The 115,343-nt window shown below is 39.7% G+C and carries 103 protein-coding genes and 2 tRNA genes (2 of these 105 only partly in view); 34 read left to right on the forward strand and 71 right to left on the reverse strand.

Annotated features, from left to right (window positions below; genetic code table 11):
- On the reverse strand, positions 1-40 hold the start of the coding sequence (locus ACOI22_RS03965; protein WP_420670444.1) for an HlyD family secretion protein. It extends 1,217 nt beyond the left edge of the window; 40 of the gene's 1,257 nt are visible here — the first part of the coding sequence; it begins with the start codon at positions 38-40; its stop codon lies beyond the left edge, outside the window.
- 218 nt (positions 41-258) lie between these two features.
- Here ACOI22_RS03965 and ACOI22_RS03970 point away from each other — a divergent pair, with 218 nt between their 5' ends.
- Positions 259-540: a hypothetical protein gene (locus tag ACOI22_RS03970; protein ID WP_420670446.1), complete on the forward strand. Its 282-nt coding sequence runs from the start codon at positions 259-261 to the stop codon at positions 538-540.
- On the opposite strand, the gene ACOI22_RS03975 is transcribed toward ACOI22_RS03970, so the two are convergent.
- From ACOI22_RS03975 to ACOI22_RS03990, 4 genes are all read right to left on the reverse strand, one after another.
- A tRNA-Met gene (locus tag ACOI22_RS03975) sits at positions 519-595 on the reverse strand. The two genes, ACOI22_RS03970 and ACOI22_RS03975, sit on opposite strands and share 22 nt — an antisense overlap.
- Positions 596-734: 139 nt before the next feature.
- Complete coding sequence (locus tag ACOI22_RS03980) at positions 735-1,037, reverse strand: 4a-hydroxytetrahydrobiopterin dehydratase (protein WP_420670448.1); 303 nt, start codon at positions 1,035-1,037, stop codon at positions 735-737.
- 133 nt (positions 1,038-1,170) lie between these two features.
- The gene (locus ACOI22_RS03985) at positions 1,171-3,855 is read right to left on the reverse strand and encodes a TonB-dependent receptor plug domain-containing protein (protein WP_420670450.1); all 2,685 of its coding nucleotides are present in this window, start codon (positions 3,853-3,855) and stop codon (positions 1,171-1,173) included.
- Between the two features lie 216 nt (positions 3,856-4,071).
- Positions 4,072-4,515: a MaoC/PaaZ C-terminal domain-containing protein gene (locus ACOI22_RS03990; RefSeq protein WP_420670452.1), complete on the reverse strand. Its 444-nt coding sequence runs from the start codon at positions 4,513-4,515 to the stop codon at positions 4,072-4,074.
- A gap of 125 nt (positions 4,516-4,640) precedes the next feature.
- Here ACOI22_RS03990 and ACOI22_RS03995 point away from each other — a divergent pair, with 125 nt between their 5' ends.
- Positions 4,641-5,543 carry a LysR family transcriptional regulator gene (locus ACOI22_RS03995; protein ID WP_420670454.1) on the forward strand — a complete coding sequence of 301 codons (903 nt, stop codon included), beginning with the start codon at positions 4,641-4,643 and terminating at the stop codon, positions 5,541-5,543.
- A gap of 92 nt (positions 5,544-5,635) precedes the next feature.
- Here ACOI22_RS03995 and ACOI22_RS04000 read toward each other — a convergent pair whose 3' ends face one another.
- Together ACOI22_RS04000 and ACOI22_RS04005 are read right to left on the reverse strand one after the other, a co-directional pair.
- Positions 5,636-7,435, reverse strand: a complete 1,800-nt coding sequence (locus tag ACOI22_RS04000) for an acyl-CoA dehydrogenase C-terminal domain-containing protein (protein ID WP_420670456.1) — start codon at positions 7,433-7,435, stop codon at positions 5,636-5,638.
- Between the two features lie 34 nt (positions 7,436-7,469).
- Positions 7,470-9,572: a 3-hydroxyacyl-CoA dehydrogenase NAD-binding domain-containing protein gene (locus ACOI22_RS04005; RefSeq protein WP_420670458.1), complete on the reverse strand. Its 2,103-nt coding sequence runs from the start codon at positions 9,570-9,572 to the stop codon at positions 7,470-7,472.
- A 230-nt stretch (positions 9,573-9,802) separates the two neighbouring features.
- Here ACOI22_RS04005 and ACOI22_RS04010 point away from each other — a divergent pair, with 230 nt between their 5' ends.
- The 3 genes from ACOI22_RS04010 to ACOI22_RS04020 all read left to right on the forward strand — a co-directional run bounded on the left by ACOI22_RS04010 (position 9,803) and on the right by ACOI22_RS04020 (position 12,029).
- Entirely contained in the window at positions 9,803-10,747 is a 945-nt protein-coding gene (locus ACOI22_RS04010) for a haloalkane dehalogenase (protein WP_420670460.1), read from the forward strand.
- A complete protein-coding gene (locus tag ACOI22_RS04015; RefSeq protein WP_420670462.1) occupies positions 10,740-11,504 on the forward strand; it encodes an SDR family NAD(P)-dependent oxidoreductase in 765 nt (254 codons plus the stop codon). The genes ACOI22_RS04010 and ACOI22_RS04015 overlap by 8 nt, the downstream gene beginning before the upstream one ends.
- Before the next feature lie 132 nt (positions 11,505-11,636).
- Positions 11,637-12,029: a DUF3718 domain-containing protein gene (locus ACOI22_RS04020; protein ID WP_420670464.1), complete on the forward strand. Its 393-nt coding sequence runs from the start codon at positions 11,637-11,639 to the stop codon at positions 12,027-12,029.
- A gap of 107 nt (positions 12,030-12,136) precedes the next feature.
- On the opposite strand, the gene ACOI22_RS04025 is transcribed toward ACOI22_RS04020, so the two are convergent.
- From ACOI22_RS04025 to ACOI22_RS04035, 3 genes are read right to left on the reverse strand one after another with little or no spacing between them, the layout of a single operon-like run.
- Positions 12,137-13,111 (reverse strand): NADPH:quinone oxidoreductase family protein, encoded by a 975-nt coding sequence (locus ACOI22_RS04025; protein ID WP_420670466.1) that lies wholly within the window; start codon positions 13,109-13,111, stop codon positions 12,137-12,139.
- A 6-nt stretch (positions 13,112-13,117) separates the two neighbouring features.
- Entirely contained in the window at positions 13,118-14,350 is a 1,233-nt protein-coding gene (locus ACOI22_RS04030) for an acyl-CoA dehydrogenase family protein (protein WP_420670468.1), read from the reverse strand.
- A gap of 21 nt (positions 14,351-14,371) precedes the next feature.
- Entirely contained in the window at positions 14,372-15,040 is a 669-nt protein-coding gene (locus tag ACOI22_RS04035; protein ID WP_420670471.1) for a histidine phosphatase family protein, read from the reverse strand.
- Between the two features lie 204 nt (positions 15,041-15,244).
- Here ACOI22_RS04035 and hemN point away from each other — a divergent pair, with 204 nt between their 5' ends.
- A complete protein-coding gene (gene hemN, locus ACOI22_RS04040) occupies positions 15,245-16,597 on the forward strand; it encodes an oxygen-independent coproporphyrinogen III oxidase (RefSeq protein ID WP_420672306.1) in 1,353 nt (450 codons plus the stop codon).
- A 116-nt stretch (positions 16,598-16,713) separates the two neighbouring features.
- Positions 16,714-17,085 (forward strand): hypothetical protein, encoded by a 372-nt coding sequence (locus ACOI22_RS04045; protein WP_420670473.1) that lies wholly within the window; start codon positions 16,714-16,716, stop codon positions 17,083-17,085.
- Positions 17,086-17,364: 279 nt separating this feature from the next.
- Here the strand turns inward: ACOI22_RS04045 and ACOI22_RS04050 are convergent, their stop codons facing one another.
- The 6 genes from ACOI22_RS04050 to dld all read right to left on the reverse strand — a co-directional run bounded on the left by ACOI22_RS04050 (position 17,365) and on the right by dld (position 27,902).
- Positions 17,365-17,775 carry a phosphate ABC transporter substrate-binding protein gene (locus tag ACOI22_RS04050; RefSeq protein WP_420670475.1) on the reverse strand — a complete coding sequence of 137 codons (411 nt, stop codon included), beginning with the start codon at positions 17,773-17,775 and terminating at the stop codon, positions 17,365-17,367.
- Positions 17,776-17,792: 17 nt separating this feature from the next.
- Positions 17,793-18,938 (reverse strand): topoisomerase IV, encoded by a 1,146-nt coding sequence (locus tag ACOI22_RS04055; protein ID WP_420670477.1) that lies wholly within the window; start codon positions 18,936-18,938, stop codon positions 17,793-17,795.
- Between the two features lie 22 nt (positions 18,939-18,960).
- Positions 18,961-19,347 (reverse strand): phosphate ABC transporter substrate-binding protein, encoded by a 387-nt coding sequence (locus ACOI22_RS04060; protein WP_420670479.1) that lies wholly within the window; start codon positions 19,345-19,347, stop codon positions 18,961-18,963.
- Between the two features lie 171 nt (positions 19,348-19,518).
- On the reverse strand, positions 19,519-21,207 hold the full coding sequence (locus tag ACOI22_RS04065) for an AMP-binding protein (RefSeq protein WP_420672307.1): 1,689 nt from the start codon (positions 21,205-21,207) through the stop codon (positions 19,519-19,521).
- Between the two features lie 166 nt (positions 21,208-21,373).
- On the reverse strand, positions 21,374-25,909 hold the full coding sequence (locus tag ACOI22_RS04070) for an EAL domain-containing protein (protein WP_420672308.1): 4,536 nt from the start codon (positions 25,907-25,909) through the stop codon (positions 21,374-21,376).
- Positions 25,910-26,084: 175 nt separating this feature from the next.
- Complete coding sequence (dld, locus tag ACOI22_RS04075; RefSeq protein WP_420670481.1) at positions 26,085-27,902, reverse strand: D-lactate dehydrogenase; 1,818 nt, start codon at positions 27,900-27,902, stop codon at positions 26,085-26,087.
- A gap of 200 nt (positions 27,903-28,102) precedes the next feature.
- Between dld and ACOI22_RS04080 the strand changes: the two genes are divergently transcribed.
- On the forward strand, positions 28,103-29,017 hold the full coding sequence (locus ACOI22_RS04080; RefSeq protein ID WP_420670483.1) for a LysR family transcriptional regulator: 915 nt from the start codon (positions 28,103-28,105) through the stop codon (positions 29,015-29,017).
- Positions 29,018-29,061: 44 nt separating this feature from the next.
- Here ACOI22_RS04080 and ACOI22_RS04085 read toward each other — a convergent pair whose 3' ends face one another.
- The gene (locus ACOI22_RS04085) at positions 29,062-30,192 is read right to left on the reverse strand and encodes a DcaP family trimeric outer membrane transporter (protein ID WP_420670485.1); all 1,131 of its coding nucleotides are present in this window, start codon (positions 30,190-30,192) and stop codon (positions 29,062-29,064) included.
- A gap of 116 nt (positions 30,193-30,308) precedes the next feature.
- A complete protein-coding gene (locus ACOI22_RS04090) occupies positions 30,309-31,601 on the reverse strand; it encodes a ribonuclease J (protein ID WP_420672309.1) in 1,293 nt (430 codons plus the stop codon).
- Between the two features lie 162 nt (positions 31,602-31,763).
- Here ACOI22_RS04090 and ACOI22_RS04095 point away from each other — a divergent pair, with 162 nt between their 5' ends.
- A complete protein-coding gene (locus ACOI22_RS04095) occupies positions 31,764-32,528 on the forward strand; it encodes a heparan-alpha-glucosaminide N-acetyltransferase (RefSeq protein WP_420670487.1) in 765 nt (254 codons plus the stop codon).
- Here ACOI22_RS04095 and ACOI22_RS04100 read toward each other — a convergent pair.
- From ACOI22_RS04100 to malQ, 27 genes are all read right to left on the reverse strand, one after another.
- A complete protein-coding gene (locus ACOI22_RS04100; protein WP_420670489.1) occupies positions 32,496-33,314 on the reverse strand; it encodes a hypothetical protein in 819 nt (272 codons plus the stop codon). The genes ACOI22_RS04095 and ACOI22_RS04100 overlap by 33 nt on opposite strands.
- 64 nt (positions 33,315-33,378) lie before the next feature.
- Positions 33,379-33,912, reverse strand: coding sequence for a hypothetical protein (locus ACOI22_RS04105; protein WP_420670491.1), 534 nt, complete (start codon positions 33,910-33,912; stop codon positions 33,379-33,381).
- Positions 33,912-34,463 (reverse strand): hypothetical protein, encoded by a 552-nt coding sequence (locus ACOI22_RS04110; RefSeq protein ID WP_420670493.1) that lies wholly within the window; start codon positions 34,461-34,463, stop codon positions 33,912-33,914. Before ACOI22_RS04110 ends, ACOI22_RS04105 begins: the two co-directional genes overlap by 1 nt.
- Positions 34,460-34,900 (reverse strand): hypothetical protein, encoded by a 441-nt coding sequence (locus ACOI22_RS04115; RefSeq protein WP_420670495.1) that lies wholly within the window; start codon positions 34,898-34,900, stop codon positions 34,460-34,462. The genes ACOI22_RS04110 and ACOI22_RS04115 overlap by 4 nt, the downstream gene beginning before the upstream one ends.
- Before the next feature lie 9 nt (positions 34,901-34,909).
- Entirely contained in the window at positions 34,910-35,758 is an 849-nt protein-coding gene (locus ACOI22_RS04120) for a hypothetical protein (RefSeq protein ID WP_420670497.1), read from the reverse strand.
- A 9-nt stretch (positions 35,759-35,767) separates the two neighbouring features.
- Complete coding sequence (locus tag ACOI22_RS04125) at positions 35,768-36,346, reverse strand: hypothetical protein (RefSeq protein ID WP_420670499.1); 579 nt, start codon at positions 36,344-36,346, stop codon at positions 35,768-35,770.
- A gap of 105 nt (positions 36,347-36,451) precedes the next feature.
- Positions 36,452-37,777 carry a hypothetical protein gene (locus ACOI22_RS04130; protein ID WP_420670500.1) on the reverse strand — a complete coding sequence of 442 codons (1,326 nt, stop codon included), beginning with the start codon at positions 37,775-37,777 and terminating at the stop codon, positions 36,452-36,454.
- A gap of 23 nt (positions 37,778-37,800) precedes the next feature.
- Positions 37,801-38,346 carry a hypothetical protein gene (locus ACOI22_RS04135; RefSeq protein WP_420670502.1) on the reverse strand — a complete coding sequence of 182 codons (546 nt, stop codon included), beginning with the start codon at positions 38,344-38,346 and terminating at the stop codon, positions 37,801-37,803.
- 1 nt (position 38,347) lies between these two features.
- Positions 38,348-40,006 carry a hypothetical protein gene (locus ACOI22_RS04140; protein WP_420670504.1) on the reverse strand — a complete coding sequence of 553 codons (1,659 nt, stop codon included), beginning with the start codon at positions 40,004-40,006 and terminating at the stop codon, positions 38,348-38,350.
- 12 nt (positions 40,007-40,018) lie between these two features.
- On the reverse strand, positions 40,019-42,205 hold the full coding sequence (locus ACOI22_RS04145; RefSeq protein ID WP_420670506.1) for an FHA domain-containing protein: 2,187 nt from the start codon (positions 42,203-42,205) through the stop codon (positions 40,019-40,021).
- Positions 42,198-44,117 (reverse strand): protein kinase domain-containing protein, encoded by a 1,920-nt coding sequence (locus tag ACOI22_RS04150; protein WP_420670508.1) that lies wholly within the window; start codon positions 44,115-44,117, stop codon positions 42,198-42,200. The genes ACOI22_RS04145 and ACOI22_RS04150 overlap by 8 nt, the downstream gene beginning before the upstream one ends.
- A 244-nt stretch (positions 44,118-44,361) precedes the next feature.
- Complete coding sequence (locus ACOI22_RS04155) at positions 44,362-44,724, reverse strand: hypothetical protein (RefSeq protein ID WP_420670510.1); 363 nt, start codon at positions 44,722-44,724, stop codon at positions 44,362-44,364.
- Positions 44,724-45,200: a hypothetical protein gene (locus ACOI22_RS04160; protein ID WP_420670512.1), complete on the reverse strand. Its 477-nt coding sequence runs from the start codon at positions 45,198-45,200 to the stop codon at positions 44,724-44,726. Before ACOI22_RS04160 ends, ACOI22_RS04155 begins: the two co-directional genes overlap by 1 nt.
- A gap of 74 nt (positions 45,201-45,274) precedes the next feature.
- Complete coding sequence (locus tag ACOI22_RS04165) at positions 45,275-48,823, reverse strand: M1 family aminopeptidase (RefSeq protein ID WP_420670514.1); 3,549 nt, start codon at positions 48,821-48,823, stop codon at positions 45,275-45,277.
- A gap of 9 nt (positions 48,824-48,832) precedes the next feature.
- On the reverse strand, positions 48,833-49,726 hold the full coding sequence (locus ACOI22_RS04170) for an ABC transporter ATP-binding protein (RefSeq protein WP_420670516.1): 894 nt from the start codon (positions 49,724-49,726) through the stop codon (positions 48,833-48,835).
- A 19-nt stretch (positions 49,727-49,745) separates the two neighbouring features.
- Complete coding sequence (gene ansA, locus ACOI22_RS04175) at positions 49,746-50,714, reverse strand: asparaginase (protein ID WP_420672310.1); 969 nt, start codon at positions 50,712-50,714, stop codon at positions 49,746-49,748.
- 77 nt (positions 50,715-50,791) lie between these two features.
- The gene (locus ACOI22_RS04180; protein ID WP_420670518.1) at positions 50,792-53,626 is read right to left on the reverse strand and encodes a DUF349 domain-containing protein; all 2,835 of its coding nucleotides are present in this window, start codon (positions 53,624-53,626) and stop codon (positions 50,792-50,794) included.
- Positions 53,616-53,909 (reverse strand): YeaC family protein, encoded by a 294-nt coding sequence (locus ACOI22_RS04185; protein WP_420670520.1) that lies wholly within the window; start codon positions 53,907-53,909, stop codon positions 53,616-53,618. Before ACOI22_RS04185 ends, ACOI22_RS04180 begins: the two co-directional genes overlap by 11 nt.
- A 74-nt stretch (positions 53,910-53,983) precedes the next feature.
- Complete coding sequence (locus ACOI22_RS04190; RefSeq protein ID WP_420670522.1) at positions 53,984-54,316, reverse strand: hypothetical protein; 333 nt, start codon at positions 54,314-54,316, stop codon at positions 53,984-53,986.
- A 94-nt stretch (positions 54,317-54,410) separates the two neighbouring features.
- On the reverse strand, positions 54,411-56,072 hold the full coding sequence (locus ACOI22_RS04195; RefSeq protein WP_420670524.1) for an alanine/glycine:cation symporter family protein: 1,662 nt from the start codon (positions 56,070-56,072) through the stop codon (positions 54,411-54,413).
- Between the two features lie 58 nt (positions 56,073-56,130).
- Complete coding sequence (locus tag ACOI22_RS04200; RefSeq protein WP_420670526.1) at positions 56,131-57,261, reverse strand: M14 family metallopeptidase; 1,131 nt, start codon at positions 57,259-57,261, stop codon at positions 56,131-56,133.
- Positions 57,262-57,400: 139 nt separating this feature from the next.
- Positions 57,401-58,843, reverse strand: coding sequence for a glyceraldehyde-3-phosphate dehydrogenase (locus ACOI22_RS04205; RefSeq protein WP_420670528.1), 1,443 nt, complete (start codon positions 58,841-58,843; stop codon positions 57,401-57,403).
- Positions 58,844-59,129: 286 nt separating this feature from the next.
- Positions 59,130-59,507 carry a peptide-methionine (R)-S-oxide reductase MsrB gene (gene msrB / locus ACOI22_RS04210; protein WP_420670530.1) on the reverse strand — a complete coding sequence of 126 codons (378 nt, stop codon included), beginning with the start codon at positions 59,505-59,507 and terminating at the stop codon, positions 59,130-59,132.
- 42 nt (positions 59,508-59,549) lie between these two features.
- Positions 59,550-61,085 (reverse strand): NADP-dependent phosphogluconate dehydrogenase, encoded by a 1,536-nt coding sequence (gene gndA / locus ACOI22_RS04215; RefSeq protein ID WP_420670532.1) that lies wholly within the window; start codon positions 61,083-61,085, stop codon positions 59,550-59,552.
- Positions 61,086-61,189: 104 nt separating this feature from the next.
- Positions 61,190-63,280 carry a glycogen debranching protein GlgX gene (gene glgX / locus ACOI22_RS04220; RefSeq protein ID WP_420670534.1) on the reverse strand — a complete coding sequence of 697 codons (2,091 nt, stop codon included), beginning with the start codon at positions 63,278-63,280 and terminating at the stop codon, positions 61,190-61,192.
- Positions 63,281-63,291: 11 nt separating this feature from the next.
- On the reverse strand, positions 63,292-65,454 hold the full coding sequence (gene glgB / locus ACOI22_RS04225) for a 1,4-alpha-glucan branching protein GlgB (RefSeq protein WP_420670536.1): 2,163 nt from the start codon (positions 65,452-65,454) through the stop codon (positions 63,292-63,294).
- A 17-nt stretch (positions 65,455-65,471) separates the two neighbouring features.
- Positions 65,472-67,703 carry a 4-alpha-glucanotransferase gene (gene malQ / locus ACOI22_RS04230; protein ID WP_420670538.1) on the reverse strand — a complete coding sequence of 744 codons (2,232 nt, stop codon included), beginning with the start codon at positions 67,701-67,703 and terminating at the stop codon, positions 65,472-65,474.
- Positions 67,704-67,951: 248 nt separating this feature from the next.
- Between malQ and gap the strand changes: the two genes are divergently transcribed.
- On the forward strand, positions 67,952-68,947 hold the full coding sequence (gene gap, locus ACOI22_RS04235) for a type I glyceraldehyde-3-phosphate dehydrogenase (RefSeq protein ID WP_420670540.1): 996 nt from the start codon (positions 67,952-67,954) through the stop codon (positions 68,945-68,947).
- Between the two features lie 107 nt (positions 68,948-69,054).
- Positions 69,055-70,026 (forward strand): D-hexose-6-phosphate mutarotase, encoded by a 972-nt coding sequence (locus tag ACOI22_RS04240; protein WP_420670542.1) that lies wholly within the window; start codon positions 69,055-69,057, stop codon positions 70,024-70,026.
- 62 nt (positions 70,027-70,088) lie between these two features.
- On the opposite strand, the gene ACOI22_RS04245 is transcribed toward ACOI22_RS04240, so the two are convergent.
- The 17 genes from ACOI22_RS04245 to zwf form a co-directional block, all read right to left on the reverse strand.
- Complete coding sequence (locus tag ACOI22_RS04245; RefSeq protein ID WP_420670544.1) at positions 70,089-70,592, reverse strand: GNAT family N-acetyltransferase; 504 nt, start codon at positions 70,590-70,592, stop codon at positions 70,089-70,091.
- A 132-nt stretch (positions 70,593-70,724) separates the two neighbouring features.
- Complete coding sequence (locus ACOI22_RS04250) at positions 70,725-71,204, reverse strand: nuclear transport factor 2 family protein (RefSeq protein ID WP_420670546.1); 480 nt, start codon at positions 71,202-71,204, stop codon at positions 70,725-70,727.
- An 86-nt stretch (positions 71,205-71,290) separates the two neighbouring features.
- The gene (locus tag ACOI22_RS04255; RefSeq protein WP_420670548.1) at positions 71,291-71,788 is read right to left on the reverse strand and encodes a hypothetical protein; all 498 of its coding nucleotides are present in this window, start codon (positions 71,786-71,788) and stop codon (positions 71,291-71,293) included.
- Positions 71,769-72,005 carry a DUF1496 domain-containing protein gene (locus ACOI22_RS04260; RefSeq protein ID WP_420670550.1) on the reverse strand — a complete coding sequence of 79 codons (237 nt, stop codon included), beginning with the start codon at positions 72,003-72,005 and terminating at the stop codon, positions 71,769-71,771. Before ACOI22_RS04260 ends, ACOI22_RS04255 begins: the two co-directional genes overlap by 20 nt.
- A gap of 456 nt (positions 72,006-72,461) precedes the next feature.
- Positions 72,462-72,857 carry an energy transducer TonB gene (locus ACOI22_RS04265; protein WP_420670552.1) on the reverse strand — a complete coding sequence of 132 codons (396 nt, stop codon included), beginning with the start codon at positions 72,855-72,857 and terminating at the stop codon, positions 72,462-72,464.
- 84 nt (positions 72,858-72,941) lie between these two features.
- Positions 72,942-73,226 carry a hypothetical protein gene (locus tag ACOI22_RS04270; RefSeq protein ID WP_420670554.1) on the reverse strand — a complete coding sequence of 95 codons (285 nt, stop codon included), beginning with the start codon at positions 73,224-73,226 and terminating at the stop codon, positions 72,942-72,944.
- Between the two features lie 615 nt (positions 73,227-73,841).
- On the reverse strand, positions 73,842-74,222 hold the full coding sequence (locus tag ACOI22_RS04275; protein WP_420670556.1) for a hypothetical protein: 381 nt from the start codon (positions 74,220-74,222) through the stop codon (positions 73,842-73,844).
- Positions 74,223-74,261: 39 nt separating this feature from the next.
- Positions 74,262-75,671 carry a serine hydrolase gene (locus ACOI22_RS04280; RefSeq protein WP_420670559.1) on the reverse strand — a complete coding sequence of 470 codons (1,410 nt, stop codon included), beginning with the start codon at positions 75,669-75,671 and terminating at the stop codon, positions 74,262-74,264.
- A gap of 92 nt (positions 75,672-75,763) precedes the next feature.
- Positions 75,764-76,051 carry a type II toxin-antitoxin system RelE family toxin gene (locus ACOI22_RS04285; RefSeq protein WP_420670561.1) on the reverse strand — a complete coding sequence of 96 codons (288 nt, stop codon included), beginning with the start codon at positions 76,049-76,051 and terminating at the stop codon, positions 75,764-75,766.
- A complete protein-coding gene (locus ACOI22_RS04290) occupies positions 76,041-76,292 on the reverse strand; it encodes a type II toxin-antitoxin system Phd/YefM family antitoxin (protein ID WP_420670563.1) in 252 nt (83 codons plus the stop codon). Before ACOI22_RS04290 ends, ACOI22_RS04285 begins: the two co-directional genes overlap by 11 nt.
- A gap of 156 nt (positions 76,293-76,448) precedes the next feature.
- Positions 76,449-76,967, reverse strand: a complete 519-nt coding sequence (locus ACOI22_RS04295) for a hypothetical protein (RefSeq protein WP_420670565.1) — start codon at positions 76,965-76,967, stop codon at positions 76,449-76,451.
- A gap of 87 nt (positions 76,968-77,054) precedes the next feature.
- Positions 77,055-77,576, reverse strand: coding sequence for a hypothetical protein (locus ACOI22_RS04300; RefSeq protein ID WP_420670567.1), 522 nt, complete (start codon positions 77,574-77,576; stop codon positions 77,055-77,057).
- Positions 77,577-78,044: 468 nt separating this feature from the next.
- On the reverse strand, positions 78,045-78,677 hold the full coding sequence (locus tag ACOI22_RS04305) for a bifunctional 4-hydroxy-2-oxoglutarate aldolase/2-dehydro-3-deoxy-phosphogluconate aldolase (protein WP_420670569.1): 633 nt from the start codon (positions 78,675-78,677) through the stop codon (positions 78,045-78,047).
- Positions 78,670-79,647: a glucokinase gene (gene glk, locus ACOI22_RS04310; RefSeq protein ID WP_420670571.1), complete on the reverse strand. Its 978-nt coding sequence runs from the start codon at positions 79,645-79,647 to the stop codon at positions 78,670-78,672. Before glk ends, ACOI22_RS04305 begins: the two co-directional genes overlap by 8 nt.
- Position 79,648: 1 nt before the next feature.
- Positions 79,649-81,490, reverse strand: coding sequence for a phosphogluconate dehydratase (gene edd, locus ACOI22_RS04315; RefSeq protein ID WP_420670573.1), 1,842 nt, complete (start codon positions 81,488-81,490; stop codon positions 79,649-79,651).
- Between the two features lie 10 nt (positions 81,491-81,500).
- On the reverse strand, positions 81,501-82,193 hold the full coding sequence (gene pgl / locus ACOI22_RS04320; protein WP_420670576.1) for a 6-phosphogluconolactonase: 693 nt from the start codon (positions 82,191-82,193) through the stop codon (positions 81,501-81,503).
- Between the two features lie 5 nt (positions 82,194-82,198).
- Positions 82,199-83,692 (reverse strand): glucose-6-phosphate dehydrogenase, encoded by a 1,494-nt coding sequence (gene zwf, locus ACOI22_RS04325; RefSeq protein ID WP_420670578.1) that lies wholly within the window; start codon positions 83,690-83,692, stop codon positions 82,199-82,201.
- Positions 83,693-84,078: 386 nt separating this feature from the next.
- Here zwf and ACOI22_RS04330 point away from each other — a divergent pair, with 386 nt between their 5' ends.
- The 3 genes from ACOI22_RS04330 to ACOI22_RS04340 all read left to right on the forward strand — a co-directional run bounded on the left by ACOI22_RS04330 (position 84,079) and on the right by ACOI22_RS04340 (position 87,830).
- Positions 84,079-84,939, forward strand: coding sequence for a MurR/RpiR family transcriptional regulator (locus ACOI22_RS04330; protein ID WP_420670580.1), 861 nt, complete (start codon positions 84,079-84,081; stop codon positions 84,937-84,939).
- Between the two features lie 92 nt (positions 84,940-85,031).
- Positions 85,032-86,468, forward strand: a complete 1,437-nt coding sequence (pyk, locus tag ACOI22_RS04335) for a pyruvate kinase (RefSeq protein ID WP_420670582.1) — start codon at positions 85,032-85,034, stop codon at positions 86,466-86,468.
- A gap of 186 nt (positions 86,469-86,654) precedes the next feature.
- Entirely contained in the window at positions 86,655-87,830 is a 1,176-nt protein-coding gene (locus ACOI22_RS04340; RefSeq protein WP_420670584.1) for a saccharopine dehydrogenase family protein, read from the forward strand.
- Between the two features lie 75 nt (positions 87,831-87,905).
- Here the strand turns inward: ACOI22_RS04340 and ACOI22_RS04345 are convergent, their stop codons facing one another.
- Entirely contained in the window at positions 87,906-88,457 is a 552-nt protein-coding gene (locus ACOI22_RS04345) for an NAD(P)H nitroreductase (protein WP_420670586.1), read from the reverse strand.
- 186 nt (positions 88,458-88,643) lie between these two features.
- Here ACOI22_RS04345 and ACOI22_RS04350 point away from each other — a divergent pair, with 186 nt between their 5' ends.
- The 3 genes from ACOI22_RS04350 to ACOI22_RS04360 all read left to right on the forward strand — a co-directional run bounded on the left by ACOI22_RS04350 (position 88,644) and on the right by ACOI22_RS04360 (position 91,395).
- Positions 88,644-88,814 carry a hypothetical protein gene (locus ACOI22_RS04350; protein WP_420670588.1) on the forward strand — a complete coding sequence of 57 codons (171 nt, stop codon included), beginning with the start codon at positions 88,644-88,646 and terminating at the stop codon, positions 88,812-88,814.
- Between the two features lie 98 nt (positions 88,815-88,912).
- Positions 88,913-90,781, forward strand: coding sequence for a signal peptide peptidase SppA (gene sppA, locus ACOI22_RS04355; RefSeq protein ID WP_420670590.1), 1,869 nt, complete (start codon positions 88,913-88,915; stop codon positions 90,779-90,781).
- On the forward strand, positions 90,781-91,395 hold the full coding sequence (locus ACOI22_RS04360; RefSeq protein ID WP_420670592.1) for a SprT family zinc-dependent metalloprotease: 615 nt from the start codon (positions 90,781-90,783) through the stop codon (positions 91,393-91,395). Before sppA ends, ACOI22_RS04360 begins: the two co-directional genes overlap by 1 nt.
- Positions 91,396-91,402: 7 nt before the next feature.
- Here ACOI22_RS04360 and yfbV read toward each other — a convergent pair whose 3' ends face one another.
- Positions 91,403-91,849 carry a terminus macrodomain insulation protein YfbV gene (gene yfbV, locus ACOI22_RS04365; protein WP_420670594.1) on the reverse strand — a complete coding sequence of 149 codons (447 nt, stop codon included), beginning with the start codon at positions 91,847-91,849 and terminating at the stop codon, positions 91,403-91,405.
- 333 nt (positions 91,850-92,182) lie between these two features.
- Here yfbV and trxB point away from each other — a divergent pair, with 333 nt between their 5' ends.
- From trxB to infA, 4 genes are all read left to right on the forward strand, one after another.
- A complete protein-coding gene (trxB, locus tag ACOI22_RS04370; protein ID WP_420670596.1) occupies positions 92,183-93,139 on the forward strand; it encodes a thioredoxin-disulfide reductase in 957 nt (318 codons plus the stop codon).
- 32 nt (positions 93,140-93,171) lie between these two features.
- A complete protein-coding gene (gene aat / locus ACOI22_RS04375) occupies positions 93,172-93,891 on the forward strand; it encodes a leucyl/phenylalanyl-tRNA--protein transferase (protein ID WP_420670599.1) in 720 nt (239 codons plus the stop codon).
- Positions 93,891-94,592 (forward strand): arginyltransferase, encoded by a 702-nt coding sequence (locus tag ACOI22_RS04380; protein WP_420672312.1) that lies wholly within the window; start codon positions 93,891-93,893, stop codon positions 94,590-94,592. Before aat ends, ACOI22_RS04380 begins: the two co-directional genes overlap by 1 nt.
- Before the next feature lie 144 nt (positions 94,593-94,736).
- The gene (gene infA / locus ACOI22_RS04385) at positions 94,737-94,955 is read left to right on the forward strand and encodes a translation initiation factor IF-1 (RefSeq protein WP_006010397.1); all 219 of its coding nucleotides are present in this window, start codon (positions 94,737-94,739) and stop codon (positions 94,953-94,955) included.
- Between the two features lie 119 nt (positions 94,956-95,074).
- Here infA and clpA read toward each other — a convergent pair whose 3' ends face one another.
- The gene (gene clpA / locus ACOI22_RS04390) at positions 95,075-97,345 is read right to left on the reverse strand and encodes an ATP-dependent Clp protease ATP-binding subunit ClpA (RefSeq protein WP_420670603.1); all 2,271 of its coding nucleotides are present in this window, start codon (positions 97,343-97,345) and stop codon (positions 95,075-95,077) included.
- A gap of 10 nt (positions 97,346-97,355) precedes the next feature.
- On the reverse strand, positions 97,356-97,676 hold the full coding sequence (clpS, locus tag ACOI22_RS04395; RefSeq protein WP_420670605.1) for an ATP-dependent Clp protease adapter ClpS: 321 nt from the start codon (positions 97,674-97,676) through the stop codon (positions 97,356-97,358).
- A gap of 254 nt (positions 97,677-97,930) precedes the next feature.
- Between clpS and cspD the strand changes: the two genes are divergently transcribed.
- From cspD to ACOI22_RS04435, 8 genes are all read left to right on the forward strand, one after another.
- Positions 97,931-98,158 carry a cold shock domain-containing protein CspD gene (cspD, locus tag ACOI22_RS04400; protein WP_420670607.1) on the forward strand — a complete coding sequence of 76 codons (228 nt, stop codon included), beginning with the start codon at positions 97,931-97,933 and terminating at the stop codon, positions 98,156-98,158.
- Positions 98,159-98,309: 151 nt separating this feature from the next.
- Positions 98,310-98,957: a pseudouridine synthase gene (locus tag ACOI22_RS04405; RefSeq protein WP_420670609.1), complete on the forward strand. Its 648-nt coding sequence runs from the start codon at positions 98,310-98,312 to the stop codon at positions 98,955-98,957.
- Positions 98,958-99,081: 124 nt separating this feature from the next.
- The gene (mnmA, locus tag ACOI22_RS04410; protein ID WP_420670611.1) at positions 99,082-100,242 is read left to right on the forward strand and encodes a tRNA 2-thiouridine(34) synthase MnmA; all 1,161 of its coding nucleotides are present in this window, start codon (positions 99,082-99,084) and stop codon (positions 100,240-100,242) included.
- A 7-nt stretch (positions 100,243-100,249) separates the two neighbouring features.
- A complete protein-coding gene (gene hflD, locus ACOI22_RS04415) occupies positions 100,250-100,870 on the forward strand; it encodes a high frequency lysogenization protein HflD (RefSeq protein WP_420670613.1) in 621 nt (206 codons plus the stop codon).
- A gap of 17 nt (positions 100,871-100,887) precedes the next feature.
- Positions 100,888-102,264 carry an adenylosuccinate lyase gene (purB, locus tag ACOI22_RS04420; protein ID WP_420670615.1) on the forward strand — a complete coding sequence of 459 codons (1,377 nt, stop codon included), beginning with the start codon at positions 100,888-100,890 and terminating at the stop codon, positions 102,262-102,264.
- Positions 102,265-102,324: 60 nt separating this feature from the next.
- A complete protein-coding gene (locus tag ACOI22_RS04425; RefSeq protein WP_420670617.1) occupies positions 102,325-103,584 on the forward strand; it encodes an adenylate/guanylate cyclase domain-containing protein in 1,260 nt (419 codons plus the stop codon).
- Positions 103,585-103,765: 181 nt separating this feature from the next.
- A complete protein-coding gene (locus tag ACOI22_RS04430) occupies positions 103,766-105,997 on the forward strand; it encodes an NADP-dependent isocitrate dehydrogenase (protein WP_420670619.1) in 2,232 nt (743 codons plus the stop codon).
- 262 nt (positions 105,998-106,259) lie between these two features.
- The gene (locus ACOI22_RS04435; protein ID WP_420670621.1) at positions 106,260-107,441 is read left to right on the forward strand and encodes an acetyl-CoA C-acetyltransferase; all 1,182 of its coding nucleotides are present in this window, start codon (positions 106,260-106,262) and stop codon (positions 107,439-107,441) included.
- Between the two features lie 58 nt (positions 107,442-107,499).
- Here ACOI22_RS04435 and kdsA read toward each other — a convergent pair whose 3' ends face one another.
- From kdsA to hemA, 5 genes are all read right to left on the reverse strand, one after another.
- On the reverse strand, positions 107,500-108,345 hold the full coding sequence (gene kdsA / locus ACOI22_RS04440) for a 3-deoxy-8-phosphooctulonate synthase (protein WP_420670623.1): 846 nt from the start codon (positions 108,343-108,345) through the stop codon (positions 107,500-107,502).
- Positions 108,346-108,398: 53 nt separating this feature from the next.
- Positions 108,399-108,770: a SirB2 family protein gene (locus tag ACOI22_RS04445; RefSeq protein ID WP_420670625.1), complete on the reverse strand. Its 372-nt coding sequence runs from the start codon at positions 108,768-108,770 to the stop codon at positions 108,399-108,401.
- 84 nt (positions 108,771-108,854) lie between these two features.
- Positions 108,855-109,733: a peptide chain release factor N(5)-glutamine methyltransferase gene (gene prmC / locus ACOI22_RS04450; RefSeq protein ID WP_420670627.1), complete on the reverse strand. Its 879-nt coding sequence runs from the start codon at positions 109,731-109,733 to the stop codon at positions 108,855-108,857.
- Complete coding sequence (gene prfA, locus ACOI22_RS04455; protein ID WP_420670629.1) at positions 109,733-110,818, reverse strand: peptide chain release factor 1; 1,086 nt, start codon at positions 110,816-110,818, stop codon at positions 109,733-109,735. Before prfA ends, prmC begins: the two co-directional genes overlap by 1 nt.
- A gap of 27 nt (positions 110,819-110,845) precedes the next feature.
- Entirely contained in the window at positions 110,846-112,108 is a 1,263-nt protein-coding gene (hemA, locus tag ACOI22_RS04460; RefSeq protein WP_420670631.1) for a glutamyl-tRNA reductase, read from the reverse strand.
- A gap of 137 nt (positions 112,109-112,245) precedes the next feature.
- Here hemA and lolB point away from each other — a divergent pair, with 137 nt between their 5' ends.
- The 5 genes from lolB to ACOI22_RS04485 form a co-directional block, all read left to right on the forward strand.
- Positions 112,246-113,004, forward strand: coding sequence for a lipoprotein insertase outer membrane protein LolB (gene lolB, locus ACOI22_RS04465; protein WP_420670633.1), 759 nt, complete (start codon positions 112,246-112,248; stop codon positions 113,002-113,004).
- 7 nt (positions 113,005-113,011) lie between these two features.
- On the forward strand, positions 113,012-113,920 hold the full coding sequence (ispE, locus tag ACOI22_RS04470; protein ID WP_420670635.1) for a 4-(cytidine 5'-diphospho)-2-C-methyl-D-erythritol kinase: 909 nt from the start codon (positions 113,012-113,014) through the stop codon (positions 113,918-113,920).
- A 12-nt stretch (positions 113,921-113,932) separates the two neighbouring features.
- Positions 113,933-114,008: transfer RNA gene (locus ACOI22_RS04475), tRNA-Gln, on the forward strand.
- A gap of 31 nt (positions 114,009-114,039) precedes the next feature.
- Entirely contained in the window at positions 114,040-114,987 is a 948-nt protein-coding gene (locus tag ACOI22_RS04480) for a ribose-phosphate pyrophosphokinase (protein ID WP_420670638.1), read from the forward strand.
- A 281-nt stretch (positions 114,988-115,268) separates the two neighbouring features.
- Positions 115,269-115,343, forward strand: partial view of a DUF6624 domain-containing protein gene (locus tag ACOI22_RS04485; protein WP_420670640.1) — the 5' portion only. Its footprint extends 795 nt past the window's final position; 75 of the gene's 870 nt are visible here — the first part of the coding sequence; it begins with the start codon at positions 115,269-115,271; its stop codon lies beyond the right edge, outside the window.

Raw genomic sequence — 115,343 nt, forward strand, 5'->3', positions numbered from 1 at the left:
CGGCTTGTGGTCTAAACAATCCTTGTTGTTGATTTGTCATAGCAGTAACCTCTAAATACAGTGCGATGGCATTAAGTCCCTTTACGCTCAAAATACTGCCCCAAATAAATTAGAAAATAAACTTTTAATTGTTTATTTATTGAAACTTTTCACTGATAATTCGATACTTAATTGATAGGAAACGATTTTTTTCCCCTGTTTTATTATACATACCAAATGAATAATAAAAAAAGTGTTCAATAATTGGGCGGTTAAGATTTGGAACAGCACGGATTTGAAGAAGCTAAACTCAAACAAGTTGCTCCTACATTTAAGGAAATAAAGAACACTGGTATTGCGGATGAATTTCGTCGCTATATAGACGAGCTTGCATCTGAAGATTTGTCAAACGAAGCTAAAATTGCAATACATTCTTTAGTTGAGAAGCTAGAGCTGAAGTCCAATGGCGACGTCGATTTAGTGCTAAACCCTTTTGGTTTGACAAAAAAAACCACGCTAATTAGCGTGGTTTTTTTATGTGGTTGCGGGAGCAGGATTTGAACCTACGACCTTCGGGTTATGAGCCCGACGAGCTACCAGACTGCTCCATCCCGCGATTGTTCTGGTTTGAAGCGCTTTGTTCTGCTCTTCAAGAGGTGCGTATTATACATAGCCATATTTACATAGCAACACCTAATATCAAATAATTTACTGACTGCTTATTTAACGTACAAAAGCGTGTTGATTTACCCGTTTTAGGGCTTAAACATCTCCATTTTCTTCGCTAAATCAAAATCTAGCCCACTAATACCGTTTACATCATGGGTAACTAAGTTAACTTCAACTTTATTATAAACATTAAACCATTCTGGATGATGCTTTAGTTTCTCAGCCCATATAGCTATTTGACTCATCCACCCAAATGCGCGGATGAAACTTTTAAAGGTAAACGTTTTATTTAGCTTTCCATCAATTATTAACCAACAATCATCGCCCGCTATTTCGTTTAACTCAGCAAGCGCTGCTTGTAACTCTTGTTCATTTAATCGACTAGTCATTACGACTCCTTTTTTCATTTACAAGAAATTGAACACCTATGGTCTCATATATTCAACAAATAAAAAGCCCCACCTTAAGAGGTAGGGCTTTATAGCTGTATATTCACTAGGTTTCGTCTATACCTTAAGTAGCCTAAAACTCAAGGGCTAAACGAACGTACAATTGGCGTCCGCGAGGGTCATGTACTTTTGAATCAAAACCACTATTGGTAAACACTTGTGGAGGATTTTCATCGGTTAAATTAATTCCACCAACAGTCAGTAAATAGTTTTGCTCGGTTTCAAAAATTTGACCTAAATCTACATTAACTTGTGCGTCGAATGTCATGTGGCTATCAATTTCTTTTAAGCCAGAAACCGCACAACCCGTTGCCGTTGCCTCGGTGGCGTCAGAACAATTTTGGTCATCATCGTAGGCACTCACGTAGCGTGCAAACACGTTAGCGCTATAAGCGTCCATTTTCCAGTTTAGACCAACATTAGCGCGTAGTTCAGGTGAAGATACACCTATGTTGCCAAAGTTACGTCTTCCTGCACCATCAATTTTTCCAGCTTGTGGATCATCAAGTTCATATTCTGTTACGTACGTCATGGTAAATGTAGGCACAAAAGTTCCAACATCTGATTCCATTTTATAACTTGCAACTAAATCAATACCAGAGGTAGTTAAGGAACTTGCATTTACATAGGTGTTATTTACTTGCACTAATGGGCCGGTTAGAGGGTCACCTGCGCGAATTATTCGGTCAGTATCACTCGGGTTAGCCGCTAAAATAGCTTGTGCACTTTCTTGAATAATTAAATCTTCAAACTCAAAATTCCAGTAATCAAGTTCAATAGAAAAATCATCAATTGGCTCAAATGAGAAACCTATATTGTATGCGGTTGATTCTTCAGGTGTAAGTTCAGAATTACCACTTGTGCGCACTGCAGCGAACGCATTTGCTCCGCCCAGTAGTGGGTCAGAAAGTTGTTGCAAACTCGTTGCACCGCCGTTTTGCATAAAAATTGAAGGGGCTCTAAATGATGTTGATATTGAAGCTCTTAAAGAAAAATCTTCAGTAGCTCTATAATTAAAAGCAAATTTAGGATCTAAAGTGCTTCCAATTGAGCCGCCATAGTCTTCAAAACGAAGCGCTACTTGAATATCTAAGTCATCGTTAACCGGTAAAGCTAATTCTGTAAACGCAGCCCAAACATCTAAGCTATCACTGAAATCAGGGTTGCCGATAACAAATGAGAAGCTATCTTGGTTTGATAATTGGTCGTAGTCTTGTGATAAATCTTCATCACGCCATTGCAGACCGAAAGCAACACCGGCCGTCCCGCCATCCATTTCAAATATATCAAGTGATGCAAACGCTTCTAACACTTGTAAATTAGATTCTGAATCAATGACTTGGTCAGCTGAGAAAGAGTCAATCACATACTGGGAGTTTGGTGATGTTGTATAAGACGTTGCAAATGGGTTGAAGTATTCACAGCCGCCCTCGCCTGCAACACCTGTAGATGGGTCACAGTTAGCGCCACCGAATCCATTCAATGCTAAGTTAAATTCGGTATTGAGCACATCTTCAACACGGAATAAAAAATCATTCGTTGCATTAGTGTAGCTAATTTCCCAGAAACCATCGTCTAACTCACCAGTAAGCGCTGAATTAAATCTAAAGGTATCTGACTCTGTGTTTGCTGGATCTGAGTCAAAACCGTTACCTTCTGCACGGCCGAAGAACATAACATCCATACCAAATACATTGTTTGGATGGCTAGCCGGAACAATAGGACCTCTTAAGTTAGGAAAGCTTGGCGCACCGCCACGTTCAGCGCGGTTCCTTGCCATACTTACTTCATTGGTCCATACAATAGTATCACTAATGTCATAAGTTGATTTAAAGTATGCGTTAATACGTGTTTCGTCAGGTACATAAGAGTAACCCAAACCAAAATCGAAGCCACAAGTACCTTCTTCAAAAGGCGTAAATGCTTGTAAAGCCTCTATTGGGTTTGGATAACCACCAAATTCTTCACAGCCAGTTGGATCGATTATAGGCAAAGGACCAATAAAAAATGTACCTGGGTTCCCCAAAGCACTAGTATCATCCTGAGGACGACTTAAGCGACGATCTGACAAGAACAGCGGTGAGCGATTAGTATAACTAATAGCGGCAATTACGCTGCCTTTATCACCCGTTGCGCCCCATAAACCTTGCAAAATATGTTCTTTGTTGTCACCGTGAGCACCATCTTGATAATCGACCGTTATTTTTGCTCCGTCATATTCACGCTTAGTAATGAAGTTAACTACCCCAGCTACTGCGTCTGAGCCATATAAGGCTGAAGCCCCATCTTTTATAACCTCCATACGATCAATGGCAATCATAGGCACTAGAGAGCTTGTGTCTACAAAGTTAAGGCCTTCGTTAGTAGGTTGCGAGTTAACTACTTGGCGGCGGTTATTCAGTAGCACCAAGGTAGATGCCACACCTAGCCCGCGTAAATTTATATTTGAGGTACCCGCGGTAGCATTTTGCGTAAAGGCGTCAGGGTTATTTTCTGCACCCGAGTTGATGGTAAGCGTTTGTGTAATGTCAGCTATATTTTTTGCACCAATAGAATCTATAGCGATACTATCTACAATAGCAAGTGGTGACGGTGATTCAAAATTTTCGCTACGGCGGACAAAACTTCCCGTAACCATGATTAGTTCGACTTCAGAATCGTCTTCTGCTTCCTCTTGCGCATTAGCAAAAGAAGGTAAGGTGAGTAATTGTGATGCGACAAATGCGGCGATGACCGTCTTTTTTGCAGTAAACTTCATGTATTATCCCCAAAATATGACGTAGTCATTCAGATGCTTTAACCCTAAAGTTTTCTCGCATCCTCAACTACTAAAAGTGTGTTGACCTACTAAACTTTCCGTAAGCGTCACATGGATAGTAGGCTTTACACTTTCATTTGTAAATAAATTGTTATTTATTTGGTGGCATAAGTTAACAAGATGGTCTAACCAGTTAACATTTAGTCTAATATTTACTTACGAAGGAATTATTAGTGTCATGAAAGTGCCTATTAAAGCGGGTTTGTCGCGCCCTTTTATAAGTACCTCACCTGCAAATTTATATAGGTTTCCGGTCGATTTACTTTCAATTTCTACTAAACTGAACTTATATTTAATTTCATCATTTACCCTAACCGCTTCTATAAAACGTAAATTATCTAAACCATAATTGATCATTGTGGTGGTTTTAGGATCTACGGTAATTGAATCGGCGAATAATTTAGGCATTAAAGACACTGTTAAAAATCCGTGTGCAATAGTGGATTTGTAAGGACTAAATTTTGCGCACTTTTCTGCGTCTAAATGAATCCATTGATGGTCACCGGTGGCAACGGCGAAGTCGTTAATTTGCGCTTGTGTAATTTGAAGATAATCTTCGTTTTCAATTGCGTCGCCCACAGATAATTGCGTAATATTCATGCTTTCTTCCCATAATTTAAATTAATTCAAGGTAATTTGTACTATTAATTTGATTAATACATCAACTCAACTATTATGTTAATAGAATATTAATAATAGTGATAGATTACTAAGGACCGCAGTAAATGAATCTTCATAGAATCGATTTAAACCTTTTTGCCGTTTTTGACGCTATTTACACAGCTGGCAGCCTAACAAAAGCGGCTGATGTATTGTGTATTACGCAACCAGCGGTAAGTAACTCATTAGCAAGATTACGAGAAATGCTTAATGACCCTTTGTTTGTGCGAACAGGCCACTCAATGACACCTACCCCTGTTGCACAGAATATTATTGTTCCGGCTAGAGAAGCCTTAGGCTTGCTAAGAAAGAGTGTTCAGCAAAGCCATATATTCGAACCTGAAACTTCAACAAAGGCATTTAATTTTGCCAGCCGTGACTTACTAGAAGTAAGCATTATGCCCCGATTAATGGCTCGCTTACAAAACCTAGCTCCGAACATAACATTAACGAACTACGAAATTAGCCGCCAAAAAGTAGTATCTTCTATGGCTAGCGGCAACTTAGACTTTTTCGCAGATGCTTCGACTTATAGTGATGTGCATTTGAAAAAGCAATGTATTGCCAAAGACCGCTTTGTAGTGCTGGCGCGTAAAAACCACCCGGTTATTCAAAATGACATAACGATGGATAATTTTACGAAGCTTGGTCATATTAATGTATCAAATAGAATGACTGGCGCTGGCCCCATTGATATTGCACTTGATAAACTCGGCGAAAAACGCAAAGTAGTAATGCGTGGGCAGCACTTTTTAGCAGTACCCAGTACGCTTGCCAAAACAGATTTAATAGCGTGTATGCCATACCATTTAGCTAAGCACTACGATTTAGCCATGTATGAGTTACCCTTTGATATTCCGCCAATTGAATACTTCTTATATTGGCATTTGAGTGCAGATCACGATGCGGCACATCAGTGGATGAGAGAGCAAATAGCGGAAGTGGCAAAAAATTATAATCCAAGCTAAGCACACGTTTAATTTAGTTTTAGTTTAAACCGCTAATATAAACATTAAAAAAGCGAGCATATGCTCGCTTTTTTTGTGGTGAGTTTAACTTATTAACCTACTTTAAATAAGTCTTCACTCATAGCCATTAGGTTTTCTGAACCACTGTGGATTGATGAAACTAACGAGCGAGTGCGGGTAAGAATACGATCAAAATAGAACTTAGCCGTATGAATTTTAGCTTGATAGAACGCTTCGTCATTTGTGCCTTCATCTAGCTTTTGTTGCGCTACAACGGCCATTTGCAACCAGAAATACCCAACGGTTACATAGCCTGAGTACATCAAGTAATCAACTGACGCTGCGCCTAGCTCATCTGGATTTTTAGCTGCCGACATGCCAATGTCTTTGGTAAGTTGTAACCACTCATCAACATGTGAATCAATCGCATTGGTCCATGCTTTAAACTGTGATTCGTCACGTACTTTTGCACAATATGTTTTGATCTCTTGTGCAAAAATATTTAGCAGTTCGCCATTAGAACCCATAATTTTACGAGCAAGTAAGTCAATTGCTTGGATTCCGGTAGTTCCCTCATACATAGTACAAATTCGCGTATCGCGTGCTAATTGCTCCATACCCCATTCAGCAATGTAGCCATGACCACCATATACTTGCATGCCATAACTTGTCGCTTCCTGAGCAGTTTCAGTTAAAAAAGCTTTAACAATGGGCGTTAGCAAAGCAAGTTTAGATTCTGCTAACTTGCTCTCAGCTTCGTCTTTACTATAGCTTGTTACATCAACTAGCTTCATACAATAGTTGGCTAATGCTCTATTGCCCTCAGCAAATGACTTTTGAGTAAGTAGCATGCGGCGTACGTCAGGGTGAACAATAATAGGATCCGCTGGGCCTTCAGGGTTTTTAACACCTGACATTGAACGAAATTGTACGCGGTCTTGCGCGTATGCTAATGCCCCTTGAAATGCAGCTTCGGTAGCTGATAAACCTTCAACACCGGTACCAATACGAGCAACATTCATGAAAGTAAACATACAGTTTAAGCCACGGTTCGCCTGGCCAATTAAGTGCGCTTTAGCACCATCAAAATTCATTACGCATGTAGCGCTGCCTTTTATCCCCATTTTGTGTTCAATCGAACCACATTTAACAGAGTTTCTATCAGCCACATTTCCTTGTTCGTCAAGGTTGTACTTAGGTACTATAAACAGAGATATACCTTTAGTTCCTGCTGGTGCATCAGGCAATCTAGCCAATACAATATGAATGATGTTATCAGACATATCGTGCTCACCGGCCGAAATAAATATTTTAGTCCCTGTAACGCTGTAGCTGCCGTCTGCATTTGGCTCGGCTTTACACTTAAGCATGCCTAAATCAGAACCACAATGCGGTTCGGTTAAACACATTGTGCCGGTCCACGAACCTTCAATGAGTTTGTCTAAAAACAAATCTTGTTGCTCTTTGGTACCATGGCCTTTCAAGGTCTCGATACAACCTTGGCTTAAGCCTGGATACATTGCCCAAGAGTGATTCGAACCTGAAAACCATTCTGCTATACATGTAGCTAGGGAATATGGAAGACCTTGCCCGCCAATGCTCTCCGGATGAGACATTGAAGGCCAACCGCCCTCAACGTATTGTGCGTAGGCTTCTTTAAAACCTGTAGGCGTAGTTACTACGCCATCATCTATTTTACAACCTTCTTGATCCCCAATTGCGTTGATAGGAGCTAGAATATTGTTAGAGAATTTACCCGCTTCGGTAAATATCGCTTTGACAAGATCTTCACTCACTTCATCAAAACCTAAACGCTCGTAATGTGACTGCATTTGCAATAACTCTTGTGTTACGAACAAAGTGTCTCTTTCAGGGGCTTTATAATTTTGCATAGTTTATACCTATTTTTAATTTTACAATTGCTACTTAAGCCTTGTGGCTAGCAAAGGTTTCATTTTTATTTGCTAATTCAACTAACAAAGGTGACGGTGTAAACCAGTGTTTACCATAATCACCAAAAGCTGATTCATAATACTTCATGCGCTCTACAATTTTGCTAAGGCCAATCTCGTCTGCGTACTGCATTGGGCCGCCTTTATGTACAGGGAAACCGTAGCCATAAACATAAATTACGTCTATGTCACTTGAACGTTGTGCTATACCTTCCATCAGGATGTTAGCGCCTTCGTTTATAAGTGGATAAATACAACGTTCCACTATTTCTTCGTCAGATATGTCGCGTTGCTCAATACCAAGTTCATCAGCTTTGCGTTTAGCAATATCCATGATGCTAGGGTCAAAAATGGGCTGACGACTACCTTTCTCGTATAAATAAACGCCTTTACCGGCTTTTAAGCCAACACGACCTGCTTCAACCAATTCATCAGCAATAGTGCAATATGATGGGTCATGGGCAATAAATTCTATGCGCGATTGCCTTACAAAATAACCAATATCTAAACCGGCCATGTCACCCATAGTAAAAGGCCCCATAGGCAAACCAAAGTCATAAATGATTTTATCAATGCGCTCAGGGCTAACGCCTTCAAGTACCAGCCTGTTGGCTTCACGTGAATACACTTCAATCATTCTATTCCCAACAAAACCGAAGCATACGCCTACTAGTACACCCACTTTACGAATCGTTTTAGACAGCACCATTGAGGTTTTAATGACATCATTAGCCGTATGTTTACTACGCACAATTTCTAACAGCTTCATTACATTAGCCGGTGAGAAGAAATGTAAGCCTATTACATCTTGCGGACGCGAAGTACATTCTGCAATTTCATCAACATCTAGGGTAGACGTGTTACTCGCTAAAATAGCACCTGGTTTACATACTTTATCAAGCGCTTCGAATACGGCTTTTTTAACTTCCATTTTTTCAAACACCGCTTCAATAACTAGGTCAACATCGCCCAAATCATCATAAGAAGTCGTGCCGGTTAGCAATGACATTCTTTGCTCAACTTGTTCTTGTGTTAACTTGCCTTTCTTCGCTGAATTTTCATAATTTTTACGAATTAACGCTAGGCCTTTGTCTAATGCAGCCTGCTCCAATTCTAAAATAACTACAGGGAGACCAACATTTGCAAAATTCATTGCAATGCCGCCGCCCATTGTTCCGCCACCAATTATTCCTACTTTTTTAATATCGCGTACTGGTGTGTCTTTAGGAATAGAAGGAACAGAAGCAGCCGCGCGTTCGGCAAAGAAGAAGTGTTGTTGTGCTCTGGCTTGAGGCGTTTTCATGCATTGCATGAATAAGCGCCCTTCTTCTTTAAGACCCTCGTCAAATGGAATTGTAAATGCTGCTTTCACAGCCTCTACGCATTTAAGCGGCGCAAAAAACCCTCTTGCTTGTTTTGCTGTTTGTGCGCTAGTTTGTGAAAACATTTCTTCTAATTGCGGTGTCATTTCAAGTGCCACGTTACACGTTGCTGGGATATTTTTTCCTGCTGCGTCTTTTGCTAAATTTACCGCAGTACTTAACAATGCTTCTGGTGATACAAGCGAAGTAAACAAACCCTGCAACAATTCAACTTTGGTAGGTGCCCCGGTTACAATCATCTGTAAGGCTAGTTCTGGCGCGACTAATCGAGGGAGTCGCTGCGTTCCGCCAGCACCAGGTAGAATTCCTAAATGCACTTCAGGCAATCCCACTTTATTTTTCGCTACGCTAACTCGATAATGACAAGCTAGTGCTAGTTCCAAGCCGCCTCCGAACGCGCCGCCATTTAAAGCTGCTACAACGGGCTTGGTGCTTCCTTCAACAACGGCTAGTACTTCTGGCAACATAGGAGATAAGTCACCGCCGGAGAACTCAGAAATATCAGCCCCTGCACTAAACAACGCTAATTCACTACATATAACAATACCAACAACAGAGTCGTCATTTAACGCTGCATTCATTGCTTCAATCACACCAACTCTAACAGCCTTTGACAAAGCGTTAACGGGCTTGCTTGCTAAACTTATAATACAAACGCCATCTTGTACCGTGTGTTTTATGACATTATTCGACATGTAAATTACCTATTTATATAGTTGATAAGAAAATGTTAAAACACTTAGCACGTTCTCACTAATTTATTGCTGTTATATTGCTGAATAAGCAGTTTTGATTAACCATTGAAAACACGCATAAATGGCGCTTAGCGCTTATTAGAATCTATTCAGATAAATTATTGATCTTTCTATCGTTAGAACTATACTATGTTAAATCATTGTTAAAAATTAGTGCTAAAAAATAACTTATGAAAATATTGCGTACACCGATTACTCAATTCAAAGATCTACCCGGCTTTAGCTTTCAAGAAAATTACATAAATGTAGGCCCCACCGAAGTGCTGGACGACAAGAAAGTAAGCCACGCTTTTGACACATTGAAAATGCACTATATTGATTACGGACCAAAAGATGCGCCAGTAATATTAATGCTGCATGGCGAGCCCAGTTGGAGTTATTTATACAGGGATATGATAACCCTAGCGGAGATGCAAGGCCTACGGGTAATAGCACCTGACCTTATTGGCTTTGGTAAGTCAGATAAATTTGATGAGCAAGCGGCGTATACTTATGCAAGCCATTTAGATTGGTTAAGCAAGTTTTTAGAAAAGTTAAACATAAGTGAATATCATTTATTTTGCCAAGACTGGGGGGGACTGTTAGGTTTACGCTTGGTAGCGGCTAAGCCCCACATGTTTAAAAGTGTAATTGCGGCCAACACTATGCTTCCTACTGGTGAACATAATGCGCCTGAAGCGTTTTTCGAATGGCAAGAATATTCACAATCTACAGATAACTTTGACATTGGAAGTATTTTACAAAGGGCAACGCAAAGTAATTTAATCGAAGAAACCGTTAACGCGTATAACGCGCCTTTTCCCGATGAATCATATAAAGCTGCTGCACGTAAGTTTCCAATGTTAGTGCCTACATCAATTAATGATCCCGAATCGCAAAATAATATTAATGCGTGGAAAATATTGAGCCAGTTTGAGAAACCTTTTTTAACCTTGTTTAGCGACAACGACCCGGTAACAAAAGGGGGAGAGAAGATTTTTCAAAAGCTAGTACCCGGATGTGTAGGGCAAGCACATAAAATAATGAAAAATGGCGGCCATTTTCTTCAAGAAGATTGTGCTGAAGAGTTAATGCGAGAAATCGTAGTGTTTATTAAAAGGCAGTATAATGGATAAGTTATTAAATTTTGAAGATCAAGTAGCAATAATCACTGGCGCGGCAAGTGGATTTGGTAAGGCTCTCGCAATAGCGTTAAACCAAAGAGGATGTTCACTGGTCTTAAGCGATATCAATTTAGCTGGGCTTGAAGAAACTAAAAATGCATTAGAACATCCTAACAACTGCGTGATTCAAGAAGGGAATGTAGCTCAAGAATCATCTAGTGATTCCTTAGTTAAAACGGCTATTGCAAAGTTTGGAAAATTAACTATTGCCGTAAATAACGCGGGCATAGCCCACCCACAAGCACCAAGCCATGAACTCACTGAAAGCATGTTTGACCAGCAATTTGATGTAAACGTTAAAGGCGTAGCTTTTGGCATGAAATACCAAATTCCTGCAATGCTAAAATCAGGAAGCGGTCACGTATTAAATGTAAGCTCTTTAGCCGGTATTGGAGGCGCTCCAAAAGGCGGTGCTTATTCAGCAGCTAAACATGCTGTTGTAGGTTTAACACGCACCGCGGCTGTTGAGTACGCTCGATACAATGTCCGTACAAATGCGATTTGTCCTTTTTTCAGCCCTACCGATATTATGAAAATTGAAGGTTTGGAGAGTGAAGAAGATAAACGCAAATTAGGAGCTGGCAGCCCTATGAAAAGAATCAGCAACATTGATGAAATCGTTAACGTTATGGTGTTAATGCTATCTCCGGGTAATTCGTTCATGAATGGCCAAACAATCGCAGTTGATGGTGGTGTTACTGCCTGGTAGTTTTATAGAACGCATTGAGTCAATACCATTGAGTGTATATTGAGTCATACTTAAGTATTGTTCGATGCGCTTTAAACCTTCTATTTTTGATGTATCTTCAATCCCGTACTTAAAACGGTTTGGAGAAATAACATGTTGAAAAAATTATTTACCTCATCTTTTATCACGCTAGCGGTATTAGCAGCTAATCCAGTTAAAGCTGACGTTGCTGAATCATTAGCAAACATTTGTGCAATAGTTAAAGCAAATGACAAAGGTGAACTTAGAAAAAAAATGAAATCTGTTCGTTCTGAATTTGATTTAAAATTACGCGACTATTACAACGGCATTAGCTGTGGTGGTGAAAGCCTTATACGCGTCGCTATTTTAAACGACGCTGTAGATGCAGGCACTTTGTTGGTGAAAAAAATGCCAAAAAAGCACTTAGCAAAACCTGAACAAGACGGTAAAACATTGCAAGCTTGGATCAGTGAAAATGGATTGAATGAAAACGCTGTAGCAAAAGTAGTAGCGGAAAGAATTTAAGTTTTATGTTGTTGATAACCAGTTCAACATGGTAGGCAAAGGCAGCTTTGCCATTTAATGACCTCCTTCGCCGGAGGTCATTTTTTTTGTGCGGAATGTTAAATAGCCTATGGCTTTAGTATCACTTTACCTTTGACTGACCTAGAGGTTACTTTATCAATTCCCTCTACAGCATCTTTTAGCGCAAATGACTGATCTACAACAACCTTTACTTTACCTTGCGCATACCAGGTTACAAGTTCTTTCATGTTAGCCATAAAGTCTTTAGGTTGGTGCTGCGTAAACGATCCCCAAAAAACCCCTACTACTGAAAACCCTTTAACTAATGATAAGTTAACTGGAAATTTGGGAATTTCACCGCCAGCGAAACCAATCACAAGCAATCTGCCCGCCCAAGCCATTACGCGTGAGCAAGCATGAAAAGTATCTCCGCCAACGCACTCATATACAACGTCTACACCTTTACCCTTGGTGAGCGATTTAACCGTATCTTTTAAATCATCACGAGAGTAATTAATAGTAATGTCCGCTCCATTATCTTTAGCTACTTGGCATTTTTCATCACTTGAGCATACGGCAATTACCTTAGCGCCCATTATCTTACCAATTTGCACTGCGGCTAAACCAGTGCCGCCAGCAGCGCCAGTAACTAACAATGTTTCACCCTCTTGCAACTGTGCTCGCTGTTTAAGGGCATGATGAGCAGTGGCATGCGCTGTGGCTAAACCAGCAGCTTCATCTAATGGAATCGCATCGCCAATTGGCATCACTTGGTTCATAGGAATAGCGACTTTTTCAGCATACCCACCCAGATTGGTTATACCTATGACTTTCATGCCTACCTGTAAATGTGGAACGTCAGCCCCCACTTCGCTGATTACGCCGGCAATTTCGCTACCAGGAATAAAAGGTACTTCCGGCTTCATTTGATACAAGCCTTGCACAAGCAAGCTATCAGGAAAATTTACACCGGCAGCTTGAACATCTACCACCACCATGCCAGCTTTTGCGACTGGATTGGGTACATCTTCGTATTTAAGTGCAGATACAGGTGCAAACTCATTACACACTATTGCTTTCATATTTGCTTATACCCCTCTTTTATTTTGTTCATTTTGCTGAATAATTAGGTTTTTGCCCAACTGCATCATGTGCACTTGGTCTGGTCCATCGGCAAGACGTATGGTTCGCGCATAAGCTAACGTTGCCGACAATATCGAATCTTGTGAGGTGCCGTAAGCCCCATGCAATTGAATAGCTTCGTCTATAACTTCGCAAGCCATTTTAGGTGCCACAATTTTAATCGCGGCAATAATGTTTTTAGCCACCTTGTTTCCGTACTTGTCCATATGATCAGCCGCTTTAAGGGTTAATAAACGAGCTTGCTCTATTTTACAGTACATTTGCGAAATACTTTCTCTGACTGATTGTTGCTTACTTAATGGCTGGCCAAAAGCTATTCGTTGCTCAACTCGCTCGCAACTTAAATCTAGCGCGCGCTGTGCGCAACCAATTAAACGCATGCAATGATGTATTCTACCTGGGCCTAAACGTCCTTGCGCTATTTCAAAGCCACGCCCTTCGCCCAATAATAAGTTAGCTTTAGGTACGCGTACATTTTCAAATAACACTTCAGCGTGCCCAATAGGTTCATCTAAATATCCCATTGCCGACATAGGCCTAACGACCGTAACACCCTTAGTGTCAATTGGTACAAGAATTTGAGACTGCTGAGCATGACGCGGCGCACTGGTATCGGTTTTGCCCATAACAATAAGTATCTTACAATTATTGTTCATTGCACCACTGGTGTACCATTTACGTCCGTTGATGAGGTAACTGTCTCCATCATCAACAATACTCGTTTCAATGTTAGTTGCATCTGATGACGCTACATCAGGCTCTGTCATAGCAAACGCTGACCTAATTTTACCTTCTAACAAGGGAACTAGCCATTGCTCTTGCTGTTCTTTATTTCCATATTTAGACAACACTTCCATGTTGCCTGTATCTGGGGCACTGCAGTTGAACACCTCTGAGCTAAATAATACACGCCCCATTATTTCGCACAATGGCGCGTACTCTAGGTTGGTTAAACCTGCGCCATAAGGAAGATATTCTTCAGGTAAAAATAAATTCCATAAACCTTGCGCTTTCGCTTTTTCTTTCAAGGTTTCCATAAGCTCGGGGCTTTGCCACATATCGTCACTATTAGCGACAAGCGAATGATACTGCTCTTCAACGGGATAAATCTCTTTCTCCATAAATTGAGTGAGTTTATCCATGAGTGCTTGAGTTTTGGTGCTATGATCGAAGTTCATCACAGTCTCCTTGTTATGTAATTAACTATAGGTAATCTTAGACATATGCAAGGGCTTGTCCAAATGAGGAACGTTGTTAAAGCTGCTCAATTGAAATCCGCCTTTATTAAAATAAAATTGATTCACACTGGTATTCTTAATTTGTAAGTTAAAGTTTATTGCTTGCGCAACCGAACACTTTAGTAGCGTCATTAAGAAGATGGCCATCGCCCCGCCTGAAGTCACGACAAGTACATTTTTATGCGAGCTTTCTTGAATCATTTGTGCTGAATCTTTTACTCTGCCTACAAATTCAGCCCACGATTCTCCCTTGTAAGAGGGTAAATTCCCCTCGGACCAAGCCTGCATGGCATTTCGAAGCACTTTGTACCATTCGCTACGCGGCGCTTTTTCATCAGGTTTTTGCCTTGGAAAAATGCTTAAATAAGCGCGGACTATATTGTCAAAATCAAATTCGTTCCACCCCTCATCAATATGCGCGGAGCCAATTTGGGTACTAGCCAAAATTCCTTCTTTGGTTTGAATATGACGCTTCATACTTCCGGTTATGGTTGCATCAAATTGAATATCACGCTCTGAAAAGTAGTTTCCTAGTAATTTAGATTGTAAATGACCTAACTCACTTAAATTATCGTAGTCAGCTGCCCCGAATGAAGCTTGTGCGTGTCGAACTAAAAACAATTGGGCCATGCATTATTCCTTATTTTGTTAAAAATAGGTTAATGCTTTTGCATGAATAATGGTAATTGATTATGTTGATATAGTCCCATCAATCAGAAACATCGAAAACCTTAATGTAGATCAAAGTAGCTCGTAGTTTAGTTAGTTACACTTGCTCTACTTGTTTTAAGGTGATCTAACTATATGACCATATCTGACTATTTCGATAGCGCCATGTTAAATAAATATAATACCGCTGGCCCTAGATATACTTCCTACCCTACTGCGGTTTCTTTCAATTGCGATTATTCCGAGAGTGATTTTACTGGCAGTATTAAAAACATCGCACAATCTGCAGAATCAAAATCGCTTTCACTTTACTTGCATATCCCGTTTTGCCATTCGCTTTGCTATTACTGTGGCTGCAATAAAATTGTGACACGCAATAAAGACAAGATTGACACCTATTTAAAGTATTTAAAGAAAGAAATTAGCCACCGTTCAAAACAGTTTAAAGGTTTCACCGTTGATGCAATTCATTTTGGAGGAGGCACACCAAGCTTTCTTGAGCCTGAACAATTATTTCATTTAATGGTATTTATAGAGCAACAATTTAAGGTGGATAGTGCTTGTGAAAAAAGCATTGAAATAGACCCACGAGAACTTCCCGCTAACTATTTAAACGACTTATATGTTATGGGATTTACACGTATTAGCATTGGGGTTCAAGATGTAAACAAAGATGTCCAAGAAAAAATAAATCGAGTACAAAGTACCCAATTCATTAAATCTATTATTAAGCAGGCTAAAACCCTAGGGTTTCGTTCGGTCAACATAGATTTGATTTACGGGTTACCGGGGCAGAGTCAAACCACTCTATTAGACACGCTGCAAGAAGTTCAGCACATGGACCCTGACCGGATATCTTTGTTTAGCTACGCGCATATGCCACAGCTGTTTGCGGCGCAACGTAAAATAAAAGATGAATGGCTTCCAAAAGCAAATGAAAAGTTTGCCCTCTTTCAAACAGCTATTAACGAACTAGTAGCACAAGGTTACGTTTATATTGGCATGGACCACTTCGCTAAACCAAATGATAAATTAAGTGTTGCTGCAGAAAATAAAACCCTCGCGCGAAATTTCCAAGGTTATACCACTGATCAAGCAAGCACTCTTTTAGGCTTAGGCGTGTCATCTATTAGTAATTTGGGAAATTCCTATGCACAAAACTTTAAAAAGTTAAGTGAATATTACACGGCAATAGATAAAGAAACATCGGCGATAGAAAAAGGAGTGGTTTTAAATTCTGACGATATTATACACCGCGCATTAATCCATCAACTAATGTGTAACTTTTTTGTGGATAAAGCGCAATTTTCAGAAAAATATAAACTTGATTTTGATGACTATTTTGCAAAAAGTCTTTGCCAACTGGGGCCATACATTGATGACAATTTAATAAGCAACAATGTAGGGAATTTAACCATTCACCCCCGAGGGCGCTTGTTAGTCCGTAATATTTGCATGAATTTCGATCAATACATTCAAGAGCCCATGCATCAAGTGAGATACTCTAGAGTGATTTAAAATACGTCAACCGAATCAGTCTTTACTGTTGTTTTTATCAGACAGACTTATTTAAGGTGCAGTGAAACTATATACCGCGTCACATGCAGCTTTATTAATATGAGGGGTTTATTTTAATGCTTAATCAAACAAATAATGTGATTAAATACACTGGCAAGAAGCGCCCTACTCTTAAACTAATGTTAGATGAACATAATTCTGTAGGCGTGAGCGATAAGCCTATATTCGGTGCAAGTGTTACCTTAAATGAAAAGCTTTTTGACGCACTTGGTAAAATCATATCAGCGGGAGATGTGATAGGTTGGGTGAATTATATTTCGATTGATCAATTTGCCTGTTTCAACCATAAGCAGCATTACATTAGTGCAAAAGAATATTTGTGCACTGAACAAAACCAATTAAAAGTAACCCGCGCAATTAGAATTCACAATCTTGAGCAAAATATGAATGAGAGTAAGTCTTTATTTGAATTTTCAGATGTGAAGTAAGAAGCTTAACAGCGTGGATTTATATTAAACGAGAAAAGAAAAACGCTACCTAAGCCTGTGGACACAAACAGGCTAGGTAGCGAAAAGGCCTTTGAGAGTCACTAATGTAACCTTCAAAGCACACACAACAATATTCATAAAGCAAAAACCCTACCAACATTTATTGTGTTTAAATATCAAAAGCTTACAGAATAAAAAAAAGCTAAACCGCTTTATCAAACCTATTTCGTGCAACAAAGTTAATTGATGCACTGATTTAATGCAGTTTAGCTATATCTTTTAAAGTGCGACTACTTTCACATCACCCGTTACTGACGCGCTATCAATATACCCAATTACGTTCGGGTTTTTAGATACAAGGTCAATAACCTCTGCGTCACTAGCTACTTCTTTTGGTGGAATGCCTTTACCAGTAAATACAAGTTTAGACCAATACGCAGCTATTTGGCTTGAACTACGCCCTACGATGCTCTCATCAAAAGTTTGACGAATACTCGTATCAACATTTTGGTTAACCGCAATTGTTTCAGTGCCATCAGCAAATTTATCTTCTTTACCTAAGTAAATACGCTGTACAAGTTTGCTATCAATGGCGTTACTGTTAGATGGATGCACAACTACTACAATTTCAGCATAAGCAACTTGCGCAGCCATCATTAAACCCATTATAAGTGAAGTTTTTTTCAACATTATTGATGGTCCTTTATTTAGAAAACGTAGTTAACTGCAAGGCGGAACATAGTCGTATCGTTATCACCGTCTAAACGGTCTTCAAAGGCAACTATTTCACCTTTAAGTGCAATTTGAGTATTCCAGTCATAACGCAGACCAAGGCTCACCATGCTGTAGTCCTCAAACTGAGACTCTTCTAAGCCTACAATTACTGGACCAAGCGCTGCTTGAAAAGCGGCAGGAAGTGCTGCAATTTGGTCAGTATAGTGGTAACCATCTTCACCATCTCGGCGTTGATAGGTAATTGATGGTGTAAGTTTACCCATGCGCGTTCCTGCTGAAACGTAATAAGCTGCATCATCTTGGAAAAACACGTCCTCATTTTGTACTAAGGTATACTCAGCATTCACAAACCAATCAAAGTTGTCATAACTTAACGCTACGCCGAAAAACTGACCGGTGTCGTCATCTACTTCTACTTGATCAGCGAAGCTTGGAGAAATTTGTTCTAATGTAGCAAGAAGCGTATCAACATCTGCAAATGAACCCGAAGCTGAAGTTTGCCCATAAACTACGCGACCTTTGAAAGACTCATATCCAGCATTAAGGGTAACAATTATAGTGTTGTTGCCTTTAAATGCGTTAGCACTACCGTCACTTGCTGGGCCAATATCTGGATTGTCAATAACACCAAAAGCAAATTGTGCACCTAACTCCCAGTCACCTGCATAGGTATTGTAGTCGAGACGTATACCATCTAAATTATTGAAAACAATGTCATAAACAGTTTGAGGTGCATCTACCCAATGGTAAGAGTAACCAACGTCTAATGATTCACTGTATAAAAATAGCGGTGCTCTTAAACGACCCGCAGAAACACTTAAATTATCTGAAGCTTTGTAGGTTAAGTACGCCCACTCAAATTTAGCATCAAAATCATTGCTACCGCGAGCAATAATTTGGCCCGTAGCTGAAACTTTATCGTTAATGTCGCTGCTTAACTGAATAGCAAACAAACTATGCTGATTGAAATCAATGTCTTCGTCATAACCGTAAACTTCGTTTTCATCTAAAGCCACACCAGCAGTAAAATTGGCAAAACCGTTTATGCGAGTGTCAGCGTAAGCTGCAGTAGAAACAAAAGAGGCTGCAACAGCTGATGCAAGTAATAATTTTTTCATAGATAGACCTTTGTATTGGGAATTAATTTAATGGCACGACTTTTACAGAGTCATTGACTGAGCTAGCATCCACATATCCAATGGCTTGCTCGCTTGCACTTACGAGTGCAATAACTTCTGCATCAGTGCTAACTTCTTTAGGCGGAACACCTTTTCCGGTAAATACTAGTTTTGACCAGTACGCTGCAACCTGACTTGAACTTCTGCCCACAATCGATTCATCAAAAGAACCTCTTGTAGCGTTATCCGTGCCAAGGTTAATAGGGGTTGCTGCAGTGCCACTACTAAATTTTGTGTCTTTCCCTAGGAATATTTTTTGGACCGCCTTTTTGTCCAGTGCTGACGCATTAGACGGATGTACAATAACTGCTAACTCTGCACTTGCCATAGCAGATAGAGTTAACGTCATTGATATACCAAGCATTAATTTTTTCAAAAACATAATATACCTTCTTAACAATTTGCGCAGATGATACCAATACATTTTTGAACTTAGGTATGCAAACTAATACACCCTTATAAAAAAAGACGCTGATGCGTCTTTTTTTATAAGGGTGTATTTAAGTTATTGATTTATTATTTAACTATTCCAAACAATATTGTCATTGTAAGAACCTTCAATAACAGATTTAAATTTCTCTTCTATTACATGGCGCTTTACTTTTAGCGTTGGCGTAAGTAAATCGTTCTCAATTGACCACTCTTCACTAAAAATAATAATGCGATCAAGTTGTTGGTGGCTTTCCAAATTAGAATTAACTTGCGTTAAGGTTTCTTGCAATGATTGAGTAATCAAATCTTTAGATTGCTTAAGTGCTTCTTCAGATAATACCAATAGAGCGATGGGTTGTGGCAAGTTAGTTCCTGTTACGCACACTTGCTCAACTATCGGATTTTCCATTAATTTTGATTCAATGGGTGCAGGCGTAACATATTTACCTTTTTCTGTTTTAAATATGTCTTTGAGTCGCCCCGTGATGTATACATAACCATCACTATCAATTTTGCCCTTATCACCTGTTCTCAGATAATTGTCATTGGTAAATACACCCGATGTCTTTTCTTGGTCTTTATAATAGCCAATCATATTGCACGGTGAACTCACTTGAATCTCGCCGTCTTCTGCTATTCTAATATCAACACCATCATAAGCTTTTCCAATTGCGCCAATTTTGTCTGTTCTAAACGGTACACTGCTAGTACCGTACGCAGAATTTTCAGTCATCCCCCAACCTTCGGAAATATCTATTCCAATTTTGTGGAACCACTCAATAGTAGCCGGAGCGATGGGCGCTGAACCAGAAGCCCATAATCTTGCTGAACCTAAGCCCATTTGCTCTCTAATTTTAGCGGCGACTTTCTTGCCAACGAATGGAATACTTAATAAAAAGCTAAGTTTCTTTTGCGGAAGTTTAGCGAGCACGCCCATTTGGAATTTGGTCCACAAACGAGGCACCGATATAAACAATGTGGGCTGGCACGCTTTTACATCGCGAGTGAATGTTTCTAATGACTCGACAAAGTAGAGTGATAAGCCTGAATAAAAACTAGCTAATTCAACCAGCACTCGTTCCGTAATATGGGCAAGTGGTAAATAACTCATTATACGATCATTCTCAGAAACACTTAATGCGGTAAGTGAATTGCGAGCGGCCCAACAAATAGTATTGTAAGTGTGTACAACACCTTTAGGTTGTCCGGTACTGCCTGAGGTATAAATAATTGTCATGATATCATTCATATCTGGCACAGGACTTGTGCTTAACGGCTTAATATTGATAAATTCATCCCAAGACAAACTCGCTTCAATAGAGTCATAAGGGAAGCCTACAGTTATGAGATTAGGAATTTCTACAGACTTAACCGCGGTATTGTCATCAAGCTTACCAATGAACAATAATGGACACTCAGCATGTTCAAGTACATATTTTATGGTGTCGTGACCTGCCGTCGCAAAAATTGGCACTGACACATAGCCTGCCATCGTAATTGCCAAATCGCTTATTACCCACTCAGCAGTGTTTTTTCCCAAAATGGCAATACGCGTGCCCTTTGGATAATTATAGCTTTTTAATCGCGCAGCAATTTTTCGTGCTAATTGAGCCGTTTGTTGCCATGTAAACGTGCGAACCTCACCTTTAACAGGTTGACTCATATAATGTTGGGTAGGCTTTTCTTTTTCCCATTTGTATAGCATCTCCAGCGGTGACACAATCGCATCAACGGGTATTAGGTTTGCTATTTCTTTGGCTTCTTTATTCAACGGCATGGACATGTTTTAAAAACCCCATAATTTTTTACAAAAATTTCACATGACATAATAATGCGATAATGCACAAATTTAACAACTGTTTTTTTACTTTTTTATTGTACTAATTACAATACAGAATGAACTAAAGCCCTTTAAAGAAGGGGGGGTAAAGGTATTTTTTACACTAAGTATTATTTTGGTTATTGTTATCTATAAGCCAATTTTTGTGCAGTATTTTAGGTATTTCTTCTGCAGGTAACGCTTTTGTAAAGTAAAAGCCTTGTATGAACTGACACCCTTTACTTACAAAGTAATCAAACTGTGCTTTAGTTTCAACGCCTTCAGCTATGGTATCTAAGCCCAATAAACTAGTCATTAATAGGGTAGTTTGTACAATTGATTCAGTCCCTTTATTAGTGGTTACATCTTCAACAAATGATTTGTCAATTTTAATAAGGTCTAAGGGAAAATCTTTAATATATTTAAGTGATGAATAGCCTGTACCAAAGTCATCTAAGGAAATTTGAAAACCAAAAGATCGCATTTCATGTAGATACGCAATGACATGCTCGCTGTTATCTATAAAAATACCTTCAGTAATTTCAAATCGTAAACAACTTGAAGGCAGCTTATGTATGGCTAAGTGGTTCAAAATAGTTTCAAAGTCAGGTCGTGAATCAAAGTGCCAGGCGGATAAATTGATTGCCACGTAGCCGGTAAATCCCTCTTTAAACCAGTTTGCTATATCGCTAATAGCTCGCTCTATAGCTTGCATTGTAATATCTACAATACAACCGGCCTGCTCTGCCAAAGGAATAAACACAGCGGGTGAAATGGCTTCTTCAGCATCGTGCCAACGCAATAATAATTCAAAACCAGCGTTTTCGCCGCTTATTCCATTTACAATAGCTTGATAATTGTTTACGAATTCATTCGCTTGTGCTGCCGCTTTTACTTTGTTTAATAAAATAGTTCTAGATTGCACCTGTTCGTTCATGTCAGGTCTATAATATTGAAACTTATTCTTGCCATTAGCTTTTGCTTCGTACATGGCTATATCAGCATTCGTTATTAGGCTCTCTGGCTCACTGGCATCATGTGGATAGAAGGCAATACCCACACTTGCACTCACACTAATCCTTTGTTGTCGTATAACAAATGGTTGTGCAATCACTGTTAGCAGCTTATTAACCGTTTCATTAACGGCATTAGCGCTCCCCACTTCTTCTAACACAACAACAAATTCATCGCCTCCCAAGCGAGCAACGCTATCTTCTTCTCGAAATTGAGCTTTTATTCTAGCAGCTAAATCAACTAATACTGAATCGCCCGCTAAGTGACCGAAGCTATCGTTAATAGGCTTAAAGCCATCAAGATCAATAAATAAAATAGCCAACTGATGTTTATGGCGCTTGGCAAAGCTAATTGACTGCTTTATTCGTTCTAAAAGCAGTGTTCTGTTTAGCAGGCCTGTCAATACATCATAATTAGCTAACTTTTGTAACTTTTCTTGGGCACTAATCTGTTCGGTAATATCAGTACCAATAATAAGATAGTAATCAGTTTCCTTAGGATTTGTTTTATCTGCAATAGCGTTCAAATCACACAATACGTTAACGTTTCGCTTTTGAAGCTTCACGCTCATTTCTAGCTTTTGATTTTGTCCTGGCCTTAATGCTTTTAATTTTATACTGGTATGGTGTAAAAGTTCTTGATACTCGCTAGGCACAGTATTAATTGCATATTCTTGCTTACGATTTACGTTAAACGCTTTCATAAAAGCCGGATTAGTCGCAACAATCTTTAAGTTTCTATCAAATATGAGAACCCAATCACGAGTATGTTTAAAAGCATTACCAAACAACTTTAACTTCTCTTCATTAGCGCGTTTATCAGTTAAATTTGAATAGGTGCCTTTAACAACCAGCCCGTTTTCTTTGGAAGTTGTGACACTTCCAACGTCCCTATACCACAAAAAGATGCCATTTTGATTACTAACGCGGTAACTTAAGTCAAATTCTTGGTCTTGTTTACTTATAAATTTTTGCCAAGTATCAATAAAATGTTGACGGTCATCCTCGTGAATCAACTCAATGTACTTTTCCAATGGTAAGGTGTCAGTGTTTAACTCAGGCAAAATATCAGTAGATATTCGCTCGCAACGAAAATCATTGGTTTGTTCATGCCATTCCCAAATATTAGAATTACTCGCGATTAGGGCATCAGTTAAACGTTTATTATATTCTTTAACTTGCTGATTCGCATACGCCAAATTTTGCTGTACTTTTCGTCTTCTATACAAAAAAATAATTAACGAAATTAAACAAAATACAAAATAAGCTGCATAGGCCTTTGGTGATTGAAACGGCGCATAATTAACATGTAAAAACAGCCTAGCGGGGCTTTCATTATTTAATTGCCCCACTCTGTATATTTCTAAAGTGTGCTTGCCAGGCGGTAATCTTGCTAGCGATATTTCATTTGCGCGAAAGTTAGGATAGTTAACAATGTCCCCATCAGAATTAATACTATAATGAAATCTTTTGTTTGATTCTTTATCAAAATTTAAAGAAGAGTAGTATAAAGTTAGCCCAATATCATCATGTTCTAGCTCAATTTCCATATCATTTAAATCAGTAAGCGGCAGCCTTAGCTTTCTATTACTAAGCGTAAACTCAGTAATGTGCGCTCGATTATAATCAGCCATGTCACTTAGCTTTATTTTGCTAGGGTCAAATATAGTAAAACCAACATTTGCACCGTAAGCAAAACGACCATCGCTTAATATTTCACTCGCAAATTGATTGAATTCAGTGGCAGCAAGCCCGTTCAAATATCCGTATGATTTTACGATTAAGTTTTGTGGATTAAGTGAATGAATGCCTGAATGAGATGAAAACCATAACTCACCCTCATTATCAAACCGAAGGTCATAAACTAAGTTAGTCGGTAAAATGTTTTGCGTAGATAGTTTATCTATCAATGATAAACTATTTCCCTCAAGCTTAAATATTGCATGGCCAGGATAAGATAACCATATAGTATTGTTATCATCACGAACAAAGCTACCTGGCGATAAAGAATCATTGCTTGCTTCATGCTTAATTGAATGCATTAAACTAAGTGAGTAATCATCTAAATTTATGCCCCACAATTGTGAGGATACTGATATTAAAAGCGTATTACTTGGTTTGTCTATGCCTAAAAAGCGAAAAACATTTGTTAAACTCAAACCATAAGCTTGAGAATCAATGCGTACTGTTTTTTGGGATTCTCTATCTACTACATAAATACCACTATCGGTAATGGTCCATATTTTGTTTGTACCTTCGAACACGGCGCTATATGACCATTCGTTTAATACACCTAAGGCTTTTTCGTTTGAAAATGGTAGAGGGACATTGCGCCCTTGATTAATATCAAAATATCGCAAACCATCATTGGTAATTAGCCAGAGGTAGCCGCGCTCTGTTGAGAATATTTGATAGATCTGTGATTCTGTATTATCAGCTCCTAAAGAGGCTTGTACCAAATATTGCTGAGTATCTTTTGTTTGTAGATCGTACTTATTCAAACCGTTCGAAGTACCTACAAATAATGTGTTTTTGTCATACTGAAAAATTGACCATACAGCATTGTGGCTCAGTGTGCTTTTATCTTTTGAAAAAACCGAATGATAGACATTGGTAAATAACACGCTGTTGGGTGACCACATCATAGCCCCACTCATTTTGGTACCAAACCATAAATTACTATTATTATCGAAAGATAAATTTGTAATATCAGGGCGCGATATAACCTCAAAGTTCTTTTTTGTTTCAAATAAATAACGGAACTGATCTTTTTGTTCATTATATTCAAACAGGCCTATATCGCTCGCAAAGTAAACCTCAGAACCATTTTTACTGGCAATATCCCAAATATTACGATTTTCATCTAAAACAATATATTCCGGGCTTTCGGTGTTATTTTCAATAAAGTCGATGACTTCATTCACTGCGAATTTGTACAAGCCTTTTACTGTGCCCACATATAGGCTTTGTTTGTCAAAAGATGCCAGTGACTTTACATTGCTTTGGTCAGCTAAATCATTTGAATGTAATATAGGTTTAACCAAATTAGATTTGGTATTTATGGCATATAATCCAGTCCAAGTACCGAATAGAATATGTCCATTAATTTCATACAAAGCTCGTATTGCTACGCCGTCAACAACATCTTTATCACTTAAGGTATGCAGGTTTCGAATGTTTTTGGATGTAAGATCGTACTCATAAATACCTTCTGATAGGGCAATCAGCAAATTTCCTGATGAAAGCTCAATAATACTTTCAGAATACTGCTGCCAATCGTCAGAAAAACGAGTAGGTAAATCAATAATCGGTTTCACCGAGTGCGTGTTTCGATTAAAAGACACAACCCCCGAATTGTCTGTACTGAGAAAAAACAAACCCGAGCTGTGCTCAAATATTTTATACACTGCATTATTCGAAAGTTCGTTGCTACTGCCATGTATTTTCATGGTTTTAACACCATCAAATCTATTAAGTCCCTCGCCAGTTCCTATCCAGACGAAACCTTGAGAATCTACATATATATCTTCTATGGTGTTTTGGTCTAATCCAGAATTGGTATCAAGGTAACTTAAGCGAGGCAAGTTAATTGAAGGTTCTTGGGCAAAGGCGATGGTTTGGAAGAACAAGAGTGCGAGCAATAGCATAATCTTCACTACTGCTTGATTATTTCCTTGATAGGATATCCCAAACAACAAATTACACATCCATATACAATATATCAATCAATTATCCTAACTTCACATAGCGTTAATAATAAAAACTCAGGTCTCCTAGAGTTGATGATAGTTTATACGATAATTCATTCGACTGTCATTATTTCTAAAGACAGCAGTTACAATTTCGTTGGTTTTTACTCATTTTTCCTACTCCTGGGTTGAATGTATTAGTAGGGTCTAAATGCATGTAAAAATTTCTCAAAGGGTCTTCAGCTTTATATAAATGACCAACGTTATGTTCAGCTGGGTATTTCGCCCCGCGTTCATCAAGTAATTTAAGCATCAAAGCTTTTACGTGTTTAGCATCAGCCCCTTTTTTCAAAATATAATCTTGGTGAAATACATGGCAAAAAAAGTGTCCGTAATACAGCTTTTTTTCAATATATTGGTCTAGCTCAGGAGGGAGTTGTTCAAGCCATTGTTGTTCATTGCGTCGAAGCGCTATATCAAGTGCTAATATATCTCCTACGTCTTTACTGTGGATTGTTTGGTAGCGAATTGCTGCGCCAGCAGCGGCGAAACGATGCAAATATGCTCTTTTAGCCTCATCTTCATTGCATTCAAAAAACTCGCCTCGAGTATCGTCTTTCGCAAAAAATGCTTGGAGTAAATCACGACCTTGATTTATTGCGTTATCACTCAACTTTATAACTAAGTAATGCTCAAACTTTTCTCTATACTCTGCCATTCTTTTAGGTAAATGATTTGGAAAAAGATAACTCAGTTTTTGGAGCAATTTGTCACTTAGGTATTTAGGTAACCATGACTTACTATTTAGCAGCGCATCCACTTTGCCTTTTACGGCAAACAAAGTCGGCATACGTTTTGTGCCCAGATGCAGAATACTAAGAAAGGTATCTTTACCGTATTTTTCTGCAACATCATAAATATCTCGGTGGGTATATTCCCCCACTTCGGGCAGTTCATCTAAGCCACTTAACAGTATGCGCCTTAGTTGGTAAAGCTCTTCTGGATTGTTTGTACCAATATAAAAACTGGCTTCTTGTTTAGCAATTTCGTGAGTATCTACCCTTATAGCAAATACTGCTAATTTCCCTGCACAACCACTAGATTGATATAATCGACGAGGGTCAGCATTGAAGCGGCTTGGTGTGTCGGCATCTATTTCTTTAATTCTATCTTGATATAATTTATCGCTGGCTTGACGCGTTCCTTCATCTTGACTTTCCTTATTGAACGCACCGTCGGCCAAATTATTAATCACCTCATCCGCGGTATGACCCAACGAAATACCTACATGATTAACTAAAACAAGTTCACCGTGTTCGTCTATTTGTGCATATACTGAAAGCTCACTGTAAGCAGGCCCTCTTTTCACCAATGCGCCACCCGAGTTGTTAGCTATACCGCCTACAACGGTGGCGCCTAGCCCTGATGAACCAATAACGGAATGTGGGGCGCGATTTATGGTAGATAAGGTCTGCTCTAGCTTGTGTAAGGTCACGCCAGGCATACTAAGCGCCTGTTCACCATTATTTAATAAATATAAGTTGTTCAAGGCAAGCGTGTTTATAACTAACACATGCCGGTCATAGTCATTACCGCTAGGGGTTGAGCCTTCGGTTAAGCCTGTGTTTGCGGCTTGCATAATAATGATTAGATTGTTCTTGACCGCAACTTTTAGAATATCCCAATATTGCACCAGTGATTGCGGAAATACGACGGCAAGCGCACTACCCTCCCCGGAACGCCATCCTTTACGATAATGTTGGTTTTTAAGTGGGTCAGCACTGATATTTTCAATACCGCATGCATGCTCTAATTGGTGAAGAATCTCATTCGCATTGCCCTTGCTAGTTATATTGGGCGCTAAGCGAATGCCGGTACGAAATACAATATCATGTTTTGATTTTGCTTGGTTATTTTCCCATTCGCATGTGTTTTGCTTATGCTTTGTCATTTACTACCATACCTCATACCGTAAAACTCACCCTAAAATACACATAAATTGCCTAGTTATTTATAAGCCTAATGTAACCATTACGCTTTAATTGATATATATGCATAATTGATTTTCATTTTTTCTTTTTTTGGCATAATGTAAGGCTTATCAGAAACGCTTAAACATACGTAAGGCGTAAAGGCGAATATAGGATAAAAATGATTAAAGCTGACGACATTCTATTATTTGTACAAGTAGTTGATACAGGCTCATTTTCAAAAGTAGCCGAACAAATGCATTTAACTAATTCAGTAGTAAGCAAACGTATTGGGCGCTTAGAAGATAGCCTAAACGTACAATTATTGTATCGCACCACACGTAAGCTTAGCCTTACCGATGCAGGAAGATTATTGTACAACAAAGGCTTGATAGCAAAGCAGGCAGTACAAAGTGCCACTGACGTGGTTAGCGGTTATAGCAATGAGGTTCGCGGTACAATACGTGTGACTATGCCTGACGTTTCAGCAAACCTCGTATTAAGTGAAGCGCTAGCGCAATTTTGTAAACAGTACCCAGAAGTTAAAATTGAAGCCAATATAAATAACAAGTTTGTTGACCTAATTGATGAGGGCTATGATGTAGCAATAAGAACCGCTGAATTAGAAGACTCAAGCTTAATTGCAAGACGCTTGGTAGACTCTCATTGGGTGGTGTGTGCAAGCCCAAATTATATAAAACAGCACGGTAAAGTATTTCACCCCAAAGAACTTATTCAGCATGAGTGCCTTATATATAAACATGACGCAGTAGGCACTGACAACTGGCTGTTTAACATAAGCAATAAAGAACAATATGTAACAGTGAACGGCCGCTTTAGCACCAACAATTTAAACGCTATTTGCAAAGCCGCATTAATTGACTTAGGGCTAGCTTACCTGCCAAAAGCCTTAGCCCATGAACATATAAACAAAGGAAAGCTGATCCCCTTGCTAAGCAGTTTTTCCAGCAAGAAAATGGGCATATATGCCGTTTATCCTAAAAGCCGCCAACCTGATCAAAAGCTAAAATTGCTAATAGAGCATTGCCGCAAAGCGTTTCAAAAACAACAAAGCCATTTCAACGACATGCGCTAAAATGGCTCTTTACGCTAAGTTATATTTAAGTATTCGGCTACTTGTTAAAACGCGTATTTAGCAGAAAACTGTAAGTAAGTAGAGTCTATATCTGCAATAGATTCATCTTCTATTGCATAACGCCCTAGTTCTACACCCACATTCAGTTGTGGTGCTACATCGGTAATCAAGTTAACACCAACATGGTTTCTTTTTCGTTCTAGCGTATCGGTTTCGGCAGCACCATAAAATATTGTAGAGCGCGTGCTTTCATTCCAAAAATGGCGATATGCAACTGTAAATGCGGTGGTTTCTTCTACTACAGTTTGCTCATCGGCATTTAGCACTATATCAGGTGTTAGCGCAGCTGATACATATCGCCCTGGCTCACCCACTGATATTTGAAAACGGAAGTCATCTTTACCTACCGTCTTAATTCGACCACTCACATTCGCAGCAATAGCGGTTTCATCAATGCCGCCTTGGTCAACCTTGCGAAACAATGTGCCCACAGAAACTTGGCCCCAATCTGCTTTATGGTTGTAACGAGCAACAAAATCAGGGATTGATTCGTCTTTGTCGGCGTTAGCTCCAGTTACACCTACGGCAGAAGAAGATGTGCCATTGTCACCATCACCATTGGTTTCAGGGTTTTCAATAGCAAATTGCCAATTGCCCGTTGTATAACGAATTTGCGTTTGTCTAATAAACACTTCACCTACATGTGGCCCACCAAAATCCAAGGCTTCCGGCAGTGCAGCTAATGGCATAAAGGTTGACCAATTTTGCCCTATCATCCAATTTTTATAGTTAATATAAAAATGGCGTAAGCGTGGATTCGTACTGTTGCTTACCACTTCGTTACCGTCACCGCCATAAAAGTCCATTTCTACTACAGCGCTAATATCATTATGTTGTACTTTAAAATTTAAACGCGACTCACGCACATTAAATCCAGTATGAGAGGTATCAGTTGCTACGCCGCCTGGGAAGTTACCTAGCCAGTAATCTTGATATGCAACGTCACCTGACACATGTCGAACATCAACCTTGGCATACCCACCCATGGTGACTTTTGTTGTTCCTTGTGCGTTTGTAACGTTTACTAATTCAACGCCCGCCAATGCAACCGGTGCAAAAACAAAGCAACATGCGGTTGCTAAAGCTGTGCGCGCAAATTTTTTGTGTGAGTTCATATCTTCCAACCTTTATAGTTTTAAATGTGTTTGTTATTAAGTTGTTACAATATTAAAGGCGAGATAGATAATAAAAAGTGAATTTAAGAAAGATTGTTTTTCTTTTATTGATATAATCAAATTGCGATTCGGCCGCTTTTCACAGCATTTCTACGAATTGAAAAATTTGGCGAGAAGCTATATATATCACCGTTTAGACCAACTAAACCAGAACGAACACCAGTGTCAATAGCGAGCTCATAACACGCTTGTAAATGTTCAGGTTCACCATGAACCGGGACTATACACTTTGGTCTTACCCAATCAAATAAATTTGTTAAATCTTGTTTACATGGGTGGCCTGAGGCATGAATTGTAAGATCGGTGGTTTCAGATTGGACCACGTTAATGTCGCGTGCTTTGAATAAATCAATCAGCTTTTGTATGCGCTTTTCGTTACCGGGTATAACAATACTGCTAAAAATCACAGTATCGTTAGCATCTAAATCACAATCTTTATGAAGATTTTGCGCGAGCTTGTATAGTGCCGCTCTAGGTTCACCTTGCGAGCCCGTTGCAACAATTAATACTTCATGCTTTGGCAAATAGCCTATATGGCGGCTTGGAGTAATTTTAAGTTCATCGGGCCAATATCCTGTGCTTCTTGCTATACTCACCATGTTTTCTAAAGCGGGGCCAAATAAGCATAAATAACGGCCCGTTGATTCGGCTATTCTAGCAATAGTAATTAACCGCGCTACATTACTGGCAAAACAAGTGACCACTACTCTACCCGTGGCTTTACTTACAAATTCCCCCAACCCGCGCTCGCAATCTTTTTCGCTAACTGAATGGCCCTCGCGCAGCGCATTTGTAGAGTCGCATACCATCGCACTTATATTTTCTTGGCTTAGCTGTTTGTATAACTTACGGTTAAAACGCTCTCCAACTACCGGGGTATCGTCAATTTTCCAATCACCGGTGTGCAGAACAGTGCCTAAAGGTGTACTAATGAGTAGCGCGTTAGCTTCAGGAATAGAATGCGTAGTAGAAAGCCATTCTACGGTAAATGGACCAATATCAAGGACATTTCCTGCATTTACTACAACAATGGGTAAATCTAAGGTGAATCTTGCTCGATAAGCTTTTCGTTTTAGTACCTCAGCCGTAAAAACAGTCGTATAAATGGGACATTGTAACTTGTCCCAAACCGCCAATACGGCACCTAAATGATCTTCATGGGCATGGGTTAGCACTAATCCGCACAATGCGTCTTTTCGACTTTCTATAAACGACATATCAGCCGTCACACTGTTGTGTCTTTGTACTAATTTTTCTTTATCTAACTTGCGCTCTAAAGGCGCATCAAAAGTCACGCCGCAATCAACCATTAACCATTGTCCACTATGGCCATACAAATTCACATTCATTCCTATTTCACCGGTACCTCCTAATGGCAAAAACCAAAAATCTGAGGCAGAAGGCATGTTGTTAAGCATTATTATCCTTTAGGTGTGTATTCATATGAGGGCTTAAGTGTATTCCAACGAGATTAACGCTAAAGCAGATCAGGCAAAAAATGATTAATAAACATGATATTATTTACTTACGCCGTTTTACAAAGCATTTGTTCGCCTTATATGCGCAATATTACACTTGATGTTACACGTACGCTAGCCATCGTTCTTATGGTTATATTTCACTTTATATATGATCTGAAATATTTTTCTTATGTTGATTGGGACATTCCTGATGGCGGTGGGTGGCGTATATTTAGAATGCTAATAATTAGTTTATTTTTTCTATGCTTAGGCGCTTCATTAAGCTTTACCCACCACACAAAATTTAAAGTGGCTAAATTCTTAAAAAGAACATCACAAATAGCCTTGGCCGCCTTTGTAATATCAATAGTAAGCTACTTCGCTATTCCGCAAAACTGGATATTTTTTGGCGTACTTCATTTTTTGGCATTAAGCAGCTTAATAGTAGTTGGTTTGGTGCGACACCCGTTAATTTGCCTATTAATTGGCCTTGGATTGTTGATATTTGGAGCCTTACAAATACTCCCGAGCCGATGGCCTTTCAATTTATTATTTGATGGTTTGCCTCATTACACCAATGATTATGTATCAATACAACCTTGGCTGGGTATGGTGTTTTTAGGAGTACCTTTAGCACATTGGTACCTGTTTAAGTATGACCCTTTAGCAAAAGTGGTGCAAAATGCAAACGAGTCGACACAAAAATGGCTTATGTGGCCAGGCCAGCACAGTTTAAGTATTTACATTGTGCATCAACCCATTCTAATGGGGGCTTTATGGTTATTAGGCGCGGCAAATTTGTATATTAGCAAGTAGCCAGTCATTTTTTATGGGTAACTGATTAATACTAATATTGGTTAAACTTAATTTTTGCCCCCGTAGTTTATATTCACCACTTAACTGCGTTAATGAAGCTGTGCCTATTGTATTAAACACATGTGCTGCAAAGGTATTATCAAAAGAATGCGGGTAGATTCTTACCATAGAGAGGCCTTTGGCATAAGCGTTTAAAAGTGCTATCTCTTTTTGTGTTTTTTCACCTGATACTAACCTTAGTATTTGGCTTTCATGGCTTACCTTATCGCTTAAGCGCATTAAGCTATTGTTCTTTATTGCGCCTATATCAATACCAACACAGTTGTGCATGTATTGTAAAATAATTTGCGTTGCGCTTCTTGATGGCGGAAAACGCAAGGTGAGTTGTTCAGCGTTCAGCGATGACATCGTATCAAGGTGCTGCCCTATTGCTTCCGCTTCTTGTGTTTTTGTAACGATTGCTTGTGCGCGCTTATAATTGTGCTCTTCCAAGCTCTGGCTTTTATCATCAACCTCATTCACTTGAGTAAGTTGTTGCGTATGCTCAGTAATTTGCTGTGTAGTATGCTTATTGAGCTGTGGAATCGGAGGTAAAGTAAGGTTTTGTGCTAGTGTGATGGGCTTTGCTATAGGTGGCAAAGCCGGTTTTGCAGGCAAGCTTGTTAATTGTGTTTTAAGCACATCTTTTGGTGTATCAATAAAAAGGCTGTCTATCAGTATAGTTGTGCCAATAACGCCTATTATTGCCAACAAATATAGTAAATTCGGATTCGGCTTAAGCTTCACTTACAGTGCTCCCCTGTGTTTTCTAAACTGTCAGCAATCATATTTTTACTACGTAAGCCAATAATTATTGAGATACACGCTGCAAGGCAGACAATTCCATTTTAAGTGCAAGATCACGCAATACAGCCTGTTGATGCAAACGCTTTGTTTGCTCTGAAACAGGCGCGTTATCTGTACTTAAACGTTTGCTTTGTGCGTTTTCATTGCCAAGGTAACTATTAGATGTTTGTATTTCTTTAAGCTTGGCTATGGTCGGCTCAGATACTATTTCGTTTTTAACCGTTTTCTTACTATTATCGCTTTTCTGCGCTTGAGCGTTTAAGGTTTTTAACTCTTTTGAAAGGCTAAGCACTTGTTTATTCAGCGCAATATTTTGCTGGCTAAGGCTTGTAATTTGGCGCTCAAGTTCACTCAACTTTTCGTGGCTACTATTTATATTGTTATGCAAAGCTTGCTCATGGTTTGTTTGACTATGCCCTGTATTGGAGCCAAGGGATTGGCTAGGTACAAGGCTAACTAAAGCCGTCTTAACAGTGGGAATTTGCGCCAGTAAATAAATACAGGCCAATGTACTGACTATCATAAATAACGTTTTCATCATTTATCCTTATCATTTAGTTTACTTGTTTGTTGCACGTATAAAATAGCGACCCAAGCCCGCACTATTGCTGCACTAGGCAGGCCTACTACCGTCGTCATAAATGCCATTGAAAACTGAGTGGTTAGCACAGAAATGACTTGATTGACGTTTTCCGGACTCAAGCTCTCTTGTGCCAGTGCTCCAATCCCTAAACTAATACCTAAAAGTGTGTATGTTAATGCCAGTGTAGATAAGCCATTAGCGCACTGCATTCCTACTTCATACCATAAACTTTTTTGCGCACTCGCCTTAAGCTGAATGATAGCCGCCGCAGATACAAGTAATAGTAAGCAGAAGAAAACCGTAAACGTAGTACCAAAATAGCGCCCTACCCAGTTTACTAAATCAATCACTTGCAAATTTGTTGTTAGGCTAATTAGCGCTAACAGTATCATTGCAAGGCCAATAACAACGCCCACCATTTTACCTATTGCAAAGTACCTAAGCAGAGTGCTACCTGTATTACTAGATGCATCTAACATTATGTTAGGGCTTTGCGGCGTGCTCACTTTCTAAACCCAAGTTTGCTTTGCATAATTGACTGATTACTTAAATCAATATTGTTAAACCACTGCTGCGATGCACTTCGTTGATGTTCAGCACCGGCATGGACTAAAAAGGTATTGTCATATTCGTCAAAAGCTTGTTTTACACGTGTTACATTAGATTGCATTAAGCGCTCGTCGCGCATAACCATTCTTTCCATATCACTTAAACTGCGCTGGCGTTTTGACAATAATATAGCCCGCTCTTGCATGGTAATATTGGTGCTAAGCAAGTCTTTTACTAAACTTGCGCGTTCACGCTCTAAGTTATCTAAACTTAAGGTATTACTGCTACTAACTTTACTCGCATAAGAACTCGCGCGTAAATTATTGGCTGAGCTAGCAAAGCTAGTAACTAACAACGCGCTAAAAATACTAATTGTGAATATACGGTTTTTCATAATAATGCCTTATAAAAATAATGATACTGAGCTAGCAGGAGTGGTACTTGGCACTTGGCTAAGTGCCTCTTGCTCTTGTGATTCGCTTATCGCAAACTCTAATGATTGCGCATCTAAGGCCACAATTTTTGACATATAGCTAAGCATTAGCCCTTCTTGATCAAGCAATGACTGCTCACTGGCCGCTTGCATAAGCAGTTGCCGAATATACTCTTGAGTAGAAACCTCAATACCATCAACAGTGGCAGCCATGTTTGCCTGATGCTTTGAAATTGCTTCTTTTAGTTGATCAATTTTACTTAAGTTTTCAGCAAACTCGGTCGCATATGGACTTTGCTCAAAGTCGTCGTCTTGCAACAGCGCTTGGTCAACCCGCTGCATCACTTTCTCCATTCTTGCGCGCGCTTCCTGCTGGCTTAGCTTTAATTGATAAGCTTGGTCATTGCTTTGTGCGTTACTATTTGAATATAGTTTTGCCAACACTTCTTGATACACGTGCATTTTGTCTTGTAGCTGGTTTTGTCTTAGCTCTTGTCCTTGCTGCATTAAGTCAAGAAATTGAGATTTTAGTTGCACTAAATCTACTTTCTCGTCAATTAAATCGTGCGCGTCACTGTTAGCTACCAATGATTTAAGCGCAGCGATTTGCTGTCCTGTTGCAGAAATTTCTTCATCTATTAGCAACAATTCACTGGCTAAAGGTGACATTCTAAAATCTTGAACAATACGTTTTTCGATTAAATTAGCAGGAAGCTGCATAAGCGACTCTGCCGAAGCGGGTTGCCATTCATTGTTAGCAGCAGCGTTGCATGCAATTGCTAATGAAATTAGGCTTAAATAACGTTTACGAATTTTCATATATTTTCCTTACTGCATTAACCATTTGCGTTGACGTAACAATTCACTGCGCAGCTTGTCGCTTATGTTGAGTACTTCAAGCTGATGAGCCGATAACTGGTCGTGACTCACTAACACGGTGGCGGTATCCACAAATGAGGTGTAGTCAGTAAATAATAAATCTTGCTGTGGAAATCGTTGGCGAAACGCTTGTAAAGTGCTTTGCGCTTGTTTTATGTCGCCAGCTTTTAAGTAGTTATTAAATGCTAAGGCGCTAAATTGCATGGCCGTTTGAGTATCAGGGTGTGATGGAGTAAAAACTATGCCCTCAGCACAATGCATAGCCGAATCTGCTAGTGATAAATACTGAGCAGTACTTGCTAGGGCTAATACTTGTTGTTGTTCCATTATTTGTTGAACACAACGCTCATCCATTCGCTGTACATTTACATACGGATTATTTAAATCAGTTACTTCTGCTGGGGCTGAGGTGCTCGTGCAAGCAGAAAAAAATACACTGGTGCTCACAACAGTCAGAACGCGTTTATGATTGTTTAATAGTTGCCAAGCTTTTTTGAGCTTAATTAAGTGCTTAGAATGATATGACATGGGCTACTCCGAAAGTGTTTATCCTCGACTATTAGGATGTATGAAACGCTTTGGAGAATTTTTTATCTGGTGACGTGTTTTTTTGTAGAAATTTTGATAAAAAATTTAATAAGCAAAATTTTGCTGCACAATATATACCTTGTAGCCCAATTTATTAGCCCAAATTAAAATATTGTTGCTGTACGAATTTAGCATCGTCAATTGAGTGCTTTGTGATTGATTACGCAAATAATATTGTAAATTTTGTTGGTCAGCTAAATCAGTATCGTGAGTAAATAACAGTAGAAGCTGCGATTTGGCACGAGGTGGATTCTGCACATTAGGTATATCCCAAATTTGCGGTAAGTCAGTTGTGCTTAACGTTTTGTGTTTAGGCTGTAAGGCGTTTATTTGTAAATCCTCAGAAACGAGCCAAACTGAAGCGATATTCAAAGAAGTGGCAATTTGCATGCTGCAAACGTGTCGTATTTGCTGGGCTTGTATATTGTTGAATATGAGCAACTCACCTTCACCTATTAGGTGCTTAGCAGCAAAACCGCAATCAGCTTTATTTTCAGACAAGTTAACATACATTCTGTATTGGCTATGTTCAGGCTCATTAAAAAGATGTTTATAGTAAAGCAGAGCAATTATGGCTAAGGCTAAAATAGTGGCAAAACCCAAAATGCCTTTTGATAGCTTTGATAATGCATAATGCTTTTGCGTATTGAGCACATTGGCATCAACTTTTGTTGAGTCAAATACAGGCTTATTTTTTTGTGCGCCATGTATTGGTGTGCTTTTATCTGCATGTTGCTGGGCGGGTTCGTATGTTGTGTCTATAGCCTCTGATATGAGTGCTACGTCACTTTGTTGGTTCGACACATCATCGGTACTTAGAAATGTTGATAACTGTTCTAATGAGGCAATTGGCCTTAATAAAACATTAATATCAGGTAAGGGTTGGCGAAAATTGTCACTGGGTATCAAAAAGTGAACATTAAAGCCCTTTGCTTGCCAGTTTTCGATATGTGTTTTAGCCGCTAAACATTTGCGAGATAAATCGGCTACCCCCATTACCAAGTGATTTTCGGTGTCAATAGCCCCCGTCACAATGAATATTTCATCGCCACCATGTTCAACCAACTTATTTATATTGGCTAAACCATGAGCCAAGAACACGCCAAGCTGCCAACTATTCCCTACATCAATAGCGGCTGATACATTTAATCTGTAGGCACTTCCCCCGAACCAACGTTTAATAATACCCTGCGTGCTATCTACAAATAGCGCATAGTCGCCACTCACGCCAGTTGTATTAACGGTTCTATCAATAGTCATCACTGACGCTAAGTCGCTATTAGCCAAAGCAGTTATGCTTTGTATTTGCACCAAACCTTTTGTGGTGGCTATAAATACCTGCGCCCCATTTGAGGACTTATGTATCTGCACGCAGCATTTGCTCCCAATTTATATTAGTACGATAAAAATAACTCACTTTGCGCGTTTGTAATTGCTTTAAACGCATCACTATCAACTTCAATTAAGCTTTGAAACCTAAGTGGTGCTTGAAATGATTGCGCCAAGCTTAATATGCTAAATTGTTCGTTAAAATCGCAATGCAAAAACATTTTACTTATTTTTTGCCCTTTGTAATTTGCCGCTAAATCTAACATAAGGTAGGCCTGCCCACTAATATCATCATCTAGTATGACTTGGATTTTAAAGCCTTCCCCAGTGCGCTGCAGAATTACCGAGTCATCACTTGCTGCAGCCTGCATAGGGCTTACCTTTAGCTCTAAAGAACGTAAACCAGCTTTATAGCGTTTATACGTGCTTATGGATGCTCGCACTTGCTTATGCACTAACTGACTACTCAAAAGGTGGGGAAAGCGAATTGCATCAATAATACTCTGCTGACTTATACTCATGTTTTGGCCAAGCGCTTCGTTATTGAGCCTATTACGGCTTAAACCTTTCAACTGTTGATTAATAACAAAGAGTTGTTGGGAAATCGTCATATTAGTTTGAGTCCTTTAAATAAAGCCTTGTAAATTCCTTAACAAATATGAAACGGTCAGCGTTAAAATTACTTTCTTCACACAACTTTTTTGATACCAAGTGTGACAAAACTTGGCGAAGCGTATTTTGGATGCTTGTTAGATCATGATTAGCATTCACGTACTCTTCAAGCCTTAGCGCAGAAGAAGAGGTAAAGCCGGCTCGATTGATAGCTTTAAAAGCTTGTGCAGCTGATTGCCTGATATCAAGGAAGCTATCAGATCTTGCAAGCGTTTTGTAAGCTTCATCAAGCTGTGTACTGTGCTCTGTATTTACCTCATTTACACATGTATTAATTATTTTTACATGCGCTTTTAAAGAAGGATGATCTTTGCACAAGGCGTGCAGAATAGAGAGTAAATCAACGTAAGCTTGGGAAGATGGTGAGTTTGTGGCCGCCGATAAAACAATATGTATCATAGCCATTTGCGCTTGATACGAACTAGCTAAAGACAACAATAGTTTTTGCTGAGCATCGCTATACCCTTCATCAGGCTCACATTCGTGAATGTTTTCAACGGTTTTATTTCGATGTGCCTGAATCAACTTGTTTTGCCACTTCCCGAAGATTTGGCATCGCAGCCAAGTAAGGGAAAAGTCAGGAAAAAACTGCCTATATTCAACCAGCATATACAAAGCATCAAATTGAGCTTTTGAAAATACCTTCGGTAAACTAGAAAGCGTTTCTAATTCGTATAAAAGTGACGCTTCTTGATGCTGAACAATAGAAAATATTTGCTCAGCATGTTGGGTTTCATCAAGTGCAGAGCCATCAACACTTTCTGCACTGAAGAAACTTTCATAACTGGCGGCATAATCAAGCATTTTAGCTTCATTTGTTTGCTTTAAGGCAAGCATAAACGAGAACGTATCATTCACCACATTGCTGAATTTACCGCAGCCTTCAAGATGATTATGCGTACAATAAAATTGCATGATTGTACTATCACACACATCTGTGCCTTTGTGATATGACTCTAAAAGCCTAAAGCGCTGCTGGAGTTTAGCCGTCGGTAGATGCTCTGATAAGTACTGGTAAATATCACGTTGTAAGGTGCTTGCTAACTCAGAAATACCATTGTGGCCCTTCCCAATTAAAGCGTGAAAGATATACGAGTTCGTTTCTGGTATGGCGCACGCTAACCACTCCATAAAGCATGATAGAAAGTTAGCTCTTGCGGCGTTTATAGAAAAAGTATGTTGATGAATCGCGATGTTTAAGTGTTCTGATAACATGCTTATTTGGCAGTTATTGATTGGCGTATTTTGTACGCCTTGGCCTTCATGCAATTGTGCTAAAAAGTGAGTTTTAAACTGGGATTGTGTACAAACTGTATTTAGCCAAAAGTACTGAACTATGGCTTGGTCAGGCACTTTACTCGTATGCACAATTGCCCAACATAAGTGCGCTAATTCATAACAAATATTGCCGTAGTGCCTGCACACTAAATGCTGCGCGAGTTTATCAACATTTTTATTGAGAAATTTGTGTTTTGTTTCACCTGAAGAGCTTGTAGAAACGTTTTCAATATTAATATAGTAGGTAGTTTCGCGCAGCATATCAAAATCAGATTTTAAGTGCTCACTAATCCCGTAATTAATAATGGATGCTTGATTCATAAGGCTTTGCAGCTAAGAGGTAACATTTTGCAGTTCTGAATGGGAGTGGCGCACACTGGCGTTTCGATAATCAGTGAGTGTAAACGTAAGTGAATTTACGCTAAGAGTACAAGGTAACTCTAAAGGTACCTCACCCAGCAGTAAAATATCGTCTACCTGCAGTTGCATATTAGACAAATCAAAGCCATGTTCTTGCGCTAACTTGCTGGGTAACGGGGATAAACTCGACTTTTCACCTAAATTAATCAAACAAACCGGTGTGATAGAACGCTTACGTTTTTTAAGTAACTTTGCTAAATCAGCACGTTCGCATATTTGCATCCGCTGAGTAACGGCATTAAATAATAATACGCCTTCATTTTGTACATAAGACAACTGCGTTCTAAGTGCTAGGGCGTTATCAGGCCAAATTCTATTAAGTTCGCTGCGCTCAACTAAGTTCTCAGAAGGCGGTAAAAATGTTAACTGCATAACATTAGACGCGTCATTCAGTGACACCACAAATGTTGCTGAATTTACATTATGCTGCGAGCCTAGTTGAATTCTATCGCCATTGCGTAGCACTACAGGCACGTTCTTATCACATAGTTCGCCATTCACGTAAGTACCATTTTTACTTACGCTATCTATTAGTACAAAGCCCTGCTCACGCTTTGAAATAAAACAATGCTGCCCTATTCGCGACACTTGTTTATGATTAATATAAAAAACGGCATCTCGTGAACTAATCCATGGAATATCAGTTTTACTAGGTAGGCGTCCTAAATGCAGGGTTTCGTTGTTGAGCATTACGGTGCTAATTGCGTCTGCTGAACAGTTAATAACAATCGATTGAGTGCTAATTGCAGAATTATTCAAAATGTTTCTAATTAACTTCTTAATTGCCTTAGCTTGTTTTTTGAAACCTTTCTCTTCATTCGCCTTACCAAATGCTTGGTAAAGTTGTCGCAAGGCTTTTGATGACTCAAGTTGTTTGTAGTTATTCATAGCCTTGGCTATTTTATTTCTAAGCCATTGTTCTGTTTCTGATAAATTTTGCAAGTCCCCTTCAACACCTTTAATATGTTGTACAAGGTCTTTAGCGGCGCTATTGGCGCTATTAGTGTGCAAAGCTTTGCTTAAAAGTAGCTTGGCGGTAACCAACTCACCTGCATCAACATACATTTTAGCTTGCTCGTAATGTTGCAGTGAATCTCGTTGCAAGCGTTCCCAATAACTGGCTCTAGAGCGCCATTTTCGATGTAAACGATACAAAGGAAACGCCGCTTTATGGTAGGTTTCTAACCACTTATCGGCATTGTGCTTTTTACTGTATTCATGAAGCCTTTGCTGCAGCACTTGGCGCCTTATAAAAATAGCGGCTAATACCAGCATTAGTAAGAAAATGCTTAGCCATGTTAAAACAGAAGGCGCGTAGGGGTTACCTGAACGCTTAACACTTAACGCTTGAGTATTTACGTCAAATTCAAATTCCACACTAAGGTTTTTCGCCTTGAAATAACGCAGTAACATTTGTTTTAACTGACTCGCACTTAAGCTACTACTTACGTTGTACTGGGTGTTAGTTAACGGGAAATATTGCCCATAAAGCAAATAGCTTTGTGCTGATTTTAAAAGACGCAATTGCTTGTTAGCGGCATTACTTAAAATGTGTGTACTTAAGCCATCAAGTTCAGCATCTGCAAAGCCGCTTAAATTAACTAAATAGCGGTTGCTGTTATGATCTACTCTTAACTGGGACTCAATTAGGCCGCCAAGCATAACGCCTACGTCAAACATGCTTTTATTTACTGATGCACGTAAAGTATCGCTAAAGCGAATATTCAGTGACAAAGGGTCAATTAATGATACGTTTATATCAAGTTCGTTAGTTGCCTGCGCTGCAGAATTAGAATAAATAACAACGAGTTCAACCTGTGGTGTTTTAGCTAATATTTGCTGCATTAAGTCTTGCATGCCAGCATAGCCGCACCACATTTTACGGCAGTCTTTAATGGCTTGTGACAAGTCCACCACATTATCTAAGTTACTATTAATAGCACTTACCACGCCAGCCTCAAGTTGCTTGAGCTGGTCAATACTTAAGTTTGCTTCATGCTGATGCGGAACAAGCATTAACTCCCAGTCTTTGGCCTGGGCAACAGACTGATTCAATAAACACCAAAGCATACCAATAAATACAAAATAAGATTTATTCATCGAGTTCCATAACAAGTCTAAATCCGGTGGTAGGGGTTGCCGCTCTTTTAAGTAGTTGGCTAACTGGCTTCTGCTTTATTGTGTCATATTTATCAATCCATGAACCACCCGCTACCATAGCCTGGTCACAGCGCTCAATGTCATCATCTTTCCAACAATTTTGCAGCCATTCCTGTACATTTCCATAAACGCCATAAAGACCATATTTATTGCTTGAGAGCGCTTGTATAGGCATAGTACCACTGGCATACAATTGTGCAAGATGGCTCTTACAATCTTTGCAGTGAATTTGGCTAGCGCTACCTACTATGCCGCTGAAGTCTTGCCACTGCTGTAAAGTGGGTAAAGAAAACTGCTGCCCCATTTTTGTGTTTATCCATGGAATAAACGCTTCGTTTATATCAAACCAGCTTACCTTTGTTTGTGGAGAAGTAGCGCTGTTTAGCCTGTTTTCAATCTTTTTTGTACTGTAATGCTTGATGTTTCTGCATGCCCTTTCTTTTACGCACATGGAATATAATTCTTGGCTAACTTCGGTAGTCATTACTGCGAAATCAAGGCTTTCCCCGATTCCTTTAAGGCCAAAATTTATTTGCTTGTGTGACTCGCCTCGAAGCGTAACTTGCACGGTTTTACCTGTTTTAATCTTATCTGTAAGGCTTAAAACTTTTACTGTTGTTTCTTGCTGAGCCTTAGTATTGCTGCCCGGGTTTAATAAACTCTCAGGCTCATCTGTTCTATTTTCGGGGCCTGCGCGAGAATCACTTTCTTGCGCTATGGTATTGGCTTTATGTTTACTACGCTCACTAGTTAAGACCTGAGAAGCGCCATTATTGTTAATCGAGCTTAATTCTTGTGGGTCACTAAGTCCTGTGTTATCGACCATGTTGTACACCATCCAAAAACTGAAAATAGCCACTATTAAAGCTGCACTTATCCACATACGGGGCTTTATTTTACGCTTACTTCCCCATTGTTCATATTGACTATCGTTATTATGAATCGATTCGCCAATGAACTCCTCTGTTTCGAAATTTTCGACTAAATCATTAAATCGAGCAATGTAGTCAATACAAAATTGCGCACTTGGCGGGCGCTTAGAGGGCTCACTGTTTAACATTTGACAAATAATATCAACTACCCACGGCGGAACACTCAAGCCCCCGTCTTCTTGAAAAGACTGAATGATACACTCGCGCTTAGTATCGCTTGGACAGCGCCCCGTTAATAACCTAAACCACATAGCCCCTAAAGAATAAATGTCACTTGCTGGGCTAAGGGAGTAAGCAAGGGATTGATCTGATGCTACGGCAACCTTGTGCTCTGGACTGGCATATTCTTTTGTGAAGTGTTTAGTTTTAAAGTTGAGCTGTTGAAATTTATTGACTAAAGAGCTGTTAGCTAAAATACAGGCACTATCAAAATCAGCTAAATAAGCATTGCCCCCTTCGTCTAACAATATGTTTTGTGGCTTTATGTCTAAATGTATTACATGTTTGCTATGAAGCGATGTAAGTGCTGTTAAGATTTGCGTAACGATTTGCGCGCTTTTACTAACACTCATTTTTTGTTCGTTAAGTGCTAAATATTGCGCTAAGTTAGACGAGTAGTAAGGCATTACCATATAAGGGATTGTGGGAACCGTGCTATCGTTTTCGCTATTACGGTTAATTGTTTCTATGTGATGCAGCTTAAGCACATTAGCCGAGTCGCTAAATACGTGCATAATATTCGCTTGCAGAAGAAAAGCGGCTTGATTGTTTTTGTCAGAGGCTAGCGCTGGCGTGAGCATTTTCACTACAAATTGGCTTTTTAACGCTTCGCTAAACACCAAATAGATGACACTACTTTGTGTTTCTTCAAGTATGCGCAGTATTTTGTACTGGCCAATCATATCCTCAGCTTGCAACATAAAAATTAAGCTTTCCTGTGTTCTATTTCTGCCTACGTTAACATTAGCATTGTGCAACAATGTTTTTATCAAGTATGCAGATTATAGACCACAATTAATGGCAAGGCCTGTATTGTTTAAGCGTAGCTTATAGCCTGCCAGAAGGCTGAGCCTATTTGGTTACGCTAATTAATGAAGAATTCGCGTAAGCAGCTTATTAAAAAGTATTAAACGAAATGCATTAAACAAACCGAGTCAAATGGGGTCACTTCTTATTGCTAGCTTTGTTATTCGTAAATCGCAAGGCATTGTGCATACGAAGCGTTTGTAAATTCTTGAGGGCTTCGTCTTTACTTTGCATATTAACCGAGCCTCGTTTAGCCGCCTCAACATGAGCTCTGCTTCGCATATATTGGTGATTATGCTGTAAGTCTACCATAGCTAAATGTGGTGATTTTACCGAGCGCTGCGCAATTTTACTCGCTACATAAACATCATAGCTAAGCTCAACAACTATTAACATTAGGCTCAGTAGAAATACAAAACAAAGTATGTATAAACGGGCGTTAAGCCCACTATTAGCATCGGTAGTTTTATACTCACTTTGGCTGAACCAAGTAATTCTCATTATTGCACTCCAGCCTGCGCTAAAGCCTGGCGCCAATCTTCTGACATTTCAGCAAGTTGCACAGGGTTTGGCGCCAAAGATTGCTGTATAAAAAGCAATTCTTCGAAGGAACTTTCACTAGGGACTACCACCGTTAAAAGGTTGTTTTCAGAAACGTCTTGATTAGATTCAGCCAGTGAGCTTTTAACTTGCTGAATACTTAACTTTTGCAACTCGCTGTTAAACCATTCTTTTTCGTAAAAAAACATGAACACTGGTGCTGCCGCTTCTGGTGAATGCGTATTGTATTCAGCTGAATCCTTTGCATGTAATTCAATGCTTTTATCTAAGCTAACCTGCAGGCTCTTTTGCGTGTCTTTAACGAGTGATTCTTCAGGTAAGGTAACGGATATAAGCGCTAAAATAAGTAGCGCAAAAAATGCCATGGATAAGCCTAATGCTACCTCGGTCATAGCCTGTGTTGCTGTATCTTGCATCGTGTTGTCTTACGTTAAGTCTTAATACTTAACTATATAAAACGCTTTGGGCTATTTTTGCATTACCTTCGAAATTATTTGCGCAAGTTTATAATGTTATTCGAAATATCTCTGTCAATGTAATGAATAAAAGGGTCTACGCCTAAGTAACTAATTTCTGCTTCAATTGCGCCAATATCTATATTTACCGTGTTGCTTCCATTTATCAGCTTGTGTTTTTCCCTGTATAAAATTCTTTGATTTTTAGCAAAATCATTAGGATCTTCGTCGAAAATCACTATTTCTACCCAGTCATCAAAAGCCCGTTGGCTTTCCTCACCTTTGCCAGATACCGCCAACTTCTCAACATGTATATTTACAATGAGTTGCTGATTTTGAATGTTGTGATCAAGTACCGCAATATTAAATAAATTTATTTGAGTAAATTGTTCATCAATAAATGAATGGTGCTCAACAGGGGAAGCCTCTTTTATTGCATTCAGTAAATCAAGCGTAGTAGCAAGACGGCCTTGGCTAAAACGATACTTTTCTAACAATGCATTTATAGCTTCGTTTAGTGCGTTAAAGCCAATTCTATTGCCAATTGCCATCATAATTATGGCGCCTTTTCGATAATGAATATAATCTTGATTTTCAGAACGTATTAGAGGCATTTCTTTAAAGCGCTCTTTCGCCCGCCCCTTTAAATATGCATCAAGTTCGTAACGCAACAACTGCCGTACTTTATCCTCACCAAATTGTTGTTGCATCAATTGAAGCGCAGCATATTGAGAAAGGGTTTCAGTAATTACTTGGCTGCCTTGCACGTTAGCGGGCGTTAATTGATGACCAAACCATTGATGCGCCACTTCATGTGCGGTGATGTAGTAAACGGGGTCAATTTTCTCAGTATTGCGTAAATCAGAAATAAAACCCATGCGCTCTGAATAAGGAATTGTACTTGCAAATGACTGCGCAAAACTGCGGTACCCAGGAAACTCAATGATTCGTAACTGCTTGTGTTGATATGGGCCAAAAGTGGCGCTAAAAAAATCTACAGCATCCATGCTCGACGCTAGCATTCTATCTACATTCCACTTGTGTTGATGATGATAATACACTGAAATATCAATGCCATTATGCACTGCTGATTTCACTTTTAGCTTCGCTGACATAATATTAAAAAGATTAAGTATGGGCGCGTCAGACTCATACACAAAATAGTTTCGTGACCTTTCACTCCAATAATTTAACAACTTCCCTGGCGCCAATGCGATTTGCTCTTCACTGGTTGAGAGCTTAGCCTTGAAGTCTATATAGCCCACATTTGCGCCTAAATTGCTTTGCGAATACTTGCTTTCATCTTCAAGTAAATACGCTCTTTGTAGCACGGGCAAATTATACTTACGCCTTTGGTGAGGGTCATTCACGTAAAAGTTTCGGTTAACACCGAAATAGGGAAATAAATCTACATTATTAATAAATGTCCCGTTTTTGACCAAGCTTGCGTCTTCATCTTTGTCTTTAAATCCAAAGTGTTGGCGGCTAAGCCTTACGCTTATTTCACTACGTTCCTGAGGTTTTAAAGGAGTCTTAAATGTTAGCCATGCAGTTTTAAGCCTAGGGTTGTAGTCACTAATATTTGCGCCATCTATTGCTACACTGCTATTTCGCGGATAATTGACCAACACTTTTATAATCACAGATGAAGTGTTGTTATATACACTTATAGTTGAAATGGCCTCAAGTTTTCGTAGTTTAGGAAAAATTGCTGCTTCAAGGTTCACTGCGGTAATAGTAGGAATTGGGTCATCTTCAAAGGCTTTAAAGCTTTGTTCATAGTCAACCTGCAATTGTAACTGTTCATCACGGGTTTCAAATGAATTAATAACACGGGTATTGTAGTGAATAAGTGTGCCCACGCTTATAAAAAGCACGGTTCCTATTACTACGGCAAATTGGCCCTTTGGCCCTAAACTGTAGCCAATTATTTTTAAGCGATTGGCTAAATTTGTATCGGGCCCGCGTTGCCACATGGCATAACTAAAAACCGCTAGCACTAACGCCAATGCTCCCCAGTACATCATGTAGTAATGCTGCGTGAGTAATGACCATCCATAGCTATTCATATCTGAATAAACCATATCAGGGGTAGCGCCATAGTTAAACATGTTATGCTCAAAGCCTATTTGCACCAGAATATTTCTAGTAACAAAATAGTAGGCTACGAATATCAACATGCCCATATACTTATTGGGCGATAATGCTTGAATAAAGAATGCTAAAATACATAACAGCACCCAAAATGATGCTCTGAAATACAATAAACTAGTTACATACTGTGGCAAGTCAATATTTGTATAGCCATGTAATAACTGATTCACAATGCCGCACAACATGCCTACGGCAAACAAAGTCAGTATCACAACAATAATGGCTAACAATTTAGACGCCCAAAATATGAGGCTATGCACAGGCATACTATCAATTATGTCACCTATACCTGCGCCACGTTCGCGCCAAACCACCTCTCCTGTGTAAAACGTAATAACCACCAACAGGCTTAACGAAAACCCGTTGTTTATTAACTCAACCATATATTGTGTTATGGGGTAATGGGACGTACCGTAAAGGCCAGTGGCATCTATGAAATTCATTACCAGCAAAAAGCCGCCGATTAACAATAACACTAAGAATGCAGGGCTAAATACCACCTGTTTTACTTCAAATGATGTACGCGCTAAAAATTGCTTAAACCATGCCCCCTGCTGATACGAATAATCAATCTCGTTATTAATAGGCGAGTCATTTGTATCATCAGCCAGTATTTGTTTGTCATTAATAACGGTTAAGCTTAAGGGGCGGAATAAACGAGAAAAAAATAAAAGAATGCACGTGGCCGCCACTAACCAAAACACACGGTTGGCAAACACCATTTCACTTAAACCAATAATATTCGAATTCTTTTGGCTAGGTGTCCAATATTGCGTGGTATCCATAAACGCTGACAAACCAAAAATATCAAGAATTGAGCGAATATTATCATGGTTGGGATCGTCAAAAATTAACCCAGATATGCTAAATAAAATAACCAATGACAACGCAAGTAAATAGACCGGCATAATAGTTTTAAAACGAAGTGCTACTGCATAAAGTAAAGCTGATAAAGCTAAACTTGTTGGAACAGTGAAAATAAAGAAAGGGCTTATATAATAAAGAAGATTAAACTCGCCTATTCGTTCTTGATCAAGCCATGGCATAACGCTGCCTAAAAACAAGCCAAGGGGCACCAAGGCTAGCACGCTTAGAATGACAAGGTAGGCTCCTAAAAAGCGTCCAAATTGGTACTCAAAACTCTTTATAGGTTTTGTGTATAAAAGCTCACTCATTAGTGTGTTGTCATTTCTTACTGCGCTATTTGCAACAAAATTCACAACTAAGAATATGGCAAAAAAGTTTAGTATTAAGCTTGTTTCTGCTATTGCATATGGGCTGTTAAAATTAATGTTACTACTACTGCCTATTTGTACATTTTCAACGGCAACTGACAAAAAAGACAATACAAAAAACAAAGACGTGGTGACATAGTAAGAAGGCTGGCGAATAAAGTAGCGCCATTCAAATGAAAGCATATGCCTTAACATATATTGCCCTTATGCTTGTTTAGGCGCGGTGGGCGCGGCTTTATTTTTATTAAGAGTAACAAAATAAGCGTCTTCAAGGCTTGCAGGGACCGATTCAAACCCCTGAGGAGCATTTTCTGATAAAACATGAATTACCGTTCGCCCAGCAAAAAGGCGCGTAGATATCACATTATGTAATTGCTGCATTTCTTCGAGTTCGTTTGGCAAAAGAGTTTTACGCCAAATTTTTCCGCTTAGCTTGCTGGTTACATCAATAGGGTTACCTTGAAGCAATATTTTTCCGCTTCCCATAATTGCCATATCGGAACATAACTCTAAAACATCATCCACTATGTGGGTTGATAAAATAATGACTTTATCTTCGCCTAAGCTCACCAATAAATTATGAAAGCGATTCCGTTCTTCAGGGTCAAGCCCTGCGGTTGGTTCATCTACTATGAGAAGTTCAGGATCACCTAGCAACGCTTGTGCAATACCAAAGCGCTGCCTCATCCCGCTTGAAAAAGCGCTTACCGCCTTGTTTTTATGGGTATATAAATTAGTGTGCGCAAGCAAACCGTTAACGGCTTCATGGCGCTCAGCTTTTGCTCTTATGCCTTTTAAAACAGCAAGGTGGTCAAGTAAGTCAAATGCACTTATACGGGGGTAAACACCAAAATCTTGTGGCAGGTAACCTAAACGTTTTCGTAGTTCATCACCTTGATACACTACATCTACATTATTGAATTTAATACTGCCGCTGTCAGGTTGTTGTAAAGTAGCTATAGTGCGCATTAATGACGATTTACCGGCGCCATTTGGCCCTAGTAAACCAAACAGGCCATTAGAAATACTCAAACTTACACTGTCTAAAGCCTTCACTCCGTTAGAATAAGTTTTGTTAACATCACTTATAGTTAACACTTAGCCGCTCCCTTTATTTTTAATTACTCATTTCGCCGCACAAATTGCTAGCCATAAGCTTGCGTCGTTCATCAAAGCTTAATTCTGTTTTACTAAGTAAGTAGTGCAACTTTGCCAACGCGGCTTCAGGTGTAAGATCTTCTCCAGAAATCACCCCCGTTTCCTCTAAAAACTTTCCATTAGCGTAGCCTGTCATGTTAACGCGTCCTTTTACGCATTGAGTACAGTTAACCACTAAAATATTTTGGCTAGTAGCATGCGCTATTTGCCCTAAAAGACTTGGGTTTTGTGGGGCATTGCCCACACCATAACTGAGTAATATAAGGGCATTCACAGGTTGCTGAATAATATTAGTCAGCACAGAAGCACTAATACCTGGATATAAGGACATCATTCCCACAGGTTGGCTAATAATAGGGCTAACCTGCATTATTTCTTGCTTGGCAGGCAGTGGGGCTAATCTATGATTAACCTCAATATGAATGCCTGCACTTAGCAAATGAGGAAAATTGGGGGAATCAAACGCATCAAAACCATCAGCATCTACTTTACGCGCCCTATTACCTCGAAACAATTTATTGTTAAAAAATAAGGTAACCTCTGGAATTGGATAATTTGCTGCAATGTACAGGGCATTCAACAAGTTAGCTTGGCCGTCAGAGCGCAGTTGCGCCAATGGTATTTGCGAACCCGTAATTATCACTGGTTTTTGTAGGCCTTCTAGCATAAAAGATAAAGCCGACGATGTATAAGCCATGGTGTCAGTACCGTGCAAAATAATGAAACCATCGTATTTATCATAGTTTCTTGCTACATCATTTGCTATTAATTGCCAGTCAGCAGGCACCATGTCACTTGAATCTAATAATGTAGAGTATTCATGAATAGTGAAATTAGGCATTTCATCACGATGAAACTCAGGCATTTTGGCAAGCGTTTGCGTTAAATAGCCAGCCGCTGGAATGTAACCCTTCGCAGATGGCTTCATTCCAATGGTACCGCCCGTATAGGCTATATAAATATGCTTTTTACTCAAGCTAGTGTATCCCTAATAAAGTCTTTAAATTATAGCCTGGCTTCATAAATAGCAAACATAATGTCAATGCTTGCAATGTCGGTAGAAGACATTGGGCCATGCGATACATAAGCGCCTAGTACCGATTCAGGTAGTACGGGTTCGTTCCCTTCTAACTTATGGGCCATTAAGCTAATTTGCAGTGACTTTCTGCGTTCATCATCACCAAAAGAATACGATACTCCTGCATCATCAAATAAGATAGACGCAACCTGCACTAATTCATCTCGGTTTAAGTCCTTTACAATGGCGGGGAAAGATTGCTGTTGAAGCAACCAAGATTTGTAAGGGCCAGGAAACTTATCTGGAAGCGGGGGTATTTCAGCGTTTGTGTATGCTTTTAATACATCAAATAAAGCCACTAAGTTTTCTCTTTGCTTACTTAGTGCAGCTTGGCTCATTTGTTTTTTAATAAGCAGCTTAATTTCTTTTAATTTCGCATGCGCTGTTTTCGCAAATTTTGTATCAAGTGCATTAATGTCAGCTTCAAGTGCGGCAATGTTTTCGCCTAATTTAGCCAGTTCACCTTGGTTTGTTGCTTTTTCAATTAAGGCTTTTGTTTCATCCATTTTTAAAGAGACATCATTTAATGCTGCACTTTGTTCATTTTTATGTACGTTTAGTGTTTGGTGATACGCACTAAATAGCGTGTCGTTGGCGGCTCTAAACGCCTGCCATAATTCGTTTTCATTAGTCTTGCCAGCAAAACCTATGTCTTTCCACTTTTTTTGCAGATGCTTTGCTTGGTTGGCAGCTTCTTGTGAATCATCACGTTCAAGCAATGCCAACACTTCATTAATCAAACCTTGCTTTTGTTCTGCATTATTTTGCTGCCAAGCACTTATTCGTTTTTGCAAAGGTTTTAGACTTTGCGTGAAATCACGATTAACTTTCTTAAGTTGCGATCTTTCAATTTCGCCCACTTGGCTAAACTGTTTTTTAAATTTATCAATTTGACCTGACAAGGCATTTACAGGCGTTTCTTCATCTACTTGCTTAACTTGCGCAATAATAGCCTGAGCATTTTCTAGGTTCTCTTTGCGCAGTTTTTCTAGTTGTGAAAAGAATACTCTGCAGGGTGCAAATGCTTTTTCTATGGCTTCGTTAAACGCATCGTTTAAAGCCTTGTCTTCGGGAGTGTGAAGCATGCCGAATGATAACCACTGCTGGCGCAATTGCTTGACCGTCTCGGCCCTTTCAAAGTGATCATCAATAGGAGTAGCGGCAAGTGCCTGAGTCTCTTCTAATAATGCCGGTTTGCGCGGCTGCGCAATGTAAGCTTGCCAATCTTGAAGTTTTTCAATTTCAAGCTTTGTGTTATCAAACGCTGTTTGAGTTTTAGGGTTTAGCGAATTCCCTAACTCATTTACCAAACCTTGTACGTAATGAAAAGTACTGATAGCAGCAGTAAATTTGCCTTCTCGGATCAAGCGATTCGCTACCCGTAGTTTGCCCTCTAGCTTTTTAGTTTGTTCACGAGCATTGTTTTGTATTTCGGCCAAGCGCTTTTTAACATTGCTATAGGCTAAGTTATATGCCTCTACAGTATGAGAACTAAGCGCCTGCCCCATGCTTTTTTTACGCTCTGCAAACTCTTTTGAGGCGCTAGTGACTTGCCCAGAAAACTGCTTTATTTCCTCATATTCAAAGCGATCACTTTCATTAAGCGAAGCTTGGATTGTAAGTAACTTGGCTGTGATCTTGTTGATATCTTCAGCATTGTGAGCTAACTCAGGCACTTTAGCTAAGCTAGATTTAAACGACGTTATACGCATGTTCACAGCTTTTAACAGCGATTGCTGTGAAATCGTTAAATCTTTACTATGTAAAGTGTCAATGTCTTCCTCGCAACTGGCTAAGGCATTTGACAATATTTTAACCTGAGCATCTACTTGTGCGTTGTCCTCAGAAAATAGCAATTTTATTTGGTTTTCAACTTCATCACAGCGCGCTTGCAAGTCGCTAATATCATCGCTTAATTTTTGTGACGCCAATTGTTCATTGTGCGCTTCTTCTAAGGACTTAATCTTGAGCGTATATTTCGCCTTTAAACTTAAAAACTTTTCACTATAACTTGCCGCACTTACTTCATCTAAATAATGAAAATCTTTCTTAAGCTGTTCAAAGCTACTCAACAGCTTAGTAAATTCATTTTGCATGTATTCGAAGTTTTCTGAGTCAAGTAAGGCCAGTAAGCGGCTATTAATTAGGGTTATTTCTTGTTTAACCTTGCTTGGCATTTCTTTTTGCTGATCAAGCGTTTTCTGTTTGCTCGTTATTACAGCCAAAACTTTGTCAGAAATAGCTTTTTTACTGAGGCGATTAAGCATTTTATAATCGTCTACTTTACTCAGTACGCTAATTTGCTGTTCTTCATTATCACTTAGCTCAAAAAAGCGTTTTAAGGTTTGTTTGTTATCTAAGTTGTGAACAATCATTAGTGCTAGGTCAGGAAATTTTCTTAAGCGTTCACTTGAAAATAAGAGTTGTTCAAGCAAAATCTTATTTTTGCTTTCTTTTACAAAATACTGAAATTCTTTATCTGAAACACGCAGGCTATCTTCAAGAAATACAAATACTTGTTTTTGCGCTTCACGTTTAACAACTGGCGATAATGCATGTTCTGCAGACTTTACCCACAAAACAAAATCATCAAGCTTAGCCAATGCGGCTAAACTCACTTTTTCATTGCTATCATTAAATGACAGTTCATGCAAAATAGCTTTATGCTTTTCGTTGCTTGCTTGCAGTTTATCAATGCTAGCTAAGCGTTTGTCAGGATCTTCGCTTTTATGTGCGGGAACAAAAATACTCTTAAAAATCATCCTGTTTAAACCGCGCTATGTTTTGTTCATTTGAAGACTGCTCTTTGAGTTCTTGTTTAAACTGTTGGCGCGTTTTTTGTACTATTTGGCCGTCTTTACCCACGGTCATATGATCATCAGACTGTTTTACTTTGGCCTGGTAAATTAAACAAGCTTGCATAACCGTTTCGCGCTGCTCTTCGCTAAGGGGCTTTCCATCAAGCCATTTTCCAGTTTCAACTGACTGAATCAGTTTGTCGTATACGTCGCTAGACATTGCCGCGACCAGTTGTTCAACTTGCATTTAAAGCCACCTTATTGAATCTAATTTTACTGCTTGTTTTGCTTATGATGTACTAAGTACGAGCGCTTTTGCTTTTAAGAGCGTTTTGTAAGCGTAATTCTTACTCTGTTAATGGCATACCATATAAAGCCAATCGTGGTTACGAACACAGCGCCGTTATACATCATCAAACCTTGTTCATCATTTGGGAAGTCACCTAAAAACACAAAATAACACCCAACAATAAACAACAAAATAGCAATCATAGATTGGTTTTGAAGCTTTTGAATTTTGTTATATCGCTGCATAGATAATTTACGCTGAATATCTTCAGCACTCGCATCACCAAATTCATAGTTACAGTGTGAACAACTTTTTGCTTTGTCTGAAATTGGCTTATTGCATGCCGGACAACTAATAATCGCCATGTGATCCTCAATATATTAAAAAAGGTTAAGTGCCGATGCACCTAACCTTTTTATTTTGTTTAATTTTAAAAACTTGTTCAAGTCAAAAACCGACTTATTTATTCACTTTGTTCCAGTATTCAGCAACCGATGTTTTCATTTCTTTACGCAGCATCAAAATACCAAATAAGTTAGGTAGCGTCATAACAACAATTGCTACCGCCGATAAGGCCCATACTAAGGTAGTGTCAGACACCGCCGCCCAGAAAAACCCAGCTACGTAAACTACGCGATAAGGCATAACCGACGCAGGACCAAATAAGTATGTCATTGCGCGGTCACCATAATAAGACCACGCAATAGCGGTTGAAAATGCAAACAATAATAAGCCAATTGACACTATATATTGCCCCCAATCACCAAAAAAGCCCTTAGTAAATGCTTTCGTTGTTAAGGTGGCTGAGTGAATCAAAGATTTACCTTGAACCACAATGTTGTCACGCTTAATTGCGCCCTCTTCAATGGTTAAAGTACCACTGAAATTATCATCTAACGAGCCTGCATGGTAGCTTACATCTTCAGCAAATGAACGGGCATTAATTAGGGTATAGCCACCGCTTACAGCAACACCATTAACCACAGAGATTTCGCCATTATAAGGCGCTACTGTTGAACCGCTAATGTCATTTAAATATTTGTAAACATTTACTGAATCTTCTTCGCTGCCTTGATCGTAAGTTCCTGTGACGTAGAGCATGTCAGAACGGTCAAATTCGTTTTGATGTTTTTGATTCCAAACGCCTGACGAAAGAATAACTAAACCGGTAAGCGTACAAATTATAATAGTATCTATAAATGGTTCTAGAATAGATACCATACCTTCGGAAACGGGTTCTTTCGTTTTTGCAGCAGCGTGCGCTATTGGTGCCGAACCCTGACCCGCTTCGTTTGAAAATAAGCCACGGTTTACACCACGGTTAAAAGCGTAAGCGAATGTAGCTCCTAAAAATCCACCGGCAGCAGCAGAACCAGTGAAAGCATCACCAATGATAGATGCAAATGCAGGGCCTACGTTCTCAATATTGGCGAATATAACCGCAAAAGCGCCAATAATATATATAACCGCCATTACGGGCACAATTTTAGACGTAACTGCGGCTATGCGATGAATACCGCCCAATATGACTAAGCCAAGTAATATAGCTAATACTCCGCCCACTATTGATGGAGCAAAACCAAAACTGGCTTCCATTGTAGTAGCAATACCATTACTTTGCGGCAAGTTGCCCGTACCAAACGAACTAATAACGGTTGCTACAGCAAACGCTACAGCAAGCCACTTCATATTAAGTCGCTTTTCCATGTAGTACATGGGGCCACCGGCCATTGTGCCATCGGGTGTTTTTTCACGATACTTATGAGATAGAGTAACTTCAACAAATTTGGTTGTCATACCAAAAAATGCGGTAGCCCACATCCAAAATAAAGCCGCAGGCCCACCTAAAAAGATTGCCAGTGCAACACCACTTATGTTGCCCGTGCCAACGGTTCCTGACAAAGCCGTAGTTAATGATTGAAAATGTGTAGTATCACCTGGGTCGCCCTTTTTATCGAGCTTGCCTGTTACGACCTTACACGCATGCTTAAAGTATCGTATTTGAGGGAATTTGAGGTAAATAGTAAAAAATGCACCTGTCCCTAATAATACATAGGGAAACCATGCAGCGCTTCCAAGGAAGCTGTCGATCAGATTAAAAAAGTTGAGTAATGCATCCACGTTTATTATTCCTTATTATTCTTCTAGTGTAATATTTTGGTTTGCTTATGCTAAGTTATTATAATTTCAAGCTCACGGCTCTTATAGCAACTAATAAATCTTCACCTAATTGACATGATCTAACTGGCGACCAACCATAACTAGCGTCAGGTAAGTCAGCGTTGTCTTTAAAGGGCATTTCTAAGGTATAAGCTAAACAATCAAATTTCAAGCCAACCGCATTACAAGCCACCGTTAAGTTTGCCTGTCCGGGTTCGTCTTTATCGTAACCGAATTGATCTTGAAATTCAGGTGTTGTAGCCATTAATGAGTCTTTAAACGTATTTTCTAACATCGCAATACGTTCGTCGTAATTTGGGTTTCCTTCGCTGCCAGCAACGAAATTATAAGGCAACGCTTCGTCTCCGTGTATATCAAAAAATGCATCAACACCCGTGCTTTGCATTTTGTTGAGTACGTGAAATACCTCTGGGCTCTTTTCCAAACTTGGAGATTGCCACTCTCTGTTTAAGTTAACACCCACCGCATTTGTGCGTAAATGCCCTCTTACACCGCCATCAGGGTTCATATTAGGAACCACATAAAATATGCACGAGTCGAGCAATGCACGAGCTACGCCGTCAGTGTCATCAAGAAGGCGTTTAAGAAGCCCTTCAACAAGCCATTCAGCCATAGTTTCACCTGGATGTTGGCGTGCAGTAATCCAAATCTTATGCTTCCCTTCACTGTCATTTTCATCGCCAATCACAAGCAAATTTATTTCACGGCCATCTAAGGTTTCCCCAAGTAACTCATGTTTACAATCAAAGCTCATTTGTGCATTGGCAATTAAGTCTAAATGTCGTTCATAACTATAAGGCGCAAAGTAAGCAAAATATACGTTGTCGTACTCTGGCGTAAAATCAATGCTTAAGGTATCACCGTTAAACTCAGTATCTACTCTAAACCAAGTATCTCGGTCATAGGATGCTACCGCTTGATAGCCTTCCCAGCCATCGGGATAGGCTGACTCAGCCAAGTTCTCAATATGGATTAGATGATTAACGAAAGGAGTAGAATGAAGCTTAAAGTGAAACCATTGATAAAACTCAGATTGATTGTCTTTATTGATAGACAATTTAATATTGTTTGGGTCTTCAGCAGAAATTACGTGAATATTTCCACTGTCAAATTGGCTTGTGATATTCATATATAGGGCTTTTGCCTGTGTGTTTTTATTATTATTAACGCATGGTAGCAAACTATGCAAATTTACAAAACATAAAAACAAAAAAGCTGTTAAGGCTTTACACCTCAACAGCTTCGTTTGCTTATGTAAAACTAACTCTTTAAGGAATGCTAGGCACGCTAAGACCCGCCATATCAGTCACTACGCGCATTACTTGGCAAGAGTAACCAAACTCGTTGTCATACCATACATACAAGGTCGCTCTATTGCCCGCCACAATGGTCGCTTGCGAATCTAGTACCGAAGCGGCGCGAGTTCCTACAAGATCAGTTGATACAATTTCGGTTGACGCCGTATAGTCAATTTGGTGCTGCAACTCTGAGAACAAAGACGCATTTCGTAAATAGGTGTTAATACATTCTTTATCGGTATCACTGTTTAAGTGTAAATTAAGAATTGCCATAGACACATTAGGCGTAGGTACGCGAATTGCGTTACCTGTTAGCTTTCCATCAAGCTTAGGGTAAGCTTTCGCAACAGCCTGTGCTGCGCCAGTTTCGGTAATAACCATATTTAATGAAGCTGCACGACCACGGCGCTCTGCTTTGTGAAAATTGTCTATCAAGTTTTGATCATTAGTAAAAGAATGAACCGTTTCAACATGCCCGCTACTAATGCCATATTCTTCATCGAGTGCTTTAAGAACGGGTGTAATTGCATTAGTGGTACAACTTGCCGCTGACAATATAGTATCTGATGATTTAATGTCAGCTTGGTTTACCCCATGCACTATATTTTTAATATCGCCTTTACCTGGCGCAGTCAAAATAACTTTTTCAGCGCCTTTAGCTTGTAAATGCTGCGATAAACCATCACGGTCTCGCCACATACCTGTGTTATCTACTACAATTGCATTTTTAATACCGTATTGCGTGTAATCTACTTCACTTGGATGATTAGCGTAAATAACCTGTATAAACGAGCCATTTGCTTTAATTGCTTTACGCTCTTCATCAACGGTTATACTGCCATTAAATGGGCCATGTACTGAATCACGTCTTAACAAACTAGCGCGCTTTTCTAAATCACCCTCTTTGCCACCGCGCACAACAATTGCTTTTAAACGAAGTTTATTCGCTTTACCTTGGCGCTCTATCATTAAGCGCGCTAACAAGCGGCCAATTCGTCCAAATCCGTATAAAACTACGTCTCTAGGTTCGTGCTCGTCTTCTTTGTTGTTTACTTTGCTTAACTCAGTTTCTAAATAAGCGTGTAAATCAGTTTCATCTTTACCTTTTCCGTAATGAAACTCGTAGGCTAATCGTCCAAGATCTACCTGGCACGGAGCTAACTGCATATTATTAATAGCTTCCAATATAGGCCAGCTCTCACGAAGTCTTAATTTAACACCTTCAAATAATCGCACGGTTCTATGTGCTTTAATCAGGTCAATTACGCTCGCGTTTAATAAAGTACGGCCATACACTAAAATTTCGACAGCATGATTTCGATACAACTTGCCGATAATGGGTAACATGCGCTCGGCATATTCTTGACGTTCCTGCCAACTTGACTGAAGTTCCTGCTCATACTGCTGATTCATTTAGCGTTTTCCTGTACAAATACATTAACAAAAAATTGATTTCGAGCGCATTCTAAGCAATGAATTGAAAAATTCCAAATTGGTGAAAACTTTCAATTTTATGAACATTTTAGGCTATTGAGGCTATTTGTGTGTAATAAGTCGACACACAACGAGAGGATTGTGAGCAAAGTATGCTAATGAGTAAATAAAACGTAAATAGATGAAGAATTAATCGCTTTTTTCTGTAATTAAATTACATTGAAATTTATTCTAGATACGACTAATGTCTTCAATATTAGGCGCTTTACTTTTCAGACGAAAATTGTAACGACACTGAATTAACGCAATAACGCTTACCCGAAGGTAAAGGGCCATCATCAAACACATGCCCTAAATGCGCATCGCACTGCTTACATTTAATTTCAATGCGCTGCATGCCCAAGGAATTATCTTCAAGGTATACAACGTTATCATCATTACTTTGCGCTGAAAAAGATGGCCATCCACAACCTGCGTCAAATTTGTCTTGCGAACGAAACAACATGGCGCCACAACACTTACAATGATAATCGCCGCTCTCAGTTGTATAAAGGTACTCTCCAGTGCCAGGGCGCTCTGTCCCTGATAAACGAGTTACTCTATACTCTTCAGCGCTTAACTTATCTTTGTAAATATCAGCCATATTGTTGTACCTTAAAGAAACCAAACAGTGTGATTTAAGTAACTATTTACGCACTTTCTCTTGTTTGCGATCATCACTGCCCCATAGCAAATGAAATTTCTTATTTTCTGCTTGGTCAATTCTGGCGTAAGTATGTGCACCAAAGAAATCACGTTGTCCTTGTAGCAAGTTTGCAGGTAATACAGCACAGCGATATGAATCGTAGTAATTAAGTGCAGAACCTAAGGCGGGTGTAGGCACGCCAGCTAATGTAGAGGCGGCAATAGCTTTGCGCCAATTCGTTTGATACTTACGTATTTGTTCAGCAAAGTATGGGTCTAATAACAGATTATCTAAACTGTCGTTTTTTTCATAAGCATCAGTAATTGATTGCAAAAATACAGCCCTAATAATACAACCGGCTCGCCATATTTTGGCAATCGCGGCAAAGTCGAGTTGCCAGCCGTGCTCTTTACCCGCAATTGCCATCAACTGAAAGCCCTGTGCATAAGCACATATTTTGGCGCAATAAAGCGCGTCATGTAATTGCTGAATTAAGGTTTGTTTGTCTACACTGCCAAGTAAGTTATCAGGCCCTGATAACACAGTGCTTGCTTTTACTCGCTCTTCTTTAAAAGCTGACAAGCTTCTTGCAAACACCGCTTGCGTTATAGTTTGTGCTGGGCTACCCACTTGCAGGGCGCTTACTGCTGTCCACAAGCCAGTACCTTTTTGCCCGGCTTTATCAAGAATCATATCAACTAGCGCGTTGCCTGTTTCTGGGTCTTCTTGCGCAAGCACCTCAGCACTAATTTGTATAAGGTAGCTATCTAGTACTCCCTTATTCCATGTCTTAAATACCTCAGACACTTCTTTAGCTGACATACCAAGCACGTCACGCATCATGTGGTAGGTTTCGCATATAAGCTGCATGTCGGCATATTCAATGCCGTTGTGAACCATTTTCACATAATGACCGGCACCAATTGGGCCAATATAGGTAGTACAGGGCTCCCCTTCAGTGACGGGTGTGCCAATAGCATAGTTTTCAATAGGTTTACCAGTACTGGGCTCTACTTTCGCTGCAATGGCATTCCAAAGCGGTTCTATTCGAGTCCAAGCATATGGGTCACCTGAAGGCATTAATGACGGGCCAAATCGAGCTCCTGATTCCCCGCCTGATACAGCCGTAGAAAAAAACACGAACTTACCTTTATAAGCATGTTCTCGCGCAACTGAATCGGTCCAAAGGCTGTTACCGGTATCTACGACTATGTCATCCGCTTGAATACCTGCATCAATTAAATGCCTGCATACGTGGTCAACAGGCTCTCCTGCTGGTACTGATAATATAATAGTATGAGGCGCTTTTACCTTTGCTAATAGTTCGGTGTATGAATTACAACCAACAAAGCGTGCGGGGCCGTCTGGATTTTCTTGCTGGTCTTGTGCGAGTGCGTCTTGCACTTTTAGCTTGTCAAGGTCAAAGCATGCAACTGCATAACCGTTATCTGCCAAATTAAGCGCTAGGTTTTTCCCCATCACACCTAAGCCAATAAACCCAACATCGCATAGCGAACTATTTCCTTGCAAAGACATACTCTACCGTTTCCTATTTGAATTTAGCTATCCGGTGGATCATAGCACTGTTTTTTACAGTGCCCAATACGCAGGCTAAATTTCGTTTTTAAAGCTAATTTTAGCTAGCGTTTACAAAACACCAAAAATGACCGAGCAGGTAAATCAAATTTACTGGTCACTAGCTGCGAAGCATACAATGAAGTGTCAGCTTCACTGGTGTTAAGTACACATGCCCATTCGTCAACTTCTTTAAGCATCGGTAGGTTAAATACCACGTTTTGATCTAAGCTGTTCACGCAAAATAGCCACTCTTGCTTGTGAAGTTGCGTATTTTCGCGGCTGTTTCCTTCACCTGCAATATGTAAAGCAAAGCAATGATGTTCATGGTTTACCCAATCTATATCACGTTTATGGCTTCCATCTCGGCGATACCAATCAGCAAATATAATATTCTGCTGATTATCATAAACATCGTCGAAAAAGTTCATATGTTGTAGCAAACTATGGCTTTGCCTTAAGTTAACAACATACTGGCAGTAAGCTAAAAAAGCTTTCTGGCGCGGTAACAAATCCCAGTTATACCAATTAAGTTCGTTATCTTGACAATACGCATTGTTATTCCCTAACTGGCTTTTACTGAGTTCGTCCCCCCCAAGTATATGGGGCGTGCCTTGGCTAAGTAGTAAAGTGGCAAATAGGTTTCGTTTTTGCTGCTCTCTAATCTGGTTAATTGCAGGGTCATCAGTTTCACCTTCGTGCCCGTAATTAGCACTTAAATTATGATTATGACCGTCTTGATTATCTTCTAAATTGGCTAAATTATGTTTATCTTGGTAGGTAACAATATCGTGTAAGGTAAAACCATCGTGGTAACTTACGTTATTAACACTTGCATGCATGGGCCGAACATTTTTTCTAAACACGTCTCTTGAACCCATAAAGCGAGTAGCAAATTCACTTTTAAGCCCTTTATCGCCGCGCCAAAATCCACGTACAACGTCACGAAACTTGTCGTTAACTTCTAACCAATAGTCGGGATATTGCCCAAGTTGGTAGCCACCTGGCCCTATATCCCAAGGTTCAGCAAGCATTACTGCGCTTTTAAGAATAGGATCTTGACGTAATATTTTAAAAAACGTGGCGGTATTTTTGAACTCAAACACTTCTCGACCCACTATGCTGGCTAAGTCAAAACGAAAACCACTTACTCCCATAGTAGTTACCCAGTATCGAAGTGCATCTATCACTAATTGCATAACAAAAGGGTCTGATACTTTGAGCGTATTACCGCATCCTGAATAATTCACATATTGGTTAGCGTCAGATTCATCATTATATTCTTGCAAATAGGCGTGGGCTTCACATAAACCTTTAAAACTTAATACAGGGCCGTCACTGCCCCCCTCGCTTGTATGATTAAATACCACATCAAGAATAACCTCAATATTTGCCTCGCGGTATTTGGCTATCATTTCTTTGCATTCTTTCAAAGCATCATGCGCGGCATAACGTGGTTCAGGCGCGAAGAAATTAATGGGGTTATACCCCCAATAATTAGTTAGGCCTTTGTCAGTGGCAAACGATTCAGGCATAAACGTCATAAGGGGCAAAAACTGCACACTGGTTACGCCTAACTCCTTTAGGTGCTGTAAAATTGCAGGGTCACACGCACCAAGGTAGGTGCCGCGTAACGCTTCGGGTACCTCAGGATGCAGTTTACTTAGCCCTTTTACGTGGGCCTCGTATATCACGCGTTGCTTGGCGAGCAATTTAACCGGCAAGTAATTTTCAGGGCTGGGAGCTAATATATGCGCTTTGGGGATCATCATGCTTGAATCCCCCTCATAAAGTTGACTTGACCAATTCAACGGCCTATTTAAACTTTTCGCGTATGGATCTATAAGTAACTTATTGATACTTGATTCAGGATGAACGCGCCGACTAGATTTAGGTTTTACGCGCAAGCCGTACAAATGTTCAGTACCAACATTGCTAATAAATCCAAACCAGCGTGATTGCACCCTTTGCTGCAAAGTAATTTGAGCAAGGGCTTGTTCGTTTTTGTCAAATAAACAAATAATCACATCTTCTGCATCAGGTGCATAAACCGAAAAGTTACATCCATCTGACTGCAGCGTAACGCCCAAAGGAAACGCATTACCTTCTTTTAATTCAAAAGCACTTAATGATGAAATTAAACTTTGTTGACCCATAATGGTTTCTTTTATTTAGTTAAATGTTTAAGGAACACCGTAGCCAAAGGCGGTATGTTTATTTCAATGCTCTGTGTACACCCATGAAACGCTATATCTTCGCTAGTGTATTGTTGTTCAAGTGCAAAACCGCTTCCTGCGTATTTGGGATCATCAGTATTGAGTATTAAACTGAAACGGCCCTTCTCGGGCACACCAATTCGCATCCTGTGGTGCACCGATGGCGTGAAATTACATATCACAAGTACTGGCGCTACTTTGTTTTGAGCGAATCTAATAAACGATACGATAGACTGTTCTGCGTTATGCAAATCAATCCAACGAAAGCCTTCGTTGTTGTGGTCAAGTTCATGTAAAGATGGTTCGCTTGTATACAGTGTATTTAGGTCTTTGTACAAAAGCTGTATGCCTTTGTGATTTGGGTAGTCACTTTGTTCCCAATTAAGCTGTGCATCATGATTCCACTCTACGCTTTGTGCAAACTCGTTGCCCATAAACTGTAACTTCTTACCCGGGTGCCCGAACATAAAGCCATAATATGCGCGTAAATTAGCGAATCGCTGCCATTCATCCCCTGGCATCTTTTGAATCATAGCCCCTTTTCCATGCACCACTTCGTCATGTGAAATCGGTAAAACGAAATTTTCATCAAAGGCATACACCATAGAAAATGTTAATTCACAATGGTGATAACGCCTGTATGCTGGGTCTTTCGCTATGTAATGAAGTGAGTCATGCATCCAGCCCATGTTCCACTTAAATCCAAAGCCTAAACCGCCATTATTAACAGGCCTAGAAACACCCGCAAAAGAAGTGGATTCTTCTGCAATAGTGACCGCATGAGGAAATTTTGCATACACCTCTGTATTCATCCATTGAAGCAGGCTTATGGCTTCGTAATTATGATTACCGCCATCTATATTGGGTATCCATTCGCCATCGTTACGCGAATAATCGAGATACAACATAGAAGCGACTGCATCCACGCGAATGCCGTCTACTTTAAATTTATCAAACCAATATAAGGCATTTGCTACCAAGAATTGACGTACGGTTTGCTTACCAAAATCGTAAATACAACTGTTCCAATCAGGATGCCATCCCTTTCTAGGATCTTCATATTCATAAACATGGGTGCCATCAAATCGAGCCAAGCCGTGCCCATCTTCGGGGAAATGAGCGGGAACCCAATCAATAATCACGCCTATATTATGCTTATGGCAGGTATCTACGAAGTACTTAAAATCATCAGGATCGCCGAACCGGCTAGTAGGAGCAAACAAGCCCACAGGTTGATAGCCCCACGAACCATCAAAGGGAAACTCTGACACGGGCAATACTTCTATATGGGTGTACCCCATATATTTAACATAACTCACCAAGTCTTCAGCTAACTCACGATAAGTTAAATAACGCGCTTGGGTTTGAGGCCTGCGCCACGAGCCCAAATGAACCTCATAAATACTCATAGGCTCATGATACAAGTTCTTCGCTTTGGGCTCACTGTGTTGCCATTGGTAAGCATTGTGGTCATATACAACAGAAGCATGAGATGGATATTGATGTTGGCTGAAAGCTAATGGGTCTGATTTATCGGGTAAGGTGTTGCCATGGGCATCTTTAAGGGCAAATTTATATTGCTCGCCCGCTTTTAGGCCGGGCACAAACAATACCCAATAACCTAAGTCCGTTTTTTCCATTGGATGGCTACGTTTATCCCAATGGTTAAAATTCCCCATTAAAGACATAGCCGATGCATTCGGTGCAAAAACGGTGAACCTAACCCCTTCTATACCTTGTGGTGTGCTCATTAGCTGGGCACCCGCTTGTAAATACAAATTTTCAGGCTGATGATCAATAAAATGTACGGCATGATAAGCAGTATCTTTAAATTGATACGGGTCGTAGTAGCGATATTCACCTTGTGGTGTTTGTGCAACTACCTCATAAAGTGTGTAAGTGGCATTTTTGCCGTTTAATGTGGCACAAAATATTCCGTGCTCATCCTTTTGTAAATCAGCTATATTGTGTTTATCTTTTGCATCAACAATTGAAATACTAAGGGCATTCTCAAACCATATTTTAATATGGGCTTTTTTCTTATCTTGAATCCAACCTAGTTCAGCGAAAGGCTGAGCGCAACGTCCTTCAGTAATTTGTTGTGCAATCGACATCTATAACCTCTTTATTTTTAATAACTGGCTTGTTGTCTTTTTTGGTTCAATTGCGCTGTAAGGGTATGCACTTCCTCTTTCGCAAAAATCTCTTCTAAAGTAAGACTTAACTTGCGTTTCCAGTTTGGGTATTCGTTAAATGTTCCTGGAATGTTAACAGGTTTATCCATTTCTAACCAATCTTCCAATTGCAAGCTCAGTAATGCACTAGAGCCCCCGGCCATGTGGGTTTGCATACCAAAATTAAGTTCTTTTGTCATGCCAACGTAGTGCACATCTTTACTTATGGCATCACTAATTGAATGGTGCCCATGTAAAGTATCTAAAATATGTTGTTTATTTTCGTGGCGAGTATCATACAAGTTTGCCAACACATCATCATCTGGATACAAACCTAGCTCTTTACCTAGTGCTAAATCATCACAATGCCAAAACCCTATAAGCGTAGGCATGTCATGTGTAGTAAGAGTAGCCATTGATTGTTCAGGGTAATGTGAGGGTGAGAAAAACCCGCCATCTTTCGCCTGCTCAAAAAAGAACACTCGGTATGAGTACATTCCATTTTGCTGTAATTTTTCGCGAATAGAATCAGGCACGGTGCCTAAATCCTCTCCAATAACAAGGCTTTTGTGACGCACGCTTTCAAGCGCAAGTATGGCAAGTAGTTCATCTACAGGGTAGTTAACATATACGCCATCGGTAGCATCATCATCTTGATGTACCCACCACAAGCGCAGAAGCGCCATAACGTGATCAATTCGTAATGCGCCTGAAGCATGCATATTAGAAGAAAATAGCTCAATAATAGGCTGATACTGTTGCGCAGTGAGTTGGCTAGGGTTCATAGGCGGCAATCCCCATTTTTGCCCTAAGGGGCCCAAAATATCAGGGGGCGCACCTACACTTATATCGGCACAGTACAAATCTTTATTGCCCCAAATCTCAGCTCCGCCTTCACTCACCCCCACCGCTAAGTCGCGGTATAAACCTATATTCATGCCCGCATTAATGGCAATTTGACCTGCTTGTTCAAATTGCACTAATGATTGCCACTGCAAAAACAAAAAGAATGCGACCTTATCTTTATATTTTTTCGCAAACTTTGTAACGGCTTTATCATCAGCATTTTGCATATCTTCAGGAAATACTGGCCAGCCCCAATGTGGCTTATTTTGTTCCTTAAGATGCATTTGAAGTGCTTCAAAGCATGCTAATGTTTGCAAGCTCTTGCCGCCCGCTTTTACAAAGGCGTCAAACTCGTCTTTAACGGGTCCCGTGTTATTTATGCGAGTAAATTCGTCAAAAGCAATCTGCAAGGCCGCCAGCTTTACGTCTGCTACACCTTCATAATCAACATACTCAGTATCACGAAGGCTTACTAACTTTTGCTGAACGCTGCTTTGCTTCATCCACTGCGTGAAAGTATCTGTATTAGCGCCAGGAACACTTTCAACATCTATATAAAGGTAGTTAAGCCACAATCTTGAACTAGGTCCATAAGGGCTACAAGCGCTGGGGTTAGCCGGGTACAAAGCATGTATTGGGTTTAAACCAATAAAATCAGCACCCAATTTAGCCGCTTGAGATACAAGATAATTTAAATCAGAGAAATCCCCTATTCCCCAATTACGAGAACTCTTAACGCAATATAGTTGCACGCTAAGGCCCCACATCTTTTGACCTTGCTGAATGTTGTTCGGTATATAACAAGCTTGCGGGGCAGCAATAAGAGGCGTTCTTGCAATAATTTTACGATTTACCAATATTTGTAGTTCATGATAGCCAAGGGTTTCTATGGCTGGTACGTCAATCGCATATTCGTGAAATTCAATATCGTTAATTTGTTGGCTTTGTAGCAGGGGGTAATCAACAGGTACAAATTTGAACTGGCTTACCTCGCCACTTTCCAATTTAATTTTAAGTGTGTGCGACTTAGCCGCAGCATCAATTGTGACTCTAAACTGAATGTGCAATGACTCATTCACTCTATTCACAACAACAGGAGCAAGTGGTGTTAACCAATAGCTAACAATCTCGTCTTCTAAATGGCTTTCCAATTGTTCAATATTGTCAACTTCATAGCCCATTGAACGCAAAATTTTCAGCTGATTGCTTATCTTAATATCCGTGGGTTTACCCCAAGCATCAACAAAATTGGAACCAATGCCTTTTTGTTCAATCAAATAATCGAACATTGCTTTGTTGCTATTGTAAGAATGTGCACTGCTGTTTGAATCTAACTGAGCCATAAAAGGTGTCCTATAATCTAAGCAGACCATATTGCGTTATTTAACAAAATAAACAATTTTTCAACAAATCATTATTGTTCGAGTTTACCTTATAAAGATAATGAATACGTTTGCAATATAGCATTAAGTATTCATATTTGTAATAAAACAACAGATAGCAATATTCTTTTGCTTTATTGTAAAATATTGTGCATAATTTTCGTAATATTATTACAAATAATCACATTGATAAGCACTTAGGAGACGAAATGGCGATCAAACTAGGTATAAACGGTTTTGGTAGAATTGGACGTTTAGTAATGCGTGCTGCAGCAGCACGAAATGATATAGAAGTAGTAGCAATAAACGATTTGCTAGATATTGACTACATTGCATACATGTTAAAGTATGATTCTACCCACGGTAGATTTGACGGCACGGTAGAAGTTGTTGACGGAAAATTAATTGTAGACGGTGTAGAAATTCGCGTAACTAGCGAGCGTAACCCTGCTGATTTAGCTTGGGATGCTGTTAGTGTAGATGTAGTAGTTGAAAGCACAGGCTTGTTCTTAACTGAAGAAACTGCTCAAAAACACATAGATGCGGGTGCTAAAAAAGTGGTGCTTTCTGCTCCAAGTAAAGACCACACCCCTATGTTTGTTATGGGTGTTAACCATGAAGCATATGCAGGCGAAGCGATTGTTTCTAATGCATCGTGTACTACAAACTGTTTAGCGCCTATTGCTAAAGTATTGAATGATAACTTTGGTATTGTTGATGGCCTTATGACTACCGTGCATGCAACCACAGCTACTCAGAAAACCGTTGATGGCCCATCTCAAAAAGACTGGCGCGGTGGCCGCGGTGCTTTACAAAACATTATTCCATCTTCAACAGGTGCGGCTAAAGCAGTAGGTAAAGTAATTCCAGAGCTTAATGGTAAGCTTACCGGCATGGCATTTAGAGTGCCAACGGCCGACGTTTCAGTGGTTGATTTAACGGTGAATCTTGGTAAAGGTGCTTCGTACGAAGAAATCTGCAAGGTAATGAAAACTGCTTCAGAGACTACTTTAAAAGGCATTCTTGGATACACAGAAGATGACGTAGTATCTAATGATTTTGTAGGTGACACTCAATCATCTATATTTGATGCTGGTGCAGGCATTGCCTTAACCGACACATTTGTTAAAGTTGTATCTTGGTACGACAATGAAATGGGTTACTCAAATCGTGTACTCGACTTAGTAGCACACATTTCAAAATAGTTTTTTGTGGCATTTAGCTTAATATAGCTAAGCCATGTAAGAATGTAAAAGCGGCCTTGGCCGCTTTTTTTATTGATGTAATTTATCACCTTTTCAAAGGCCTTAGTATGACGCAAAGCAATACTCACAATGAACGCAAACAACAATTAGAAGCGGTATTGATGCAAACAGATGGTGTTTGCTCTGTTAGTGTAAATGACGATGACAAAGGCTTATGTATTAAGGTTAGTAATGCAAACGCCAATGCTACCATTAGTTTATTTGGCGGCCACGTATTGTCTTACATCCCAGCAAGTAGCAATAAAGACGTATTGTGGCTAAGTAGCCAAGCTATTTTTGATAGTAACAGCCCTATACGAGGCGGAATTCCTGTTTGTTGGCCTTGGTTTGCGGCATATAATAGTAGTAATTTTGATAATGCCTTGGCTAATACAAACAACTTGCCAAGCCATGGCTTTTTGAGAACGCAATTTTGGCAACTATTAGAGCTTAAAGAAATACAAGAACATAACAAGGTAGTAGAAACAACATTACGACTAAGGCCTACCAACATTGATGTATATGATGCATATAAAGATATGGACGTTATATTAGAGCTAACAATTGGATCTGACTTAACAGTATCTTTAATTACTCAAAACAAGGGCGAAGAAAATATTCAAATAACACAAGCTTTGCACACCTATTTCCAAGTAGACAATGTACAATCTACTATTGTTGAGGGTGTTTCAGAGAACTATGATGACAAGCCCAGTGCAACTAAAAATAATACAACCGCCCTACCTTATGTATTTCAAGAAGAAGTGGATCGTATTCATTATTTGAATAATGCAAAGGCCAACACGGCACAAGTAATTCATTTAGTAGATCATAAACACAGCATGCGACAGCAAATAGAAAATTATGGCAACGATTCAGTGGTTATATGGAACCCTTGGCAAGAAAAATCAGTGAGTATGAATGACATGGCGGATGATGGCTATTGTTCAATGGTGTGTATAGAAGCGGCAAATACCAAAGCAACAACTATTGGCCCTGGCGAAACGTTTACACTTACGCAGCTTGTAAAGGGACAATAATCTGCCCTTTAAAGCGCTGAAAGCTTCCCTATTTAGGCGAGTTTTTCTTTAATATGCATCAATTAGCTGCGAACAACTAAATATCGCTGAACAATATTATTAGCAATTGGAAGTTCAGAATCCAGCACACCACCGTTAGATATAATAGCTTTTGACGATGCCGTGTTATTTTTGTAGCAGTGTATATGAATAGTGTTTACACCCCAATCTTCAAGCTGTGCAATAGATAGGGCCATAAGTTTATTGCCATAGCCTTTACTCCGATAAGAAGGCCGTATCCCCAAACCTATATGACCACCGCAATGTTCAATTTCTTTATTTAGACGGTGGCGTATATTGGTTACACCTATTAACTCGCCAGAGTCAACAAGCCAGAGCGTAGAGCTTTGAACATAACCGGGGGGAAGATTTACTCCGGCCGCGAAGTCAGATATTTTTCCTAGCATTTGCTTAAAATTACTATAGTCGAAATCCATGGGAAATGGATAACGCTCTTCATCACCAAGTTCTTCGATATAGTTAAGGTAAGAATATTGATATTCTTCAGATGGCGGTATTAGTTTCATAGCATTTTACCAGCAAAGTTTAGGTGTATTAGGGGCACAAGCGAGTGTTGCTGCGCTTTTCCAAAAATGCGCTTAAAACGTTTATTATGAGCCCATTTTACAGCGTTCATAGTTTTGGTATATAACATCTTTTTACCGAATAGCGCCACTTGGTTTATTACTGGCTGATACACTAACAATTTTCCATTCTCCACTTCGCTTCGACCATACCTGAACACCACCACCTGATAAATCCATGTCATTCCCACTTTTTAGGGCCATAGATTGGACGTACTCATTTACCAATATTGCAGTGTAGCTATCGATGACTGAAATATTAACGTTTGTAAATTCAAGCGAATTGATAATTTTTATAGCCTCAAACCCATCAGTAATGAGTGCGCTCAGATCATTTATTGAATTCCAATTTGTTCCATCGCTATTTAAGCCAACAAATTTTTCCTTATCGAAATGTTCAAAATAAAGCCTCGAATCCAACTTTTCAGATGCATCTACAAGACTTTTAAAAGCCGCCATAACCTCAAACTTTATTCTCTCTTCCTCAGTTTCTGCTTCGGCTAGAAAACTAAAAAACAAAGCAAATACAAAGAAAAAAAATGTGAATTTAAACAAACGACGTTCCCTTTTCTATTGTTATATAATAGTTACAATAAGCTCTTTTCGCGCGCTCTTCGGATAAATTTGCCTTAATCGATTTGTTAGGTTTTTTGTTCACTTTTAAGCCTATTTATCGTTTCACAAATCTCAATCGCCCGCCTGCCTGAGATTGGCAAAGTAATTGATTTGCCACTCGTAGTTTTAATATAGGCACATGTGGTGCATCTGATCGTAAATGTATAGCTCTGCAATATGTTTCCCCAGCACACTGTTTTAACACTAAACAGATTACGATATTTTACACCAAGCTCATCAGTCTCAACCCAAACTCCTTTGCGCGCAATGGCGACAATGGATGTGAAAATAAAAACAAATCCAATCAGTAAAACTACCTGTGCTTTAAAATCGCCTGTTAACGGACGCAAATATGCAATAAATACAAGAAAGCAACCAAACCCAAGTATTGCAAAAAACTTTTTATAAGAGCGCCAATGGAAATGTGTCATATCATCCACCTGAAACCTAACACTTTGCATAAGCGGTTTTGGCCGCTTTTGCCAAAATCCGGTTGACTGTTTGTTATAACTGGTCTTGCTCAAGTGCTTGCCATACCAATTTGGCACCATCGTCTTCGCGAATGCATTGCATTGTGCGGCCAGCTTGCAGCATCCTTGAACCTTCTGAATATTCTCGGTCTGCGTAGTAACAAAATTTAGCTTCATTAATTGCTTTTATTTCCGTTGAGTCAATTTTCTCGCTGGCATTTACAGATACTACCAACATTGATGCCGCAAGAGCGAAAATTTGTTTTTTCATTCATATATCTCCTTGATTGAATGTAATTATAAAAAGGTGTCAACTTAAGTTATAACGCCTTACATATCTGGCGTTGGCCGTTCTTGCCAAAATCCGGTTATAGATTTGCTATGAGCTGATTTCAAACCTTAGTCCTTTCCATTTGAATCTTTCAGTTGCTCTTTAGCGCTTGAAAAACCATCGTTAAACCCTTTAGAAAATGGCTGTACTGCGGTTGCAATTACAAAACATATAGCGCCTAGAAGCATAGTGTTTCGTTTGTTTTTTACATACCCATAGATAGTTAGAAAAACAAACAATATTGAAAATACTAGCTGAAAATAAAACACTTAAAATTCCTTTTATTTAAAATTAACACGATGACCAAAGCTCATACCACCTTCTGTAACCGGTGGCGGCCGCTCTTGGCAATGTCCGCGTTAATTTTTATATTATGCATTGCCAAATTTTCCAAAATCAATCTAACTCAAAGCTCATGGTTGTTACTAAGCCATCTGTAGATTCTGCTGTATTCAAACGCTCAATTTTTAAAAATATCCACTTCCTCAGTGCTGATATACTCGCGTCTTCAAATACACCAGAGGGTGTACATTCAATCACTTTTATGTTCATAGGCTTTGCAAACGCTTCTTTATTTGCGAGGTCAAAAGAAAGTTTACAGAACCCTTCTATACCTTGTTTGGATGCTTTTAAAGGATACTTCGGGTCAAATTTAACGATTGGAGCTATCGTCTGCCTGTTTTCTACTGCTTTAAGTATAGCCTCTGAAATTACTTCAGTATCAGTACCAAAGGTTTTATTACTGCACAATAAAAACAGCAGAACAGATACCCATTTAAATTTTTTGTTCAATAGAATCTTCTCCTTATGTATAACACTTTCGATAAGCGGTTTTCACGCGCTCTTCGTGAAAATCCGTCTTTGTTTATAAGTCATTCACTCACCACCTCCACCGCAACCACCCGAAGAGCCATAGTCGCCACCAGTTATTCCAGATGTTCCATTATCTGAAGCTGATCCAGATGTAGAATCAACAGTCACTGTTTTGGAGGCTGCAATAAACATCCCAAACACTGGTAATAGTATAGCTAATGCAATTAACCAACTTTTAGTCGATTGAGGTAAAACCAAGTCGCTAGCAATTGAACTACAAACTATCAGAAGCATGACCGAGTAAACAATGCCCGACAATATAAAAGCAAGCCCTATTAAACTGTCCATATTCCAATCATCCTTTTTTACTTACAACACCCCAATAAGGGGAAATTTATAGTTTGCCAAAATGTTGAGCGGAGCGAAAATAGCAAACTGTAAATTTTCCCTTTTAATTGCCTTGTATGGTTCCGTCAACATTCCTCATTACCTTGTATAGTAAGCTCGACATAAAAATTGCGAATAGATTCAGGGTGATAGTCACGCTACCAATAGACCACGATATGAGAAGGGTAAATCCTAAACTTAAATAAAACGAGAAACTCAAAGTCTCAAAACTAACTATCTGTAAAATATAAAGCCAAAACGCGACTTTAATATACCTAAAGCTCCCTCTATAAACCTTGAAGGCGATAAATAAATTTATTAATACCCCAATCGGAATTAAGAGTGCCATTAGTAACCAAAGCCATTCAATATTTTCATGGCCAGAAAAAACTAAAATTGTATTCCCCAATACAAACATACTTAAAATACTAGAGATAATTAAAGCGACCGCGGCTAATTTACTGTACTTATTCTGCTCCATTAACGTTAACATATCCTTTTTGAGAGAGACCTAACACTTACCATAACCGGTTTGTTCCGCTTTTGCACAAAAAAAGGTTATGGTAAGTGTTAGGTTTATCTGTCAATAAAAGCGGTGACATTAAATTCCTTAATACATCTCTCGGCATAAACTCTTTCATCAAAATAAACAATCACATTTAGGTCTGGGAATTGCACATCCAGCCTTGTCTGCCATTCTTTTTTAACGTTACGACCAGCTTCTAAAATATCTTCGACAGAAGTTTTAAATTCTCCATCATGAAACCAGAAGAGTTGATATAAATGGTAATGATTTACAACCTTTTCCATGCCCATGAAATCTTCGTTAAGCTTTACATTCCATGCGCCTAGCGTGTTTTTATTCCAAGCATTCCTGCGAAGCATTAATCCATCAACAAGGTCAAAATCTGCATTTACGATATCTAAATATTCTTCGGAAATGACATGTTCAACCATAAACCTAACGCAAAGCTAAGAGCTGGCGATAGCCTGTCCTTACTTGAGCATATTGTTATGACCGTAATTATCACTCACGTAATCACTTTTAAAATTACCATCAATAGTTAAAGATTTGCTAAAAGTACTTTTTGCAGCCTCGCTATCTCCTTTCGATAAATAGGCGAATGCCAAACTGTCGTAGGCCTGCGGTGCATTGGGAAACAATGAAACTAAATATTCGAACATATCAAATGCCTCGGTCCATGATTTTGTACTAAGTAGTTCCATTCCTACTTCATTAATTGTTCTGCCGATGAATCGACTGTAACCATTTTCTTCATAAACCTGTTTGAAGTGTTTATAGAATTGTTGTTTTCCTTTTGATTGGTAGTACTTAAAGGCAAAGTTTTTTTCCAATTGTCTAATTGGTTGATACTCACCATTTTTGATGTAAGAGTGTATTCGACCAGAAATGCGTTCGGCAACTAAGTGATCAGTGTTTGCCAGAACAACTATTTCATAGCTAGTGTCCAAATCTACTTCCGCGGCTGCACTGATGCCCTGACCACCGCCATATGCGCCCCAATGGGAGCCGTCCATTGCAAATAAATGGCGATTAATCGCGTCTGAGTTTTTTAATAACTTATTGCTATAGAATAAGGCTCGATAAAATCGTTGCACATCCACAACAGTCGATTCAATGCCTCCATCGGGACTAGGGTGTTCATTAATACCGACCTTTCTCAAATTGCCATTGTACTGGAATGTATATCGGACTGACTGATATTCATGAGAATTAACCGGCCTGAAGGTCGTTGAAGACATCTCAACCCGATTGAAGATATTGTTTTTGAGTAGTTCTTCGAAAGGCTTTCCAGTTACTTTCTCAAGAATCACTCCTAATACCACATACCCATAATTTGAATATTTTCGATCAGTCCCAGGTGTATATAAAAGGGGGTTATTTATCAATATCTTTATTTTCTTGCTTAGAGTATCAAATGCAAGTTGATTCTGACGATATTCGGCCACAAAGATATCAGCAAAGCCTGCACTATGATTTAGTAGGTGCTCAATCGTGATTTTATCAGCATCAGCTTGTTTGAACCCCAACTCGAAGCTAACTAGTTTATCACTTAACTTTAATTTGCCAGCCTCAACCTGTTGCAAGATCAAGACCTTGGTAAAGTCTTTCATGATTGAGCCAAGATTAAAGCGACTTTGAATGCTGTTCTTTATTTTTTCTTCGACATTCTGAAAGCCATAAGATGACGCAAACTCCACCTCATTATCTTTAGTTATCAGTATTGCGCCGGAAAACCAGCCCATCTGCTGGTATTGCATGGCGATGCTGTCTGCAATCGTTGCGAGACTTACAGATTTATCTTGCTTTATATCCTCACTGTCCAAAGCCAGTGAATAACTGGCAAAGAATAAAAGAAAGATTAAAACTAAATTTTGAACCATTTGGCGGAATCCTTTCTGTCATAACACTTTGCATAAGCGGTAGCTGGGCGCTTTTCCCAGATATCCGTCTTCATCGTTTTGCTATCCCGTGACTAGTCAATCCGTTTCGCCAATTTCTTGTAAATCGCATCTTTGTCTCTTTTCCCGATTGCCAAAACATACACCATAATTTCGTCGTCTATTACTTCATAAGCTAGTCTGTAACCCGCAGTTCTTAGCTTAATTTTATACACCGCTTTGTAAGCTTTTAGCTTATCAGCGACAACATGAGGATTTTCTAATCGTTCTCGAAGCTTTTTTTGAAACTGAGATTTTATGGGCGCGCCTAACCTATTCCATTCTTTGTATGCTGATGGCACAAACTTTAATTTATAAGTCATTCAGATTTACTTCGATGGCTGCATCCATCTCTGAACGGCGGCCTTCTACGATTTTCGACAGTTCGTAATCGTCTAAAAGATCCATTAGTTGTTCATATGTATCAGCAGGCACTAAATATGCGGCTGGCTTATTATGATTCAATATAGCAATAGTAGCCCCATCAGCTTCAGAAAGTAATGCAGAGGGATTTTTTTTTAACTCAGAGATGCTTGCTGAACATTCAGCTAATACTTGTCGCATGATTGATTCCACAGTGAAATAAAGACCTTATTATAGCTCTTTATTTAGACCTTTATCAATACTTGGTGATTTAAGGGATAACACTCAAATAAGCGGCGCGCAGCCAATGTTAATACAGCAGCCGGTTTTAAACCGCATCCGGCTTTATTTGCTTTGTTAGCTGTCATTATCTCTAAAATATCTCTCAAACGCCGATTGACCATGACTACTTTTGAACAACAAAAAGTACGCAACAAAAGAAAAGAGCACAAAGCCTCCTACGATCCAAGTAATTAGGTGGCTATCATCAGCTATATAAAGTCTCAGTATCATCAACCCCAATAAAGAGACGCTTAATATACCAACAGTTTTACCTAACCATTTGTCTCTTATAACAAACTTAATAAAGTCTGAATTTACTTTAAGTGTCACTAAAAGAACAATCGTAGTTAGCGCTAGAACTTCAATTCTTCCTGAAATCCCATACACAACGGCAAAAAATGGAGCGTACATTAAGGTTGTAATTTTCTTAATATATAAGTTTTTACCTTCTCTTTTCTTCACAGCGTCGGGGTTTCTCAACCGCTCTATCTCTTCAACACTAGCGCTAGCATGGCATTTGCATGAGTGGCAATACTCAACCTTAGCTTCATTCTTACTTCCACAAGCATTGCATACCCAATCATAACCAACCAATTTAAAACTCCATCATGACTGCTAACACTTACAATAAGCGGTTTTGGCCGCTCTTGCCAAAATCCGCTTGATTGTTTTGTTATTTGCTCATTCTTCATTGCTGATTTGCATGCTACTACAATTAAATTTTGATGAATATTTATTCCTCCATAATTGATCTTGCGCGACCGCTTTAATCTCTGGACGCACACTATCTGAAATCATCCTTGTTATTACTCTTTCTGGAACAAATATATCATGGGCTTGCCCGGGTTCAATAGCAATGGGGCACTTATCATCTATATCATAATTAGACAAACTAGTATGAACCCACCCAACAGTATTTGGAATAGATTGATATTTGATAAGATGATATAACTTCTTTAGAAGTGTTTCCGAACGATATGCGTACAATAGAGAAACGTTAGATAAGTGGATTGTATGTGCGGAAGGGTTTTTTACAGAAATATAAACTCCAACTCTATCTTCTGATTTATCTGAATCTGAGTCTGCATCTAAACCAAATACCATATCTACCCTATAACGTGGGGTGCTTTTAACGATATTCCAAAAAAAAACTATCGTAGATAAACAAGCCGCATATATCGCCATTCCCTCTGTAAATTTCAAATGCACCTCCATAGTTTGACGAGCAAATAACAACTTATTATGAAGACTTCATAATAAGCGCGAACAACTGCGGCTTCATAAAGTATTCGTTCTCATTCAATTTCAATACTTTACATCGTTTTTGTTGCTTAGTTCTACTGTTTTTTTTGTAATTTCTATGAATTCATAGTAACAACAAAGCCTGAATTATATATGGCGTAAAGCTTTACCAAGTAAATACACGCTACTTTGAAGTAAATAGATAAGGTAATTGAGGAGTATATATGCACCGCGTTTTAATTAAGCGCAGTTTTATATTGAATACGTATTAAGGCAAGGCGAAGGTATGTTTTGCTGGAACAATAAAAATTAATTACAGTAAGCGAGCAATTGCCCGCTTACTGTTGAGTGGCTCTTTTTGCAAGACGCCACTTGAAGCATTACAAAGCGAATAAAACGATTATTAAAAACCTCTTATTTACCTTACAATTATAAAGAGCACGCTTCTTTAGCTAATTTAGTTAGCACAGCCCAGTCTTTATTTTCAATAGCATCGTTAGGAGCTAACCAAGAACCACCTACGCATCTAACATTTGGTAATGCCAAATATTCTTTGTAATTGCTTAAACTAATTCCGCCTGTTGGACAAAAAACCGTGTTCGGGAAAGGCCCACCAATAGATTTCAGCGCTTTAACGCCACCTGCGGCTTCTGCAGGGAAGAATTTTAAATGATCGTAGCCTGCGTCATTGGCTTTCATCAAATCTGATATATTAGATATACCCGGTATCAAAGGTATGCTGCCTTCTTTACCTGCCTGTAATAAATCAGCTGTTAAGCCAGGGCTAATAGCAAACTTTGCGCCTGCGTCAGTAACCGCTTTCAGGTGTTCACGATTTGTAACCGTTCCTGCACCTATATAAGCCTCAGGAACTTCTTTAGCAATTGCGGCTATTACATCAATGGCAGCTTCAGTGCGCAAGGTTACTTCTAACACCTTGATACCGCCTTCCATTAGCGCATGTGCAATCGGAATTGCATCTTCTACGCGTTCAATAACTAATACAGGAACAACAGGTCCCTGACTAAACACATCTGCTGATGTTATTTTCCAATTATTCATCTTCGTTAATTCTCTGAGTTTGTTGAGTTAAGAAAGCGAGTGCTCCCAGTAATCCGTGGTCTGGCTCATTAATTAAATAGGTGGGAATGTCTTTTACATAATGCGCAAAATCACCTTTTGCTTCAAAACGCGATCTAAATTCGCTATTAATAAAAAACTCGCCTAAGTGGCTTGTTACACCACCGCCTATAAAAATACCGCCTTTTGTACATAAATTAAGGGCTAAATTCCCTGCAAAACTGCCCATCACTCTACAAAATTGATGAATAGCTTTTTCTGCATAAATATCAGAACTATCTAAGCCTGCTTTTGTTACATCTGATGGTTCTGTTAAGTGTGGAATTTCACCGTCATGCAAACAAAGTGCGGTATAAATATTAACTATTCCGCGACCCGATAACACCTCTTCAGCTGAAGCTCGGCCATATTTTTTATATAAATAATTCCATACAATTAAATCACTTGGATCAGTGGGTGCAAAATCAACATGCCCGCCTTCTCCATCAAGAGTATGCCAAGCATTCCCTGTGTGAGTTAAATGCTCTACACCTAAACCGGTACCCGGCCCAAATACAGCAATATTGCCATTTTCTTTAGCACTGCCTTGGCCAATTTGTATCACTTGATTATGATTTAACGTAGGTAGTGAATGTGCCACTGCCGTAAAATCATTAATAACAAATAAATGCTCTAAACCAAGTGTTTGTTTTAAAGCTAACTTAGAAAACGCCCATGTGTGATTGGTCATTTTGACCATGTCGTCATTTACCGGGCATGCAATAGCAATACACCCTGCTGAAAACGAAGTTTCAACATTGTTTTGCTGAAAGTGCTGTATGGCCGAAGCTATACTGTCAAAATCAGCACACAAGTATTTCTCTATTTTCGCAATTCGGCCATTTTCAATTAGCGCTAAGCGAATATTGGTTCCGCCCACATCGGCAACGAAACGAGGACCACCACTGTTCATGCTATAACGCTCCTGCGTCTAGGCGGTCTTGTTCAACAAACAATGAACACGCACCCTCTTCGGCACCACTTAGGGTTGAGCGCATACCTGCGAATAGTTCACGCCCCATACCTTGATGGCTATCAGTTAAATCAATTGACGCCTGTTCACGTTTATCTAATTCGCTTTGATCTACATGCAAAATCATTTCGCCGGTAGCCGTGTTAATCTCAATTAGGTCACCACTTTGCACTTTACCTATTAAACCACCCTTGTATGCTTCGGGTGTTAGGTGAATCGCTGCGGGTACTTTACCGGATGCACCTGACATACGGCCATCAGTTACTAATGCAACTTTAAAGCCTTTATCTTGTAACACGCCCAGTGGTGGAGTTAGGCGGTGAAGCTCAGGCATGCCAATTGCGGCAGGGCCTTGAAAGCGAACAACAACAATACAGTCTTTGTCTAAATCGCCTTTATTGAAAGCGTCGTCTAATGCGTATTGGTCTTCAAATACAACTGCTGGGGCTTTCAATTTGCAAATTGGGTCTTTAAGTGCAGAAGTTTTCATTACCGCTCTACCTAAATTACCACTAATAACCGAAAGGCCACCATCCGCTTTAAATGGGTTTTCTACGTCTGCGAATACTTCTTTATCAAAAGATTCTTCCGCGCCATCTACCCACTCAAGTTCGCCATCTATTAATCGCGGCTCTTTAGTATATTGTTCTAAGCCTTTGCCGCATATTGTATTCACATCGTTATGAATTAGGCCGGCTGCCAGTAACTGTTTAAACAACAATGACATACCGCCAGCTGCGGTAAAGTGGTTAATGTCGGCAGAACCATTTGGATAAATACGAGTAATTAACGGGGTAACTTTTGAAAGGTCAGCAAAATCATCCCAGTTAATAATAATGCCAGCAGCACGCGCAATGGCAACAATATGCATTGTATGGTTAGTTGAACCGCCAGTGGCTAATAGCGCTACAATACCGTTCACAATTGATTTTGCATCTACAATATGGCCAATAGGTGTGTAATTATCGCCAAGGTCGGTTAAGCGTGTAGCCTGCCTAGCCGCGGCTTTAGTTAGCGCATCACGTAGTTCGGTACCGGGGTTAACAAATGAAGCACCAGGTAAATGCAAGCCCATTACTTCTACAACTAACTGGTTACTATTAGCTGTGCCGTAAAAAGTACACGTACCTGCTGAATGATACGATTGTGACTCAGCTTCTAGAAGCGCATCACGGCCAACTTTACCCTGAGCAAATTGCTGGCGAACGCGTGCTTTTTCGTTGTTAGGTAATCCTGATGGCATTGGGCCAGCAGGGACAAACACGGTAGGCAAATGGCCAAAGGCTAATCCACCTAGTAGCAAGCCAGGGACAATTTTGTCACAAATGCCAAGCATTACTGCTGCATCAAACATATTATGAGATAAACCAATTGCCGCACCCATGGCAATGTTGTCGCGGCTCATTAGGCTTAGCTCCATCCCGGCATTTCCTTGAGTAACGCCATCACACATAGCGGGCACACCGCCAGCAAATTGGGCTACGCTACCAACATCGGCAACCGCTTGCTTTATAATTTGTGGATAGGTTTCATAAGGCTGATGAGCACTAAGCATGTCGTTATACGACGAAACAATGGCAATATTAGCCTTCGTCATGCTTTTTAAATCAGCTTTGTCTTCTTTACCGCAGGCAGCAAAACCATGCGCAAGGTTACCACACGACAACGCTCCGCGGTGAGGCCCTTGGCGGCGTGCTTTATCAATTTTGGCTAAATATGCCGCGCGTGAAACTTTACTACGTTCAATAATTCTATCGGTAACTTCTTGGATAATCGAGTTCATAATACTTTCCTTACGATGCCCACATCAATTTAACGTTAGTGTGCTCACACACCGCTTTGATTGGTTTCTCTATGGCTGTGTAATTTGCTAATGCGTCTTCTAACACTGCGAGTTTTTTGTCAGAGGTTAAATGTAAAAACACATTAGGACTTTGAATAATTTTAGCCAACGACAACGACATCCTTTGATGTGGAGCTGTAGTTGGCTGAGTAGCTATAGCACTTAACTTTCTTTGTAAGTTAAGCCCTTCTGAAATTTGAGCGCTGCAAGGAAATAATGATGCTGTATGGCCATCTTCGCCCATTCCTAAAATAATTACATCAATGTGTTCACCTAAGTCATCAACACGTTGACTAATGACTTCTTCAGCATTTAGAGCATCAGTATCTGACGTTGTTAAACTTACGAAAGTGGCTGCTGCGGCTTTATTCACCAAGAAATTCTCATTTACTAGTTTTTCATTGCTATCATTATGTGAAGCAGAAACCCAGCGCTCATCTGCAAGGGTTATACTAACTTTGTCCCAAGGAAAATCGCAGTTTGATAAGGTTTCAAATAACGCTTTGGGTGTAGAACCCCCACTAACCGCTATTGAGGCCTTGCCTTTTTTATCTATAGCACTTTGCAGTAACGCTAAAATTTCTTTTGCGAAACTTTCGTTAAGTGCCTCTCTACTGGCAAATTTTGTTGAACTTAATGCCATTAGACTTATTTCCTTCTCTTGATTTTGCTTTCGTACCAACTGCGCCCTTCACGAGCAAGCAAGCCAATTGAACTTACAGGGCCCCATGTGCCCGCTTGATAAGATTCTGGCCCTTCATTAGTTGCTGACCATGCTTCAATTATTGAATCAGCGTAACGCCATGCTTGCTCAACTTCATCGCGGCGAACAAATAAAGCCTGATTACCTATCATTACTTCCAATAGTAGCTTTTCATAGGCATCGGCTATACGCGTATCAGAGAATTCTTCTGAGAAACTCAAATCAAGTTTACTTTTCTGAAGATCCATAGAGCCTGAGCTAGTTAAACCGGGCACTTTATTCATTACGGTAACTTCTACGCCTTCTTCAGGTTGAAGCCTAATAACTAATTTATTGGGTGGTAATGACGCAAAGCTATCGCCAAATAAGTTATGCGGCTGGCGTTTGAAATAAATAACAATTTCACTCGCCTTTGTTGGCAAGCGTTTACCTGTTCGTAAATAGAATGGAACACCAGCCCAACGCCAGTTATCAATTTCAGCTTTAATCGCTACAAAGCTCTCGGTACGGCTCTTTTGATTGGCATCAGGCTCATCAAGATAACCCGGGACTTCTTTCCCTGCCACAAATCCGCCCACATATTGGCCACGTACGGTTTTATCAGCCACATTGCTTGAATTAATGGGGCGAAGCGCTTTTAATACTTTTAGTTTTTCATCACGAATGCTGTCGGCATCTAGCGTAGCAGGTGGTTCCATTGCCACTAGTGAAAGAATTTGTAGTAAGTGATTCTGCACCATGTCACGCATTTGGCCTGCATCGTCAAAATATCCCCAACGACCTTCAATACCTACAGATTCAGCTACGCTAATTTGAACATGGTCAATGCAGTTATGATCCCAATTAGTCGCGAAAATGGAATTAGCAAAACGCAGTGCAATAAGGTTTAGTACAGTTTCTTTACCAAGGTAATGGTCAATACGATAAATTTGTCGTTCTTCAAAGAACTCAGCTACTTGGTCATTAATAACACATGATGACTCAAAGTCATGGCCAATTGGTTTTTCTAGAACAACGCGAACACTTTCATCAATTACACCGGCGGCATCCATACCACGGCAAATATCACCAAAAATGGAAGGTGGTGTTGCAAAATAACATACCATTACACGTTCTACGTCTACTAACTTGCACAGCTTTTTATAGTCTTTTTCTTCAACCATATTTATAGCAACAAATTTTAGTCGTTTTGTAAAACGCTCCCACGTTTCTTCACAAATTTCTTCACCTAAAAATTCGTCAAAATTTACGCGAACAGTTTCAATATATTCTTTGTTAGGAATAGACTGCCGTGCAACACCAATAATGGTGGTGCTTTCATGAAGTAGGTGCGCTTTTTCTAACTGATACAACGACGGCAGCAATTTACGGCGAGCCAAGTCACCAAGCGTACCGAATAACACAAAATCAATAGGTTCAATTTTTGTACTAGAAACCATTATTCGCCTCAAAATATGTGTATTTGACTATTTTAATAACGTCAAAGTTTAGGATGATTTACTTTATGCGCTTAGTAAACTACAAATGTAGTAAAATTACAAATGAATTTGGTTAACCAATTCATATTTTTAAAAAATGACTAATATCTAATCAGGCCATATAATTCAACACCTTCAGAGATTACTAGACCGATTTATCAGTTGTCATTACGGCCTTTCTTATTAACATCACGTTTGCATTCGTATGCAAAAATTAACAGCCCAAAAACATAAAAAACTCGTTAAACTTTCAGTTTTTTTGTTAAAAAGTTACAAGATTCATGACAAATGATTTTTTTTTATTTATCATAATGCTATCTACAATCGCTCCAAATACATTGGTATTAATGAATATATTAGAAAAAATATCCCGTGATATGATTGAATTTAGCAAATCTGAAAAGAAAGTCGCTGAAGTTATTCTATCTAATCCGCAATCGGCTATCCATTCAAGTATTGCCACTCTGGCAAAATTATCCAATGTAAGCGAACCTACAGTGAACAGATTCTGTAGAAGACTCGACACCAAAGGCTACCCTGATTTTAAATTACATTTAGCGCAAAGCCTTGCAAATGGTACGCCATTTGTTAACCGCCACGTTGATGAATTTGATGGCCCGTCTGAATATACCAATAAAATTTTTGAATCAACCATGGCTTCTTTAGAAGTGGCTCGCCAATCTATTGATATTGCTATGGTGAATCGCGTAGTTGACTTGCTCACCCAGGCTCGCAAAATATCATTTTTTGGCTTAGGCGCTTCGGCTTCAGTTGCACACGATGCCGTAAACAAATTTTTTAGATTCAACGTGCCCGTTGTGTATTTTGAAGACATCTTAATGCAGCGCATGAGCTGTATGAATAGCACCGAAGGCGATGTAGTTATCTTTATATCGCATACGGGCAGAACTAAGCATTTAGTTGATGTGGCGCACATAGCCCGCTCGAATGACGCAACGGTAGTAGGTATTACGCAAGCTGACACACCGCTCGCTAAAGAGTGTAATTATGTATTGTCTTTGGCAGTACCTGAAGATACTGATTTATACATGCCAATGGCATCTAGAATAGCGCAGTTAACATTAATTGATGTACTGGCAACCGGCTTTACCCTGCGCCGCGGCAATAAATTTAGAGAGAATTTAAAACGTGTGAAAGATACCTTGCGGGGTTCGCGGTTTCACAAGTCAGACATACAACAAAGCTAAACACATAAAAAGTACTTTTAAATGAAAGTGCTTTTTTTTTGAGCACTGATAAGACCACTTAACCTTAACACTAATACAAAGAGAGAAACCCTATGTCTCGTAGAACAAAAATTTTAGCGACACTTGGTCCAGCAACGGATTCATTTGAAAAAATTGAAGCTATTGTTAAAGCCGGCGCCAACGTAGTTAGAATGAATTTTTCCCACGGCAGTGCCCAAGACCATATCGAAAGAGCACAACGGGTAAGAGATGTTGCTAAAAAGCTTAATACCTACGTGGGTATTTTAGGCGATCTTCAAGGCCCTAAAATTAGAGTCTCTCGATTTGTAGATGACTCAGTAATTTTGGAGATGGGGCAAGAATTTGTATTAGATGCCGAACTAGGTAAATTTGATGGCACCAAAGAAGCGGTTGGGATTGATTATAAAGCGCTTCCTGATGACGTAAACCCTGGTGACGTTCTGTTACTTGATGACGGCCGTATCCAGTTAAAAGTTAAGTCGGTTGTAGGCAGAAAAGTGATTACCGAAGTGACTGTGTGCGGTAAATTGTCTAACAACAAAGGTATTAACCGCTTAGGCGGTGGTTTATCAGCTGAAGCCTTAACAGAAAAAGACAAGGAAGACATCAAAACGGCCGCACAAATGCAAGTAGATTACCTAGCGGTATCATTCCCACGCTCAGGTGCTGATTTAGACTACGCTAGAAAACTGGCTGTAGAAGCTGGCTGCATGGCAAAAATTTGTGCCAAGGTTGAACGCGCAGAAACCGTAGCAAGTGATGAAGCAATAGATGACATTATTTTAGCCTCTGATGCGGTAATGGTTGCCCGTGGTGATTTGGGGGTAGAAATTGGTGATGCTGAACTTGTTGGCGTACAGAAGAAATTAATAGCGCGTTCTCGCCAACTAAATAAAGTGGTAATTACGGCAACACAAATGATGGAGTCAATGATTGACAGCCCAATGCCAACTCGTGCCGAGGTTATGGACGTTGCCAATGCTGTGCTAGATGGCACTGACGCTGTTATGTTGTCAGCTGAAACAGCTGCAGGAAGCTTTCCTGTTGAAACCGTAGCGGCTATGGCGCGTGTATGCGAAGGGGCTGAAACGCATCCTAGCGTTAAAATTTCTAAGCACAGGGTTGATGAGTCGTTCAGTGACATTAGTGAAACAACTGCAATGTCAGCAGTGTATGCTGCAAATCATTTAAGCAGTGTTAAAGCGATTGTGGGTTTGACCGAAAGTGGAACAACACCGCGTTTAATGTCACGTATTACTACGTCTTTACCTATTATTGCGATGTCTCGCCATGCTGAAACCTTAAATGTGATGGCGCTTTACAGAGGGGTTAAGCCTGTTTATTTTGACTCTACTCAAAGTAAACAAGGCTATATTACGCAAGATGTAATTAACGCCCTTCGCGATAGCGGTGTATTGCAAGTGGGTGATAAGTTTATTTTGACTTACGGTGATCAAATGGAAACCGTGGGCGCAACTAACGTATGTAAAATTGTAACCGTAAGTTAAGCCTCCCTGCCTTCTTATGTTGCCTATTACTCATAGAAGTAATAGGCAACTATCAAACTAAACAATTTTCTTTTTCTCCCCTCTTTCATATATCGTTTATTTATCGTTAAATAATTGTTACGAACATTTTATTAAGCCTTCACCATGTATGTGGCTCTTGTTTGTGGCACGAAAAAGAGGAATACCATGAATAATTCACCGAATTACGATTTAATAGTTTACGGCAGTACTGGTTTTACCGGACGCTTGGTTGCAGAATATCTTTACAATGCGTATCCCAATTCAGATGAAGTAAAATGGGCTATGGCGGGCAGAAGCTTAGACAAACTAAAAGCCGTGCGCGACGAAATGGGAATTTCGGATTCAGTTGATTTGATAGTGGCCGACAGCGATGACGAAAATGCTGTAAGCGCACTAGTATCGCAAACCAAAGTCGTGTTAACCACGGTAGGTCCGTATCAGTTATACGGCGAAAAACTATTAGCGGCCTGCGTTGAAAACGGAACGGGCTATGTGGACTTGTGCGGCGAACCTGCATGGATGCATCAAATGATTGCCAAGTACCAAAGCCAAGCTGAAAAGAGCGGCGCGGTTATAGTATTTTCTTGTGGCTTTGACTCTATCCCCTTTGATCTAGGGGTTTACTACTTACAAAACCATGTTAAAGCAACTGCCGGTAGCCCTCTTCAGTATATAAAAGGCCGAGTCAGAAAAATGCAAGGAACTTTTAGTGGTGGAACCGCGGCAAGTTTGAAAGCAACCTTAGTGGCAGCGAAAAAAGATCCGAACATACTAAAAGCCTTAATGAACCCTTATTCTTTAGCCACATCTGAAGTAATGGCCGACCAACCCCGAGGTGACAAAGCTTATTATGATGAGGAATTAGGTACGTGGGTAGCGCCTTTTGTAATGGCGGCTATTAACACTAAAAACGTGCATCGCTCTAACTATTTGCTTGACTATGCTTATGGCGAAAACTTCTTATACGATGAAATGATGATGACTGGGCCTGGCGAGAAAGGTAAAGCCATTGCTGAACATGTAAGCAATGATAAATCACTTTCGGGCGATGCTGGGCCAAAGCCTGGCGAAGGACCAAGTAAAGAAGAAAGAGAAAATGGATTTTACGACATTTTATTTACTGGTAAACACGAAAACGGTGAAACATTTAATGCATCAGTGGCCGGTTATTTAGATCCTGGCTATGGTTCAACGTCAAAAATGATTTCAGAAAGCGCAATATGCTTAAGCCAAGAGGCCAGTAAATTGAAAGGCGGATTTTACACTTCAGCCCCAGCGCTAGGTAATAAATTAATTGAGCGTTTAGAAAACAACGCGGGTTTGAAGTTTTCGATAGAATAAATGTGGTTTAAGGTTTATTACGTAACAAAAGGGGCTATTTAGCCCCTTTTTGTTGTACTTAGGAAAATTAAATATTTACGCCCAATATTCGACCATATTACTTAAGTCACGCGGCGTGCGAACAGATGCTTGCAGCGGCGTACTGCCTAAATACAAGAAGCCCAAAATTTCATCTTCTTTTTTACAACCCAGTGCTGATTTAACTGACTCATCTTGTGCATACCAGCCCGTGCGCCAAATACCTTGAAACCCTTGGGCTACTGCGGCCATTTGCATTGCGTGAACCGTACAAGCGCTTGATGCAATTTGTTCAACTCGAGGCACCTTTTCATCTTCAGTATAGTTGCAAATAGCCACTATAATCATAGGCGCTCTAAGGGGAAGCTGAGTGGCTCTATCTATTGATTCTTGGGGTTTACCTTCACTGATGGTCGCGGTTTCGTATATTTCACCGAGTTTTTTTAAGCCATTGCCAGTACAAACAATAAAACGCCATGGTGCTAAACAGCGATGGTCTGGTGCACAAACCGCTGCTTGTAATATATTCTCAAGCGCCTCACCCTCTGGCGCGGGTGCGTTTAATCGAGGTTGTGAGCGACGATTCAATAGTAAATCTAGTGCCTGCATATAAACTCCTGTGAATAAGTGGATTCATCTCACTATTTTTGCGTGGATAATAACCTACTCAATTTTTAATAGTAAGCGCATTACCTACATTTGTAACACAAACTATGCAGTAAACACCTAAGCTTGGTAAATTTATACATACATACGCCGATACATGAACATTATAAAATGATTAAAAGAGTCAGTATGTCGAGGCCTTTAGAAGGAATATTACGCAAAGGGAAACAAAAAGTAGCCGTTAAGCCACAAATGACCAAGTTGCTCATGATGTTTGCTGATAATAATTCAGCCGATATAGCGAAACTATTACGATCATGGTTGAACGAAAGCCCTCCTAAACTAACAAAAAAGCAATAATTACTGCATTTGAAACAACTTATTACATTTGATGGCTGTTAAGCATGCCTATACTTGTTTATTATAAAATCTGGAAAAAAGAATTAAGGTGACTATTCATGTCAGAAAAACGCAGTTTCACGAAATCATTTTTCGTGGGTATTTGGAACACAATCAATTTTAGCCGTCGATTAGTATTCAATATACTTTTTGTCCTTCTCATAATTTTTATATTCATCGGCATTAGTAATTCAGGCTCTGAAAAGGTGACTGTTGATGCGAACAGCGCACTTGTACTTAACCTTGAGGGTAGCCTAGTAATCCAAAAAACATGGATTGACCCTGCTGAAAAGTTCATTGGTGAAATCAGCGGACAAGGAAACGACAATCCTGAGATTCTTGTAGTTGATCTTATTAAAGCAATTGACAACGCCGCTGAAGATAACCGCATTAAAGCTATTGTTCTACAACTAGACCAATTTAGCGGTGGTGGCATGGATAAGTTAAAAGAAGTGGCTGAAGCGCTACAGGCGTTCAAATCGTCTGGTAAGCCTGTTTACGCAATGGGTGACTACTATGCTCGTTCTCAGTATTACTTAGCCTCGCAAGCCGACAACCTTTATATACATCCAATGGGTTTATTGCTGATGGAAGGCTACACTCGCTATGGTACATATTTTAAAGATATGCTTGAGAAACTCAAAGTATCAACGCACGTGTTTAAAGTAGGTAAATTTAAATCAGCGGTTGAACCATTTTTACGTAATGACATGTCTGATGAAGCTAAACTGGCTAACGAAGCTTGGCTAAACGAATTATGGCGCATGTTTAAAGAAGATATTTCTGGTGCTCGTGAATTCGAAACGTCTAACTTTGATGAAACGTTTGCATCTTTTCTCACCAAATTCGAAAGTGTTGAAGGTGACTTTGGCCAATATGCTTTAGGCAACGATTGGGTTGATGGCCTTCGTACTCGCGAAGAGTTCAAGCAAGAACTGATTGCTCTATTAGGTGAAGGCGAAGAAGAAGGAACATTCAATACTATAAGCTACGAAGGTTACTTGTCAGTAATTTCACCCTCTTTCCCAATGCCTCCATCAACTAAAGATAAAGTGGCGATTATTGTAGCAAAAGGAACTATTCTAGATGGCAAACAAGACCCAGGCACAATAGGTGGGGACAGTACTGCTGAGTTACTTCGTAAGGCTAGAAAAGATGAAACGGTTAAAGCTGTAGTGCTTCAAGTTGATTCGGGCGGTGGTAGTGCATTTGCCTCAGAAGTAATACGTCAAGAAATTGAGTTAATAAAAGAAACTGGCAAGCCTGTTATTGCATCAATGAATTCAGTGGCTGCTTCAGGTGGTTACTGGATATCTGCAAGCGCTGACAGAATTTTTGCAGAACCAAGCACAATCACCGGTTCAATTGGTATTTTTGGTATGTTAACTACCTTTGAAAACTCGTTTGGATATATTGGCGTAAACAGCGATGGCGTAAGCACCAATGAGTTCAATGGCATATCACCTGATAGAGAGTTATCTCAGGGATACAAAGACATTCTACAAATGAATATTGAACGCGGTTATCAACGCTTTATTTCTTTAGTTGCACGTGAAAGAAACATGACGCTTGAAGAAGTAGATGCGGTGGCTCAAGGTAGAGTTTGGGTAGGCACTCAAGCACTAGAGCTGGGTTTAGTTGATGAATTAGGTGGTTTGTCAGAAGCGGTAGCAAGTGCTGCAGCAATGGCGAATCTAGAGGATTATGAGCAAACCTACATTGAACGTGAGCTAAGCGAAGATGAGTTAATGTGGCAAAACATTTTAAATAATGCGAGCGCTATGATGACTGGCCTTCACATTGAACTACCTAATAGCCCATTACTGGATATGGCGAAGAAAGTTGAAGGTAAAGCGTCAGCCTTAACTGAGTTAAATGATCCAATGGCCGCCTACGTACTTTGTTTAGAGTGCACCATGGTTGAGTAATGCCTAATAGTTTGACACTAAAAGGGCCTGAATTTTCAGGCCCTTTTTTTTGTGTTTTTGATATAATTACCCCATTCAAAAAAACTAAAGATATTTTTATTCTTTCTCCAATACAAAAGCACCAAGCCGTTTACCGCCTCAGCACCCTGTTTGACGATGCCGTTGAACGAATTGCTGAGCTATTTACTGTGCGCAAATCAAAGAGCCTAAGCTGCCCTAGCCTGCAGTTTGATCAACGCGGGAGAGTTGCAGCAAGCGCTTTATTAAATAAAAATATTATTCGCCTAAACCCTAAGCTGTATAGCGCTAATAGTGAATATTTTATAAAAGAAGTAGTTGCCCATGAATTGGCGCACATATTGGTGCATCAAATCTACCGAAAGCGAGTGAAACCCCACGGAATTGAATGGCAATATATAATGCAAGAAGTGTTTAATTTAGCGCCAAGAGTTACTCATAACTTAGATACAAAAGACCTTGCAATGGCTAGTTTTCAATACAAGTGCAACTGCCAAACCGTTGAGCTTAGCTTAATTAGACACAACAAGGTACAACGTGGTAAACAGCAATATATTTGCCGGCGCTGTAAATCACCGCTAGTTACCGCTGATTAACAATATTTTAGAACAAATTTTTAGTAAAGGCTTTATCAAGATCTTTAAAAGCAGTACGAAGTAAAACCGCCAGTTCTTTAAAGCGAGGCTTTGAACGTTGTTCACGTAATTCACAGCCATGTGTCGCCATCTTTGCATAAATTTCTTTGTACCATGACAATATCGCTGGAGGTAGCTCTTGCTCAGCACGGTGCCCTAGCCATAGCATTCCTTGCAAGGGTAAACTTATAAAGAATGCCCCCATTGTAAGGGCTTGTGGCAGAACCTGATTGCCCAGAAAATGGATTTGCATAGCCACAACAAGTACCGCGATAGGCGGCATAATTTTTATTGCTAGTTTAGTTGCCGCAATGATTCTGCACTCAGGAAACAGTGCATACAATTGCTTTTTCATTGGCCACAGGCGCATATATTCTTGGCCCGCTTTCATATAACTTGGAATTTGCTGTAGCATAATTGTATTTGTCTATATTGGGATTTTAAAAATAAGCCCTTCACTTTTAAAACTTAATAGGCTTGTTTCAAGAGCAACGCTAATTATCATACTCTCTATTATAAATTTATCCACTTACAAATTGTAACTAGATATACTCAACTATACTTTATACAATACGCGCATTATTACTCATCTGATCATCGCGGTGAAAGGAATAAGCATTCCCTATGCAGCATTTTAGTAATTCGGCTATGAACTAGACCCTTTGATTCTATCAAATTCGTATGCCCACTATTGAATTATTGCTTAACGCCCGTATATCGAACGGATTATATTTATTTGGAGTTTCCCATGGCAGATTCAAGACACGTTCCTCTTCTCATTTTAGGTTCAGGTCCAGCAGGTTATACCGCAGCGGTTTACGCTGCACGCGCAAATTTAAAACCCGTATTGTTGACGGGTAGTCAGCAAGGTGGGCAACTTACCACCACTACCGAAGTAGAAAATTGGCCCGGCGATGCGAATGATTTAACCGGTCCAAATTTAATGGTAAGAATGCAAGAACACGCGGAAAAGTTTGACACTGAAATTATTTACGATCACATAGTAAAAACCGACTTCAGTGAAAAACCTTACAAACTAATTGGCGAAAATGCGCAATACACCTGCGATGCTCTCATTATTTGTACTGGCGCATCAGCTAAATATTTAGGTCTACCTAGCGAAGAAGCATTTATGGGCCGCGGCGTAAGTGCCTGTGCTACATGCGATGGTTTCTTTTATCGCAATCAAAAAGTAGTGGTTGTAGGCGGCGGGAATACAGCAGTTGAAGAAGCTCTTTATTTATCTAACATTGCATCTGAGGTACATGTTATTCACCGCAGAGAAACATTTAGAAGTGAAAAAATTCTAGCTAAGCGTTTACTCGATAAAGCTGAGAACGGCAACGTGGTACTTCACCTTAACAAAACCTTGGAAGAGGTGGTAGGTGATGACATGGGCGTAACCGGTGTAAATATTAAAGATACACAAACTAATGAAATTTCAAATGTTGAAGCTATGGGTGTATTTATTGCTATTGGTCACTCTCCTAATACCGGCATTTTTGATGGCGAACTAGAAATGAAAGACGGCTACATTGTGGTGAATAGTGGCCTTAATGGAAACGCGACACAAACAAGTGTGCCGGGCATTTTTGCAGCGGGCGACGTAAGCGATCATACATACCGCCAAGCTATAACATCAGCAGGCACTGGCTGTATGGCTGCGCTAGATGCTGAAAAATACCTTGATGCTTTAGAAAACTAATTTTAGCATTTTCGTTTTTGGGGATTAAGTAAATGATTGAACTGTTTAAGCTAAATCATTCACTTTATTTCCCCGCACTGGAATTTGCACTTGAAGAACCGAACGGCCTTCTTGCTTTTGGTGGTGATTTATCGCCCGAGCGATTAGTGGCGGCATATAAGCAAGGGGTATTCCCTTGGTTTAGTGACCTTGACCCTATTTTATGGTGGTCTCCTAATCCACGAGGTGTTATTGACGCCACTGAATTTAACGCCAACAGAAGTTTGCGCAGAAGTATTAAAAAACAGGGTTATTATTGCACCCTAAATACAGCGTTTAGTAGCGTAATAAAACACTGTGCCAACGTTCCGCGAGGTAATTTGGAAAATGGCGAAGCGAATGGCACATGGATAACCCAAGATATGATTAACGCTTACCAGCGTTTACATGAGCTTGGCCACGCCCATAGTGTTGAAGTGTATAACTCTGAAAATCAATTAGTTGGCGGTTTATATGGGGTGGTAGTAAGTGGCGTGTTTTGTGGTGAGTCAATGTTTCATTTGCAGAGCGATGCAAGTAAAGTCGCCTTTTTAGCGCTTGCACAACACATGTTAAGGAACAATATGTGCATTATTGATTGCCAACTTGTTAATCCCCATCTTGTTACTTTAGGTTGTAAGGCCGTTCCAAGAAAAGAGTTTGTGCAACTTTTAAATAAATACCCAAACAAAGTTGACTGCTGGCAGCCTCAAAACTTAAGTATTTGTTTGTGATGAAATTTGGCGTAACACAAGATTTCCAATGCAGTTATTTATCCGAGCAGGAAGAACGCCTGCTAGTGTGCATGGAACCATCTGAAACGCTTCAAGCTAGCTATCCCAAATTAATTCAAGCGGGATTTAGGCGCAGTGGAGAGCAATTGTATCGTCCTCATTGCAAAGCCTGCAATGCTTGCGAATCACTTCGAATAATTACCCATACGTTTTTACCTAGCAGAAGCCAGCGACGTATTTTAAATAAAAATGCAGATATTGAGATAAGCGTTCATGAGGGTGAGCGTGATGACTACTATCCATTATATGAGCGATATATAAACGCCAGTCATTCTGATGGCAGCATGTACCCTCCTTCTTATGAGCAATACAGAAATTTTATTCACTGCTACTGGCAGTCACCTATATTTATTGAGGGGCGTATTGATGGTGAACTAATAGGCGTAGCAGTTACTGACAAGCTTAGCTCAGGCCTTTCTGCTTTATACACATTTTACGAACCATCGCTAAACAAACGTTCACTTGGTACGTTTTTTATCCTGCAGCAAATTCAAGCTTGTATTAACCTTGGCCTACCCTATCTTTATTTGGGCTATCAAATAGATCAATGCAACAAAATGAATTATAAGAATAAATTTTATCCCCATCAGCGCTTGCGCAATAATAAGTGGGTTTTATTTTCTAAAGCAACATTGAAATAACTTTGCGCGAAAACCTTTACTAATTTCCCCATGATGTTAGGAATAGCTTTACTATTGAACGCTTTTCGCGTATGGTTCGCGCGGAATAAATTGCAGATAGCTGCAATTGTATATTAGATTAATAAATTGAGGTTACTCATCTAGATGGCAAAAGAAGATTGTATTGAAATGGAAGGCACCGTGTTAGACACTCTTCCTAACACTATGTTTAGAGTTGAATTAGAAAACGGTCACGTGGTTACTGCACACATTTCAGGCAAAATGCGCAAAAATTACATCCGCATACTTACGGGCGATAAAGTCACCGTTGAGATGACTCCTTACGACTTAAGCAAAGGTCGTATCATCTACCGCGCGCGCTAACATCTGTTGATATAACTGTATTTAAATAAACATCACGTAAATACGGTATTTCTCATTGAATATAAAAAAACCGCTGATAATGTCAGCGGTTTTTGTTTACGTATCAATTAATTGTTAATTTACGCATTTTCGCTTTTAATATTTTCGATACTCTTGTACTCGAAACTCAACTTCTCTTTACTAAAATCAACAATGACTTCACCACCTTTAGCTAATTTGCCAAATAACAGCTCTGCCGCTAATTCTCGCTTGAGTTCTTCCTGAATTAAGCGTGACATAGGGCGTGCACCCATTGACTTGTCATAGCCCTTCTCAGACAAGTAAGCTCGAGCCTTTTCAGTCACTTCAAGCGACACACCCTTCACATCAAGTTGCGCTTGTAATTCAATAATGAATTTATCAACCACTTGTAAAATAACTTGTTCATCTAAATGGTTAAACCATACAACCGAATCTAAACGGTTCCTGAACTCAGGCGTAAATACCTTATTTATTTCAGCCATGGCATCAATACTACTATCTTGTTGCTTAAAGCCCATAGACTTACGCACAGTGGCTTGAACACCCGCATTAGTAGTCATCACTAACACTACGTTTCTAAAGTCTACCTTGCGCCCATTGTTGTCGGTTAATGTGCCATGATCCATAACTTGCAGTAAAATATTGTAAATATCACTGTGAGCTTTTTCAATTTCATCAAGCAATACCACTGAGTATGGATTTTTAATGACCGCATCGGTCAACAAACCGCCCTGGTCAAAACCAACATAACCGGGAGGTGCACCAATTAAACGACTTACCGCGTGGCGCTCCATGTACTCAGACATATCAAACCTAATTAACTCAACGCCCATAATTTTAGCAAGTTGCTGAGTTACTTCCGTTTTACCTACACCTGTAGGCCCAGCAAACAAGAAGTTTCCTATAGGTTTAGTTTCATTACCCAAACCTGAGCGAGACAATTGAATAGCATGTGACATTGTCTCAATGGCTTCATCTTGACCAAACACAACCATTTTCAAATTACGCGACAAGTTTTTAAGAACATCTTTGTCTGACGCAGAAACCGATTTTTCAGGTATGCGAGCAATTTTTGCAATAATTTGCTCGATATCACTTACATTAATTGTTTTCTTGCGCTTTGATGCAGGCAACAAGCGTTGGCTGGCACCGGCTTCATCAATAACATCAATGGCTTTATCAGGTAATTGGCGCTCGTTAATATATTTAGCTGATAATTCCGCAGCCGCTTGTAGAGCTTTTTGCGTAAAACGAACACTATGATGCTCCTCATATCTTGACTTGAGCCCCATCAATATTTTAGTTGTGTCACTCACACTAGGCTCAACTACATCTATTTTTTGGAAACGACGTGCTAGCGCTCGGTCTTTTTCAAAAATACCTTGGTATTCCTGATAAGTAGTTGAACCTATGCATCGTAATTCACCACTACTTAATTTCGGCTTAAGCAAATTAGAGGCATCCATAACACCGCCAGAAGCAGCGCCCGCCCCAATAATAGTGTGAATTTCGTCAATAAATAAAATTGCATGTTCGTCGCGACTTAGCTCTTTTAAAATACCTTTTAAACGTTTTTCAAAGTCACCGCGATATTTCGTGCCCGCTAGCAAGCCGCCTAAATCGAGCGAATAAATAGTACTTTCAGCAATAACGTCAGGTACGTCATTATTCACAATTCTATACGCTAAACCCTCAGCAATAGCAGTTTTACCAACACCCGCCTCACCTACTAAGAGTGGATTGTTCTTTCTGCGTCGACATAAAATCTGAATGCTACGCTCAACCTCTGAATCACGGCCAATAAGCGGATCAATCTTGCCCTCTTTTGCGGCAATGTTTAGGTTGCTTGCATATTTATCAAGCATCGAAAGATTTTCTTCAGCCTCAGGTGAATCTGACGTTATTTCCTCAGAGGGCGATTCTTCATCGTCATTTTTACTCACACCATGAGATATGAAGTTAACCACGTCTAAACGAGTAACATCGGCTTTCTTAAGTATATAAACGGCCTGAGATTCTTGCTCACTGAATATTGCAACTAATACGTTCGCACCACTCACTTCGCCTTTGCCAGATGACTGAACATGAAAAACGGCACGTTGTAAAACGCGCTGGAAGCCAAGTGTGGGTTGAGTTTCGCGGTCAACCGCTTGTTCTTCAGTGATTAAAGGCGTGGTTTCATTAACAAAATCAGTTAACTCACCTCTAAGTAAGTCTATTTTTGCTCCACAGGCTTTTAAGGCCTCTTGTGCCGCAGGGTTATCTAGCAACATCAACAGCAAATGCTCAACCGTCATAAATTCGTGTCGTTGCTGACGTGCAAAAACAAAAGCTTCATTAAGCGTTTGTTCTAAGTCTTTATTTAACATAAGTTCCCCTTTACTGCGCTAATTCCATCGTACACATCAGCGGATGTTGATGTTTACGGGAGTATTGATTCACTTGCATTACTTTGGTTTCTGCAATCTCTGCAGTATATATGCCACAAACTGCTTTACCGTGATAATGGATCGTCAACATAATTTGATTGGCTTTCTCGGTATCCATTGAAAAAAACGTTTGTAACACTTCAACTACAAAATCCATCGGCGTGTAGTCGTCGTTGTTCAAAAGCACCTGATACATAGAAGGTGGTGCTGTTTTCATTTTTTCAAGTTCGCGTTCTTTTTCGCGTTCTATATTTATAATGTCTTTACTCATAATCTATATAATAGTGTTAAATTGACCAATAAGACCAATGATTTTGTTATTTACTTTTTATTTAGTACGCAATAGGTCGAATAAGTAGATATTCACTTGACAACTTCCCTGTATCCTAAGTACCTTATGGCTAGTTGGTAATTTAGCTGCATACCACCTCTCACCTTTTCTATAGTAATCGGATGTGTTTATCGTCAAACTTTTATTATAGTGGGGTCGAATGATTATGATTTCAAGGAATAGGAAGTAGCGTAATGGCAGTAGGTAAAGTTAAATGGTTCAACAACGCCAAAGGTTTTGGGTTTATTGTACCTGAAGATGGTGGTGAAGATATTTTCGCACATTATTCAACTATACAAATGGAAGGTTATCGCTCGCTTAAAGCGGGACAGCAGGTTAAATACGATGTGACTCAGGGGCCAAAAGGCTTGCACGCTGAAAACATTGATTTAGCAAGCGATGACGATGAAGCAGCTCGTTAAGTAAACTGATACTGGCTTAATGGTAGGTTTATATTAATCTCCTACCATTAAGTCAGTTGCAATGCTTCCATCAAGTAGTGTTTAAGTTATACTGAAAAAGTAGGCATTCGCCTGCTTTTTTGTTTTTGAACTCACGATGTAGGCTTGGTAAATGCCAAAAAAATTCTATCCGAAAACACCCATGAAAAATACTAGTGCCAATAAGCCGTTTACTCAGGCTATAAAGCCTAGGTCAAAAATCTTCAAAGGTCCAAAAAAACTGGTTCTTTTCAATAAACCTTTCAACGTACTATGCCAATTCACCGACGAAAAAAATGGAGCACAGCCACGCGCTACGCTAAAGGATTTTATTGATATTCCACATGTATACGCAGCGGGTAGATTAGATTTTGATAGTGAAGGATTATTGGTGCTGACCAATGATGGCGCCTTGGCAAATAAAATAAGCTCTCCAAAACAAAAGACATTAAAGACATATTGGGCACAAGTAGAGGGTTCACCTTCGCCAGATGCCTTGTCAAATATGTGTTCTGGCTTGCTGCTCAAAGATGGAATGACCGCGCCAGCTGACGTCGCAATTATTAATGAACCGCAGGTGTGGCCACGCACGCCGCCAATTCGTGAACGTAAAGATATTCCCACAACTTGGCTCAGCATTACTATTTCGGAAGGCAGAAACCGCCAGGTAAGACGCATGACGGCTAATATTGGCCACCCTACTTTACGCCTTATTCGCTATAAAGTTGGTGAATGGACTATTGATGGTATTGAAAATGGCAATTTTGTTACTATAAATTAGAACAACTGAGTATGACGGCTTCATATAGATTTGATATACTCCGCGCAAATTTTAAGCTCAACTCCTATTAACGAAATTCCATGCTTATAAATACGAGCATTGTAAAGGTACCCAAACAAGCACTATGCAAAACCTTGATTCAAATCTAGATAAACCTGTAGGTGAAACCAAAGTCATTATTGGCATGTCAGGAGGTGTTGACTCGTCAGTATCGGCCCTACTATTGCAACAACAAGGCTATCAGGTTGAAGGCTTGTTTATGAAAAATTGGGAAGAGGATGATAACGAAGAATACTGTGCAGCAGCCGAGGATTTAGCGGATGCACAAGCCGTTGCCGACAAGCTAGGCATTCATCTTCACACCATTAATTTTGCCGCTGAGTATTGGGATCGTGTATTTGAGTATTTTTTAGAAGAATATAAAGCCGGCCGTACACCTAACCCAGATATTATGTGCAATAAAGAAATTAAGTTTAAAGCTTTTTTAGAATTTGCAGCTGAAGATTTAGGTGCTGACTACATTGCGACTGGTCATTACACTCAGCGACGTTTCAACAACGGTAAATGGGAAATGGTGCGCGGCGCTGATGATAATAAAGATCAAAGCTATTTTTTATATACCTTAAGCCACGAGCATATTGCAAAAACACTTTTCCCTATTGGTAACTTACCTAAACCTGAAGTACGTAAAATAGCGCAAGAGCACGGTTTACTTACTTTCGACAAAAAAGACAGTACCGGTATCTGTTTTATTGGTGAGCGCAAGTTCAGTGACTTCTTGGCCCAATATTTACCGGCGAAGCCTGGCATCATTAAAACAGTGGATGGGGAAGAAATTGGCACTCACCAAGGCCTTATGTACCATACTCTAGGGCAAAGAAAAGGCTTATTAATTGGCGGCAAAAAAGAGCACGGTGAAGAGCCTTGGTATGTGGTTGAAAAAGATGTAAAAAATAACGTGTTAATTGTGGCCCAAGGGGCTGATCATAAAAGCCTTTATTCAACCGCCTTATTTGCTACCCAGCTTCATTGGGTTGACCGCATTGGTCCATTAGAAAACACCCGTATGACAGTGAAAACAAGATACCGACAACAAGATATTGCTTGCGAATTTGTGCCCATGGAAAATGGCCAAGCCAAAGTTGTGTTTGATTCGCCTCAAAAAGCCGTTACGCCAGGGCAATCTGCGGTGTTTTATCAAAATGATATTTGTTTAGGTGGCGGCATTATTGACAGCTACGTTAAAGTTGATGAAAACAATCAAGAATTAATTAAACACGCATAAGAAGAATATGAGCTATCAAGATCAACATTTAGCCTTAGCGGGAATTTGCCAAAGTGCAGCGCTAGTGCAAGCTATTGCTCGAAAAGGTACCGCTGATGAAACCGCTGTAGAGGCTTGTTTATCAAGTATATTAGTAACAACGCCTGAGAACACACAACAAGTTTATGGCTCCTTACAAAATTTGAAGATAGGCTTTACCACGCTAGTTAGCCAACTTGACTCAAACAATAAATTAAAAGACGCTGAATTAACGCGTTATGTTGCTTCTATAATGGGGCTAGAACGAAAGCTGAGTAAACATCCTGATATTCTAGCCAAGCTTGGGGAGCGCGTTTCACACGTGCAGCGCCAACTAAGTCATGTTGATTTTGAACATGCTCAAATTATTTCAAGCTTAGCCTCAATCTATTCTGATATTGTGAGCCCTCTTGCGCCTAAAATCCAAGTGGCGGGTAATCCGCAACACTTGAGCGTAGAAACTAATCAGAAAAAAGTGCGCGCCTTATTGTTAGCTGGTGTGCGGTCTGCTGTATTGTGGCGCCAATTAGGTGGCAAACGCAGATACATTTTATTTCAACGCAGTGCAATGGTCGAAAGTGGCCGCAGCGCACTGCGCTCTATCTACTAATTAATAAAGGTAAACCCATGGAACTTTCAGCACTTTCAGCACTTTCTCCAGTAGATGGCCGTTACGGCAGCAAAAGTAGTGCGCTACGCCCCTATTTTAGTGAGTTTGGCTTGATCAAACATCGAGTATTGGTTGAAGTAAGATGGTTACAAGCCTTATCAAATCATGCTGACATTACCGAAGTTCCAGCATTTTCAGATGAAGCAAATCAGTTGTTAAATGCAATTGTTGATAATTTCTCAGAACTTGACGCGCAACGTATTAAAGACATTGAGCGTACCACTAATCATGATGTTAAAGCCGTAGAGTATTTTTTAAAAGAGCAAGTGAGTGAACTTGAAGAACTAAATTCAGTGAACGAATTTATCCATTTTGCTTGTACTTCAGAAGACATCAATAATTTGTCTCATGCCTTAATGCTCAAGGGCGGATTAGAAAATGCCGTTCTTCCCTATTGTGAAGAATTAATTACTGCTATTAAGACCTTGGCTAAAGAATATCGCAGCATCCCTATGATGGCTCGTACGCACGGACAGCCTGCGTCTCCCACTACAATGGGTAAAGAAATGGCTAACGTAGCGGTGCGCTTACAACGACAAGTAGAGCAAATAATTGCCGTGCCGATGCTGGGTAAACTTAATGGGGCTGTAGGTAATTACAATGCACACTTAAGTGCTTATCCCAATACTGATTGGCATACCTTTTCTGCTGAATTTGTTAATTCACTAGGGCTACAACATAACCCGTTTACCACTCAAATTGAACCACACGATTACATTGCTGAGCTTTACGATGCAGTGGCTCGCTTCAATACTATTTTGATTGATTTTGACCGTGATATTTGGGGCTATATAGCAATGGGGCACTTCAAGCAGCGCACTATTGCCGGTGAAATTGGTTCATCTACCATGCCGCATAAAGTTAACCCTATTGATTTTGAGAACTCTGAAGGTAACTTAGGTATCGCTAATGCTATATTCTCTCATTTAGCGAGCAAACTGCCTGTAAGCAGATGGCAACGAGATTTAACAGACTCAACAGTATTACGTAATTTAGGTGTGGGTTTTGGTTACGCCATTATTGCGTATCAAGCCAGCTTAAAAGGCATTAGTAAATTGCAAGTAAATGAAGCGAGTTTGTCAAAAGAACTTGATGATAACTGGGAGCTACTTGCAGAGCCTATTCAAACAGTAATGCGCCGATATGGCATTGAAAAGCCTTACGAAAAATTAAAAGAATTGACCCGTGGAAAGAAAGTAGATGCGGCTCACATGGCACAATTTATAGATGGCCTTGAACTCCCTGATACAGTAAAACAAGAGTTAAAAGAATTATCACCGGCAAGTTATATTGGTGATGCAATTAGGCTTGTGGATCAGTTGTTAGAGCAATAGCATTACTGCATTATGTAGCGAGTAAATACACGCCTATATAGTGCATCAAGGATGAATACATTGATAGACAAACAAAGCGCGTATATTCGCGCTTTTTTTCTGCGCAAAATATACCATTACCGCTTCAATAAACTAAACAACAGCGCTACTCGCCAGTCCATACTGGCATATATTACAAAATTAATGATCAGCATCATTATTTTGCAATCAGCTAAACTCCTAATCATATTTTATACCCAAGCAAGCTTTTATAATATCCAACTTCACGTACTCAATTTGGTGCTTCATTTAGTTATATTTACTTTTGTACTTAGATTACTAAGCAAGCAGCAATTTACATTAGCACGCAAGGTATTACTGCTTAGTTTTTCCACCTACTTATGCTTCGCTTGTATCTTATGGGAAGTAAACCTCAATCTACAATATTACTTTTTGCTGGCCATGTTTATTAGTCACTACCTGTTTTCTCATGCAGAAAAGCACATCGCTTTTGTATGGTCACTTGTGTTTCTAAGTTTATTTTTAGTTGCTAGTTTCCATTTGCCTAGCATAAACAGCGCCTCAAATTATAGTTTTCATTCCTTAACTAACATGCGTTACGTTAATGCATCTTCTTTTGCGCTAGCCTGTGGTTTGTGTGCGTGGCTAATACAACACTTGATAGACCAAAATTGGAAAAAAATCAAAACACTTGAAAACAAACACGAAACACTATTGAAAAAGCTATTCCCTGTCTCATTAGCACAAACACTAATTGACAAAACCAATGGTGAATTACAGCAAACCAAACCGCTTGCCGTGCTTTTTTTAGATATTTGTAATTTTACGCAATTTGCACTTATGCATGACAATAAAGAACAAAATAGTTGGCGTTTTATTTATCAACTTTTCCGTAACTTTGACACAGTCCTTAAGCACTTAGATGTCACTCGTATTAAAATAAATGGGGACCAATACATTTTGTTAATTGGCCTAAATAACCCTAGCAGCACAAATAAAGAAATTGTAAATCAGGGAATACAGAGCATTGATTTATTGCTAAGCACGTCTACGTTACCTATTAAAATAGGCTTAGCTTATGGAAGTGTGACCTATGGTGTATTTGAGCCAAGCCATCCACAGTTTGATATTTGGGGTGAAGCGGTAATAAGAGCATCTAGATTAGAAGCCATTGCTAAGGAAGATTCTGCATTTATTGATGAACCCAGTGCACACCTTTTTAGCGGTGAACAGCAATTAATACCTCAAAAAAAGCAACTAAAAGGGATTGGTTACCAAAATGTTTACCAATATTCGCCACCCACTCGTCCGATGAGTTAATTAGTCTGACCAATTAGTCTAGCTACTATATAAAATTTACCAAAAGTCGGGTAGAATTCTGCATTGAAATCAAAGACACAAAAGGAAAATCTAGCTTTATTTATCGCTACACAACGCGAATCGCTAGAATAAGTATTTTCGTTTTCTTTCCCATTTAATGAAACTAGCTTTAGGAATTTTAATGACTACTGATACATCAAAGATCATTTATACCATTACAGACGAAGCGCCTGCGCTAGCAACACATTCGTTGTTGCCAATTATTCAGGCTTTCACTGCATCGTCAAAAATTGCAGTTGAAACCCGTGATATTTCGTTAGCTGGCCGTATTATTGCAAATTTTTCTGAGTATTTAAGCGAAGAGCAACGTATTGGTGATGCATTAACAGAACTTGGCGAATTAGCTAAAACACCTGAAGCTAACATAATTAAATTACCTAATATCAGTGCTTCTGTACCTCAATTGCAAGCTGCAATTAAAGAGTTACAGGCCAAGGGATATAGCATTCCGAACTACCCTGAAAGCCCTAAAACTGACGAAGAAGCTAAAATTAAAGCGACTTATGCCAAAGTACTAGGCTCTGCAGTAAACCCTGTATTGCGTGAAGGTAACTCTGATCGTCGTGCGCCGGGTTCGGTTAAGCAGTACGCAAAAAACAATCCACATTCAATGGGCGCTTGGTCACCTACCTCTAAGTCACACGTTTCTCATATGGAAGCCGGTGATTTTTATGGTAGCGAAGTGTCATGTACTGTAGATAGCGCACAAGACGTTAAAATTGAGTTTGTGAACGCTAATGGCGATGTTTCCGTTTTGAAAGAAAAAGTATCGTTACTTGATAAAGAAGTAATTGACGCATCTGTAATGAGTAAATCAGCGCTTGTTGCTTTCTTTGAAAAAGAAATTAACGCAGCCAAAGAACAAGATGTACTTTTATCGCTTCACATGAAAGCAACCATGATGAAAGTTTCTGACCCTGTTATTTTTGGTCATGCTGTTAAAGTATTTTATAAAGATGTGTTTACAAAACACGCCGCTACTTTTGCCGAGCTAGGTGTTGATGTACAAAATGGTTTAGGTGACGTATACGCAAAAATCGCTTCATTACCTGCTGACAAAAAAGCTGAAATTGAAGCTGATATTCAGGCTGTATACGGTACTCGCCCTGATATGGCTATGGTTGACTCAGATCGCGGCATCACAAACCTGCACGTACCTAGCGACGTTATTATTGATGCTTCTATGCCTGCAGCTATTAGAGCTTCTGGACAAATGTGGGGTCCAGATGGTAAGCAAAAAGATACTAAATTTATGATCCCAGATCGTAACTATGCAGGTGTTTTTGATTCGGTTGTTAAATTCTGTACAAAAAATGGTGCATTTGACCCAACTACCATGGGAACCGTTCCTAATGTTGGCCTTATGGCTCAAAAAGCAGAAGAATACGGCTCACACGATAAAACATTTATTCTTACGGAAGCCGGTACGGTTCGTGTAGTAAATAGCAGTTCTGAGGTTTTACTATCGCACAAAGTAGAAGAAGGCGATATTTGGAGAATGTGTCAGGCGAAAGATGCACCTATTCAAGACTGGGTTAAACTTGCTGTAACACGCGCTCGTGCAACTAATACACCGGCTATTTTCTGGTTAGATGCCAATCGAGCACACGATGCCCAAATGATTAAGAAAGTTAATGAGTACTTAAAAGATCATGACACTAGCGGTTTAGATATTCAAATTATGAGCCCTGTTGATGCTACTGAGTTTACCTTAGCGCGTTGTGCTAAAGGTGAAGACACCATTTCAGTAACCGGCAACGTACTTCGCGATTACCTAACTGACCTATTCCCAATTTTGGAATTGGGCACCAGTGCAAAAATGTTGTCTATTGTACCTCTTATGAACGGCGGTGGTTTATTCGAAACAGGTGCTGGCGGTTCTGCTCCTAAGCATGTTCAACAGTTTGAAAAAGAAAATCACTTACGCTGGGATTCACTGGGTGAGTTTTTAGCATTAGCTGCCTCATTAGAGCATTTAAGTGTATCTACAGGTAACGCTAAAGCACAAGTGCTAGCTGACACCCTTGATGCCGCTACAGCGAAGTTCTTACAGGAAAACAAATCACCTTCACGCCGAGTAAAAGAGTTAGATAACCGTGGTTCTCATTATTATCTAGCTACATATTGGGCTCAAGAATTAGCCGCGCAAAAAGCGGATACTGAACTAAGTGAAGAGTTTTCTGAGATTGCTGCACAACTTACTAATCAAGAAAACATCATAGTAAGTGAGCTTAACAATGCCCAAGGCGTAGCGGTAGACATTCAAGGCTATTACTTTGCTAATGAAGCGCTTGCTTCTGAAGCAATGCGTCCAAGTAATACTCTTAATGAAATTTTAGCGTCTTTAAAATAACTTAAGTAGCTTAATCAAAAAGCGCTAATCCACACGGCTTAGCGCTTTTTTTGTGCCTGCAGTTTATTAGTTTTACCTATTATGCTTAGGTCTTATCGCGCATTACTGGGAAGTGAGCTAAGCTAAATCATAATTCAGATGTAAAATATCCTTAAGAAGTAATCGCATATCAGCTTTAGTGATAAGGGATAAATATTTATTTATCGTAACTTTTTATTGTTACTGTATTCTTTTAGCAAAATAGGCCATAAGGAAATTTTAAATGAGTAAAGATATTGTAATTGTAGCTGCAGGTCGCACAGCGGTAGGAAATTTTTGTGGAAGCTTAGGCTCTGTACCAGCAAGTAAAATGGGTGCAACTGTCATAAAAGGTTTATTAGAAAAAACCGGCATTGATGGTGCCAGTATTGATGAAGTAATTATGGGGGAAGTATTAACAGCTGGTTTAGGACAAAATCCAGCACGCCAAGCGGTTATTGAAGCCGGTTTACCCCAAACCGTTCCCGCTATGACTATCAACAAAGTATGTGGTAGTGGCTTGAAATCAGTCATATTAGCCTATCAAGCCATTGCTTGTGGTGATGCTGATATAGTAATAGCAGGCGGCCAAGAAAATATGAGTGCCTCACCTCATATACTGCCTAATTCTAGAAATGGTCAAAAAATGATGGATTGGACCATGAAAGACACCATGATAGTAGATGGCCTGTGGGATGCGTTTAACAATTATCATATGGGAACAACAGCGGAAAATATCGCCAATAAATACGGTTTTACTCGTGAAGAACAAGATGCTTTTGCTGCAAGTTCGCAGCAAAAAGCAGAAGCCGCGCAAAAAGCAGGCAAGTTCAATGATGAAATTATTCCCGTTGAAATTGCGCAGCGCCGAGGTGATCCTCTCATATTTAAAGAAGACGAATTTCCTCGTCATGGCACTACTGCAGAAAGTTTAGCTAAGCTTAGACCTGCTTTTGCTAAAGAAGGCACCGTTACCGCAGGAAATGCATCAGGCATTAATGATGGCGCGGCTGCGGTTGTAGTAATGACAAAAGAAAACGCCGACAAACTGGGTTTAGAGCCTCTTGCTAAAATAGTGGCCAGCGCGTCTACAGGTGTAGACCCTAAAATTATGGGAACCGGCCCTATTTCAGCTAGTCAAAAATGTTTGAAAAAAGCGGGTTGGACCGTTGACGAACTTGATTTGGTGGAGGCTAATGAAGCATTCGCTGCGCAAGCTATGTCAGTAAATAAAGATATGAACTGGGATATTGATAAAATCAATGTTAACGGTGGGGCAATCTCAATTGGCCACCCTATTGGTGCATCAGGCGCGCGGATTTTAGTGTCATTATTGCATGAAATGAAACGCCAAGATGCTAAAAAAGGCCTAGCGACCCTATGTATTGGCGGTGGAATGGGGATCGCATTAGCGCTTGAACGCTAATTGTAAAATACAATAAAAGCGGGCCTATTATTTCACTAATAGCCCGCTTTCTTAACAGTTAGTCTATTTGTAAATCGTCAAATGATTTAACTAAATCATCCACTGCTTTCATTTGTGTTAAATAGCCTTCAAGCTGATCAAGAGGCAATGCACATGGCCCATCACAAAGCGCCTTGTCTGGATCTGGATGTGATTCAATAAATAATCCTGCAATACCCAGCGCAATTCCACTTCTTGCCAACTGAGCAGCTTGCTTTCTTCTGCCATCAGCACTATCGCTTCTTCCGCCTGGTTTTTGCAAAGCATGTGTTGCATCAAAAATCACAGGAGCCATAGGCTTCATTAAGTCCATTCCTAGCATATCAACAACTAAATTATTGTAGCCATAGCAACTGCCTCGTTCACAAAGAATGATGTTGTTGTTACCCGCTTCATCAAATTTCTTAATAATATGCGCCATTTCATGTGGTGCTAAAAACTGTGGTTTTTTTACATTAATTACGGCGCCAGTTTTGGCCATAGCAACCACTAAATCCGTTTGACGCGCTAAAAAAGCAGGCAACTGAATAACATCGGCCACTTCAGCTACTGGCGCTGCTTGATACGGTTCGTGCACATCGGTGATTACAGGTACGTCGAATTCTTTTTTAATGCGTTCAAAAATACGCATTCCTTCTTCTAAACCCGGCCCGCGATAAGAATGTACTGACGAACGGTTAGCTTTATCAAAAGAGGCTTTAAACACATAAGGAATGCCCAACTTAGTAGTAACTTCCTTGTACTTATCAGCTATTCGCATAGCTAAATCTTCAGATTCAAGTACGTTCATTCCACCAAATAAGACAAATGGCGAGTCATTTGCGACTTTTATATTTTTTACTAATACTTGCTCAATACTAGACATTTTCTGCATTCCTATAGTGAGATTTATTATTCGTTAACATTAACCAATAAAAATTAAAACAAAGTGTTTTTTGAAACAGCAATACTTGCTGTTATAGCCAGCCAAGCGATTGCGCCGGCAAGGCCCACGATTCGCATGGCGTTATTTCTTGCCCATTTAAGCGCAAAGGCCACTGATAAAATGTACAACACTAAACCAATTAGTTTAGACGTGGCCCATTCATTTACAAATGGATATACTGACAAGTTCACACAAAGCAAAACAATACTTATAATTAAGACGGTATCAACAATGTGTGGGGTAATTTTAAGCCACTTTTTTTGTAAACTTGGCGAATTACGCATTAGAAGCACAAAGCGAATTAAAAATAAGCTGAATGATAGGGCAATTGCCGTTAAATGAAGGTGCTTGGCGAACATATACATAAAATTAATCCTGCTGTTTTTTTTAGTTAGTGTTGTTATTGTAGGTTCTTTTTGTAAACCAGCCGTGCAATAAATCGCGCTAAATTAGCTAAGGTATTGCGCTACCGTTACTCTATCAAGATTATTATAGTCTTGATAAGTTTTAGCATGAATAAACCCTTTTTCGTTGAGTAAAGTGCGAATGCTTTGTGCCTGTTCATAGCCATGCTCAAAGGCTATCCATGCCAACGAATTCATATACAAGGGCGCTTGCTCAATTATATAACGTATGTCATTTAAGCCATCAGCGCCTGATATAAGTGCACTTAAAGGTTCATACCGCACGTCGCCTTGCGTTAAACATTCGTTATTTTCTTCCACGTAAGGCGGGTTGCTTACAATTAAATCAAATTTGGTGTCACTGTTAAGTGCACTAAACCAGTCACTTTGCTTAAAACACACCTTAAGCTTATTTAATTGCGCATTGGTTTTAGCAAGTTCAACCGCTTCTAGTATTTTGTCGAGTCCGGTAAGATGCCATTCAGGTTTTTCAGAGGCCAAAGCAAGCGCTACCGCCCCTGTGCCCGTGCCTAAATCAAGTACCTTAGCTTTTTCTGGAATGGCTAATGAAAGCGCTGTTTCAACTAAGACCTCAGTATCTTGGCGCGGAATAAGAGTACAAGGCGAAACGTTTAAGCGTAGGCTCCAAAAATCTTGTGTACCTAATATAAAACTAACCGGCTTTCCTGATAAGCGTTGTTCAATATACTGTGTGAACAAAGCAAGTTGGTTAACTTCCACACACTCATCGCCATGGGTAATTAACCACGTATGAGACTTCCCCATAGCATGCTCTAAGAGTAAACGCGCTTCTAACGCTGGCTCATGAAAGCACAACTGGGATGACGCGCTTAATGCCGTTTTGGCTTTATCAAGTAAGCCTTCAATTGTGTCGCTAGCATTAAACGCTAAGCTAAGCTCCATTAGTCACCCGCTAAAGCAGCTAACATATCAGCTTGATGTTCTTGTCTTATTGGGTCAAGCAGTGCGCCTAAATCACCAGCAATAACGTCATCTAATTTGTACAAGGTTAAATTGATGCGATGATCCGACACTCGGCCCTGGGGGAAATTGTAGGTACGAATACGTTCAGATCGGTCTCCACTTCCAACTAGGCTTTTACGTGTACTGGCTTCTTCTTCATTACGCTTATCTTGTTCAATTTGGTTTAAACGAGACTGCAACACTGACATAGCACGCGCTCTGTTTTTATGTTGCGAGCGCTCATCTTGGCATTCAACTACTACGCCCGTTGGGATGTGCGTTAGGCGAATAGCAGAATCGGTTTTATTTACGTGCTGGCCACCAGCCCCTGAAGCTCTGTAGGTATCTATACGTAAATCTGCAGGATTAATTTCTATCGCTTCTGACTCAGGTACTACTGGTAATACAGCCACAGTACAAGCCGATGTATGAATACGTCCTTGCGATTCTGTATCTGGTACTCGCTGCACGCGGTGCCCGCCTGATTCAAACTTCAAAATACCATAAGCGCCGTCACCAGTAACTTGGGCAATCATTTCTTTATAACCGCCATGCTCACCTTCGTTGCAACTCATAACTTCAACGCGCCAGCCTTTTGATTCTGCGTATCTAGAATACATACGAAACATATCACCGGCGAAAATAGCGGCTTCGTCGCCCCCTGCTCCCGCTCGTATTTCTAGGAAGCAATCGCTGTCATCATTTGGGTCTTTGGGAAGTAAAAGTATTTGCAGTGAACTTTCTAGCTCTTCTGATGATTTTTTCGCTTCTTTTAGTTCTTCTTGCGCCATTTCACGCATGTCAGCATCGTCTTCTTGCAGCATTTCCATTGAAGACGCTATGTCATCTTGCGCTGATTGAAAAGCATTAAACTGCTTAACCACTTCTTCAAGCTGTGAATATTCTTTTGACAGTGCTCTGAAGCGATCTTGATCGCTTATTACACTTGCTTCGCCTAATAAAGCTTGAACTTCTTCAAAACGCTCAACTAAGGTTTGTAACTTTTCTACTACTGAACTTTTCATGTATATCCTTAAGGATGTGCAACAATGTTATTTTTTTTCTGCGCCAAATACGTTTTCAAACACATCAAGTGCTTTGGCGCTTGGGTCAGCTATTGCTTGTTGCATCGCTTTTGTTGGGCCATGCATCATTGCTTGAGCCAGCTTATGGCTTAGCTCTTGTATGACCTTATTGGCATCTTCACCTTGCGAAATACGAAGCAACGCGCGCTTCTCTAAATGCTCTTTAGTTGCTTGCGCTTCATCTCGAAAGGTTTTTATTAAATCTATTTTCTTATGTTGTTGTTGCCATTGTATCAAATGCTGCACTTGCTGTTGAATCATTTGATTGGCTTGCTGGGCAGCTTGTTCTCGGTTGGCAACATTTTGTTGAACAATATCTTGTAAGTCATCAACCGTATATAAATATACATCATCTAAATCGCCGGCTTGATCTTCAATGTCGCGTGGTACAGCCAAGTCAATCATCAGCATTGGCTTATGCTTGCGCTTTTTTAAGGCATCATCAACCATACCTTTGCCTAGTATGGGCAAGGCGCTAGCTGTAGAAGAAATAACAATGTCAGCATCTGCTAAACGGCTGGGAATTTCACTTATGGTTATTCCTTCAGCATCACAATCTAAGGTTTGAACCAATTTGCAGGCATTAGCTAATGTTCTATTTGCTACGGTAATTTTTTGTAAATTCACGTCGCGTAAATGCTTGGCCACAAGCTCAATAGTTTCACCTGCACCTATTAGCAATACTCGGCTATTTTCCAATTTAGCGAATATTTGTTTTGCTAATTGAACAGCGGCATAGGCCACTGAAACGGCATTAGCACCTATTTCTGTTTGCGAACGTACTTTTTTCGCAATAGTAAAAGTAGATTGAAAAATTTTCTCAAACTGACTATTCACCGTACCAATGTGCTTAGCTTCTGAAAATGCTTGTTTTACCTGGCCTAAAATTTGAGGCTCACCCAAAATCAACGAATCCAAACCACACGCTACCTGCATCAAATGAACTAAAGCATCCGTACCTTCATGCGCGTACACATATTTTTCAAATTCATTAATATCAAGGCCATGAAAATTGGCTAGCCACAATGCCAATTGGCTTGTATTAATATGCTCACTGCTAGCAAATATTTCTGTACGGTTGCAAGTAGATAGAATAACCAAGGCCCCTTGCTGTTTTTCTTGCGCGTATTGTTTTAACGCACTGGCTAAAGAGCCTGGTGTAAAGGCCACTTTTTCGCGCATAGCAACGGGAGCTGATTGATGATTAATGCCAATGGCAATAAAACTCATGGATGTTGGTTTCTATTAGACTTAAATTAACGACAGCGCATTGTAGTCAAAACCGAGGCTAATTTAAAGAAAATCACAGAAAGGTTAGAAAAAAAGGCGTATTTCTTGTATGTTTATTGATTACCTAGCAAAAATGAATGTTATTTATCGCTAAAATGCATCTTCACCAAGGCAAAGCAAGTATCCTGCGTATGTTAAATAAACAATTTCGTTCTTTCAATTGCGTCATTAAACGCCAATTTAAAACTACCACCCTCTTGTTTTTGATCAGTTGCTTACTTGTGGCTTGTAGCACAAAACCTACTTTAGAACAGCAAGCAGTAATTAGCCTTAATCAAAATTTAGCTCAGCTTACGCATTGGAAGTTGAGCGGAAAAATTGCGTGGATTAGCGCTACAGAAAGAAAAAGCGCCTATATTAATTGGCAACAACAAGGCGAGGCTTTTTCGTTTTCAGTCACAAATATACTTGGCATTAGCGGCGGCACAATGATATTCGACGGCGAAAAAGCCACGCTAAAGGCTGACGGCGAACAATACACAGACCCATCACCAGCCCAGTTGGTTTACCGCCTTACTGGCTGGGATTTACCCCTTAGTGACTTGCAGTATTGGATAAAAGGCGCGAGCGGTGAATCGGGAAGATTCAACACAAAACAACAGGCGCAATTAAATACAGTTTCATCTATTGTTCGATACGATAATGGCTTAATTAAACAACTTGTTAGCCAATGTAAACCTAGGCAAGTATCGTGCAGCCCTTGGCAAATTGATTATCAAGCTTATAAAAATAGTGTAATAAACGGCGTTAGCTATCAACTCCCCAGTGCCATCACTTTACGTAATTTATCGTCAAACGCCATGGTTAAAATTAAAGTCAGTAAATGGAGCGTATAATTTAAATATGCCAAACACATCTATGCACCCTAATACAAGTGTAAGCGCTGAAGATAACAGCAAGATTTGGTGGCCTAGCCCAGCCAAAATCAATCTATTTCTACACGTTTGTTCTCAGTTTGAAAACGGGTATCACGAATTACAAACTCTGTTTCAATTATTAGACTATTGCGACGAAATAGGCACGCAATTTAATCTGTCGGGGGAAATATCCCTTGCCAATAATATTGAGGGTGTAAAATTTGAAGATAACCTTATTGTAAAGGCCGCCACGGAACTATTGCCGTATCGCCGTGACGATTCTTATGGCGTAAAACTTTTCGTACGCAAACGCATTCCTATGGGAGGGGGTTTAGGTGGTGGTTCATCAAATGCGGCCACTGTTTTAGTTGCACTTAATCATTTGTGGAAATGTGAATTAAATACTAAGCAACTACTTACCATAGCATTGCGCTTAGGTGCAGATGTGCCAGTATTTGTAAATGGCATGAGCGCTTTTGCAGAAGGTGTTGGAGAAACGCTTATTTCAGTAAGTATCCCTGAAACATTTTATTTAGTGGTAACACCCAAAGTACATATTTCTACTGCATCAGTGTTTGGCCATCCCGATTTACCAAGAAATACACCTAAAATAGACTTTTCTAATTACCAATTTAAAGAAACTCGAAATGATTGTGAGAAATTAGTCAGTAATACGCACCCCGAGGTTGCAAATTTATTACAGTGGTTGGTACACTACGCACCGTCAAGAATGACAGGCACAGGAGCTAGCGTTTTTGCACAATTTTCAAGCAAAAAAGATGCTGAAAACGTGCTTAAACAGTTGCCGAACGGTGTTTCAGGCTTTGTTGCTAAAGGTATTGATTCATCGCCTTTGCATTCAGTATTAACCCAAGCTGATGCAAAATTATGCTAGTTGCAATATAATTGGGGTATAGCCAAGTTGGTAAGGCAGCGGGTTTTGATCCCGCCATTCGTAGGTTCGAGTCCTGCTACCCCAGCCAATACATTTAAATCGCACTGAGGACCTATCTTGTGCCTGATATGAAGCTTTTTGCAGGGAACGCTGTTCCTGAACTCGCCCAGAAAGTCGCCGACCGCTTATATACTAAACTTGGAAACGTGAGTTGTGGACGTTTTAGTGATGGTGAAATAAGTGTAGAAATTCATGAAAACGTACGTGGTTCTGATGTATTCATCATTCAGTCTACCTGCGCGCCAACGAATGACAACTTAATGGAACTCATTGTGATGATAGACGCCTTTAGGCGTGCATCAGCAGGAAGAATTACTGCCGTAATTCCTTACTTTGGTTACTCACGACAAGACCGCCGCGTGCGTTCTGCTCGTGTGCCTATTACCGCTAAAGTAGTTGCTGACTTTTTATCAAACGTTGGCGTAGATAGAGTATTAACAGTTGACCTGCACGCAGAACAAATTCAGGGCTTCTTCGACGTCCCTGTGGATAATGCGTTTGGTACGCCCATATTACTAGACGATATGTTTCAGCGTGATTTTGACCAACCCGTTGTAGTATCGCCTGATATTGGTGGCGTTGTTCGAGCTCGTGCTACCGCAAAATTATTGAACGACACTGATTTGGCGATTATTGATAAACGTCGCCCGAAAGCCAACGTAGCACAGGTAATGAATATTATTGGTGATGTGAATGGCCGCGACTGTATTATTGTAGATGATATGATTGATACAGGTGGCACGCTAGCAAAAGCGGCTGAGGCGCTTAAAGCTCACGGCGCTAAGCGTGTATTTGCCTACGCTACCCATGCGGTATTCTCAGGTAATGCACCAAAGAATATTGCAGAATCTGTGATTGATGAAATCATTGTGACTGACAGTATCCCTCTGCATCCCGATATGCAAAAAATTAAGAAAGTTAAGCAATTAACACTTTCTGAAATGCTTGCTGAAACGATTCGAAGAATCTCTAACGAAGAGTCAATTTCGGCAATGTTTGAATACTAATTCAAACGGGCAAAGCTTAATTAGAACGAGACCAATTGGTCTCGTTTTTTGTTTACACTCTTCGCACTTTTGGTCATACCTAACTTCATTAATTAGTCGATACATGGCTAATTTTTAATGTTTTCTCTTTTCGATAAATGTTATCTTTTGTTCAAGGCTTTAAGGATTAAGGCTTTGTGCAGAATGATTGCTGGCTTATTAAGCGTCTATTTTAGGTTATTATGGCTTTTAAATAACTGTAGATTACGTCCTAAATAACAATGAAACTTGAGAATTTTCCCATGTCATTATCTTTTCAAAAAAAAGCTGTTAAGCGAATAAGTAAATTAAGCTTGGCCTTTTGCATGTTTGCAAAC

The sequence above is a fragment of the Glaciecola sp. 2405UD65-10 genome (assembly GCF_048820975.1).
Lineage (GTDB): Bacteria > Pseudomonadota > Gammaproteobacteria > Enterobacterales > Alteromonadaceae > Glaciecola.

Excerpts from the sequence above, each read along its gene's own strand:
- ACOI22_RS03980 (WP_420670448.1), bottom strand. The coding sequence starts at position 1,037 with ATGACTAGTCGATTAAATGAACAAGAGTTACAAGCAGCGCTTGCTGAG.
- ACOI22_RS03985 (WP_420670450.1), bottom strand. The coding sequence starts at position 3,855 with ATGAAGTTTACTGCAAAAAAGACGGTCATCGCCGCATTTGTCGCATCA.
- ACOI22_RS03990 (WP_420670452.1), bottom strand. The coding sequence starts at position 4,515 with ATGAATATTACGCAATTATCTGTGGGCGACGCAATTGAAAACGAAGAT.
- ACOI22_RS03995 (WP_420670454.1), top strand. The coding sequence starts at position 4,641 with ATGAATCTTCATAGAATCGATTTAAACCTTTTTGCCGTTTTTGACGCT.
- ACOI22_RS04000 (WP_420670456.1), bottom strand. The coding sequence starts at position 7,435 with ATGCAAAATTATAAAGCCCCTGAAAGAGACACTTTGTTCGTAACACAA.
- ACOI22_RS04005 (WP_420670458.1), bottom strand. The coding sequence starts at position 9,572 with ATGTCGAATAATGTCATAAAACACACGGTACAAGATGGCGTTTGTATT.
- ACOI22_RS04010 (WP_420670460.1), top strand. The coding sequence starts at position 9,803 with ATGAAAATATTGCGTACACCGATTACTCAATTCAAAGATCTACCCGGC.
- ACOI22_RS04015 (WP_420670462.1), top strand. The coding sequence starts at position 10,740 with ATGGATAAGTTATTAAATTTTGAAGATCAAGTAGCAATAATCACTGGC.
- ACOI22_RS04020 (WP_420670464.1), top strand. The coding sequence starts at position 11,637 with ATGTTGAAAAAATTATTTACCTCATCTTTTATCACGCTAGCGGTATTA.
- ACOI22_RS04025 (WP_420670466.1), bottom strand. The coding sequence starts at position 13,111 with ATGAAAGCAATAGTGTGTAATGAGTTTGCACCTGTATCTGCACTTAAA.
- ACOI22_RS04030 (WP_420670468.1), bottom strand. The coding sequence starts at position 14,350 with ATGAACTTCGATCATAGCACCAAAACTCAAGCACTCATGGATAAACTC.
- ACOI22_RS04035 (WP_420670471.1), bottom strand. The coding sequence starts at position 15,040 with ATGGCCCAATTGTTTTTAGTTCGACACGCACAAGCTTCATTCGGGGCA.
- hemN (WP_420672306.1), top strand. The coding sequence starts at position 15,245 with ATGTTAAATAAATATAATACCGCTGGCCCTAGATATACTTCCTACCCT.
- ACOI22_RS04045 (WP_420670473.1), top strand. The coding sequence starts at position 16,714 with ATGCTTAATCAAACAAATAATGTGATTAAATACACTGGCAAGAAGCGC.
- ACOI22_RS04050 (WP_420670475.1), bottom strand. The coding sequence starts at position 17,775 with ATGTTGAAAAAAACTTCACTTATAATGGGTTTAATGATGGCTGCGCAA.
- ACOI22_RS04055 (WP_420670477.1), bottom strand. The coding sequence starts at position 18,938 with ATGAAAAAATTATTACTTGCATCAGCTGTTGCAGCCTCTTTTGTTTCT.
- ACOI22_RS04060 (WP_420670479.1), bottom strand. The coding sequence starts at position 19,347 with ATGACGTTAACTCTATCTGCTATGGCAAGTGCAGAGTTAGCAGTTATT.
- ACOI22_RS04065 (WP_420672307.1), bottom strand. The coding sequence starts at position 21,207 with ATGCCGTTGAATAAAGAAGCCAAAGAAATAGCAAACCTAATACCCGTT.
- ACOI22_RS04070 (WP_420672308.1), bottom strand. The coding sequence starts at position 25,909 with ATGCTATTGCTCGCACTCTTGTTCTTCCAAACCATCGCCTTTGCCCAA.
- dld (WP_420670481.1), bottom strand. The coding sequence starts at position 27,902 with ATGACAAAGCATAAGCAAAACACATGCGAATGGGAAAATAACCAAGCA.
- ACOI22_RS04080 (WP_420670483.1), top strand. The coding sequence starts at position 28,103 with ATGATTAAAGCTGACGACATTCTATTATTTGTACAAGTAGTTGATACA.
- ACOI22_RS04085 (WP_420670485.1), bottom strand. The coding sequence starts at position 30,192 with ATGAACTCACACAAAAAATTTGCGCGCACAGCTTTAGCAACCGCATGT.
- ACOI22_RS04090 (WP_420672309.1), bottom strand. The coding sequence starts at position 31,601 with ATGAATGTGAATTTGTATGGCCATAGTGGACAATGGTTAATGGTTGAT.
- ACOI22_RS04095 (WP_420670487.1), top strand. The coding sequence starts at position 31,764 with ATGATATTATTTACTTACGCCGTTTTACAAAGCATTTGTTCGCCTTAT.
- ACOI22_RS04105 (WP_420670491.1), bottom strand. The coding sequence starts at position 33,912 with ATGAAAACGTTATTTATGATAGTCAGTACATTGGCCTGTATTTATTTA.
- ACOI22_RS04115 (WP_420670495.1), bottom strand. The coding sequence starts at position 34,900 with ATGAAAAACCGTATATTCACAATTAGTATTTTTAGCGCGTTGTTAGTT.
- ACOI22_RS04120 (WP_420670497.1), bottom strand. The coding sequence starts at position 35,758 with ATGAAAATTCGTAAACGTTATTTAAGCCTAATTTCATTAGCAATTGCA.
- ACOI22_RS04125 (WP_420670499.1), bottom strand. The coding sequence starts at position 36,346 with ATGTCATATCATTCTAAGCACTTAATTAAGCTCAAAAAAGCTTGGCAA.
- ACOI22_RS04135 (WP_420670502.1), bottom strand. The coding sequence starts at position 38,346 with ATGACGATTTCCCAACAACTCTTTGTTATTAATCAACAGTTGAAAGGT.
- ACOI22_RS04140 (WP_420670504.1), bottom strand. The coding sequence starts at position 40,006 with ATGAATCAAGCATCCATTATTAATTACGGGATTAGTGAGCACTTAAAA.
- ACOI22_RS04145 (WP_420670506.1), bottom strand. The coding sequence starts at position 42,205 with ATGAATAAATCTTATTTTGTATTTATTGGTATGCTTTGGTGTTTATTG.
- ACOI22_RS04150 (WP_420670508.1), bottom strand. The coding sequence starts at position 44,117 with ATGTTGCAAGCTGAGGATATGATTGGCCAGTACAAAATACTGCGCATA.
- ACOI22_RS04155 (WP_420670510.1), bottom strand. The coding sequence starts at position 44,724 with ATGAGAATTACTTGGTTCAGCCAAAGTGAGTATAAAACTACCGATGCT.
- ACOI22_RS04160 (WP_420670512.1), bottom strand. The coding sequence starts at position 45,200 with ATGCAAGATACAGCAACACAGGCTATGACCGAGGTAGCATTAGGCTTA.
- ACOI22_RS04165 (WP_420670514.1), bottom strand. The coding sequence starts at position 48,823 with ATGTTAAGGCATATGCTTTCATTTGAATGGCGCTACTTTATTCGCCAG.
- ansA (WP_420672310.1), bottom strand. The coding sequence starts at position 50,714 with ATGAAGCCATCTGCGAAGGGTTACATTCCAGCGGCTGGCTATTTAACG.
- ACOI22_RS04180 (WP_420670518.1), bottom strand. The coding sequence starts at position 53,626 with ATGATTTTTAAGAGTATTTTTGTTCCCGCACATAAAAGCGAAGATCCT.
- ACOI22_RS04185 (WP_420670520.1), bottom strand. The coding sequence starts at position 53,909 with ATGCAAGTTGAACAACTGGTCGCGGCAATGTCTAGCGACGTATACGAC.
- ACOI22_RS04190 (WP_420670522.1), bottom strand. The coding sequence starts at position 54,316 with ATGGCGATTATTAGTTGTCCGGCATGCAATAAGCCAATTTCAGACAAA.
- ACOI22_RS04200 (WP_420670526.1), bottom strand. The coding sequence starts at position 57,261 with ATGAATATCACAAGCCAATTTGACAGTGGAAATATTCACGTAATTTCT.
- ACOI22_RS04205 (WP_420670528.1), bottom strand. The coding sequence starts at position 58,843 with ATGAATCAGCAGTATGAGCAGGAACTTCAGTCAAGTTGGCAGGAACGT.
- msrB (WP_420670530.1), bottom strand. The coding sequence starts at position 59,507 with ATGGCTGATATTTACAAAGATAAGTTAAGCGCTGAAGAGTATAGAGTA.
- gndA (WP_420670532.1), bottom strand. The coding sequence starts at position 61,085 with ATGTCTTTGCAAGGAAATAGTTCGCTATGCGATGTTGGGTTTATTGGC.
- glgX (WP_420670534.1), bottom strand. The coding sequence starts at position 63,280 with ATGGGTCAACAAAGTTTAATTTCATCATTAAGTGCTTTTGAATTAAAA.
- glgB (WP_420670536.1), bottom strand. The coding sequence starts at position 65,454 with ATGTCGATTGCACAACAAATTACTGAAGGACGTTGCGCTCAGCCTTTC.
- malQ (WP_420670538.1), bottom strand. The coding sequence starts at position 67,703 with ATGGCTCAGTTAGATTCAAACAGCAGTGCACATTCTTACAATAGCAAC.
- gap (WP_420670540.1), top strand. The coding sequence starts at position 67,952 with ATGGCGATCAAACTAGGTATAAACGGTTTTGGTAGAATTGGACGTTTA.
- ACOI22_RS04240 (WP_420670542.1), top strand. The coding sequence starts at position 69,055 with ATGACGCAAAGCAATACTCACAATGAACGCAAACAACAATTAGAAGCG.
- ACOI22_RS04245 (WP_420670544.1), bottom strand. The coding sequence starts at position 70,592 with ATGAAACTAATACCGCCATCTGAAGAATATCAATATTCTTACCTTAAC.
- ACOI22_RS04260 (WP_420670550.1), bottom strand. The coding sequence starts at position 72,005 with ATGAAAAAACAAATTTTCGCTCTTGCGGCATCAATGTTGGTAGTATCT.
- ACOI22_RS04270 (WP_420670554.1), bottom strand. The coding sequence starts at position 73,226 with ATGGACAGTTTAATAGGGCTTGCTTTTATATTGTCGGGCATTGTTTAC.
- ACOI22_RS04275 (WP_420670556.1), bottom strand. The coding sequence starts at position 74,222 with ATGGTTGAACATGTCATTTCCGAAGAATATTTAGATATCGTAAATGCA.
- ACOI22_RS04280 (WP_420670559.1), bottom strand. The coding sequence starts at position 75,671 with ATGGTTCAAAATTTAGTTTTAATCTTTCTTTTATTCTTTGCCAGTTAT.
- ACOI22_RS04285 (WP_420670561.1), bottom strand. The coding sequence starts at position 76,051 with ATGACTTATAAATTAAAGTTTGTGCCATCAGCATACAAAGAATGGAAT.
- ACOI22_RS04290 (WP_420670563.1), bottom strand. The coding sequence starts at position 76,292 with ATGCGACAAGTATTAGCTGAATGTTCAGCAAGCATCTCTGAGTTAAAA.
- ACOI22_RS04305 (WP_420670569.1), bottom strand. The coding sequence starts at position 78,677 with ATGAATAATTGGAAAATAACATCAGCAGATGTGTTTAGTCAGGGACCT.
- glk (WP_420670571.1), bottom strand. The coding sequence starts at position 79,647 with ATGAACAGTGGTGGTCCTCGTTTCGTTGCCGATGTGGGCGGAACCAAT.
- edd (WP_420670573.1), bottom strand. The coding sequence starts at position 81,490 with ATGAACTCGATTATCCAAGAAGTTACCGATAGAATTATTGAACGTAGT.
- pgl (WP_420670576.1), bottom strand. The coding sequence starts at position 82,193 with ATGGCATTAAGTTCAACAAAATTTGCCAGTAGAGAGGCACTTAACGAA.
- zwf (WP_420670578.1), bottom strand. The coding sequence starts at position 83,692 with ATGGTTTCTAGTACAAAAATTGAACCTATTGATTTTGTGTTATTCGGT.
- ACOI22_RS04330 (WP_420670580.1), top strand. The coding sequence starts at position 84,079 with ATGAATATATTAGAAAAAATATCCCGTGATATGATTGAATTTAGCAAA.
- pyk (WP_420670582.1), top strand. The coding sequence starts at position 85,032 with ATGTCTCGTAGAACAAAAATTTTAGCGACACTTGGTCCAGCAACGGAT.
- ACOI22_RS04340 (WP_420670584.1), top strand. The coding sequence starts at position 86,655 with ATGAATAATTCACCGAATTACGATTTAATAGTTTACGGCAGTACTGGT.
- ACOI22_RS04345 (WP_420670586.1), bottom strand. The coding sequence starts at position 88,457 with ATGCAGGCACTAGATTTACTATTGAATCGTCGCTCACAACCTCGATTA.
- ACOI22_RS04350 (WP_420670588.1), top strand. The coding sequence starts at position 88,644 with ATGTCGAGGCCTTTAGAAGGAATATTACGCAAAGGGAAACAAAAAGTA.
- sppA (WP_420670590.1), top strand. The coding sequence starts at position 88,913 with ATGTCAGAAAAACGCAGTTTCACGAAATCATTTTTCGTGGGTATTTGG.
- ACOI22_RS04360 (WP_420670592.1), top strand. The coding sequence starts at position 90,781 with ATGCCTAATAGTTTGACACTAAAAGGGCCTGAATTTTCAGGCCCTTTT.
- yfbV (WP_420670594.1), bottom strand. The coding sequence starts at position 91,849 with ATGCTACAGCAAATTCCAAGTTATATGAAAGCGGGCCAAGAATATATG.
- trxB (WP_420670596.1), top strand. The coding sequence starts at position 92,183 with ATGGCAGATTCAAGACACGTTCCTCTTCTCATTTTAGGTTCAGGTCCA.
- aat (WP_420670599.1), top strand. The coding sequence starts at position 93,172 with ATGATTGAACTGTTTAAGCTAAATCATTCACTTTATTTCCCCGCACTG.
- ACOI22_RS04380 (WP_420672312.1), top strand. The coding sequence starts at position 93,891 with ATGAAATTTGGCGTAACACAAGATTTCCAATGCAGTTATTTATCCGAG.
- infA (WP_006010397.1), top strand. The coding sequence starts at position 94,737 with ATGGCAAAAGAAGATTGTATTGAAATGGAAGGCACCGTGTTAGACACT.
- clpA (WP_420670603.1), bottom strand. The coding sequence starts at position 97,345 with ATGTTAAATAAAGACTTAGAACAAACGCTTAATGAAGCTTTTGTTTTT.
- clpS (WP_420670605.1), bottom strand. The coding sequence starts at position 97,676 with ATGAGTAAAGACATTATAAATATAGAACGCGAAAAAGAACGCGAACTT.
- cspD (WP_420670607.1), top strand. The coding sequence starts at position 97,931 with ATGGCAGTAGGTAAAGTTAAATGGTTCAACAACGCCAAAGGTTTTGGG.
- ACOI22_RS04405 (WP_420670609.1), top strand. The coding sequence starts at position 98,310 with ATGCCAAAAAAATTCTATCCGAAAACACCCATGAAAAATACTAGTGCC.
- mnmA (WP_420670611.1), top strand. The coding sequence starts at position 99,082 with ATGCAAAACCTTGATTCAAATCTAGATAAACCTGTAGGTGAAACCAAA.
- hflD (WP_420670613.1), top strand. The coding sequence starts at position 100,250 with ATGAGCTATCAAGATCAACATTTAGCCTTAGCGGGAATTTGCCAAAGT.
- purB (WP_420670615.1), top strand. The coding sequence starts at position 100,888 with ATGGAACTTTCAGCACTTTCAGCACTTTCTCCAGTAGATGGCCGTTAC.
- ACOI22_RS04430 (WP_420670619.1), top strand. The coding sequence starts at position 103,766 with ATGACTACTGATACATCAAAGATCATTTATACCATTACAGACGAAGCG.
- ACOI22_RS04435 (WP_420670621.1), top strand. The coding sequence starts at position 106,260 with ATGAGTAAAGATATTGTAATTGTAGCTGCAGGTCGCACAGCGGTAGGA.
- kdsA (WP_420670623.1), bottom strand. The coding sequence starts at position 108,345 with ATGTCTAGTATTGAGCAAGTATTAGTAAAAAATATAAAAGTCGCAAAT.
- ACOI22_RS04445 (WP_420670625.1), bottom strand. The coding sequence starts at position 108,770 with ATGTATATGTTCGCCAAGCACCTTCATTTAACGGCAATTGCCCTATCA.
- prmC (WP_420670627.1), bottom strand. The coding sequence starts at position 109,733 with ATGGAGCTTAGCTTAGCGTTTAATGCTAGCGACACAATTGAAGGCTTA.
- prfA (WP_420670629.1), bottom strand. The coding sequence starts at position 110,818 with ATGAAAAGTTCAGTAGTAGAAAAGTTACAAACCTTAGTTGAGCGTTTT.
- hemA (WP_420670631.1), bottom strand. The coding sequence starts at position 112,108 with ATGAGTTTTATTGCCATTGGCATTAATCATCAATCAGCTCCCGTTGCT.
- lolB (WP_420670633.1), top strand. The coding sequence starts at position 112,246 with ATGTTATTTATCGCTAAAATGCATCTTCACCAAGGCAAAGCAAGTATC.
- ispE (WP_420670635.1), top strand. The coding sequence starts at position 113,012 with ATGCCAAACACATCTATGCACCCTAATACAAGTGTAAGCGCTGAAGAT.